Source organism: Pseudomonas sp. BN411 (assembly GCF_029871235.1).
GTDB lineage: Bacteria > Pseudomonadota > Gammaproteobacteria > Pseudomonadales > Pseudomonadaceae > Metapseudomonas.
Genome location: NZ_SSOM01000073.1, coordinates 114011 through 224727, shown reverse-complemented (window position 1 = coordinate 224727; position 110717 = coordinate 114011). Strand labels below are relative to the sequence as shown.

109 protein-coding genes (2 of these 109 running past the window's edge) are annotated in these 110717 nt (G+C 65.1%); 50 read left to right on the top strand and 59 right to left on the bottom strand.

Features of this window, described 5'->3' with window-relative positions; genetic code table 11:
• Positions 1-1121, top strand: the 3' portion of a protein-coding gene (locus E8F06_RS19095; protein WP_280370058.1) for a diguanylate cyclase. It extends 724 nt beyond the left edge of the window; the window shows 1121 of its 1845 coding nt (coding positions 725-1845); its start codon lies beyond the left edge, outside the window; its stop codon occupies positions 1119-1121.
• On the opposite strand, the gene E8F06_RS19090 is transcribed toward E8F06_RS19095, so the two are convergent.
• A complete protein-coding gene (locus E8F06_RS19090) occupies positions 1112-1528 on the bottom strand; it encodes a flagellar basal body-associated protein FliL (RefSeq protein WP_280370624.1) in 417 nt (138 codons plus the stop codon). The two genes, E8F06_RS19095 and E8F06_RS19090, sit on opposite strands and share 10 nt — an antisense overlap.
• A 166-nt stretch (positions 1529-1694) precedes the next feature.
• On the opposite strand from E8F06_RS19090, the gene E8F06_RS19085 reads away from it, so the two are divergent.
• Positions 1695-2672 (top strand): NADPH:quinone oxidoreductase family protein, encoded by a 978-nt coding sequence (locus E8F06_RS19085; protein WP_280370056.1) that lies wholly within the window; start codon positions 1695-1697, stop codon positions 2670-2672.
• 211 nt (positions 2673-2883) lie between these two features.
• Here the strand turns inward: E8F06_RS19085 and E8F06_RS19080 are convergent, their stop codons facing one another.
• The 7 genes from E8F06_RS19080 to E8F06_RS19050 all read right to left on the bottom strand — a co-directional run bounded on the left by E8F06_RS19080 (position 2884) and on the right by E8F06_RS19050 (position 11298).
• Positions 2884-4407, bottom strand: coding sequence for a malonyl-CoA synthase (locus E8F06_RS19080; protein ID WP_280370054.1), 1524 nt, complete (start codon positions 4405-4407; stop codon positions 2884-2886).
• Between the two features lie 8 nt (positions 4408-4415).
• Entirely contained in the window at positions 4416-5735 is a 1320-nt protein-coding gene (locus tag E8F06_RS19075) for a malonyl-CoA decarboxylase (RefSeq protein WP_280370052.1), read from the bottom strand.
• A 23-nt stretch (positions 5736-5758) separates the two neighbouring features.
• On the bottom strand, positions 5759-7219 hold the full coding sequence (locus E8F06_RS19070; protein ID WP_280370050.1) for an amidase: 1461 nt from the start codon (positions 7217-7219) through the stop codon (positions 5759-5761).
• 163 nt (positions 7220-7382) lie between these two features.
• Positions 7383-8417 carry an extracellular solute-binding protein gene (locus E8F06_RS19065; protein ID WP_280370048.1) on the bottom strand — a complete coding sequence of 345 codons (1035 nt, stop codon included), beginning with the start codon at positions 8415-8417 and terminating at the stop codon, positions 7383-7385.
• A gap of 20 nt (positions 8418-8437) precedes the next feature.
• Positions 8438-9244, bottom strand: a complete 807-nt coding sequence (locus E8F06_RS19060) for an ABC transporter permease (protein ID WP_190829730.1) — start codon at positions 9242-9244, stop codon at positions 8438-8440.
• Positions 9244-10167, bottom strand: coding sequence for an ABC transporter permease (locus E8F06_RS19055; protein ID WP_280370045.1), 924 nt, complete (start codon positions 10165-10167; stop codon positions 9244-9246). The genes E8F06_RS19060 and E8F06_RS19055 overlap by 1 nt, the downstream gene beginning before the upstream one ends.
• 12 nt (positions 10168-10179) lie before the next feature.
• On the bottom strand, positions 10180-11298 hold the full coding sequence (locus E8F06_RS19050) for an ABC transporter ATP-binding protein (RefSeq protein ID WP_280370043.1): 1119 nt from the start codon (positions 11296-11298) through the stop codon (positions 10180-10182).
• Between the two features lie 218 nt (positions 11299-11516).
• On the opposite strand from E8F06_RS19050, the gene E8F06_RS19045 reads away from it, so the two are divergent.
• Entirely contained in the window at positions 11517-12422 is a 906-nt protein-coding gene (locus E8F06_RS19045; RefSeq protein ID WP_280370041.1) for a LysR substrate-binding domain-containing protein, read from the top strand.
• A 1-nt stretch (position 12423) separates the two neighbouring features.
• On the opposite strand, the gene E8F06_RS19040 is transcribed toward E8F06_RS19045, so the two are convergent.
• The 4 genes from E8F06_RS19040 to trxA all read right to left on the bottom strand — a co-directional run bounded on the left by E8F06_RS19040 (position 12424) and on the right by trxA (position 16840).
• Positions 12424-13392, bottom strand: a complete 969-nt coding sequence (locus E8F06_RS19040) for a CDP-6-deoxy-delta-3,4-glucoseen reductase (protein ID WP_280370039.1) — start codon at positions 13390-13392, stop codon at positions 12424-12426.
• A complete protein-coding gene (ubiD, locus tag E8F06_RS19035) occupies positions 13392-14858 on the bottom strand; it encodes a 4-hydroxy-3-polyprenylbenzoate decarboxylase (protein WP_151138251.1) in 1467 nt (488 codons plus the stop codon). The genes E8F06_RS19040 and ubiD overlap by 1 nt, the downstream gene beginning before the upstream one ends.
• 130 nt (positions 14859-14988) lie before the next feature.
• Positions 14989-16248 carry a transcription termination factor Rho gene (gene rho, locus E8F06_RS19030; protein ID WP_190829340.1) on the bottom strand — a complete coding sequence of 420 codons (1260 nt, stop codon included), beginning with the start codon at positions 16246-16248 and terminating at the stop codon, positions 14989-14991.
• 265 nt (positions 16249-16513) lie between these two features.
• Positions 16514-16840, bottom strand: coding sequence for a thioredoxin TrxA (gene trxA / locus E8F06_RS19025; protein WP_044873156.1), 327 nt, complete (start codon positions 16838-16840; stop codon positions 16514-16516).
• Positions 16841-17202: 362 nt separating this feature from the next.
• Between trxA and ppx the strand changes: the two genes are divergently transcribed.
• Positions 17203-18705 carry an exopolyphosphatase gene (gene ppx / locus E8F06_RS19020; protein ID WP_280370037.1) on the top strand — a complete coding sequence of 501 codons (1503 nt, stop codon included), beginning with the start codon at positions 17203-17205 and terminating at the stop codon, positions 18703-18705.
• 106 nt (positions 18706-18811) lie between these two features.
• On the opposite strand, the gene ppk1 is transcribed toward ppx, so the two are convergent.
• Together ppk1 and hemB are read right to left on the bottom strand one after the other, a co-directional pair.
• Entirely contained in the window at positions 18812-21037 is a 2226-nt protein-coding gene (gene ppk1 / locus E8F06_RS19015) for a polyphosphate kinase 1 (RefSeq protein ID WP_280370035.1), read from the bottom strand.
• A 20-nt stretch (positions 21038-21057) separates the two neighbouring features.
• Positions 21058-22071: a porphobilinogen synthase gene (gene hemB, locus E8F06_RS19010; protein ID WP_280370033.1), complete on the bottom strand. Its 1014-nt coding sequence runs from the start codon at positions 22069-22071 to the stop codon at positions 21058-21060.
• Between the two features lie 222 nt (positions 22072-22293).
• Between hemB and E8F06_RS19005 the strand changes: the two genes are divergently transcribed.
• On the top strand, positions 22294-22854 hold the full coding sequence (locus E8F06_RS19005; protein WP_280370031.1) for a DedA family protein: 561 nt from the start codon (positions 22294-22296) through the stop codon (positions 22852-22854).
• Here E8F06_RS19005 and E8F06_RS19000 read toward each other — a convergent pair whose 3' ends face one another.
• The gene (locus E8F06_RS19000; protein ID WP_280370030.1) at positions 22855-24090 is read right to left on the bottom strand and encodes a sterol desaturase family protein; all 1236 of its coding nucleotides are present in this window, start codon (positions 24088-24090) and stop codon (positions 22855-22857) included.
• A gap of 221 nt (positions 24091-24311) precedes the next feature.
• On the opposite strand from E8F06_RS19000, the gene E8F06_RS18995 reads away from it, so the two are divergent.
• The 3 genes from E8F06_RS18995 to E8F06_RS18985 all read left to right on the top strand — a co-directional run bounded on the left by E8F06_RS18995 (position 24312) and on the right by E8F06_RS18985 (position 26417).
• A complete protein-coding gene (locus tag E8F06_RS18995) occupies positions 24312-25142 on the top strand; it encodes a dienelactone hydrolase family protein (protein WP_280370028.1) in 831 nt (276 codons plus the stop codon).
• Positions 25143-25155: 13 nt separating this feature from the next.
• The gene (elbB, locus tag E8F06_RS18990; RefSeq protein ID WP_280370026.1) at positions 25156-25812 is read left to right on the top strand and encodes an isoprenoid biosynthesis glyoxalase ElbB; all 657 of its coding nucleotides are present in this window, start codon (positions 25156-25158) and stop codon (positions 25810-25812) included.
• A 134-nt stretch (positions 25813-25946) separates the two neighbouring features.
• Complete coding sequence (locus tag E8F06_RS18985; protein ID WP_280370024.1) at positions 25947-26417, top strand: thioesterase family protein; 471 nt, start codon at positions 25947-25949, stop codon at positions 26415-26417.
• A gap of 141 nt (positions 26418-26558) precedes the next feature.
• Here E8F06_RS18985 and E8F06_RS18980 read toward each other — a convergent pair whose 3' ends face one another.
• From E8F06_RS18980 to E8F06_RS18960, 5 genes are all read right to left on the bottom strand, one after another.
• On the bottom strand, positions 26559-27011 hold the full coding sequence (locus E8F06_RS18980; protein WP_280370022.1) for a YaiI/YqxD family protein: 453 nt from the start codon (positions 27009-27011) through the stop codon (positions 26559-26561).
• A gap of 57 nt (positions 27012-27068) precedes the next feature.
• On the bottom strand, positions 27069-28958 hold the full coding sequence (locus tag E8F06_RS18975) for an FTR1 family protein (protein ID WP_280370020.1): 1890 nt from the start codon (positions 28956-28958) through the stop codon (positions 27069-27071).
• 212 nt (positions 28959-29170) lie between these two features.
• The gene (gene rhtB, locus E8F06_RS18970) at positions 29171-29803 is read right to left on the bottom strand and encodes a homoserine/homoserine lactone efflux protein (protein ID WP_280370018.1); all 633 of its coding nucleotides are present in this window, start codon (positions 29801-29803) and stop codon (positions 29171-29173) included.
• Between the two features lie 73 nt (positions 29804-29876).
• Positions 29877-30416, bottom strand: a complete 540-nt coding sequence (locus tag E8F06_RS18965; protein ID WP_280370016.1) for a mechanosensitive ion channel family protein — start codon at positions 30414-30416, stop codon at positions 29877-29879.
• A complete protein-coding gene (locus E8F06_RS18960; protein WP_280370014.1) occupies positions 30416-32326 on the bottom strand; it encodes an ATP-binding cassette domain-containing protein in 1911 nt (636 codons plus the stop codon). The genes E8F06_RS18965 and E8F06_RS18960 overlap by 1 nt, the downstream gene beginning before the upstream one ends.
• A gap of 50 nt (positions 32327-32376) precedes the next feature.
• Here E8F06_RS18960 and E8F06_RS18955 point away from each other — a divergent pair, with 50 nt between their 5' ends.
• A complete protein-coding gene (locus tag E8F06_RS18955) occupies positions 32377-32841 on the top strand; it encodes a TIGR02444 family protein (RefSeq protein ID WP_280370012.1) in 465 nt (154 codons plus the stop codon).
• On the opposite strand, the gene E8F06_RS18950 is transcribed toward E8F06_RS18955, so the two are convergent.
• From E8F06_RS18950 to E8F06_RS18940, 3 genes are all read right to left on the bottom strand, one after another.
• Complete coding sequence (locus tag E8F06_RS18950) at positions 32838-33995, bottom strand: AlgP family protein (RefSeq protein WP_280370010.1); 1158 nt, start codon at positions 33993-33995, stop codon at positions 32838-32840. The two genes, E8F06_RS18955 and E8F06_RS18950, sit on opposite strands and share 4 nt — an antisense overlap.
• Before the next feature lie 254 nt (positions 33996-34249).
• Entirely contained in the window at positions 34250-34720 is a 471-nt protein-coding gene (gene rsd, locus E8F06_RS18945; RefSeq protein WP_190829311.1) for a sigma D regulator, read from the bottom strand.
• 324 nt (positions 34721-35044) lie between these two features.
• Positions 35045-35536, bottom strand: coding sequence for a disulfide bond formation protein B (locus tag E8F06_RS18940; protein ID WP_280370007.1), 492 nt, complete (start codon positions 35534-35536; stop codon positions 35045-35047).
• A gap of 109 nt (positions 35537-35645) precedes the next feature.
• On the opposite strand from E8F06_RS18940, the gene E8F06_RS18935 reads away from it, so the two are divergent.
• Positions 35646-36725: a PQQ-dependent sugar dehydrogenase gene (locus E8F06_RS18935; RefSeq protein WP_280370005.1), complete on the top strand. Its 1080-nt coding sequence runs from the start codon at positions 35646-35648 to the stop codon at positions 36723-36725.
• Between the two features lie 51 nt (positions 36726-36776).
• Here the strand turns inward: E8F06_RS18935 and E8F06_RS18930 are convergent, their stop codons facing one another.
• From E8F06_RS18930 to E8F06_RS18905, 6 genes are all read right to left on the bottom strand, one after another.
• A complete protein-coding gene (locus E8F06_RS18930; RefSeq protein WP_280370003.1) occupies positions 36777-38027 on the bottom strand; it encodes a heme biosynthesis HemY N-terminal domain-containing protein in 1251 nt (416 codons plus the stop codon).
• Positions 38024-39157, bottom strand: coding sequence for a uroporphyrinogen-III C-methyltransferase (locus tag E8F06_RS18925; protein ID WP_280370001.1), 1134 nt, complete (start codon positions 39155-39157; stop codon positions 38024-38026). The genes E8F06_RS18930 and E8F06_RS18925 overlap by 4 nt, the downstream gene beginning before the upstream one ends.
• A gap of 16 nt (positions 39158-39173) precedes the next feature.
• Positions 39174-39944, bottom strand: coding sequence for a uroporphyrinogen-III synthase (locus E8F06_RS18920; RefSeq protein ID WP_280369999.1), 771 nt, complete (start codon positions 39942-39944; stop codon positions 39174-39176).
• Positions 39941-40882 carry a hydroxymethylbilane synthase gene (gene hemC, locus E8F06_RS18915; RefSeq protein WP_280370622.1) on the bottom strand — a complete coding sequence of 314 codons (942 nt, stop codon included), beginning with the start codon at positions 40880-40882 and terminating at the stop codon, positions 39941-39943. Before hemC ends, E8F06_RS18920 begins: the two co-directional genes overlap by 4 nt.
• Positions 40883-41012: 130 nt before the next feature.
• The gene (locus E8F06_RS18910; protein ID WP_077525576.1) at positions 41013-41759 is read right to left on the bottom strand and encodes a LytTR family DNA-binding domain-containing protein; all 747 of its coding nucleotides are present in this window, start codon (positions 41757-41759) and stop codon (positions 41013-41015) included.
• Positions 41756-42838, bottom strand: coding sequence for a sensor histidine kinase (locus tag E8F06_RS18905; protein WP_280369997.1), 1083 nt, complete (start codon positions 42836-42838; stop codon positions 41756-41758). The genes E8F06_RS18910 and E8F06_RS18905 overlap by 4 nt, the downstream gene beginning before the upstream one ends.
• Before the next feature lie 218 nt (positions 42839-43056).
• On the opposite strand from E8F06_RS18905, the gene argH reads away from it, so the two are divergent.
• The 4 genes from argH (at position 43057) to E8F06_RS18885 (ending at position 48048) form a co-directional block, all read left to right on the top strand.
• Positions 43057-44451, top strand: a complete 1395-nt coding sequence (gene argH / locus E8F06_RS18900; RefSeq protein ID WP_280369995.1) for an argininosuccinate lyase — start codon at positions 43057-43059, stop codon at positions 44449-44451.
• A gap of 57 nt (positions 44452-44508) precedes the next feature.
• Positions 44509-44787, top strand: a complete 279-nt coding sequence (locus E8F06_RS18895; protein WP_190829297.1) for a hypothetical protein — start codon at positions 44509-44511, stop codon at positions 44785-44787.
• A 79-nt stretch (positions 44788-44866) separates the two neighbouring features.
• A complete protein-coding gene (locus E8F06_RS18890; RefSeq protein ID WP_280369992.1) occupies positions 44867-45109 on the top strand; it encodes a TIGR02647 family protein in 243 nt (80 codons plus the stop codon).
• A 101-nt stretch (positions 45110-45210) separates the two neighbouring features.
• Positions 45211-48048, top strand: coding sequence for a class I adenylate cyclase (locus tag E8F06_RS18885; protein ID WP_280369990.1), 2838 nt, complete (start codon positions 45211-45213; stop codon positions 48046-48048).
• Positions 48049-48315: 267 nt separating this feature from the next.
• On the opposite strand, the gene rnk is transcribed toward E8F06_RS18885, so the two are convergent.
• The 4 genes from rnk to E8F06_RS18865 form a co-directional block, all read right to left on the bottom strand.
• Positions 48316-48723, bottom strand: a complete 408-nt coding sequence (gene rnk / locus E8F06_RS18880; RefSeq protein WP_190829291.1) for a nucleoside diphosphate kinase regulator — start codon at positions 48721-48723, stop codon at positions 48316-48318.
• A 141-nt stretch (positions 48724-48864) separates the two neighbouring features.
• Positions 48865-49068 (bottom strand): DUF1289 domain-containing protein, encoded by a 204-nt coding sequence (locus E8F06_RS18875; protein ID WP_280369987.1) that lies wholly within the window; start codon positions 49066-49068, stop codon positions 48865-48867.
• A complete protein-coding gene (gene cyaY, locus E8F06_RS18870) occupies positions 49049-49384 on the bottom strand; it encodes an iron donor protein CyaY (protein WP_280370620.1) in 336 nt (111 codons plus the stop codon). The genes E8F06_RS18875 and cyaY overlap by 20 nt, the downstream gene beginning before the upstream one ends.
• Positions 49385-49392: 8 nt before the next feature.
• Positions 49393-50439, bottom strand: coding sequence for an AraC family transcriptional regulator (locus tag E8F06_RS18865; RefSeq protein WP_280369985.1), 1047 nt, complete (start codon positions 50437-50439; stop codon positions 49393-49395).
• Between the two features lie 139 nt (positions 50440-50578).
• On the opposite strand from E8F06_RS18865, the gene E8F06_RS18860 reads away from it, so the two are divergent.
• Genes E8F06_RS18860 through E8F06_RS18835 form a run of 6 tightly spaced genes read left to right on the top strand, consistent with a single transcriptional unit; the run spans position 50579 to position 55144 of the window.
• Complete coding sequence (locus tag E8F06_RS18860; protein WP_003457568.1) at positions 50579-50719, top strand: lipoprotein; 141 nt, start codon at positions 50579-50581, stop codon at positions 50717-50719.
• A 14-nt stretch (positions 50720-50733) separates the two neighbouring features.
• Entirely contained in the window at positions 50734-51981 is a 1248-nt protein-coding gene (lysA, locus tag E8F06_RS18855) for a diaminopimelate decarboxylase (RefSeq protein ID WP_280369983.1), read from the top strand.
• A 10-nt stretch (positions 51982-51991) separates the two neighbouring features.
• Positions 51992-52822 (top strand): diaminopimelate epimerase, encoded by an 831-nt coding sequence (gene dapF / locus E8F06_RS18850; protein WP_280369981.1) that lies wholly within the window; start codon positions 51992-51994, stop codon positions 52820-52822.
• Positions 52819-53520 (top strand): DUF484 family protein, encoded by a 702-nt coding sequence (locus E8F06_RS18845; protein WP_280369979.1) that lies wholly within the window; start codon positions 52819-52821, stop codon positions 53518-53520. The genes dapF and E8F06_RS18845 overlap by 4 nt, the downstream gene beginning before the upstream one ends.
• Before the next feature lie 26 nt (positions 53521-53546).
• Entirely contained in the window at positions 53547-54443 is an 897-nt protein-coding gene (gene xerC / locus E8F06_RS18840; protein ID WP_280369977.1) for a tyrosine recombinase XerC, read from the top strand.
• Positions 54440-55144 (top strand): HAD family hydrolase, encoded by a 705-nt coding sequence (locus E8F06_RS18835; protein WP_280369975.1) that lies wholly within the window; start codon positions 54440-54442, stop codon positions 55142-55144. Before xerC ends, E8F06_RS18835 begins: the two co-directional genes overlap by 4 nt.
• A gap of 141 nt (positions 55145-55285) precedes the next feature.
• Here the strand turns inward: E8F06_RS18835 and sutA are convergent, their stop codons facing one another.
• The 4 genes from sutA to glnK form a co-directional block, all read right to left on the bottom strand.
• A complete protein-coding gene (gene sutA, locus E8F06_RS18830) occupies positions 55286-55600 on the bottom strand; it encodes a transcriptional regulator SutA (RefSeq protein WP_077525561.1) in 315 nt (104 codons plus the stop codon).
• 76 nt (positions 55601-55676) lie between these two features.
• Positions 55677-56102 (bottom strand): secondary thiamine-phosphate synthase enzyme YjbQ, encoded by a 426-nt coding sequence (locus E8F06_RS18825; protein WP_280369973.1) that lies wholly within the window; start codon positions 56100-56102, stop codon positions 55677-55679.
• Positions 56103-56240: 138 nt separating this feature from the next.
• On the bottom strand, positions 56241-57560 hold the full coding sequence (locus tag E8F06_RS18820; protein ID WP_280369970.1) for an ammonium transporter: 1320 nt from the start codon (positions 57558-57560) through the stop codon (positions 56241-56243).
• A 34-nt stretch (positions 57561-57594) separates the two neighbouring features.
• Complete coding sequence (glnK, locus tag E8F06_RS18815) at positions 57595-57933, bottom strand: P-II family nitrogen regulator (protein WP_003457590.1); 339 nt, start codon at positions 57931-57933, stop codon at positions 57595-57597.
• Positions 57934-58347: 414 nt separating this feature from the next.
• On the opposite strand from glnK, the gene E8F06_RS18810 reads away from it, so the two are divergent.
• From E8F06_RS18810 to E8F06_RS18795, 4 genes are all read left to right on the top strand, one after another.
• Positions 58348-58611 carry an accessory factor UbiK family protein gene (locus E8F06_RS18810; protein ID WP_280369968.1) on the top strand — a complete coding sequence of 88 codons (264 nt, stop codon included), beginning with the start codon at positions 58348-58350 and terminating at the stop codon, positions 58609-58611.
• A gap of 38 nt (positions 58612-58649) precedes the next feature.
• Positions 58650-60146 (top strand): YifB family Mg chelatase-like AAA ATPase, encoded by a 1497-nt coding sequence (locus E8F06_RS18805; RefSeq protein ID WP_280369967.1) that lies wholly within the window; start codon positions 58650-58652, stop codon positions 60144-60146.
• Between the two features lie 112 nt (positions 60147-60258).
• Positions 60259-62232: a choline BCCT transporter BetT gene (betT, locus tag E8F06_RS18800; protein WP_280369965.1), complete on the top strand. Its 1974-nt coding sequence runs from the start codon at positions 60259-60261 to the stop codon at positions 62230-62232.
• Between the two features lie 94 nt (positions 62233-62326).
• The gene (locus E8F06_RS18795) at positions 62327-63127 is read left to right on the top strand and encodes a TlpA disulfide reductase family protein (protein WP_280369963.1); all 801 of its coding nucleotides are present in this window, start codon (positions 62327-62329) and stop codon (positions 63125-63127) included.
• On the opposite strand, the gene E8F06_RS18790 is transcribed toward E8F06_RS18795, so the two are convergent.
• The gene (locus E8F06_RS18790; RefSeq protein WP_280369961.1) at positions 63124-64041 is read right to left on the bottom strand and encodes a LysR substrate-binding domain-containing protein; all 918 of its coding nucleotides are present in this window, start codon (positions 64039-64041) and stop codon (positions 63124-63126) included. The genes E8F06_RS18795 and E8F06_RS18790 overlap by 4 nt on opposite strands.
• 138 nt (positions 64042-64179) lie before the next feature.
• Between E8F06_RS18790 and E8F06_RS18785 the strand changes: the two genes are divergently transcribed.
• Positions 64180-65568 carry a NorM family multidrug efflux MATE transporter gene (locus E8F06_RS18785; RefSeq protein ID WP_280369959.1) on the top strand — a complete coding sequence of 463 codons (1389 nt, stop codon included), beginning with the start codon at positions 64180-64182 and terminating at the stop codon, positions 65566-65568.
• A 96-nt stretch (positions 65569-65664) separates the two neighbouring features.
• Here E8F06_RS18785 and E8F06_RS18780 read toward each other — a convergent pair whose 3' ends face one another.
• Positions 65665-67338, bottom strand: a complete 1674-nt coding sequence (locus E8F06_RS18780; protein WP_280369958.1) for a bifunctional diguanylate cyclase/phosphodiesterase — start codon at positions 67336-67338, stop codon at positions 65665-65667.
• Positions 67339-67595: 257 nt separating this feature from the next.
• Here E8F06_RS18780 and rep point away from each other — a divergent pair, with 257 nt between their 5' ends.
• Together rep and E8F06_RS18770 are read left to right on the top strand one after the other, a co-directional pair.
• Positions 67596-69608 (top strand): DNA helicase Rep, encoded by a 2013-nt coding sequence (gene rep / locus E8F06_RS18775; RefSeq protein ID WP_280369957.1) that lies wholly within the window; start codon positions 67596-67598, stop codon positions 69606-69608.
• Between the two features lie 42 nt (positions 69609-69650).
• Complete coding sequence (locus E8F06_RS18770) at positions 69651-70223, top strand: xanthine phosphoribosyltransferase (RefSeq protein ID WP_151138365.1); 573 nt, start codon at positions 69651-69653, stop codon at positions 70221-70223.
• A gap of 241 nt (positions 70224-70464) precedes the next feature.
• On the opposite strand, the gene E8F06_RS18765 is transcribed toward E8F06_RS18770, so the two are convergent.
• The 5 genes from E8F06_RS18765 to dadA all read right to left on the bottom strand — a co-directional run bounded on the left by E8F06_RS18765 (position 70465) and on the right by dadA (position 74527).
• Positions 70465-70887, bottom strand: coding sequence for a c-type cytochrome (locus E8F06_RS18765; RefSeq protein WP_190829223.1), 423 nt, complete (start codon positions 70885-70887; stop codon positions 70465-70467).
• Between the two features lie 132 nt (positions 70888-71019).
• A complete protein-coding gene (locus tag E8F06_RS18760) occupies positions 71020-71568 on the bottom strand; it encodes a cupin domain-containing protein (protein WP_077525549.1) in 549 nt (182 codons plus the stop codon).
• A 198-nt stretch (positions 71569-71766) separates the two neighbouring features.
• Positions 71767-72834, bottom strand: a complete 1068-nt coding sequence (gene alr / locus E8F06_RS18755) for an alanine racemase (protein ID WP_280369954.1) — start codon at positions 72832-72834, stop codon at positions 71767-71769.
• Positions 72835-72900: 66 nt separating this feature from the next.
• The gene (locus E8F06_RS18750) at positions 72901-73254 is read right to left on the bottom strand and encodes a RidA family protein (protein WP_103103100.1); all 354 of its coding nucleotides are present in this window, start codon (positions 73252-73254) and stop codon (positions 72901-72903) included.
• Positions 73229-74527: a D-amino acid dehydrogenase gene (gene dadA / locus E8F06_RS18745; RefSeq protein ID WP_151138372.1), complete on the bottom strand. Its 1299-nt coding sequence runs from the start codon at positions 74525-74527 to the stop codon at positions 73229-73231. Before dadA ends, E8F06_RS18750 begins: the two co-directional genes overlap by 26 nt.
• 158 nt (positions 74528-74685) lie before the next feature.
• On the opposite strand from dadA, the gene E8F06_RS18740 reads away from it, so the two are divergent.
• Both E8F06_RS18740 and E8F06_RS18735 read left to right on the top strand, forming a co-directional pair.
• On the top strand, positions 74686-75174 hold the full coding sequence (locus E8F06_RS18740; protein WP_016495366.1) for an Lrp/AsnC ligand binding domain-containing protein: 489 nt from the start codon (positions 74686-74688) through the stop codon (positions 75172-75174).
• Between the two features lie 99 nt (positions 75175-75273).
• Positions 75274-76596, top strand: a complete 1323-nt coding sequence (locus tag E8F06_RS18735; RefSeq protein ID WP_280369952.1) for an FAD-binding oxidoreductase — start codon at positions 75274-75276, stop codon at positions 76594-76596.
• Between the two features lie 42 nt (positions 76597-76638).
• Here the strand turns inward: E8F06_RS18735 and E8F06_RS18730 are convergent, their stop codons facing one another.
• Positions 76639-77790, bottom strand: coding sequence for an MFS transporter (locus tag E8F06_RS18730; protein WP_280369950.1), 1152 nt, complete (start codon positions 77788-77790; stop codon positions 76639-76641).
• Positions 77791-77918: 128 nt separating this feature from the next.
• On the bottom strand, positions 77919-79412 hold the full coding sequence (locus E8F06_RS18725; RefSeq protein ID WP_280369948.1) for an aldehyde dehydrogenase: 1494 nt from the start codon (positions 79410-79412) through the stop codon (positions 77919-77921).
• Between the two features lie 229 nt (positions 79413-79641).
• Between E8F06_RS18725 and E8F06_RS18720 the strand changes: the two genes are divergently transcribed.
• Together E8F06_RS18720 and E8F06_RS18715 are read left to right on the top strand one after the other, a co-directional pair.
• On the top strand, positions 79642-80982 hold the full coding sequence (locus tag E8F06_RS18720) for an aspartate aminotransferase family protein (RefSeq protein ID WP_280369946.1): 1341 nt from the start codon (positions 79642-79644) through the stop codon (positions 80980-80982).
• A 14-nt stretch (positions 80983-80996) separates the two neighbouring features.
• Entirely contained in the window at positions 80997-81362 is a 366-nt protein-coding gene (locus E8F06_RS18715; RefSeq protein ID WP_280369944.1) for a cupin domain-containing protein, read from the top strand.
• Positions 81363-81638: 276 nt separating this feature from the next.
• Here the strand turns inward: E8F06_RS18715 and rpmG are convergent, their stop codons facing one another.
• On the bottom strand, positions 81639-81794 hold the full coding sequence (rpmG, locus tag E8F06_RS18710) for a 50S ribosomal protein L33 (RefSeq protein ID WP_003457707.1): 156 nt from the start codon (positions 81792-81794) through the stop codon (positions 81639-81641).
• A 10-nt stretch (positions 81795-81804) separates the two neighbouring features.
• Positions 81805-82041, bottom strand: a complete 237-nt coding sequence (gene rpmB, locus E8F06_RS18705; protein ID WP_044400708.1) for a 50S ribosomal protein L28 — start codon at positions 82039-82041, stop codon at positions 81805-81807.
• Between the two features lie 355 nt (positions 82042-82396).
• Between rpmB and E8F06_RS18700 the strand changes: the two genes are divergently transcribed.
• Entirely contained in the window at positions 82397-83971 is a 1575-nt protein-coding gene (locus E8F06_RS18700) for an ABC transporter substrate-binding protein (RefSeq protein WP_280369942.1), read from the top strand.
• On the opposite strand, the gene radC is transcribed toward E8F06_RS18700, so the two are convergent.
• Complete coding sequence (radC, locus tag E8F06_RS18695) at positions 83968-84642, bottom strand: DNA repair protein RadC (protein ID WP_280369940.1); 675 nt, start codon at positions 84640-84642, stop codon at positions 83968-83970. The two genes, E8F06_RS18700 and radC, sit on opposite strands and share 4 nt — an antisense overlap.
• 136 nt (positions 84643-84778) lie before the next feature.
• Between radC and coaBC the strand changes: the two genes are divergently transcribed.
• From coaBC to E8F06_RS18670, 5 genes are all read left to right on the top strand, one after another.
• Positions 84779-85987 (top strand): bifunctional phosphopantothenoylcysteine decarboxylase/phosphopantothenate--cysteine ligase CoaBC, encoded by a 1209-nt coding sequence (gene coaBC, locus E8F06_RS18690; protein WP_280369938.1) that lies wholly within the window; start codon positions 84779-84781, stop codon positions 85985-85987.
• A 6-nt stretch (positions 85988-85993) separates the two neighbouring features.
• Entirely contained in the window at positions 85994-86449 is a 456-nt protein-coding gene (gene dut / locus E8F06_RS18685; protein ID WP_151138393.1) for a dUTP diphosphatase, read from the top strand.
• Positions 86450-87684: 1235 nt separating this feature from the next.
• The gene (algC, locus tag E8F06_RS18680) at positions 87685-89082 is read left to right on the top strand and encodes a phosphomannomutase/phosphoglucomutase (protein ID WP_280370618.1); all 1398 of its coding nucleotides are present in this window, start codon (positions 87685-87687) and stop codon (positions 89080-89082) included.
• Positions 89083-89103: 21 nt separating this feature from the next.
• Positions 89104-90009: an acetylglutamate kinase gene (argB, locus tag E8F06_RS18675; RefSeq protein ID WP_280369936.1), complete on the top strand. Its 906-nt coding sequence runs from the start codon at positions 89104-89106 to the stop codon at positions 90007-90009.
• Positions 90010-90068: 59 nt separating this feature from the next.
• Positions 90069-90512, top strand: coding sequence for a thioesterase family protein (locus E8F06_RS18670; protein WP_280369934.1), 444 nt, complete (start codon positions 90069-90071; stop codon positions 90510-90512).
• Positions 90513-90518: 6 nt separating this feature from the next.
• Here E8F06_RS18670 and E8F06_RS18665 read toward each other — a convergent pair whose 3' ends face one another.
• Together E8F06_RS18665 and pyrE are read right to left on the bottom strand one after the other, a co-directional pair.
• Positions 90519-91112 (bottom strand): DUF4124 domain-containing protein, encoded by a 594-nt coding sequence (locus E8F06_RS18665; protein WP_280369932.1) that lies wholly within the window; start codon positions 91110-91112, stop codon positions 90519-90521.
• A 22-nt stretch (positions 91113-91134) separates the two neighbouring features.
• Positions 91135-91776: an orotate phosphoribosyltransferase gene (gene pyrE, locus E8F06_RS18660; RefSeq protein WP_190829196.1), complete on the bottom strand. Its 642-nt coding sequence runs from the start codon at positions 91774-91776 to the stop codon at positions 91135-91137.
• Positions 91777-91856: 80 nt separating this feature from the next.
• Here pyrE and E8F06_RS18655 point away from each other — a divergent pair, with 80 nt between their 5' ends.
• A complete protein-coding gene (locus E8F06_RS18655; protein ID WP_077525532.1) occupies positions 91857-92636 on the top strand; it encodes an exodeoxyribonuclease III in 780 nt (259 codons plus the stop codon).
• 55 nt (positions 92637-92691) lie between these two features.
• Here E8F06_RS18655 and E8F06_RS18650 read toward each other — a convergent pair whose 3' ends face one another.
• Together E8F06_RS18650 and rph are read right to left on the bottom strand one after the other, a co-directional pair.
• Positions 92692-93057 (bottom strand): DUF4870 domain-containing protein, encoded by a 366-nt coding sequence (locus tag E8F06_RS18650; RefSeq protein WP_190829194.1) that lies wholly within the window; start codon positions 93055-93057, stop codon positions 92692-92694.
• A gap of 28 nt (positions 93058-93085) precedes the next feature.
• Positions 93086-93805, bottom strand: coding sequence for a ribonuclease PH (gene rph, locus E8F06_RS18645; RefSeq protein WP_190829192.1), 720 nt, complete (start codon positions 93803-93805; stop codon positions 93086-93088).
• 139 nt (positions 93806-93944) lie between these two features.
• On the opposite strand from rph, the gene E8F06_RS18640 reads away from it, so the two are divergent.
• The 6 genes from E8F06_RS18640 to E8F06_RS18615 all read left to right on the top strand — a co-directional run bounded on the left by E8F06_RS18640 (position 93945) and on the right by E8F06_RS18615 (position 99251).
• On the top strand, positions 93945-94808 hold the full coding sequence (locus tag E8F06_RS18640; protein WP_280369929.1) for a YicC/YloC family endoribonuclease: 864 nt from the start codon (positions 93945-93947) through the stop codon (positions 94806-94808).
• A gap of 12 nt (positions 94809-94820) precedes the next feature.
• Positions 94821-95441, top strand: a complete 621-nt coding sequence (gene gmk, locus E8F06_RS18635; protein WP_190829189.1) for a guanylate kinase — start codon at positions 94821-94823, stop codon at positions 95439-95441.
• 178 nt (positions 95442-95619) lie between these two features.
• Entirely contained in the window at positions 95620-95883 is a 264-nt protein-coding gene (rpoZ, locus tag E8F06_RS18630; protein ID WP_151138412.1) for a DNA-directed RNA polymerase subunit omega, read from the top strand.
• 60 nt (positions 95884-95943) lie between these two features.
• Positions 95944-98052: a bifunctional GTP diphosphokinase/guanosine-3',5'-bis pyrophosphate 3'-pyrophosphohydrolase gene (gene spoT, locus E8F06_RS18625; RefSeq protein ID WP_280369926.1), complete on the top strand. Its 2109-nt coding sequence runs from the start codon at positions 95944-95946 to the stop codon at positions 98050-98052.
• A 28-nt stretch (positions 98053-98080) separates the two neighbouring features.
• The gene (locus E8F06_RS18620) at positions 98081-98461 is read left to right on the top strand and encodes a RidA family protein (protein WP_077524919.1); all 381 of its coding nucleotides are present in this window, start codon (positions 98081-98083) and stop codon (positions 98459-98461) included.
• A 55-nt stretch (positions 98462-98516) separates the two neighbouring features.
• A complete protein-coding gene (locus E8F06_RS18615; RefSeq protein WP_280369924.1) occupies positions 98517-99251 on the top strand; it encodes a hypothetical protein in 735 nt (244 codons plus the stop codon).
• Between the two features lie 85 nt (positions 99252-99336).
• Here the strand turns inward: E8F06_RS18615 and E8F06_RS18610 are convergent, their stop codons facing one another.
• The 3 genes from E8F06_RS18610 to E8F06_RS18600 all read right to left on the bottom strand — a co-directional run bounded on the left by E8F06_RS18610 (position 99337) and on the right by E8F06_RS18600 (position 101681).
• Positions 99337-99951 (bottom strand): LysE family translocator, encoded by a 615-nt coding sequence (locus tag E8F06_RS18610; RefSeq protein ID WP_280369922.1) that lies wholly within the window; start codon positions 99949-99951, stop codon positions 99337-99339.
• A gap of 69 nt (positions 99952-100020) precedes the next feature.
• Positions 100021-100821, bottom strand: a complete 801-nt coding sequence (locus E8F06_RS18605) for an AraC family transcriptional regulator (RefSeq protein ID WP_280369920.1) — start codon at positions 100819-100821, stop codon at positions 100021-100023.
• A gap of 2 nt (positions 100822-100823) precedes the next feature.
• On the bottom strand, positions 100824-101681 hold the full coding sequence (locus E8F06_RS18600) for an SDR family oxidoreductase (RefSeq protein ID WP_280369919.1): 858 nt from the start codon (positions 101679-101681) through the stop codon (positions 100824-100826).
• Positions 101682-101894: 213 nt separating this feature from the next.
• Here E8F06_RS18600 and exbB point away from each other — a divergent pair, with 213 nt between their 5' ends.
• From exbB to E8F06_RS18570, 6 genes are all read left to right on the top strand, one after another.
• Positions 101895-102899, top strand: a complete 1005-nt coding sequence (exbB, locus tag E8F06_RS18595) for a tonB-system energizer ExbB (RefSeq protein WP_280369917.1) — start codon at positions 101895-101897, stop codon at positions 102897-102899.
• Between the two features lie 3 nt (positions 102900-102902).
• Positions 102903-103328 carry a TonB system transport protein ExbD gene (gene exbD / locus E8F06_RS18590; RefSeq protein WP_280369915.1) on the top strand — a complete coding sequence of 142 codons (426 nt, stop codon included), beginning with the start codon at positions 102903-102905 and terminating at the stop codon, positions 103326-103328.
• Entirely contained in the window at positions 103325-104059 is a 735-nt protein-coding gene (locus tag E8F06_RS18585; RefSeq protein WP_280369913.1) for a TonB family protein, read from the top strand. The genes exbD and E8F06_RS18585 overlap by 4 nt, the downstream gene beginning before the upstream one ends.
• Positions 104060-104145: 86 nt before the next feature.
• Positions 104146-105084, top strand: coding sequence for a hydrogen peroxide-inducible genes activator (locus tag E8F06_RS18580; RefSeq protein ID WP_280369911.1), 939 nt, complete (start codon positions 104146-104148; stop codon positions 105082-105084).
• Positions 105081-107156, top strand: coding sequence for an ATP-dependent DNA helicase RecG (gene recG / locus E8F06_RS18575; protein WP_280369909.1), 2076 nt, complete (start codon positions 105081-105083; stop codon positions 107154-107156). Before E8F06_RS18580 ends, recG begins: the two co-directional genes overlap by 4 nt.
• Before the next feature lie 91 nt (positions 107157-107247).
• On the top strand, positions 107248-108654 hold the full coding sequence (locus tag E8F06_RS18570) for an aminoacyl-tRNA deacylase and HDOD domain-containing protein (RefSeq protein ID WP_280369908.1): 1407 nt from the start codon (positions 107248-107250) through the stop codon (positions 108652-108654).
• 114 nt (positions 108655-108768) lie between these two features.
• Here the strand turns inward: E8F06_RS18570 and E8F06_RS18565 are convergent, their stop codons facing one another.
• The 3 genes from E8F06_RS18565 to E8F06_RS18555 form a co-directional block, all read right to left on the bottom strand.
• Positions 108769-109161 carry a helicase gene (locus tag E8F06_RS18565; RefSeq protein WP_280369906.1) on the bottom strand — a complete coding sequence of 131 codons (393 nt, stop codon included), beginning with the start codon at positions 109159-109161 and terminating at the stop codon, positions 108769-108771.
• A gap of 136 nt (positions 109162-109297) precedes the next feature.
• A complete protein-coding gene (locus E8F06_RS18560) occupies positions 109298-109570 on the bottom strand; it encodes an HU family DNA-binding protein (RefSeq protein ID WP_016495401.1) in 273 nt (90 codons plus the stop codon).
• 188 nt (positions 109571-109758) lie between these two features.
• On the bottom strand, positions 109759-110717 hold the 3' portion of the coding sequence (locus tag E8F06_RS18555; RefSeq protein WP_280369904.1) for an FAD-dependent oxidoreductase. 190 nt of this gene lie beyond the right edge of the window; only the last 959 of its 1149 coding nucleotides appear in the window; its start codon lies beyond the right edge, outside the window; its stop codon occupies positions 109759-109761.

Genomic DNA, 110717 nt, shown 5'->3' with positions numbered 1-110717 from the left:
CCCTGCAGCTTTCACCCACCCGCAAACTGGTGGAACAGCTCAGCTCGCCCCTGCCCCAAGTGGCACTCGGTGCCAGCCTGCTCACCAGCCTGCTGCTGGTCGCCGCCCTGGCCCTGGCGCTTGAGAACGCCCGCCGTGCCAGCGCCCTGCAGGATGGTTATCGGCGCCTGAATGATGAAGTCAGCCAGCGCGAGCATGCCGAGCAGGACCTGAACGAAAGCCGCGAGCGCCTGCAACTGGTCCTCGACCTGACCGACTTCAGCCAGGATGGCCTGTTCATCTTCGACCTCGCCAACCGCGAGATCCTGCATATGAACCGGGCCACCCACGCCAGCCTCGGCTACAGCGCCGATGCCTTCCGTCACTTGTTGAAGGAGGACCCGGAGCAACTGCTACCTGGCTTTCACACCTGGCTGGAGTTGGTGCGCCAGGCCCGCCGGGATGGCGACTCGGGCATCTTCCAGCGCGAGATGCGCCGCGCCGACGACAGTCTCCAGGCGGCGGAGATCAGCGCCCAGTTGGTGACCCTGAACGGCCGCGACTACTTGATTGGCGTCTCCCGCGACAATCGCGAACGCCTGGAACTTGAAGCGCGTCTGCAACGGCTGTCCCAGCAGGATGGCCTGACGGGCCTTTACAACCGCCGCTATTTCGACCGCCAGCTGAATGGTGAATGGCGCCGCCTGCGCCGTCTCGGCGCGCCGCTGGCACTGCTGATGCTGGATGTGGATCACTTCAAGGCATTCAACGACCGGCTCGGCCACCAGGCCGGTGACGACGCCCTGCGCCGGGTCGCCCAGGCCCTGCAGCAGAGCCTGCAACGCGAGGGCGACGTGGCCTGCCGTTACGGCGGCGAGGAGTTCGCCATCATCCTCGCCAACACCGCTGAAGACGGCGCGCGGCATGTGGCAGACAGAGTGATGGTGCAGGTGGCGGAACTGGACATCGAGCACCCGGCCAGCCCGGAGGGGCGACTGACCCTGAGCATCGGCATCGCAATCTCCGACCCGGCCCGCGAAGACCAGCCCGAGAGCCTGGTATCACGCAGCGACGCCGCGCTCTACCGGGCCAAGCGCGAAGGACGCAATCGCACCTGCCTGTGGGAGAAGGCTCAGGGCTGAATGATCAGGTTGTTGAACAGCAGGTCGTCCACCAGCGGGGCGCCTTCCTCGCTGTGCAAAACCTGCTGCACCTGCTTGAGGGCTTCCTGGCGCAGCTTTTCCTTGGAATCGGACGAGTTCAGGGTTTCGTCGGTCTGCTGGGAGAACAGCATCACCAGCTGATTGCGGATCAGCGGCTCATGGCGCGTGACCTTTTCCTCCGCTTCAGGGCCGGTGACCCGCAGAGAGATGTCGGCCTTGTAGTACTTCAGGCGCGGGCCCGGCCCGTAGTTGCCCACCAGGGACGGCACCAGGTCGATGTAGGCAACCTTGGGCGCCTCGCCTTCCTTGGTCTCCTCCTCGGCCATCGCCAGCAAGGGGAGGGTCAGGGCCAGCAGCATTGCAGTCAGTCTTTTCACCGGGATCATCCTCAGCACGAATGGCGCCTAGCATAGCCACAGGCGCGGCCGCCCCCAAGACCCCCGTTTATGCAGCTCCATCAGGCCCAGCCATGCTGATTGACCCCCCGAGCCCCCCACCTACACTGCAAGGCCACAAGTCCGGGGCCAACGCCCCACGCCAAGGAGCTCCGCGATGAAAGCCGTCCTGTGCAAAGCCTTCGGTCCCGCCGACACCCTGGTGCTGGAGGAAGTCGCCAGCCCCGAACCCAAGAAAAATGAAATCCTGATCGATGTGCATGCCGCCGCGGTCAACTTCCCCGACACCCTGATCATCGAAGGCAAGTACCAGTTCAAGCCGCCCTTCCCCTTCTCCCCGGGTGGTGAAGCGGCTGGCGTCGTCGCGGCGGTGGGCGAAAAGGTCAGCCACCTCAAGCCCGGCGACCGGGTGATGGCGCTGACCGGCTGGGGCAGCTTCGCCGAGCAGGTGGCGGTACCGTCGTACAACGTGATGCCGATTCCCAAGGGCATCGACTTCAACTCCGCCGCCGCCTTCGGCATGACCTACGGCACCTCGATGCACGCCCTGAAGCAGCGCGCCAACCTGCAGCCCGGTGAAACCCTGCTGGTACTCGGCGCTTCCGGTGGCGTCGGCCTGGCGGCAGTGGAAATCGGCAAAGCCATGGGCGCCCGGGTGATCGCCGCCGCCAGCAGCGCGGAAAAGCTGCAAGTGGCGAAGGCCGCGGGTGCCGACGCGCTGATCAACTACAGCGAGGAAAACCTCAAGGATCGCGTCAAGGAACTCACCGGTGGCCAGGGCGCCGACGTGATCTACGACCCGGTGGGCGGTGACCTGTTCGATGCGGCCGTGCGCTCGATCAACTGGAATGGCCGCCTGCTGGTGGTGGGTTTCGCCAGCGGCCGCATTCCCGAACTGCCGGTGAACCTCGCACTGCTCAAGGGGGCTTCGGTGGTCGGCGTGTTCTGGGGCTCCTTCGCCCAACGCCAGCCCCAGGACAACCTGGCCAACTTCCAGCAGCTGTTCGCCTGGTACGCCGAAGGCAAGCTCAAGCCGCTGGTGTCCCAGACCTTCCCGCTGGAGCGCGCAAGCGATGCGATCAATGCCCTGGCCACGCGCCAGGCAGTGGGCAAGGTGGTGGTCGAAGTCCGCTGATGCTTTCGTAGCAGCGGATTTCATCCGCTCCTACGAAGACAAAAAAGCCCCGCGTGAGCGGGGCTTTTGTATGGGTGACATTGGCGCTGGCGGCCCCCCTCACCCCAACCCTCTCCCTCCGGGAGAGGGTTGGGGTGAGGGGACAGAGTCACCCTGTACGACGGGGCGATTCCAAGTCCGGGGTTCGCGAACAACCTGCAACGCCGGAGGCTCAGGAATACAGCGCCTTGAACTGCTCGCGCAGCACGTTCTTCTGCACCTTGCCCATCACATTGCGTGGCAGGGCGTCGACGACCACCACGCGCTTGGGCTGCTTGAAGCGCGCCAGCTTGCCATCGAGTGCAGCAAGGATTTCCGCTTCGGTCGGGGTGTGATCCTTGCTCGCCACCAGCACGGCGGTGACGCCTTCGCCGAAGTCCGGGTGCGGTACACCGATCACCGCCGATTCCGCCACGCCCGGCAGGGTGTCGAGGATCTGCTCCAGCTCCTTCGGGTACACGTTGTAGCCGCCGCTGATGATCATGTCCTTGCTCCGCCCGACGATCTGCACGTAGCCCTTGGCGTCGATGAAGCCGATGTCGCCGGTCATGAAGTAGCCGTCGGCGCGCAGTTCCTCGGCGGTCTTCTCCGGCATGCGCCAATAGCCCTGGAACACGTTCGGCCCGCGCACCTCGATCATCCCCGGCTCGCCCTGCGGCAGCTGGGTCGGCTCGGCGACACCCGGATCGGTGATACGCAGCTCGACGCCTGGAAGCGGGAAGCCGACGGTGCCGGCAATACGCTCGCCATCCAGCGGGTTGGAAGTATTCATGCCGGTCTCGGTCATGCCGTAGCGTTCCAGGATCGCCATGCCAGTGCGCTCGAAGAAAGCCTTGTGGGTCTCGGCGGTGAGCGGCGCGGAACCGGAGATGAACAGGCGCATGTGCGCCACCACTTCGCGGGTCAGGCCGCTCTGGTCGAGCAGGCGGGTGTAGAAGGTCGGCACGCCCATCAGCAGGTTCACCTGCGGCAGCAGGCGAAGGATTTCCGCGGCGTCGAACTTGGCGAGGAAGAGCATCGATCCGCCGGCCATCAACAGGCTGTTGATGGCCACGAACAGGCCATGGATGTGGAAGATCGGCAGCGCGTGAAGCAGCCAGTCGGAGGGGCTGATCTTCCAGTAATCCACCAGCGCGCGCGCGTTGGACACCAGGTTGCCGTGACTGATCATCGCGCCCTTGGAGCGCCCGGTGGTGCCGGAGGTGTAGAGGATCGCAGCGAGGTCGGTGGAGGCGCGCGGCACGTCGGCAAAGCGCCCCGGCTTGCCTTGCACCGCGTCCATCAGCGAGCCGTCGCCGGCATCGCCCAGGGTCGCCACGCGGGCTACGCCGCTGGCCTGTGCAAGTTCGCGGGCTTGCGCTTCGAAGGCCGGCGCACAGACGAACAGCGAGGGCTCGGCATCATCGAGGAAGTAGCGCAATTCCTCGCCCGTGTAGCCGCTATTGAGCGGCAGGTAGACCGCGCCCACACGCAGTACGGCGAGGTAGAGCATCACCGTCTCGGGGCTCTTGTCGACCTGCACGGCCACGCGGTCGCCCGGCTGCACGCCAAGCTCGACCAGCGCGTGGGCGAACTGCGAGGTGCTGCGCAGCATCTCGGCATAGCTGTAGCCGCCACCGTCCGAAGTACGGATGAAGGGCTTGGAAAGGTCACTGGGCAGGTGTTTGCCGACTTCGGCGAAAAGGCTCTGGTTCATGGTGAGTCCTAGCGTTTTGTTTTCGCCGACAGGGTGGCCAGCTTGCGGACCTCAGGGGAGGCCGTGACTGCGCCCTGGTTGGCGTAGGCTTCGTGGTTCTTCTCGATCTGGCGCAGCTCGTAGCGGTAATTGACCATCAGCCCGGCGGCCTGGCGCAGGCCACTGGCGGAGAGATCGCCACGCCAGTTCAGGCGTTCCAGGCGGGCGCCGTTGCCGAGGTGGAAGCGCGCCACCGGGTCCAGCGGCAGGCCGGCGCCATTCTTGGCGTGCAGGAAGTATTCGGCAGCCAGCGCCAGCAGTGGCTGCTCAGTGCGCGGCGGTGGTGGTGCGTCGGGCTTGAGCGCCTTGAGCAGGTCGGCGGCGGCCGCGCCCAGTTGCGCATCGTCGCCCAGGCCATCGAGCCAGCGGCGGAAACCGGGCACCGGCGACAGGGTGACGTACTGGCGCAGGCCGGGAACTTCCCGCGCCAGCTCTTCCACCACCTGCTTGATCAGGAAATTGCCGAAGGAGATGCCGCGCAGGCCGTCCTGGCAGTTGCTGATGGAGTAGAACACCGCGGTGTCCGGTTCTTCCGCAGGTTGCGCCTCGGAGCCAGGCTCAAGAATGTCTGCAATCGCGCCGGGCATGGCGCGGGTCAGCGCCACCTCGACGAAGATCAGCGGCTCGTCGGCCAGTGCCGGGTGGAAGAATGCAAAGCAGCGGCGGTCGGCCGGCTGCAGGCGGCTGCGCAGGTCGTCCCAGTCCTTGATGGCGTGGACGGCTTCGTACTTGATGATCTTTTCCAGGATCGACGCCGGGGTCGACCAGTCGATCCGCCGCAGCACCAGGAAGCCCCTGTTGAACCAGGAGGCCAGCAGGTGCTGCAGGTCGTGATCCACGGCCGCCAGGTCGGGCCTGCCCTTGAGTTCCTGCAGCAACAGACGACGCATGGCGATCAGCTCGGCGGTGCCGCCAGGCGCCTGGTTGAGCCGGCGGAACAGCTCCTGGCGCGGCGGCTCGCTGGCCTGGAACAGCGCCGTGATGTTGCTCGCCGACGGGTCGTCCAGATAGCGCTGGCAGGCTTCGGCCAGTGCATCGTGGGGCGGCGCGAAGTCCTTGAGGAGAATGTCGAAGAAGGCCTTCTGCTGCGCCTGCGGGCAGTCGCGGTAGGCGCACAGCACCTGCTGCGCCAGCGCCACACCCGAGGCTTCACCGTGACTGGAAATCAGCTTGCGGCTGGCTTCGGCCAACGCCTGAGCATTGCCCGGCGGCGGCTCGCGTGAGTCCAGCAATTGCCGGCCTCGCTCGGTGATGCTTTGCAGAAGATCCTGGAAGAAGCTGGTGTTCATGCGTCACCCCTTCTGGCGATTGTTCAGTCCCGCACGAGTAGCGACGGCGGGCAGCGCTGATACCAGCGCGAGGCCTGCTCGTAGGCGTGGGCCAGTTGCAGCACGGCCATGTCGGCCTGGTGCCGGCCGATGATCTGCAAGCCCATGGGCAGACCCTGTTCATTGAAGCCCACCGGCACGTTGGCCACCGGGCAACCGGACAGGGTGGCCGGGATCACCACTTCCATCCAGCGGTGGTAGGTGTCCATCGACTTTCCAGCGATCTCTTTCGGCCAATCCCAGGTCTTGTCGAACGGGAACACCTGGGCGCTGGGCAGCAGCAGGTAGTCGTAGCGCTCGAACAGCTTGCTGATGGCGCGGTACCAGTCGCTGCGTGCGGCGGAGGCGCGGAACACGTCCACGGCCGAGAGTTTCAGGCCGTTCTCCACTTCCCAGATGGCCTCGGGCTTGAGCTGCTCGCGCTTGGCCGGATCGGCGTAGGCCGCGCCCAGGGAGCCGGCGACCATCCAGTGGCGCAGGGTGCGCCAGGTGTCCCAAAGGCGCTCAGCGGAGAAGCCCAGCGCGGAGTCTTCGACCTGGCAGCCGATGGCTTCGAAATCGGTGAAGGACTTGCGGCACAACTCCAGCACCCCGCGCTCCATCGGCAGGTGGCCGCCCAGGTCGCCCAGCCAGCCCAGGCGCGCGCCCTTGAAGTCGCGTTCCAGGCTGCCGGCAAACTGCTCGCCGGATTCAGCGATGGACAGCGGTGCACGCGCATCGAAGCCGGCCTGCACCGACAGCAGCAGCGCCACATCGCGCACGCTGCGGCCCATGGGGCCTTCGTAGCCGAGCTGGTCGATGAACAGGTCAGCGCTGTCGTCGAAGGGCACGCGGCCCTGGGACGGACGGAAGCCGACGATGTTGTTGTAGGCCGCCGGGTTGCGCAGTGAGCCCATCATGTCGCTGCCGTCGGCCACCGGCACCATCTGCAGGGCCAGCGCCGCCGCCGCACCGCCACTGCTGCCGCCGGCCGTGCGCTCCGGTGCATAGGCGCAGCCGGTGGTGCCGAAGATCGGGTTGTAGCTGTGCGAACCCAGGCCGAATTCGGGGGTGTTGGTCTTGCCGATGATGATCGCGCCGGCAGCCTTGATGCGCTCGACCATGATGCCGTCGCGCTCGGGCACGTAGTCGCGGAACAGCGGCGAGCCGAGGGTGGTGCGAATGCCTCGGGTCAGCGACAGGTCCTTCACTGCATGCGGCAGGCCGTGCATCCAGCCGCGGTACTCGCCGCGCGCCAGTTCGGCGTCGCGCTGGTCGGCTTCGGCCAGCAGTTGCCCTTCGGGCTGCAGGCTGATGATGGCGTTGACCGCCGGGTTGTAGCGCTCGATCTGCGCCAGATGAGCCTGCATGACTTCGCGGCAGGACACCTGGCGCTGGCGGATGCGTTCGGCCAGCTCATGGGCCTGGAGCTGGACGAGTTCGTTGTTGTGCTTGTACTGGCTCATGGAGCGCGGCCTTTTTCATCAGGGCTTCCCGCAGGCGGGAAGGTTTAGTCGGGTTCAGCGGCCCCGCGCGATGGCGGGGCTTGTTGCGTTCTTCAGGCCGAGCGATGCCGCTGCGCCGAGGTGGTGCAGACGCACATCGCTATGCCGTGGTCCCGTGGCGGGATCAGCGCATCAGGTTGGTCCAGATCCGGTCGGCCAGACGGATCGCGCCTTCGCCGCAGGTCTTGCTGAACACCACCTTGGTGCCCTCGGGGATGTGCAGCTCGGGCGCATCCTTGAGGCTGGCGTCGAGGAAGGGTTCCACGCCCTTGATCGGGCTCTGGTGCTTGAGGAAGTTCTGGGTCATCGCCGCGTTTTCAGGCTGGCTGAGGAAGGCGATGAACTTCTTCGCGTTCTCCGGGTTCTTCGCCCCGGCCGGGATCACCAGGTTATCCACCCAGGCCATCACGCCCTCTTTCGGATAGAGGTACTTCAGGCTGGATTTCATTTCGCGCGCGCGCATCGACGAGCCGCCCCAGAACATCGACATGTCGACTTCGCCCGAGGCCAGGTTCTCGCGGATCGAGCCGGCCTTGGAGCTGTAGGTCTTCACGAAGCCCTTCTGGTTCTTCAGCAGGGTCAGCACCTGTTGCATCTGCTTGGGGTCCTCGCTGCACAGCGGGATGCCCAGGTAGAGGCTGGCGGTGTCGATCACTTCGCTGGAGGAGTCGAACATGTTGATCCTGCCCTGCAGCTCCTTGGGCGGAGTGAACAGCACCGAGTAGCTGTCGGCCGGACCGCTGTACTTGGCGCTGTCGAGCACCACGCTGGTGGTGCCCCAGATGAAGGGCACGGCGTAGGCACCTTCCGGGTCCCAGGTGGGTTTCTTCAGGTTGTCTTCGATATTCGCGTAGTACGGCTGATTGACCGGATCGAAGCGCTCCAGCAGTTTCTCCTGCACCAGGATCGGCACGAACTGGTGCGAGGGAATGGCCACGTCGTAGCCGGTGCCGCCCTGTTTCAACTTGGCCAGCAGGGTCTCGTTGGAGTCATAGGAATCCACGGTCACCTTGATGCCAGTTTCCTTCTCGAACTTCTCCAGGATCGGCGGCGAGAAGTAGCCGCTCCAGCTCACCACGTTCAGTTGTTCGGCGGCCTGTGCACCGGCGGCCAGGCCCAGCGAAAGCGTGGCCCCTACAGCAGCGATCAGTTTGCTCATGTTCAACTCCGAGAGTGGGCTCAGGCCTTTTTCTTGCCGAGCAGGTAGGACAGGGTTACGAACAGCACGGAAACGCCGAGGATCAGGGTCGAGACCGCATTCACGTCGGGCGTCACGCCCATCCGCAGCAGGCCGAAGATGAAGATCGGCAAGGTGGTGGTGCCGGCCTGGGAGACCATCATCGAGATCACGAAGTTATCCAGCGAGACGATGAAGGCCAGCATCAGCCCGGAGACGATGCCCGGTGTCAGCAGTGGCAGGGTGACCTTGCGGAAGGTCCGCCAGGGGCCGGCGTAAAGGTCGGCGGCAGCCTGTTCCAGGGACAGGTCCATGTCGTTCAGCCGGGCGCGGATCGGCAAGTAGGCAAACGGGATGCAGAACACCGTGTGGGCGATGATCAGGTTGCCGTAGCCCAGCGACAGGCCGAGGGTGGAGAACAGCGCCAGGGTAGCGACGCCGACCACGATCTCCGGCAGCACCAGCGGCAGCATGATCGCCCCCATGGACAGGCGCATGCCCTTGAACTTGGCCCCACGCGAAGTGCCGAGCGCGGCCAGGGTGGCGATCGCGGTGGCGATCACACTGGCGCACACGGCAATCAGCAGACTGTTGCCGGCGGCCTGGCGCAGCGCCTGGTTGGCGAAGGCGGCGCGGTACCAGTCGAGGCTGAAGCCGGTCCACACGGTGGCGGACTGGTTGGCGTTGAACGACAGCACCACCAGGACCACGATGGGCGCGTAGAGGTACAGGTAGAACAGGAAGCTCAGCCCGCCGAAGCCGGGGAAGTCCTGTACGCCGAGACGGCGCTTGAACAGCAGCGAAAGCATCATTCACCTCCCCGGGCGATGCGCAGGCGCTCGGCGCGCATCGCATAGAACATCAGCACCAGCATCACCGCGGCCATCAGCACCAGCGACAGGGCCGCGCCGAAGGGCCAGTTCCGCGCATCGCTGAACTGCCGGAAGATCAGGTTGCCGAGCATCATCTTGGTGCCGCCGCCGAGCAGCTCGGGGGCGATCATCGCGCCCAGGCAAGGCACGAAGGTGAGGATGGCGCCGGCGAGGATGCCCGGCCGGGCGATGGGCAGGACGACCTTGCGCAGGGTGCGGATGCGCCCGGCGTAGAGGTCCTGGGCGGCTTCGAGCAGGCGCATGTCCATCTTCTCCAGGGTCGAGTAGATCGGCAGCACCACGAAGGGCGCGTAGGTGTAGACCAGGCCCAGCAGCACAGCGCCGTCGGTGTACAGCAGGTCCAGCGGCTGGTGGATTACGCCCAGGCTCATCAGGGTGCCGTTGACCACGCCAGTGCCGCGCAGCAGCAGGATCCAGGCGTAGGTGCGGATCAGCAGATTGGCCCAGAACGGCACGGTGATCAGGAAGATCAGCAGGCCGCGCCGGTGCGCCGGCTGCATCGCCAACCAGACCGCCACCGGGAAGCCCACCAGCAGGGTGATGAGCGTGGTCGCAGCGGCGATGCCGATGGAGCGCAGCGCGATCACCAGGTAGGAGTCGGCAAAGGCCAGGCTGTCGTCCAACTGGCGCTCGAACAGCAATGACACGTAGGCGTCGATGCTGAACTGCTGGTTCACCCCGCCGTAGGGGTTGGCCTGCATCAGCGAGTAGGCGACCACGATGAAGATCGGCACGATCAGGAACAGCCCGATGGAAACCAACGCGGGCGACACGCCGAGGAAGCTGCGCAGCGCCTTGCGCCGCTCCAGCGAACCGCCGGTTGTGGATAACTCGTTCATGCTCACCCCCGCTCAGTCCACCAGGACGCTGGCGCTGCCCTTCTCGAACAGCAACCCGGCACGCTGCCCGGGCACCAGGCGCTGACGCTGGCCGGCGCTGTTGGGCGCGCGGACCGTCAGGCGAGTGCCGTCGGCAAGGCTGACCTGGTATTGCAGGTCGGTACCCAGGTAGATCTGCGCGACGATGCTGCACGGCGTCGCCGTCGGCGTGTCTTCGCTCACCAATTGCAGGCGTTCCGGACGGATCGACAGGGTGACCTCGGCGCCGACCCTCAGGCCCTCGCGACTACCGGCCTCGATCAGTTGGTCGCCGGCGATGCGGTAGTACGCGCGCTCATCAATGAAGTTCTCAACGCGGGCGGGAAGGAAGTTGGTCTCGCCGATGAAGTCGGCGACGAAGCGGTTACGCGGGCGCTCGTAGATTTCGTCAGGACGGCCGACCTGCTGCACCTCGCCCTCGGAGAGCACGGCGATGCGGTCGGACATGGTCAGGGCTTCTTCCTGGTCGTGGGTGACGAAGATGAAGGTGATGCCGGTCTTGGCCTGGATTGCCTTCAGTTCCTCGCGCATGGCCTGGCGCAGCTTGAGGTCGAGCGCCGAAAGCGGCTCGTCGAGCAGCAGCACCTTCGGGTGCGGCGCCAGCGCGCGGGCCAGGGCAACGCGTTGCTGCTGGCCGCCAGACAGCTGGGTCGGCTTGCGCTGGGCGAAGCGTTCCATCTGTACCAGGGCGAGCATCTCGCGGACGCGCTCGGCGATCTCCGCCTTGCCCATGCGCTTGCCCATCGGGTGGGATTCGAGGCCGAAGGCCAGGTTCTCGGCGATGGTCATGTGCGGGAACAGCGCATAGTGCTGGAACACCGTGTTCACCGGACGCTCGAATGGCGGGCGGTCAGCGATGTTCTCGCCGTACAGGCGAATTTCCCCAGCGGTGGGGAACTCGAAGCCGGCGATCATGCGCAGGAGGGTGGTCTTGCCGCAGCCGGAGGGGCCGAGCAGGGTGAAGAATTCGTTGTCGCGGATGTCCAGATCGACGCATTTCAGCGCGACGGGACCGCTGGCCGGATCGCCGTAAACCTTGCGCACGGAGCGGATCGAAACCGCTACCGTCTGCAGGCTATGCAGGGCACTCATGTGAAACCTCCGGTTCCTACCCCACTGGCGGGCGGGGGGTCTTGTAGTTGTTCTGGCAGGACTAGAGAAACGCCGGATGCAGCGCTGGCCGTGTTACCGGCTCCGATTGTTGTGGTGCTGCTGGGATGGATATTCGGAGAAAGCTGATTGAGCGAAAAGCTCAATTTTCTTACATTCGATATTAAAAAAATTAACAGCTCTCACCGAGGTCCAGACCCATGTCCATCCAGCGTCTTCCACCGCTCAATGCCGTCCGCGCCTTCGAGGCTGCCGCCCGGCTGGGCAGCTATGTCGCGGCCTCCAAGGTCCTTCACGTCACCCAGCCAGCCATCGGCCGTCACGTGAGGCTGCTGGAGGACTGGCTGGGCGTCCAACTGCTCGAACGCACCCCGCGCGGGGTGAGCCTGACTCCGGCCGGGCAGCGTTACTACGCGAAGATATCCACAGCCCTGCAGCAGATTGCCGACGCCGGCCACGAACTCGCCCCCGGCGGCGCGGCGCGCTGGCTGAAGATCATGGTGGTGCCGGCCTTCGCCAAACGCTGGCTGATGCCGCGCCTGGAATCCCTGCGCCAACAGCGACCGGGGATGAAGGTGGCGGTCGAACCCAACCCGACCTTCACCGAAGTGGACGGCAAGAGCGCCGACCTGGGCATCGTCTACGGTCTGCCGGGTGTCTACTCACAGTGCCACAGCACGCTGATCCGTCCGACGGTGTTCCCGGTGTGCTCGCCGTCCTACCTGGCCGAACAGGGCCCGCTGAACAGCGTCAGCGAGCTGGCACAGCACAAGCTGATCCATGTGGACGACGGCGAATGGTGGAATCTCTGGCTGTCCACCGTCGGCCTCTCGCTGCGGGTGAGTTCGGACGTGCTCTACGTCAGCAATGACCATGCCCTGTCGATGGCCGAGTCCGGCCACGGTATCGCCCTGGCCAACGCGGTACTGGTGAAGCACCAGTTGGCCGCCGGCACCCTGGTACGCCCGCTGGCGGAGGAGGTGCAGCTGGAGAGTTACCAGCTGCTGCTGCCCCCGGGTCCGGTGAGCGCCGATGTGGAGTGGTTCGAAGGCTGGATCCGTGCGGCGCTACAGGAGGAATTCGCAGCTCCGACGCCAGGCAGTTGAATCAGCCTCGCGGGGCGTAGGCGAAGACGTCGGCGCGCATCTGGTGGGCATCCATCCCGGCCGCCACCAGGGCATCGAGGGTGGCGTACACCATCGCCGGCGAACCGCTGGCATAGACGTGCAACTGCTTGAGGTCAGGAAAGTCCTCACACACCGCTTCATGCAGCAGGCCACGACGACCCTGCCAATCACAGGGGTCGCTGACTACCTTGTGCAGGAACAGGTTTTCCAGGCCCTGCCAGTCTTTCCAATGGGCCAGTTCGTAGAAGTCGTCCGGCTGGCGCACGCCCCAGTACAGGTGCACCGGATGTTTGAAGCCGGTGGCGCGACAGTGTTCGATCAGGCTGTGTATCTGTCCCATGCCGGTACCGGCGGCGATCAGCACCAGGGGGCCATCGGGCAGCTCCGCCAGGTGGGTATCGCCGAAGGGCATCTTCACCCTGGCGATGCCGGTGCGCTGGAGTTGCGCGAGCAGTGCCTTGGCGCTGTTCTCACGTCCGAGGATGTGGAGTTCGATGTCCCGCCCGGCAATCGGCGCCGAGGCCATGGAGAACGCCGAAGACTCACCACTGTCACGTTCGATCAGCAGGTACTGCCCGGCGTGATAGCGCGGCGGTTTACCGGCCGGCGCGCGTAGGCGCACGCGCCAGACGTCGCCACCCACTTCCACGCATTCGCTGACCTGGCAGCTCATGTCCCGCACCGGCAGTTCGCCCGGGGCCAGCACGCCATCCCAGTGCAGCACGCAGTCTTCCAGGGGCTCGGCCAGGCAGGTGAACAACTCACCCTGGCTCAGCTCGGCACCGTTCTGGCGTACCCGCCCTTCCACCAGCAGGGCCGCGCAAACATGGCAGTTCCCGTTGCGGCAGCTCTGAGGGCACTCGTAGCCGAGCCGGCGCGCCGCATCCAGGATGCGCTCGTTGGGAGCCGTCTGGATGACCGCGCCGGAAGGTTGCAGGGTGACACGCATCAATCGATTCCCAGAGAAGACCAGAGCTCATCGACGCGGCGCTTGACCGCTTCGTCCTGGACGATCACCCGACCCCATTCGCGGTTGGTCTCGCCCGGCCACTTGTGAGTGGCGTCCAGGCCCATCTTCGAACCGAGGCCGGAGATGGGCGAAGCGAAGTCCAGGTAGTCGATCGGCGTGTTGTCGATCATCACCGTGTCGCGCTTGGGGTCCATGCGCGTGGTGATGGCCCAGATCACGTCGTTCCAGTCCCGCGCATTGACGTCGTCGTCGGTGACTATGACGAACTTGGTGTACATGAACTGTCGCAGGAACGACCAGACACCCAGCATTACGCGCTTGGCGTGGCCCGGGTACTGCTTCTTCATGGTCACCACCGCCATCCGGTAGGAGCAGCCTTCCGGCGGCAGGTAGAAGTCGACGATCTCCGGGAACTGCTTCTGCAGTATGGGCACGAAGACTTCGTTCAGCGCCACGCCGAGGATGGCCGGCTCATCCGGCGGCCGGCCGGTATAGGTGCTGTGGTAGATCGGCTTTTGCCGGCGGGTGATGCGCTCAACGGTGAACACCGGGAAGCTGTCCACCTCGTTGTAGTAGCCGGTGTGGTCGCCGTAGGGACCTTCGTCAGCCATTTCGCCGGGGTGGATCACCCCTTCGAGGACGATTTCGGCACTGGCCGGCACCTGCAGGTCGCTGCCGATGCACTTCACCAGTTCGGTGCGGTTGTCCCGCAGCAGGCCGGCAAAGGCGTACTCGGACAGGGTGTCCGGTACCGGGGTCACGGCGCCGAGGATGGTCGCCGGATCGGCCCCCAGGGCCACCGCCACGGGGAACGGTTCGCCCGGGTGCTTCGCGCACCATTCGCGGTAGTCCAGCGCGCCGCCCCGATGGCTCAGCCAGCGCATGATGACCTTGTTGCGGCCGATCACCTGCTGGCGATAGATACCGAGGTTCTGCCGCTCCTTGTTCGGGCCACGGGTGACGGTCAGGCCCCAGGTGATCAGCGGGGCGACGTCGCCCGGCCAGCAGGTCTGCACCGGCAGCCTGGTGAGGTCGACGTCATCGCCCTCCTCCACCACTTCCTGGCAAGGGCCATCCTTCAGCACCTTGGGTGCCATGGCGATGACCTTCTTGAAGATCGGCAGCTTGGACCAGGCGTCTTTCAGGCCCTTGGGCGGCTCGGGCTCCTTGAGGAAGGCCAGCAGCTTGCCGATTTCACGCAGCTCGCCGACATCCTCGGCGCCCATTCCCAGGGCGACGCGGCCGGGGGTGCCAAAGAGGTTACCGAGCACTGGGATATCGAAGCCGGTGGGCTTTTCGAAAAGCAGCGCCGGCCCCTGCTTGCGCAGGGTGCGGTCGCAGATTTCGGTCATTTCCAGCACAGGCGAAACCGGAGTGGCGATGCGTTTGAGCTCGCCACGCTGTTCCAGGCCGCTGATGAATTCGCGCAGATCGCGATACTGCATGCTTGAGCCTCTTGGGGCGTGCAGGTCGGGGCGCAAAGTTTAGCGCCGAACTGGGTTATTCAGAAGGACAAAGGGCTAGTGCAGAAACGCAAAAGCCGGGTTTCCCCGGCCTTTGCGGCACATCCAAGACTTACTTGCGCTTCATCGACAGGAAGAATTCGTCGTTGGTCTTGGTGTCTTTCAGCTTGTCGATCAGGAACTCGATGGCGGCGATCTCGTCCATCGGGTGCAGCAGCTTGCGCAGGATCCACATGCGCTGCAGTTCGTCTTCGGCAGTCAGCAGCTCTTCGCGGCGGGTACCGGACTTGTTGATGTTGATGGCCGGGAACACGCGCTTCTCGGCGATGCGGCGGTCCAGCGGCAGTTCCATGTTGCCGGTGCCCTTGAACTCTTCGTAGATGACTTCATCCATCTTCGAGCCGGTTTCGACCAGCGCAGTGGCGAGGATGGTCAGCGAGCCGCCTTCCTCGATGTTGCGGGCGGCACCGAAGAAACGCTTGGGCTTCTCCAGGGCGTGGGCGTCGACACCACCGGTGAGCACCTTGCCGGAGCTCGGGATCACGGTGTTGTAGGCACGGGCCAGGCGGGTGATGGAGTCCAGCAGGATGACCACATCCTTCTTGTGCTCGACCAGGCGCTTGGCCTTCTCGATCACCATCTCGGCAACCTGCACGTGGCGGGTCGGCGGCTCGTCGAAGGTGGAGGCGACCACTTCGCCGCGCACGGTGCGCTGCATCTCGGTCACTTCTTCCGGACGCTCGTCGATCAGCAGGACGATCAGGTGGCACTCGGGGTTGTTGCGGGTGATGTTGGCCGCGATGTTCTGCAGCATGATGGTCTTGCCCGCTTTCGGCGGGGCGACGATCAGGCCGCGCTGTCCCTTGCCGATCGGCGCGCAAAGGTCGATCACACGGCCGGTGATGTCCTCGGTGGAGCCGTTGCCGGCTTCCATCTTCAGGCGCTCATTGGGGAACAGGGGAGTCAAGTTCTCGAACAGGATCTTGTTCTTGGCGTTCTCAGGGCGATCGAAGTTGATGGAATCGACCTTGAGCAACGCGAAGTAACGCTCGCCTTCCTTCGGAGGACGAATCTTGCCGACTATGGTGTCGCCGGTTCGCAGGTTGAAGCGACGGATCTGGCTGGGCGAGACGTAGATGTCGTCGGGGCCGGCCAGGTAGGAAGAGTCGGCGGAGCGCAGGAAGCCGAAGCCGTCCTGGAGAATCTCCAGCACGCCGTCACCGGAGATCTCCTCGCCGCTCTTCGCGTGCTTCTTCAGCAGGGCGAAGATGATGTCCTGCTTGCGCGAGCGGGCCATGTTCTCCAGGCCCATGGCGTCGGACATTTCCAGAAGTTCGCCAATCGGCTTTTGCTTGAGTTCGGTCAGATTCATAGGAATGACGTTGGTAGAAAAAGGAGAAGGGAAAGCGTTTAGCTTTTTAGGCCGCGCCGCAAAGAAGGCGACAGGATCGCTGTGCTTATTCGAATTAGGAGTGCGTCGGCGACGGCGTGGAGGGCTGCAAGAACGAGCAGCGGTCCGAATGTAACACCGGCGCAACGGGGAGTCTAGTGCAGTCCAATGAAAAAGCCCCGCATTTCGCGGGGCTTCTCCGGGACGCTTCAGATACTGTTCCGGCGGCGCTGGAGGCCGCGCGGAATCAGATGTTGGCGTCGAGGAAGGCGGCCAGCTGGGACTTGGACAGGGCGCCTACCTTGGTGGCTTCGACGTTGCCGTTCTTGAACAGCATCAGGGTCGGGATGCCACGCACGCCGTACTTCGGCGGAGTGTCCTGGTTTTCGTCGATGTTCAGCTTGCAGACTTTCAGTTTGCCCTGGTAGTCCTTGGCGATTTCGTCGAGGACCGGAGCAATCATCTTGCAGGGACCGCACCACTCGGCCCAGTAGTCGACCAGCACCGCGCCGTCGGCCTTGAGCACGTCCTGCTCGAAGCTGGCATCAGAGACGTTGGTGATGAATTCGCTCATGGAAGGATCTCTCCGTGTTCGGAAGCAAAAAAGTGGAGCCATCATATCCCGGCTTTCCTGGGACCGAAAGCCAGTGGTGATTGAGCTTTGCTATGGCGGCATCGGGTAAAACTGATGGATGCGTCCACCGGCGTCAATCCGGCTACCGGTCAGGATGCCAGGCTGGCGGACAATCGGAACCGGCAACGCGCGACTGTCATATCCCACCTATAGTGTGGACAGCCAGTCATTCGCCAGAGAAAGCCGCCTCCATCCCACTGCTCCAGACTCGCGCCACATTGGTACGAACGTACCTCTATTCGCATTGGCTCGACCGGACAACCGTGGCAGGATTGCGCGGTTCAGCCTCGAGACCCGAAACCATGCCGCAAAAGCCTGCCGAAATCCCGTCCCTGATCGCCGCCATCGACCTCGGATCGAACAGCTTCCACATGGTGGTAGCCAAGGTCGACCATGGTGAGATCCGCATCTTGGAACGGCTTGGCGACAAGGTCCAACTGGCAGCCGGCCTGGACGAAGAACGCAACCTCAGCGAAGAGTCCATGCTGCGCGGCCTCGAATGCCTGCGCCGCTTTGCCCAGATGATCGCCGGCCTGCCGGAAGGCGCGGTACGCATCGTCGGCACCAACGCCCTGCGCGAGGCGCACAACCGCGCCGAGTTCATCCGCCGCGCCGAAGAAGTCCTCGGACACCCGGTGGAAGTCATCTCCGGTCGCGAAGAAGCGCGCCTGATCTACCTGGGCGTCTCCCACACCCTGCCGGACACACCCGGTCGCCGCCTGGTGGCGGACATCGGTGGCGGCAGTACCGAATTCATCATCGGCCAGCGCTTCGAATCGCAACTGCGAGAAAGCCTGCAGATGGGTTGCGTCAGCTACACCCAACGCTACTTCCGCGACGGCAAGGTCACCCCGGCGCGCTATGCGCAGGCCTACACTGCCGCGCGTCTGGAGCTGATGGGCATCGAGTACAGCCTGCGCCGCCTCGGCTGGCAGGAGGCCGTCGGCGCCTCCGGCACCATCCGCGCCGTTGGCCTGGCAATCCAGGCCGCGGGGCTCGGCAATGGCGAGATCAACCCGGAGGGCCTGGCCTGGCTCAAGCGCAAACTGTTCAAGCTCGGCGACGTGGAAAAAATCGACCTGGACGGCATCAAGCCGGACCGCCGCCCGATTTTCCCGGCTGGCCTGGCGATCACCGAAGCCATCTTCGAAGCCCTTGATCTCACGCGCATGACCCATTCCGAAGGCGCCCTGCGCGAAGGCGTGCTCTACGACCTGCTGGGCCGCCACCACCACGAGGACGTTCGCGAGCGCACCCTGAGCGCACTGATGGAGCGCTGCCACGTGGACCTGGAGCAGGCCGCGCGGGTCGAAGCCAAGGCATTGGCAGCCCTGGAGAAAGTCGCCGACAGCTGGGGGCTGGAAGATGACTGGCACCGAGACCTGCTGCTGTGGGGCGCGCGCGTGCATGAAATCGGCATGGACATCGCCCACTACCACTATCACAAGCACGGTGCCTACCTGATCGAGCACTCGGACCTCGCCGGCTTCTCCCGCCAGGACCAGCTGATGCTGGCGCTGCTGGTGCGTGGCCATCGCCGCAACATCCCCAAGGACCGCTTCGCCGAGTTCGGCGAGGAAGGCGTGAAGCTGCTTCGCCTTTGCGTACTCCTGCGCTTCGCCATCCTGTTCCACCACATCCGCGGCACCTCGGCCATGCCAGAAGTGAAGCTCACGGCAACCGACAACACACTCCAGGTCCAATTCCCGCAAGACTGGCTAGAGGCCAACCCGCTGACCCAGGCGGACTTCGAGCAGGAAGCCGAGTGGCTGAAGCGCATCGACTTCGAACTGAAGGTGAGCTGAGTACTCGGCAATCGGTGGAAGGCAAACGCTTTCCACTGGGCCGCTGGCAAGTTATCCACAGCACGAAAAGAAACGGGGCCCGAAGGCCCCGTTTTCATGTCCGCGTTCAGCGTGCGCTGATTGGCGGGTTGGTCAGCTTGTCCAGCAGGGTCGCCTGGGCGTTGCGCGAGTTCTGGTTGCCGCTCGGGCTGTTGCGCAGGTAACGGCCATCCGGCTGCAGCACCCAGCTCTGGGTGTTGTCGCTGATGTAGGCCTCGAGCTCCTTCTTCACGCGGGTCAGCAGCTTCTTGCCTTCCACCGGGAAGCAGGTCTCCACACGCATGTCGAGGTTGCGCTCCATCCAGTCGGCGCTGGAGAGGTACATCTTCTCGTCGCCGCCATTGAGGAAGTAGTAGATCCGGCTGTGTTCGAGGAAGCGGCCGATGATCGAGCGCACCTGGATGTTGTGCGACACGCCGGGGATACCCGGGCGCAGGCAGCACATGCCACGGACCACGAGGTCGATACGCACGCCGCTCTGGCTGGCCTTGTACAAGGCGCGGATGACCTTGGGATCGGTCAGCGCGTTGACCTTGACCATGATGTGCGCCGGCTTGCCTTCGCTGGCGTGCTGGGCTTCGCGGGCGATCATGTCGAGCAGTGTCTTCTTCAGGGTGAAAGGCGCGTGCAGCAGCTTCTTCATGCGCAGCGTCTTGCCCATGCCGATCAGCTGGTTGAACAGCTTGTGCAGGTCCTCGCAGAGCGCATCGTCCGCGGTGAGCATGCTGTAGTCGGTGTACAGGCGCGCGTTGCCGGCGTGGTAGTTACCGGTGCCCAGGTGGGCGTAGCGGCGCAGCTCACCGTTCTCGCGACGCAGGATCAGCATCATCTTGGCGTGGGTCTTGAAGCCCACCACGCCATAGATCACCACGGCGCCGGCCTGCTGCAGGCGGCTCGCCAGCTGCAGGTTGGATTCCTCGTCGAAACGCGCACGCAGTTCGATCACCGCGGTGACTTCCTTGCCGTTGCGCGCCGCTTCCACCAGGGAGTCGACGATCTCGGAGTTGGCGCCGGCGCGGTAGAGGGTCTGCTTGATCGCCAGGACGTTCGGGTCCTTGGCGGCCTGGCGCAGGAAGTCCACCACCGGGGTGAAGGATTCGAAGGGGTGCAGCAACAGGATGTCCTGCTTGCCCACGACGCTGAAGAGGTTTTCGGCCTTCTGCAGCAGCTTGGGGATGACCGGCGTGAACGTCGGGTGCTGCAGTTCCGGATGGCTTTCCAGACCGGTGATGCTGAACAGACGGGTCAGGTTCACCGGGCCGTTGACCTGGTACAGCTCGCTCTCGCCCAGGTTGAACTGCTTGAGCAGGTAGTCCGAGAGGTTCTTCGGGCAGGTGTCCGCCACTTCCAGGCGCACCGCGTCGCCGTAGCGGCGCGAGAAGAGTTCGCCACGCAGCGCGCGGGCCAGGTCGTCGACGTCTTCGGTGTCCACCGAGAGGTCGGCGTTACGGGTCAGGCGGAACTGGTAGCAGCCTTTCACCTTCATGCCGGGGAACAGGTCATCGGCATGGGCGTGGATCATCGAGGACAGGAAGACGAAGTTGTCGCCCGGTCCACCGATGTCTTCCGGCACGCGGATGACGCGCGGCAGCAGGCGCGGCGCGGGGATGATCGCCAGGCCGGAGTCGCGGCCGAAGGCATCCACGCCTTCCAGCTCGACGATGAAGTTCAGGCTCTTGTTCACCAGCAGCGGGAACGGGTGCGTCGGGTCCAGGCCGATGGGGGTGATGATCGGCGCGATCTCGTCGCGGAAATAACGACGCACCCAGGCCTTCAGCTTGGCGGTCCAGTAGCGGCGGCGAATGAAGTTGACCTGATGCTTGGCCAGCTCCGGCAACAGGATGTCGTTGAGGATGCTGTACTGGCGGGTGACCTGCTCGTGCACCACTTCGCTGATGCGCGCCATCGCCTGATGCGGCAGCAGGCCGTCGGCGCCGGCCTGTTCGCGAGCAAAGGTGATCTGCTTCTTCAGCCCCGCGACGCGGATCTCGAAGAACTCGTCGAGGTTGCTGGAGAAGATCAGCAGGAACTTCAGGCGTTCGAGCAACGGATAGGACTCATCCAGCGCCTGCTCCAGCACGCGGATGTTGAACTGCAGCTGGGACAGTTCGCGATGGATGTACAGGCTGGTGTCATCCAGGCTCGGCACCACCAGCGGCGCCGGCACGGGCGCCGTGGCAGCAGGCACCGCGTCGACGACAGGGGCCTCGGGGGCCGGAGGAGCCACCGGAACTTCGGTGGCCTCCGTCAGGGGTTCGAGCAAAGCGCTGGGGTTGAGTCCTTCAGTGTTCATCTGCAGTTCCTGGGGGGAGATCAGGCTCCCGTCTTGAGCATTTCTGCGGCGCGTACGGCGAAATAGGTGAGGATGCCATCGGCGCCGGCGCGTTTGAAGGCCACCAGGGATTCGAGGATGACTGCGTCGCTCAACCAGCCGTTCTGGATCGCCGCCATGTGCATGGCGTACTCACCACTGACCTGATAGACAAAGGTCGGCACGCGGAATTCATCCTTCACCCGACGAACGATATCGAGGTAAGGCATGCCCGGCTTGACCATCACCATGTCGGCGCCTTCGGCCAGGTCGGCCGCGACCTCGTGCAGGGCTTCGTCGGTGTTGGCCGGGTCCATCTGGTAGCTGGCCTTGTTGGCCTTGCCGAGGTTGGCGGCGGAGCCGACCGCATCACGGAAGGGGCCGTAGTAGGCGCTGGCGTACTTGGCCGAGTAGGCCATGATGCGCACGTTGGGGAAATCCGCGAGTTCCAGGGCTTCGCGAATGGCCTGGATGCGGCCGTCCATCATGTCCGAGGGGGCCACCACCTGGGCGCCGGCTTCGGCGTGGGACAGCGCCTGCTTGACCAGCGCATCGACGGTGACGTCGTTCTGCACGTAACCATTCTCGTCGAGGATGCCGTCCTGGCCGTGGGTGGTGAACGGGTCCAGGGCCACGTCGCTGATCACACCCAGCTCCGGGAAGCGGTCACGCAGGGCGCGGATGGCGCGCTGGGCGATGCCGTCGGGGTTCCACGCTTCGGCGCCGTCGAGGGATTTCTTCTCCAGCGGAGTCACCGGGAACAGCGCCAGTGCCGGAATGCCCAGCTCGACCCAGGCCTCGGCTTCCTTGAGCAGCAGGTCGATGGACAGGCGCTCGACGCCAGGCATCGAGGACACGGTTTCGCGGCGGTTCTCACCGTCCAGCACGAATACCGGGAGGATCAGGTCGTCGACGGTCAGGACGTTTTCACGCACCAGGCGGCGGGAGAAATCGTCACGGCGGTTGCGGCGCAGGCGGGTTGCGGGGAACAGGCGGTTGGCGGGGGTAAAGCTCACAGCAGACTCCAGGGCCCGGAACGGACGCAGTGTGACAAATATAAGGGCCGATTATGACCGAATGGTAACAATCCGGGACAGCGACCCGCGGTCGCGTCGACCGCTGGGGAGGTAGATGGGCATTGTCCGCGGTCAATCTGATGGCATTCGGCACCGGTCGGAGCTTTTCCCGGGGCGCCATCCCGGTTAGGCTTCGCGTTCATTTCGCTGCGCACCCCAACCATGCTGCAACAATTTCTCCAGGATTTCGGCTACTTCGCCCTCTTCCTCGGCACCTTCTTCGAGGGTGAGACGATCCTGGTCCTGGCCGGCTTTCTTGCCTTCCGGGGCTACATGGACATCAACGCCGTGGTGGCCACGGCGTTCTTCGGCAGCTATGCCGGCGACCAGCTCTGGTACTACCTGGGCCGCCACAAGGGCCGTCAGATCCTTGCGCGCAAGCCGCGCTGGCAAGCCATGGGCGACCGCGCACTGGCGCACATCCGCCGCCACCCGGACATCTGGGTCCTGAGTTTCCGCTTCGTCTACGGTCTGCGCACCGTGATGCCGGTGGCCATCGGCCTGTCCGGCTATCCGCCGCTGCGCTACCTGATCCTCAACGGCATCGGCGCCCTGATCTGGGCCCTGGCCCTGGGCTTCGCCGCCTTCCACTTCGGCGCCGTGCTCGAAGGCATGCTCGGCAACCTCAAGCGCTACGAGCTGATGGTCCTCGGCGGCCTGCTGGCCATCGGCGGCCTCCTCTGGCTGAGGCGCCGCCTGCGCAACAACGGCAGGAAAGCCTGATCAGACGGCCAGCGCCGCCTCGCGGCGCGGCAGGCCGAACAGCGCAAGCAGACTGACCAGGCTGTACAGCCCCAGCAGTCCCCACCCCATCGCCCCCATCGGCAACAGCCCGAGCGCTGCGCCCGCCCAGAGCGCCGGCCAGTTCAGCGCCAGCCGCGCCAGCTCCAGCCAGCGCGCCCAGGGGCGGTTCTCCAGCCAGGTACCAATCGCGTAGAGGCCGAAGGCCATCCACGCCCAGGCCAGCCAGAGTCCGGTAAGCGACGCCTTGTCGCCAGTGCCCAGCAGCCAGGTGCCGGCCACCACGTAGAGGGCGAACTGCAGCCCGGCGTACCACTTCTGCGCACGGCCCAGGGGCACCTCGAACTTGATGAAGCGCGACAGGTCGGGCTTGGCCTGTGGATAACGCTCGGCCACGTCCGCCGGGCGCCAGCCGGTGCGCATGAACCAGATGCGCAGCTTGTCCCAGCGGGATTCGGCGCGTACCGCGTCGCGCCAGAGCTGCACGTAGAACTGCAGGTTGGCCCAGAGCGGGTTCCAGCTGGCCAGCGGCGTGGTCACGCCGAAGATCACCGGCTCTTCGTCCAGCTCCTCCTGGAAGGTGCCGAACAGGCGGTCCCAGAGAATGAACACGCCACCGTAGTTGCGATCCATGTACACCGGGTTCTGCGCATGGTGGACACGATGGTTGGACGGGGTGATGAAGATCCACTCCAGCCAGCCGAGCTTGGGCACATGGCGGGTATGCACCCAGAACTGGTAGAGCAGGTTCAGCGCGCCCACCGTGAAGAACACCAGGGGCGGCACGCCGGCGATGGCCATCGGCAGGTAGAAGATCCAGCCGAAGAGAAAGCCCGTGCTGGTCTGGCGCAGGGCGGTGGAGAGGTTGTACTCCTCGCTCTGGTGGTGCACGGAATGAGCGGCCCAGAGCACGTTGCGCTCATGGCCCAGGCGGTGGTTCCAGTAGTAACAGAAGTCATAGAAGACGAAGGCCAGCAACCACACCCACAGGCTACTGGCGGACATCTCGAAAAGCGCCAGGTGCTGCCAGGCGAAGGTGTAGGTCAACAGCCCCACCACCTTGGTCAGCAAGCCGCTGGTGGTCGACAGCACGCCGGCGCTCAGGCTGTTCAGGGCGTCGGCGGTGCGATAGCTGCTCCTTCCGCGCAGGCGGTCGGCGATCAGTTCGATACCGATCAGCAGGAAGAAGAAAGGCACGGCATAAAGGACATAGTTCATGGGGCAGCCTTGTCGTCGTTCTTGTCCGGTGACCCACAGGCGGCGAAGGGGGTTGGCGCGGTGCTCGCGACCCGATTCCCCGGCCTGCTAGGATTGCTCGTCAGGGTCTGTCCGATACGCCGCCGCGCTGGCGGCATTCGTCCAGTACCCGGGATGCTACTCTCGCAACCAGCCTTCCCCCTCGGCATGGCGTGCCAACCCAAGCGGCATATGACGACAGCATGCGCAAACTCCTGAAACCCGCCCTGATCGCCCTGCTTCTCCTGGCCTGCGCGGCCTTGCTCGGACTCTATCCCTATCGTGCTGCGCTGCTGCCGCAGACCGCCGACCTGCCGGCGGCAGAACAGCGCCTGGCGCCGCACCTCAGCCTGTTCACCCCGGAGGGCACCGGCCCCTTCCCCACCGTGCTGGTGTTCCACGGCTGCAGCGGCCAGAGCGCGCTGTTCATGCGCAACGTGAAAAGCTGGCTGCTGCCCGCCGGTTACGCCGTGATGTTCGTCGACAGCCATGCCGCGCGCGGCATCGAAGACTGGCGGCCGGTGTGCGACGGCAAACGCCTGTGGGGCAATGAACGCGCCATCGACGTCTACGCTGCCCTGGCGCTGGCTCGGCGCAATCCGGCCATCGACAGCGACAGGCTGGCACTTCTCGGGTACTCCCACGGCGGCTGGACCATCCTCGACGCGCTCTCCTACGACGGCAGCGCCGGCCACGGATTCCCGGCCACCGGCAAGGGCGCGCTGGCCGGCGTGCGCGGCGTGATCACCTATTACCCCTACTGCGGCTTCCCCGCCCACCTACGCGACGGCCTCGGACACAACGCCCCGGTGCTGATGTTCCTTGGCGGCAAGGACCACGTCACCGACCACCAGCAATGCCTCTCGGCCCTCGACCAGCTCGCTGGCGATCGCCTGCAGCTGGTGCAGTACGGCAATGCCGATCACGTCTTCGACCAGCGCAGCGACCTGAATACCTATCAACCCGGCCCGGCCCAGGATGCCCAGCAACGCGCACTGGCGTTCCTGCGCGAGAACCTCGGACCGGCCCAATGACCTGGAGATGTCCATGACCAAGAAAGTTGCCGTGATCCTGTCCGGCTGTGGCGTTTACGACGGCGCGGAGATCCACGAGAGCGTGATCACCCTGCTGCGCCTGGACCAGCGCGGCGCCAAGGTCCAGTGCTTCGCCCCGAACATCGCGCAGCACCACGTGATCAACCACACCACCGGCGAAGAGATGCCGGAAAGCCGCAACGTGCTGGTGGAATCGGCGCGCATCGCCCGCGGCGAAATCAAGGATGTGCGTGAACTGGCCGCCGCCGACTTCGACGCCCTGATCGTTCCCGGTGGATTCGGCGCGGCGAAGAACCTCTCCGACTTCGCCATCAGCGGCGCCAACTGCATCGTGCAGCCCGACGTGCTGGCCGCGGCCCGCGACTTCGCCGAGGCCGGCAAGCCTGTGGGGCTGATCTGCATCGCTCCGGCGCTGGCGGCGAAGATCTACGGCGAAGGCGTGACCTGCACCATCGGCAACGATGCCGGCACCGCCGCCGCCCTGGCCGAGATGGGCGCCCAGCATGTCGACTGCGTGGTCGCTGAAATCGTGGAAGACCACAAGCGCAAGCTGGTGACCACCCCGGCCTACATGCTCGCGCAATCGATCAGCGAGGCCGCCGCCGGCATCTACAAACTGGTGGACCGGGTGCTGGAACTGGCCCACTGATGTCCCCGAGCGGGCGGCTCCAGCCGCCCGCTTCGTGTCGATCCGGCCAATCCGCCCGCCTCTCCCGCCGTCCCCCTTGGCACCTTTGCCGCAACTAGGGCAGCGTCGGGCCATCGATGCTCACAGGAGGCGCCATGAGCCAGACCGACTTCATCCTCACCCCGGAACTGCAACAGGCCGTCGCCGGGTTCTTCGAGCGCATTCCCTTCAATCGCGTACTCGGCATCCAACTTGGAGAGATGACCACCGAAAAGGTGGTGATGCACCTGCCGATGAAGGACGAACTGATCGGCAACTTCGTCCACGGCATCCTCCACGGTGGCGTGATTTCCAGCCTGCTCGACGTGGTAGGCGGCGCCATGGCACTGATCGGCGCCTTCGAGCGGCACCAGCACTTATCCACAGCTGAGCGCATGGAGCGGCTGTCCAAACTCGGCACCATCGATCTGCGCATCGACTACCTGCGCCCCGGTCGGGGCCGGCACTTCACCGCCACCGCCGTGCTGCTGCGCTCGGGCAACAAGGTCGCCGTGGTGCGTTCGGAACTGCACGCCGACGACGGCACCCTGGTGGCGGTGGGTACCGGCACCTACCTCTGCGGTTGAGCGTCCGGGCGCAGACGGCCGCCCGACATCCAGTTGCGGCTGGGTACCGCCGGCCAGCTCAACGCCACCTCCCAGCCCCGTGCACTGACATGCTCAGACGCCAGCGCTGCTCCGCCCGGAGAGGGATCAGGGCACTGAGCGCTAGCCCCGGCTCAGTTTCGTCAGCAGCCGGTCCAGGGAATTGGAGAAGGCCTGTCGCTCCCGGTCGCCATAGGCCGCTTGGCCACCACCCATCTGGCCCTGGTCGCGCAGGTCGGTGAGCAGGTTGCGCACCGCCAGCCGCTCGCCCATGTTGCGCTCGTCGAACTCGCGACCGCGCGGGTCGAGCGCCGCCACGCCCTTCTTCACCAGGCGATCGGCCAGCGGTACGTCGCTGCAGATCACCAGCTCGCCGGGCACGGCATTCTCCACCAGGTAGTCATCGGCCGCGTCCGGGCCACTGGGCACCACCACCAGGCGCACGCAGGCGAAGGCTGGCTTGACCTGACTCTGCCCGGCCACCAGCACCACTTCGAACTTGCGCTTCAGGGCGAACTTGATCACCAGGTCCTTGGCCCCCCGGGGGCAGGCATCGGCATCGATCCAGACGCGCATGGGATAGCTTCCGCAGATAGGAAAAAGGGCGAAGAGTTTACACCCCTCGCCCTCCATTCAGGCTTGCGCCGCGTTGCGCTCGCGCAACCAGCTGCGCCCGTAGAGCGCTGCGATGGCCAGCAGCGCCAGGCCCTGGGCCGACAGCGTGTAGGCATCGGGATGGATGCCCAGCCAGTCGAACTCGAAGAACGGCACGGGACGAGTACCCAGTACGCCAGCTTCCTGCAGTGCCGCCACACCATGGCCGGCGAACACCACCGACAGGGCGCAGAGCAGGATGGCATTGGCGGTGAAGAAAGTGCCCAGCGGCAGCTTCGCCGAGCCGCGCAGGATCACCCAGGCCAGCCCCACCAACAGCACCAGAGCGGTGACCGCGCCGGCGATGACCATGCCATGACCAGCCGGACCGGCCTGCAGCCACAGGGTTTCGTAGAAGAGGATCACTTCGAACAGCTCGCGGTACACCGAGAAGAACGCGAGGGTGGCAAAGCCGAAACGGCCACTGCTGCTCAGCAGGTGTTCCTTGATGTAGCTCTGCCAGGCGGCAGCGTGGCGGCGGTCGTGCATCCACACGCCGAGCCAGAGCACCATCACGCAAGCGAACAGCGCGGTGAAACCTTCCATCAGCTCGCGCTGGGCACCGCCGACGTCGATCAGGAACGCCGCCACAGCCCAGGTGGCGAAGCCGGCCACAATGGCCAGGCCCCAGCCGAGGTGTACGCCGCGCACCGCATTCTCCTGGCCGGTCTTGCGCAGGAAGGCGAGGATCGCGGCCAGCACGAGGATGGCTTCAAGACCTTCACGCAGCAGGATGAGCAGGCTGGAGATGAAGCTCAGCGAGCCACTCAGGCCGTCTCCGCCCAGGAGCTCGGCGGACTTTTCCAGCTCGGCCTTGGCGTGCTCCAGCAATTGCGCGACCTGACCGACCGACTGGCGATCCTGCAGGGCCTGCCGGTACGCCATCAGCGCACGCTCGGTGGTCTTGCGCTGCACGGCATCGAGGTTGTCGAGCGAGCTTTCCACCAGCTCGAAACCTTCCAGGTAGGCCGCCACCGAGAGGTCATAGGCCTGATCGGCGTCGCCGTCGCGATAGGCCTTGAGGCTCTGCTCCAGGGTGGAACGGGTATGGGCGATCAGCTCCTTGGGCCCGCGCTGCTGGATCGGCGGCTGGGCGCGCTGAGCACGGAACAGCGCCTGGACAGCAGTGCCCTGGCTGGTACCCACTTCTTCCGGCGTGCGGCCGGCCAGCTCACCAAGGGAGATGGCCTCGCCCTTCACCGACGGGTCGGCGCTGAAGCCGGCGATGTAGCTGGCCAGGTCCCAACGCTGACGGTCGTCCAGTTGGTCGGCGAAGGCCGGCATGTCGGTGCCTTCCACGCCCAGGCCCAGGGTGTTGTAGAGGTCGTAGAGGCTCATCCGGTCCATCCGCGCCTGGTCGCGCAGATTGGCCGGCGGCGGCTCCAGGCCCATGCCCGCCGGGCCATCGCCAGCGCCGGTGTCGCCATGGCAGACGCTGCAATGCTGGGCATAGAGCGGCGCGCCACGGGCGGGGTCGGGCGTGATGAGCGGGGCCTGGCTGACCTCGTAGGTCGCCGCGAGCCGGGTGGCCAACTGGCGGGCCTGACGGGCCACGCTGGCGCCATCCTGCTTGCCTTCGACGGCCTGGTGCAGGCTGGCGACGCCCTGCTCCAGTTCCTTCTGCCCGTCACGGGCCGGCAGGGCAACGATCAGCGCCTGCAGGGCGCCGAGGAATTCGATTTGTTCGCGGTATTCGCTGGCGTCGATGACCTTGCCATCGACCACGGTGGCCGGGTAGTCGGCACCGATGTAACTGAGCAGGTGCAGGGCCTGGGCGGCGCCTTCGGTCTGGTCGGCCATCAGGCCGAAGCTGCAGACCAGCATCAGCGGCATCACGAGCCAGCTGAGCAATCTCGGAATGGGGAACATGAGTCAATCTCAAATGAGAATGGGGAAACGAATTGTTACCGTCCTAACGATTCAGCTCAACCCCGGATGTCCACCCGGATTGCGGCGGTTTGTCGCAAGGAATCCCTGAAGGCCTCATGAATACTGGCCTTCAGGTCAATTGATGAATGCTGGAAGCAGATCGGAGGAAGAAGAATTCCGACGGAATAGAGCCGGCGGCGCCGGCTCCGGGATCACACCGGTGCGCGGCGGACGGTGGCCAGCAGCGCTGCCGCACCTACGAACAGGGCGGCGAAGCTGCGGTTCATCACGCGCTGCTGGCGCGGCGTACGCAGCAGGCGCAGGACGCGGGCGGCGAGACCGGTGTAGCCGGCCATGACGATCAGGTCGACGGTAATCATGGTCACGCCCATCACCAGGTATTGCTCCACCAGCGGCGCGTGGGGATCGATGAACTGCGGCAGGACGGCGAGCATGAAAACGATCGCCTTGGGGTTGCTGAAATTCACCAGGAAGCCGCGCAACACCAGGGTCAGCGGGCGGCCGATGGGACGCTCGGCGGAGTTGTCGGCCATGTCGCTGGGCAGAGCCTTCCACTGCTTGACTGCGAGATAGACCAGGTAGACCACGCCGAACCACTTGATCAGGCTGAAGGCCAGGGCGGAGGTGGCGAGGATCGCACCGACACCGGCGGCAACGATGGCGATCTGCAGGGCCAGGCCGATCTGCAGGCCGAGGGCGTTCCAGTAGCCGCGCAGGAAACCGTACTGCAGCCCGGAGGACATGGAGGCAATGGCACCGGCACCCGGTGAAAGGCTGATCACCCAGCAGGCAACCAGGAAAGCGAGCCAGGTCTGGAGCGCCATGGCAGATACCTCGAAAACGAAAAAGGGGCAGGCCGCAGAGCCTACCCCTTCGCCAGGGCACTGCACAGTACCGTCAGCGCCAGCGGCGCACCGCTTTCTGGAAGAACAGGCTGTTGGGCACCTGCACCATGGCGCCGGCGTTGTCTTCGCTGAGGTCTTCGAGGGTGGTGTAGAACAGGTTGATGGCGACCACCCTGCCCTTCACGCCCGGCTTGTCGGCGCTTTCCACTACTTCCACCTTGTCGCCCATGCGGAACGGCCCGAGGGAGAAAATCAGCACCGCGCAGAACATGTTGGAGAGCACGCTCCAGATCGCGAAGAACGCCACCGCGGCCACGGCGGCGAAACCAGTCAGGGCGGTCCAGAGCACCTCGGCCGACACACCGAAGCGCTCCAGCACCAGCATGAAGGCGCTGCCGAGGATCATCCAGCGCAAGAGGCCGCGCAGCGGCAGCATCAGTTCCGGAGGCAGTTGTGGATAATGCGTCCCGAGGCGGGTGATGCCGCGGGTGACGATGCGCTGCACCAGCCAGGCCAGCAGCACGATCAGCAGCACCTGGGCGGCGCGGATCAGCGGCTCGCTCCAGGCCATCAGGAGTTGCAGGTCATCCATCAGTCCGCGGCCTCCAGTTGCCGCTGCAGCTCCTCCAGGGTTTCCAGGGCGAGGAGCCAGGCTTCTTCCAGTTCGGCCTCGCGGCCTTTCAGGCGCGCCTGATCGGCCAGCAGGTCACGCAGTTCGTCCTTGCGCGCCGCATCGTAAAGCGCGGAATCGCCCAAGCGTTCCTCGACGGCGGCCAGTTGCTCGTGGACCTTGCCCAGCTCCTTCTCGAGCTTGTCGGCTTCCTTCTTGTGCGGAGCCAATTGCTGGCGCAGGGCTGCGGCCGCCTGACGCTGGGCACGCTTGTCGGTCTTGTCCGGGTTCACCGGTGCGCTGGACACAGGCGCCTGGCGCGCACGGAAATCCACCAGCCAGCGGGCATAGTCGTCGAGGTCACCGTCGAAGCTCTGCACGCGACCATCGGCCACGAGCAGGAACTCGTCCGTGGTGCTCTTGAGCAGGTGGCGATCGTGGGACACCACCAGCACGGCGCCGGCGAAGTCTTGCAGGGCCATGGTCAGGGCCAGGCGCATTTCCAGGTCGAGGTGGTTGGTCGGTTCGTCCAGCAGCAGCAGGTTGGGCTTCTGCCAGGCGATCAACGCCAGGGCCAAGCGCGCCTTCTCGCCGCCGGAGAAGTTGGTCACCGCCTCGTCGCAGCGATCACCACGGAAGTCGAAGCCGCCGAGGAAGTCGCGCAGGGTCTGCTCGCGCTCGGTGGGAGCCATGCGCTGCAGGTGCAGCAGCGGGCTGGCCTTGGGATCGAGCGCATCGAGCTGATGCTGGGCGAAGTAGCCGATGGCGAGATTCTCGCCACGGGCGAGGCGGCCACCGAGGGGATCGAGGTCGCCGGACAGGGTCTTGATCAGGGTCGACTTGCCCGCGCCGTTGGGGCCCAGCAAGCCGATGCGCGCACCCGGTGCGAGCTGCAGCTTGACCTGCTGAAGCACCGTCTTGTCGCCGTAGCCGAGACGGCCTTCGGACAGGTCCAGCAATGGGCTGGAAATCTTGTCGGCCTCGCGGAAGCTGAAGTCGAACGGTGAGTCCACATGGGCCGGCGCCAGTTCTTCCAGGCGCTCCAGCGCCTTGATCCGGCTCTGCGCCTGACGGGCCTTGGTCGCCTGCGCCTTGAAGCGGGCGATGTACTTTTCCATGTGCGCACGTTGCGCCTGCTGCTTCTCGTACGCCTGTTGCTGCTGCGCCAGGCGTTCCGCACGAGTGCGTTCGAAGGCCGAGTAGCCGCCGCGGTACAGCGTCAGCTTTTGCAGTTCGAGATGCGCGACGTTGTCGACGACCGCATCGAGGAAATCACGGTCGTGGGAAATCAGCAGCAAGGTGCCCGGGTAGCCCTTGAGCCACTCTTCGAGCCAGAGGATGGCGTCGAGGTCGAGGTGGTTGGTGGGCTCGTCGAGCAGCAGTAGCTCGGAGGGGCACATCAGCGCCTGGGCAAGGTTCAGGCGCATCCGCCAGCCGCCGGAGAAGTCGCCGACGCGTCGGTCCATCTGCTCCGGGGAGAAGCCGAGGCCGGCTAGCAGCTTGCGCGCACGGGCGTCGGCCGTGTAGCCATCGGCGCTGTCCAGTTCGATGTGCAGGCGGGCGATGGCGGTGCCGTCGTGGCCCGCTTCTGCAGCGGCCAGCTCGCGCTGTACCCGGCGCAGGTGCTGGTCACCGTCGAGCACGTAGTCCACGGCCAGGCGTTCCAGGTTGTCCACTTCCTGGCGCATGTGGGCGATGCGCCAATCGGCGGGCAGCAGGCAATCGCCGGCATCGGGCCCAAGCTCGCCTCGCAAAAGAGCGAACAGACTGGATTTGCCGGCACCGTTGGCGCCGATTAGGCCGACCTTCTGGCCGGCGTGCAGGGTCAGTTCAGCGCCTTCTAGCAGGCGCTGCGGACCACGCTGTAGAGTGAGATTTTGCAGTCGGATCATGATGGCGGCGGAGTTTATCAGCTTCGTCGCCCTGCCGCCCGAGGAGCACCATGCCTTCAGACCTGTGGACTTTCGCCCTGCGCCTGTACACCGAACCCGGTGTCGAGCAGGCCTGCCTGCATCTACAGGACGGCGGTGGCGATGTCTGTCTGTTGCTCACGGCCTGCTGGCTGGGACGACGCGGCGCTGCCTTCGACGCTTCGCGCTTGGACACTCTGCTGCGCGTTTGCGAGCCGTGGCAGGAAGGGGTGGTGAAGCCGTTGCGCGCACTACGTCAGAACTGGCGCGCCCAGGCTCAGGACGACCCGGCGCTGGCCGGTTTGCGGGAACAGATCAAGGCGCTGGAACTGGAAGCCGAACGCAAGCTGCTGGCTCGTCTGGAGAGTGCCGCGGATGGTTGGGCGGAAGGCGGGATGGAGCAGGTGGAAAACTGGCTGCTGGGCTGCTGCCCAGTGCTGGAAGCAGCGGACCGCGACGCGCTCGATGTTTTGCGCGCCGCGGCCCTGGCGCTTTAGTTCGACGGCGAAGTCGGAGCGGCACCATTGCTGCTGACCGGAGCCACGCTGGCGACCGGTGCGGCGGCAGGAACGGCCGGAGCAACAGCGGCAGCCGGGGTAGCGGCGGCAGGCTTGGCGACCGGAGCCGGAGCGGCGGGCTTCGCGGCAGCGGGTTTGGCCGGAGCGGCCTTCTTCACTGCCGGCTTGGCTGCCGGTTTCTTCGCAGCGGGCTTGGCGGCAGCTGCAGGCTTGGCCGCTACTGCTGGCTTGGCTGCAGGTTTGGCAGCAGGCTTCGCGGCGGCCTTGGCAGCTGGTTTCGCAGCTGGTTTCGCAGCCGGTTTGGCTGCGGGCTTCGCGGCAGGCTTGGCGGCAGCGGCGGGTTTCGCGGCAGCCGGTTTAGCAGCCGGCTTGGCAGCAGCGGATTTTGCAGCCGGCTTCGCAGCAGGCTTGGCTGCGGCTTTGGCAGCAGGCTTCGCGGCGACCTTGGCAGCCGGTTTGGCTGCGGGCTTCGCAGCAGCAGCAGGTTTGGCGGCAGCCGGTTTCGCAGCGGGCTTGGCAGCGGCGGATCTAGCAACAGGCTTCGCGGCGGGCTTGGCTGCAACTTTGGCGGCAGGCTTGGCAGCAACCTTGGCAGCGGGCTTCGCGGCAGCCTTGGCTGCAGCAACCTTGGCAACAGGCTTGGCAGCCGGTTTCGCGGCAGGCTTGGCCGCAGCTCTGGCAGCCGGTTTCGCAGCCGGCTTCGCGGCAGCCTTGGCCACAGCGGGCTTGGCTTCGCGGGAGGTCAGCGCCTTGCTGGCGGCCTCACGCACTTTGCCCACGCCCTGGGCGAGCTTCAGGCTCTCCTGGGAGTCACGCTTGAGCTGGGCGATGTAGGTACGGGTTTCGGCCTGACGATTCTTCAGGGTCTCGAGCAGCGCTTCGAGTTCACCGATGTTGGCCTTGGCCTTGGCTTGCGCCTTGGCTTTGCCGGCCTTGGCGGAATCCTGCAGCTTGGTACGAGCGGCGTGCAGTTTTTCCTGGCTCTTGCCACGCTGCTTCTCCAGTTTGGTCAGCAGCTTTTCAGCGTCGACCGAAGCTTGGGCGCAGGCTTTTTCGAGGTGTTCGAGCAGGCTGTGGGAAAGCTGATGCAACAGGTGCAGCGGGGTGCTTACGGGCTTCTTCTTGGCCGACATGGTATGCCTCCTGGCGGGCGTTATTTGGCCCATACTAGTCGCCTGTTTCGCGAGTCGCCAGAGGCCGCGCAATTCCGCCCGCCAGGGCCTTGCGACTGATCGCCGGTGCAAGGTCTCACGAGTGCGATCCAGACCTGGACCCGCGAGGTCGGAAAACCCTCTTTGCACCGACAGCCACACAATGCCGCAATGGCTCTGGAATCAGGTTTCCAGCGAGGCTCAATACCCTGATTCCAGCGCCGTCAGGACAGTGATCAGGCCGGTTGCGAGGCCTGGCCCTGATGGGCGTTGTGCAGCACTTCGATCAGGCAGTCTTCCAGCTCGAAGCGTTCGTGAAGCAGCTGCCCGAGATTCTTCAATTCGCTAGTCAGGCAGAGATCACGGCAATCACCATTGTCGCAACGGTCGTTGAAGGCCAGCGCGACTTCGGTGATGGCTTCGATGCGAGGATAGATTTGCTTGGCGAGGTCGAGGCCGCGTTGGTCGCCAAACGCTTTCGCCTCATTGAGCAATTGCTCGTAGACCTCGAAGTGCCCTGCAGAAACATAGTCCAGCAGGACCTCACAGAACCTTTGCAGCCCTTCTGCGTTGGCGCTGGGGGCTTGTGGTTTTTCGCTCAGCGAGCTGTATACGCGGACCAGCTCATGGCGCTCCTGCAGCCAGCGGTCGATCAGCTGGTGCACGCCACCCCAACGTTCCTGAGCGTTCTGGCAACTTTCGAGCATGGTGACGACCTCACTTCCCTAATTCGGTAATGCCGTTATACGTCCGCTCCGAGACGGTTTTTTGTCGACCGGTGCAAGATCTTGGGAAGACACCACCAAAACGGCAATATTCCGGCGGCGCGTGCGGGCCAGATTATGCCCGCCGGGCAGTGCCATCAAGGCGCTGGTAAGAATAAATTCATACGAGCGTTTAAACGACAGGCCACGGCCCGTCTGGCCGGAGCCGTTTGGCCCAGGCGGCGAATTGGCGCAGTGAACGAAGGGCAGGAAAACGGCGGGAAAGTGCAGCGGCAGGGCGCATGGCAAGCCATGCGCCCTGAGGGTTCAAGCGCGGCGCAGCAGCTGATAGAGCGAGAACAGGATGCAGCCGGCGAAGGCCAGCAGGCTCCATTCGGGAATGCTCATGCCGAAGAGAGTCCAGGTCACTGCCGCACAGTCGGCGGTGCCATGGAGCATGGTCTTGACGATTTGCAGGAAGGGCCACGCCTCGATCATGTAGTCGAAGCTCGGCAGGCAGGCGGGCAACTGGTCCGCCGGCACGCTCTGCAACCAGATCTGGCGTCCGGCGAAACCCGCGCCACCTGCAGAGAAGAGCAACGCCAGCACGGCGTAGACACGCCGCCCGGTGCGCTCGGGGCCATGGATTGCCGCGATCAGGCAGACGATGCCGAAGGCGATGATGAAGACGCGCTGGACGATGCACAGCGGACAGGGTTCGAGACCCAGGGCGTGTTCGAGGTATAGCGCGCCGCCCATGACGGCAACGCAACCGAGGAATGCGAACAGGAAGAGTGAACGCGGGCTTGCCAGGGACATGGCGGCTCCGTTGGGTTATCAGGAAGGGCGTTACGGTAGTGGAAAGCGCCTTGGGCTTTCAAGGCGACCGACTAGGCTGGATGAGGTTGCCTATCCGGAGAACACCGCCATGTGTCGGCTACTCATGCTTGCCCTGCTCCTGCTGTCCGGAGTAGCCAACGCCGCGTTGCCCCTGGAGCGTATCCGGTTGCCCGAGGGGTTTCGCATCACGCTGGTAAGCGACCAGGTGCCCGATGCCCGGGAAATGACCTGGGGTGAGCGCGGCACGCTCTTCGTCGGCAGCAACGCGGCAGGTGCCGTCTATGCGCTGGACCCCGCCAGCGGCAAGGTTCGCACTGTCGCCAGCGGCCTACAGCTTCCGGTTGGAGTGGCCTACAAAGGAGGTGACCTTTACGTCTCCGCGGTCAGTCGGATTCTGCGCCTGCGCGGCATAGAGTCGCGGCTGGATTCGCCACCCAAACCAGAGGTTGTGTACACCGACCTGCCACGGGAAACCCATCATGGCTGGAAGTTCATCGCCTTCGGTCCCGACGGCAAGCTTTACGTGCCGACAGGAGCGCCTTGCAACGCCTGCGCGGAAGACCCCGACATCTATGCCGCCATCCACCGCATGAACGCCGATGGCAGCGGCATGGAGTTGGTGGCGCGCGGTGTGCGCAATACAGTGGGATTCGACTGGCACCCGCAGACAGGCGAGCTCTGGTTCACCGACAACGGTCGCGACCTGATGGGGGACGACGTGCCCGACTGCGAGCTGAATCGCCTGGAAAATGTCGGTCAGCATTTCGGCTTTCCCTACTGCCATGCCGACGATGTAGCCGACCCGACATTCTCCCAGCGTCCCTGCAGCGAGTTCGTCGCCCCCGTGGCGAAGCTGGGGCCGCACGTGGCGCCGCTCGGAGTGCGCTTCTACACCGGTGAACAATTCCCCGCGGAATACCGCAACAACCTGTTCATCGCCGAGCACGGCTCGTGGAACCGCAGCGAGAAGATCGGCTACCGGATCAAGCGGGTCGAGCTCAACCCGGACGGCAGCCTGAAACGCCAGAGCGTGTTCGCCGAGGGCTGGCTCGAAGATGGCGATGTCTGGGGACGTCCGGCAGACGTGCTGGTGACGCCAGACGGCGCGCTGCTGGTGAGCGATGACTATGCCGGGGCTGTCTACCGCATCGACTACGTAGGGAAGTGACCCCGCAGTGGCGCAACGAAAAAGGCCCGGGACTTCCCGGGCCTTTCTGCATCAGGCGATTTTCTCTGCCGGCAAGGGCAAGGCCGGCAGACGCTGGTCGAGCAAACCGAGGCCTTCCTGGAACAACTGGTTGCTGCGCTCCACTTCCCCCATCTGCGCCAGCAGACGGGCGAGTTCGGCACAGGTTTCAGGGTCACGCCGGAAGCTCAGGCTGCTCTCGAAGTACTCCCGCGCCTTGCCCCAGAGGCGATTGCGCAGGCACAGGCGGCCAAGGGTGAGCAACAGCGCACTGTCACCGGCATGCTCCTTCAACCAGCCCTCGGCCGTCTGCAGCTGACGGGCCGGGTCGCGACCACGCAGCAGGCCGTAGAAACGCACCAGGGCTTCATCGTAGCCGCGCTTGATGGCGCCACGTACGGACTCCTCGGCTTCTTCCTCGGCACCCAGACGGCGCAGTTGTTCGGCAAAAGCCAGCACCAGGCGAGGCTCATTGCGCTGGGCTGACGACAACTGCTGCCAGGCGCGAGTCAGGGGCTGCAGGGCGGTTTCGCCTTCGTTCAGCCCTTCTTCGCCGGCCTGATGCAAGCGGGCGCTCCAGACACGCAACTCGAGCTCGGCCAGTTGGCCCTCCAGCAGGGCCTTCTCCTTGCGCAAGGTCGGCAGCAGGCCAACCAGAGCTGCCCAGTCACCCCGCACCTCATGCACATGGAGCAATTGACGCAGCACCTGATGGTGACGCGGATGACGCTCGTGCACGGCCTTGAGGGTTTCCAGCGCGGCTACCGAATCGCCACGGTCCAGTTGCAACTCGGCATGGGCCAGGGCGATAGCCAGCTCGGCCTGGGGCTGACGCTCCAGCGCACGTTCCAACAGTTGCTCGGCCTCTTCGATCTGGCCGATCTTCTGCGCAGCACGGGCCGCACCCAGGTAATAGATCAGTGGCTGCGGATCACCCTCGGCAGCGCGTTTGAGGTGGCGCAGCGCGCGAGCCCAGCGGCCTTCGGCGAGATCCAGCAGCCCCTGTTCGGAGGCCAGCCGCGCGCGACGCCGGGCATTGCGCCGCGACCAGGGATTGACCACGCCGCCGGACACCGCCACCAGCCGCAGCAGGTAGCGCAGGACGATGAACAGCAGCCAGAGGGCCGCCAGCAGCGCCAGGGTCGCCCAGAGGGTGGACTCGTAACGGAAACCCTTGTAGGCCACGAGCACGTAGCCCTTGTGCTGGGCGACGGCCATGCCGATGAGGGTGGCAGCGGCACCGATTACCGCGAGGATCAGCAGGACCTTGAGCAGGCGTTTCATTGGCCGGCCTCCTTGGCCGGCTCGGCGGCGGCCGGCGCCTCGGATTCCTCAGCAGTCGCACCCGGAGTGCGCTGCAGGTAGGCCTGCAGGGCGCTCAGTGCCGGTGCGAGATCAGGCGCCTGGACCTCCACCGGCTGACCGGCAAGTTCGTCGAGGCGGGCGAGCAGCGCGCGGCTATCCGGATTCTCTTCGTTGAAGTGGCCGCTCAGTACCTCACGGGCCTGACGCAGGGACTGCTGATAGACCTGGGTCTGCCCGTGCAGCGCACCCCATTGCGCCTGCTCCAGGGCCAGCGACAGGGCGAGGCGGACCTGGGACAGGCTCTGCCCGGCCAACAGCGGCTTGATGTCCTGGCTGGCGTCCAGTTGGATGCGGAAGTAGTGCGAGAATTTCTCCAGCCACTCGGCCCAGGCGCTGCCACCGTCGCCTTCGGCGGCCATGTCCATCAGCACACCGCCTTTGTCCTCGAAGGACGGCACCAGCGGGTTGAGCTGGGCCGCCTGCTCACGCAGCGCGCCGAGCTGGAGGAACAGGCCGGTACGATCCGGCTGCTCGGTGCTGCGCAGGGCGGCAAGGCTCTTCGCCAGCTGCTCGCGAGCGGCATAGGCGCCGGGATCGTCCTGCTCGCGAAGGATGTCATCGGCGGCCTGCACCAGGGCGCTCGCACTGTGGATATCCTGCAGCGCGGAGAGCCGCAGGCTGGCCAGGCGCAGCAGGTGCTCCGCCTCGGCCAGGCGCCAGTCCTTGCGGCTGGCGCCCAGGATGGTTTCCAAACGCTGGCGCAGCTGTTGCTGATCGCCCTGCAGGTCCACCAGCAGACGGCGACGCTCGTCCAGCTCGGCAGCGCTGGGCAGTTCTTCCAGGCGTTGGGTGAGTTGCTGTTCGCGCTGGGCCAGGGCGCGGGTCTGGCCACGGGCATCCTCGACCATGCTCAGTTGTTGCTGGTCGCGGCTATCCAGGGTTCGCACCTGCCAGAGACCCCAGCTGCCCACGGCGATGCCGGCGGCACCCAGCAGCAGGGCGAACAGCGCCAGGCCATTGCCCCGAGGAGCAGGCGTGGCGCTGGCAGGGGTTACGGGTTCGGCGGCTACGGTGTGTTGCTCTTGGTTCGGGGCTTCTGCTTCGCTCACGTATCCATCCTTCGCATCAGTGGGCCGGCGCCGGATACTGCCTGAGCGCCGCCAGCAAGGCCGCGGCACTGGCGCCACGACAATCCACAACATTCTTCACGCCCGCCTCTGCGGCCTGCTCGGCCACACGCGGGCTGGGTACGAACAGGGTCAGGCGGGCCAACTCGGACCAGGCGTCGCCCGCCAGGCGCTGGAGGTTCTCCAGGCCCTGACCACTGCTGACCACCAGACCATTCAGGCGTTCCGACTCAACGCGGCGCGCCAGGGTGCCGGCCGGGTAGTCCGGCAGGCAGCGCCGATAGAGTTCCAGATAGTCGACCGCGACGCCTTGGCCGCGCAAGCGCTCGGCGAGGAATTCTCGGCCACCTTCGCCACGCATGATCAGCAGCCTGGGGTCGGGTATGGAAAGCGCTTCGGCCAGTTGCGGCAGCGTCAGCAAGGCCTCGCTATCGTCACCGTCCGCTGGCCAGGCCGTCGGCAGGCCGTACGCTTCGAGCAGGGCACCGGTGGCCGCGCCAACGCTGAACCAGCGCTGATCGGCAGGCGGTTGCGGCCAGTAGCGATCAAGCAGCTCGAGGCCGAGACGCGCCGCCGGCTTGCTGACCACCACCACCGCGCAGTAGCGATCGAGTTCAAGGATGACGCCACGCTGCTCGGGCGTTTCCTCGATGGGTTCGATGGCCAGCAACGGCAGGCTGCTGCTGAACACCTGCTGCTCGGCCAGGGTCGCGGCCAGGGCCTCGCACTCCTCGGCGGGACGCGTCAGCAGCAACCGCCAACCCGTCACGGGTGACCGGCCTCGCCGTAGACGGCCTTGAGGATGTCACCGGCGCCCTGTTCCAGCAGCTCATCGGCGACCTTCACGCCCAGCGCTTCGGCATCGGCGGAGGCGGCACGGGCTTCGGCACGCAGCAGCTTGCCGCCGTTGGGCTCACCGACCAGGCCGCGCAGCCAGAGCTGGTCGCCTTCGAGGATCGCGTAGCAGGCGATGGGCACCTGGCAACCACCATTCAGGTGCTTGTTCAGGGCGCGCTCGGCGGTGACGCGCAGGGCAGTCGCCTGGTGATGCAGGGGCGCCAGCAGGGCATGGATTTCGCTGTCCGCGGTGCGGCACTCGATGCCCACGGCACCCTGGCCACCGGCCGGCAGGCTGTCCTCGACGCTGATGGAGGAACGGATGCGGTCCTCGAAACCCAGGCGGATCAGGCCGGCGGCGGCGAGGATGATGGCGTCGTACTCACCGGCATCCAGCTTGGCCAGACGGGTATTCACGTTGCCACGCAGGAACTGGATCTTCAGGTCCGGCCGACGGGCCAGGAGCTGGGCCTGGCGACGCAGGCTGGAGGTGCCGACCACGCTGCCGGCCGGCAGGGCGTCGAGGCTGTCGAAGCGATTGGAGACGAAGGCGTCGCGCGGGTCTTCACGCTCGCAGATGCAATACAGGCCGAGACCTTCGGGGAAGTCCATGGGCACGTCCTTCATGGAGTGCACGGCGATGTCGGCCTCGTTCTCCAGCAGGGCGGTTTCCAGCTCCTTCACGAACAGGCCCTTGCCGCCGATCTTCGCCAGCGGCGCGTCGAGCAGCTTGTCGCCCTTGCTCACCATGGGCACCAGGCTGACCCTGATGCCAGGGTGCGCTTCTTCAAGACGGGCTTTGACGAATTCGGCCTGCCACAGGGCCAGGGCACTCTTGCGGGTGGCGATGCGGATCTCGCGGGACATGATCATTTCCGGAAACGGTAATGCCCGGAATCATAACAGGCCCGCGCATTGCCAGGGCGCGGGGGGATGTCGCGCAGCGACACGGTTTGTCGAAGAAACGCAGCCGAAACGGAACGAGCCGACTGACGGCCCGCTACAGGTTGTTCATCAGTTTCCGCACACCGGCCACATGGCGGCGGCTGACGGTCAGGGCCTCCCCGTTCATACCCTTGAGGTAGAGCTGGAAGTGGCCCAACGGAGTGCGCTGCAGCCGCTCGATTCGCTCGCGGGCCACCAGGGCGTTGCGGTGGATGCGCACGAAACGGTCGCCGAACTCGTCTTCCAGCGCCTTGAGGGGCTCATCCAGCAGCACCTCGCCATGTTCATGACGCAGGGTCACGTACTTGTGGTCGGCGATGAAGAAGATCACCTGATCCAGGGGGATCAGCTCGATGCCTTTCCGGGTCCGGGCGCTGATGTGACTTCGGGGACCGCTCCCGCTGACCGCAGCAGGGCGGGTCAGCGCAGCGAGTTGCACACGGTTGGGTCGCTCGGCCTTCTTCAGCGCCTCGGCCAGGGACTCGGAGCGCACGGGTTTGACCAGGTAGCCCACGGCACTGACCTGAAAGGCCTCCAGGGCGAATTCGTCGTGTGCCGTGCAGAAGATCACCGCCGGCGGCGCTTCGCGTTCACAGAGCTTGGCGGCCACCTGCAACCCGTCCAGGCCTGGCATTCGAATGTCGAGCAGAACGACATCCGGCTTGAGGCTGTCGATCAAGGTGAGCGCCTCCTCGCCATTGCTGGCGGCAGGCTCCAGTACTCGGTACCCCTCGAGGTCGCCGACCAGTCGGCTGAGGCGCTCGCGGGCTAGGGGTTCATCGTCGACGATCAGGACATTCATATCGCACGGGCTTCCTGCGTGAGTCTCGCACAAGGATAGCGTAGACAGGTGAAGTGGCGGCCGTCACGGCGCTCCACGCTGAGACTTGCCCGCGGCCCGAAAAGTGCCGTCAGGCGCGCGTCGATATTGCGTAGAGCCTGCTGGGTTCCACGCGATGGCGACTGCCCCTGGACCTCTTCGTAAGGGTTGCTCACGCAGAGGCGGAACATGCCATCGCGATAATCCGCTTCGATCTTTACCAGCCCCCCTTCGATGCGCGGCTGGATGCCATGGATCAGGGCATTCTCCAGCAACGGCTGCAGCGTCAATTGGGGGATGGGTAGATCGTCCGGTACTTCATTCACCTGCCAATCCAACTGTAGCCGGTCTCCGAGACGATATTGCTCGATCGAGAGATATCGTTTCGCCAATTCCACTTCCTCGCCCCAGTCGACCAGGGTGCCGGGCTTGGCCAGGCTGGCACGGAATATGTCGGAGAGGTCGAGTACGGCCTGCTCGGCCTTGTCTGGATCGATCACCACCAGGCTCGCGATGCTGTTCAGGCTGTTGAACAGGAAGTGCGGGCGGATGCGCGCCTGCAGGGATTCGATGCGTGCCTTGAGCTCGGCCTGCTGCTGCTTGCGCCACTGGCTCTGCAGATAGAAGTAGCGCAGCAGCAGCGCCGACATGATCAGGCTGATCAGTCCATGGCGCAGGTAAAGGTTGACCTCGCCATTGCGCGGCAGCGGTCCGCCGAGGTCGAAGTAGTCGGCCACCGCGGTGCCGGCCAGGGTCAGGCCCACCACCAGGGCGCAGCACAGGCTTCCTGCCAGGGCCGCCCGCATGCGCGCCAGCAATGGTCTGAGCTGGCACAACACCGCCGCCGAGAGCAGGACGATCCACTGCACGAAAAGGGAGGTCAGAGCCAGGCGCACCCAGTTGAAACTGGGCAGCATGGGCTCGGCCAGCACCAGCACCAACACCAGCAGTTCGGCCAGCAGCACCAGTCCGAGCAAAGCCTCGGGCAGGCACAACTCCGGCAGGAAGAAATCGTCGTTGGCGGTTTTGGAACGCGCTTTCTTTTTCAGGCGCTTTGGCATCCCGGACATATCCCCAATGGCCCGGCGAGCGACCAGCCGGGGTCGCCGGGCAAAAGCCTGTACTGAACCATCAAACCCACGGAAATTCCGTGAAGGCAGCGGCAAACTGCCCAACCCCCGACCGGACAGGCCGCGCCGGTTTTTCCGGCAACACTGTTATTATCGACGGTATTTTCCGGCCCATCGGCTTTCTTTCACCTTCCGCACCGAGTGAACCCATGAGCACCGACAAGACCAACCAGTCCTGGGGTGGCCGCTTCAGCGAGCCCGTCGACGCCTTCGTCGCCCGTTTCACCGCGTCCGTAGACTTCGACAAGCGCCTGTACCGCCACGACATCATGGGCTCGATCGCCCATGCCACCATGCTGGCACAGGTCGGCGTGCTCAGCGACGCCGAGCGCGACGCCATCATCGACGGCCTGAAGCAGATCCAGGGCGAGATCGAGGCCGGCAGCTTCGACTGGCGCGTGGACCTGGAAGACGTGCACATGAACATCGAAGCGCGTCTGACCGACCGCATCGGCGTCACCGGCAAGAAACTGCACACCGGCCGTTCGCGCAACGACCAGGTCGCCACCGACATCCGCCTGTGGCTGCGCGACGAAATCGACACCATCCTCGGCGAAATCACCCGCCTGCAGCAGGGCCTGCTGGGTCTGGCCGAAGCGGAAGCCGACACCATCATGCCCGGCTTCACCCACCTGCAGACCGCCCAACCTGTGACCTTCGGCCACCACCTGCTGGCCTGGTTCGAAATGCTCAGCCGCGACCACGAGCGCCTGGTGGACTGCCGCAAGCGGGTCAACCGCATGCCGCTGGGCTCGGCCGCCCTGGCCGGCACCACCTACCCGATCCAGCGCGAGATCACCTGCCAGCTGCTCGGCTTCGACGCCGTTGGCGGCAACTCCCTGGACGGTGTGTCCGACCGTGACTTCGCCATCGAATTCTGCGCCGCCGCCTCCCTGGCGATGATGCACCTGTCGCGCTTCTCCGAAGAGCTCGTGCTCTGGACCAGCGCCCAGTTCCAGTTCATCGACCTGCCCGACCGCTTCTGCACCGGCTCCTCGATCATGCCGCAGAAGAAGAACCCCGACGTGCCCGAGCTGGTACGCGGCAAGTCCGGCCGGGTGTTCGGCGCCCTCACCGGCCTGCTGACCCTGATGAAGGGCCAGCCGCTGGCCTATAACAAGGACAACCAGGAAGACAAGGAACCGCTGTTCGACGCCGCCGATACCCTGCGCGACAGCCTGCGCGCCTTCGCCGACATGGTTCCGGCGATCAAGCCCAAGCGCGAAATCATGCGCGAAGCGGCCCGTCGCGGCTTCTCCACCGCCACCGACCTCGCCGACTACCTGGTGCGCAAGGGCCTGCCCTTCCGTGACTGCCACGAGATCGTCGGCCACGCGGTGAAGTACGGCGTGGACACCGGCAAGGACCTGGCCGAAATGAGCCTCGTCGAACTGCGCCAGTTCAGCGACCAGATCGGCGACGACGTCTTCGCCGTGCTGACCCTGGAAGGTTCGGTCAACGCCCGTGACCACATCGGTGGCACCGCTCCGAACCAGGTCCGCGCTGCCGTCCAGCGTGGCAAGGACCTGCTGGCCACCCGCTGACAGCTCTCCGGGCGGCAGCCCACGCCGCCCGGTTTCCCCCGACGACAGGACATCGCCATGACCGACGACATTGATGACGGTGAAGAGGCCTTCGCCGAGGCCACCCTGACCCAGGCCATCGAGAACCAGATCGAGGCCGGCGAACCGCCTGCCGCTCGCGCCACCTTCAACAAGCTGACCCTGGTGGGTTATGAGCGCGAGGAAATCCTCCAGCTGATGGCCCTGGTCCTGGCCCACGAAATCGACGCCATGCTCGCGGCGGACCGCCCCTTTGACACCGAATGGTACGAAAGGGCCTTGCGGGCACTGCCGGACCTGCCCGAAGATCAGGCCTGACCTCGCCTACACTCCACAAACTCCAGATTCCGGCCGGCCATCGCCGGCCTTTGCAGTACAACAAGAACTAGGAGCGACCATGGTCTTCACCCCCGAACTCATTGCGGAATTCGAACTGCTGGCCCTGTTCAACCTGGACAACTCCCAGGAAGGCCTGAAGGTTCACAACAACGCCAACCCCAAAGCACAGGCCGCAGTCATGCGATTGCACCAGAAAGGCCTGATCACCCAGCCCGACGGTGGCTACCTGACCAGCCTCGGACTGGATGCAGCCGAACACGTCCAGGCCCTGCGCACCATCCTCGTGCCCCAGCCCGCCTGACGCCGCCGCTCAAGTCGGCAACATAACGGGCGATACAATGCGGAGGCTTGCCGGCGGTAAAGGCCGCCGGCAAGCCTTCAGCATCGGGACATGAACAGAGCATGACGCGCACCCAGGAAATCCGCCCGGACATCGACGACGGCATCGACCGCAAGGTCCTCGCGCAGCTGCGCGCCCGCTTCCTCAAAATCAACGACGGCCGCCTGGATCGTGCCATGCAGGCCCTGTCCACCCGCCAGCAGCTGGTCCTGAAGCTGTTGCCGTTGCTGTTCCACGTCAATCACCCGCTGCTTCCCGGCTACGTATCCGGCACCACACCTGCCGGGCTCTCCGCCTTCGAGCCTGATGACGACCTGCTGGCCGAAGCCCAGCGGCTGACCCGCTCCTTCGCCTACAAGGCGCGACGCGGTCCGCAGCCGACGCCCATCCACGGCCTGTTCCTGATGGGCAGCCTGGGCACCATCGCCCAAGCCGAACAGAGCGACATGGACATCTGGGTCTGCCACGCCCCGGAACTGGATGCCGCCGCCATCGCCGAGCTGCAGCGCAAATGCACGGCCCTGGAAGAGTGGGCGGCCGGCCAGGGTGCCGAGGCGCACTTCTTCCTGATCGACCCGGCGCGCTTCACCCAGGGCGACCGCGAAACGCGGCTGACCTCCGACGACTGCGGCACCACCCAGCATTACCTGCTGCTGGACGAGTTCTATCGCACCGCCATCTGGCTCGCCGGGCGCACCCCGCTCTGGTGGCTGGTGCCGGTGTACGAGGAAGCACGCTACGCCGAATACACCAGCACGCTGCTGTCCAAGCGTTTCATCCGTGCCGAGGAAGTTCTCGACCTTGGCCACCTGGCGCACATTCCCCCTGGCGAGTTCATCGGCGCCAGCATGTGGCAGCTGTACAAGGGCATCGAGTCTCCCTACAAGTCCGTACTCAAGCTGCTGCTCACCGAGGTCTACGCCAGCGAGCACCCGCGAGTGGCCTGCCTGTCGTTGCGCTTCAAGGAAGCGGTCTACGCCAACCGCCTGGACCTGGATGAGCTGGACCCTTACATGGTGGTTTACCGCCGCCTGGAGGAGTACCTGCGTGAGCGCAACGAGACCGAGCGGCTGGAACTGATTCGCCGCTGCCTTTACCTCAAGGTGAACAAGAAGCTCAGCCGGCCGCCGCGCAACCGCAGCAAGAGCTGGCAGCGGTTGTTGCTGGAGCGTCTGACTGCCGAGTGGCACTGGCAGCCTCGACAACTGGCGATGCTGGACAGCCGTAGCCAATGGAAGGTGCGCCAGGTGCTGGCCGAGCGTCGCGCGCTGGTCAATGAACTCACCTACAGCTATCGCTTCCTGTCCCAGTTCGCACGCAACGAACAAGCCATCGGAACCCTCAGCAGTCGCGATCTGGGCGTGCTCGGACGGCGCCTCTACGCCGCCTTCGAACGCAAGGCGGGCAAGGTCGAGTTCATCAACCCGGGGATCGCCCCGGACATCGCCGAAGACACACTGACCCTGGTGCAATGCCCCAGCCCGGACGCCGGGGGCGAGACCCAATGGGCGCTGTTCTCCGGCAGCCTGAATACCCTCGAGTGGCGGGACTTCGCGCCGCTCAAGCGCAGCCGCGAACTGATTCCCCTGCTCGCCTGGTGCCACCGCAACGGCGTGATCGATGCCGGCACCCGCCTTTCCCTGCATCCGGGCACCAGCGACCTGACCGAACAAGAGCTGTCCAACCTGCTGGCCAGCCTGCAGCAAACGTTCCCCCAGCCACTGGGGCAGGTGGATGAGAACGCCCTGTTGCGCGCGGGAGTTCCGTCGGAAGTGCTGCTGCTGGTGAATGTCGGGGTCGACCCGCTGAAGCAGCACAGCCAGAAGAACCTCCACATGACCACCGAACGTACCGACGCCCTGGGCTACTCCGGGGTGCGCGAGAATCTGGTGGTGACCATCGATCAGGTCATCCTGAACAGCTGGAACGAGATGCTGGTCAGCCGCTACGACGGCCCGGATGCCCTGCTCGCCTGCCTGCGTGACTACCTCAACAGCCTGCCTGCCAGCGGCGAACGGCCCGGCCTGCGGGTGCGCTGCTTCTGCCGCAACCGTGCCCAGGCCATCGGCCAGCGGGTGCAGGAGCTGTTCGACGACGCCCAGGAGCTGCTCGGTGCTGCCGGAGTACCGCGCTTCCTGCTGCAGGTGCAGCAGCGCTTCCATGTGCTGCAACTGGAACCGGGCCAGGTCAGCCACGCGAGCCTCACCGACCTGCCGGCCCTGGTGGAACACCTCGGCCGCGACCTGCCGGGCTACAGCCCGTTGCAGCTGGACCGACATGCGCTGGAGGATCAGGACCTGGCGGTCATCCTGCCCCTGGGCCGGCCGAACTGCATCCAGGTGTTCTATCGCCAGGTTGGTGAGATCGCCGAAATCAGCCTGCTGGACGAACACAACGCCCTGTGGCGCCAGCGCCTGCCATTCCGCGATGAACAGAGCCTGCTGACACCGCTGCACCGTTTCCTGCAGTCGTTGCTCTACCGGCGCAATGCCCTGCTGCCGCTGGACAACCCCATGGCCGTGCCGACACCGGAAATCTTCTATTACGAGGTGGTGCGTCAAGGCCGCCAGCTGGAGCGCCGCGCAGCGCCGTCAGCAGCGGTCAGCCATCCGTTCTACGACGTGCAGGCCATCGTCGAGCCGGCCGAGCAGGGACAGGTGCATGTGACCCTCTACTGCAACCACCGGGAGTTCTCCGAGCTGGAATACGGTGCCGGCCTGTTCGCCGCCGTGGCCCGGCATATCCTCGCCCAGCGCCGCGAACCGGAACGCTACCCCTGCTACATCACCGACCTCGACCTGTCGCGGGTTCCGGGCAGGGGCCAGGCGCAGACGGTGCACTACCTGCGCTACAAGGTTGAACTGGAAGAAAGGCTGAACCGCGCATTGCGAGAAAGCTAAATGCAGGGCGAGGTCCTGTCGTAGGTTGTGGCTGAGCCCACGAAGCCCAACGACCGGAATCAACTGGCAACGTTGGGCTTCGCAAAGCTCAGCCCAACCTACAGCCCCGAACCGGGCCCGGAGAAATGGGGCTTGTGGGGGGCGAATTTATTCGCCAAGGGCGGCGAAGCTGCCCCCATGTGAACCACAGAGGGCGAACCTGCGGTCCGCTTGGCGATTGAAATCGCCCCTACAACAGTTCAGCCCGAAAACGCAGCAGAAGCTGAATCAGCGCGCGTATTCGCCAGCTGCTTCGGGCTGGTACTCGACGGCCAGCAGCGTCAGCTTGAGGGTCTTGCCGCCGGGCACCGGCCAGTCGATGTGCTGGCCGACGGACAGCCCGAGCAGTGCGCTGCCTACCGGGGCGAGGATGGATACCTTGCCTTCGCCACCCGCGTCTTCCGGGTAGACCAGGGTCAGGTGGTAGTCCTTGCCACTGCTTTCCTCACGGCAATGCACGCGGGAATTCATGGTGACGACGCCCGGCGGAACCTCCTCGTGGCCAACCACCTGGGCGCGAGCCAGCTCGCGTTCCAGCGCCTCGGCGGCGGGGCCGAACTCCTCCAGGCTGTCGAGCAGGCGCTCCAGGCGTTGCAGGTCGAGACGGGTAATGGTGATGGACGGGTGGGTGTTCATGGCGAACGCGCGACTCCTTTGCAGGTTACGAAAAAAGCAAAACCCCGCCCGAAGGCGGGGTTTCAGATTCTGTCTGGCCGGGCAACTTGTCCGGAAGCCCGACAGTACGTCAGGCCGCCTGCAATTGGCAAGACCGCCCGGTCAGCCCGGCGCGGACCGCCGTCTTTGCTGGGCGGAAGCGCAGATTTCGCGGCGCCGTTGGTCGCTGGCCCCGTTCCACTCGCAGATTTCCGCCAGGGTACGGCCACAACCTACGCACACGTCGCTGTCGTCCAGACAACAGCGTCGGATGCATGGCGACGGGTAGCGTGCCGAAGGCGCGCTGTCAGAGTTCGTCGAACTCAATGTCTTCGCCCGCCTGCTCGCGGGTCACGCGGTTGAGCAGCTCGCCCAGGGGCTCTTCGCTGCTGTCGCAGATCCAGCGACCGCTGGCCTTGTCGTAGTCGAAGTGGAATCCCCCCGAACGCGCCGCCACCCAGAGCTGGCGCAGCGGCTCCTGGCGGCTGAAGATCAGCTGGCTGCCGTTCTCGAAGCGCACGGTCAGGACGCCGCCGCTGTTTTCCAGGTCCAGGTCCAGGTCGCTGTCGTCGAACACGTCTTCCACGCGTTCCTGGACTTCGTCCACCAGATCGTGGAACTGGGCTTCGCTCAAACTCATCAGGGTCTACCTCAGGGCATTAATGGGGGTGAAGGGCGACGGTAGTCACCCAGGCTCTGTCCGGTCCAGCGGCGAAAGGCGCGGCCCAGGGAGCCGGGCTCGCTGAATCCGACCAGGAAGGCGATATCGGCCAACTCAAGGGCGGGGTCGCGCAAATAGTGCAGCACCAGTTGCTGGCGCGTCTCGTCCACCAACTGGCTGAAGGATAACCCGGCCTCGCGCAGGCGGCGCTGCAAGGTACGCGGGCTCAACGCCAGAGCCTCGGCCAGGCGCTCCAGGTCCGGCCCTTCGGCGGACAGCTGTGCGGCCAGCAGTTCACGGGCGCGGTCCAGCACGCTGTGGCCCTGGCGCAGCTCGCCGAGCAGGCGCTCGGCGTAGTCGTCGAACAGCCGGCGGACATCGGCATCGGCCTGACCGAGGGGCGTGGCCAGCAGGCGCTTGGGAAAGACCAGCGCGTTGTCCGTCTGACCGAACAGCACCGGGCAACGGAATATCCGCTGGTACTCCGTGGTGTCCGCTGGCGCCGGATGCTGGAAGCGCACCTCGGTGGGCGGAATGTCCAACCCGGTGATCCAGCGGCCGAAGGTCACCCAGCCGGAAAGGGTTTCTTCCGCCAGCAGGGCACGTTGCTGCGGCAACATGGATTCCCAACTGTGCGCCACCTGGGGCTCCAGGCCTTCGCGGGGCGGCTCGTCGGCCAGTTCGACGCGGCCCAGGTTGCCCACCAGCGCCGCATAGCGCGCCTGGCGATGCAGGGCGTCGGCCAGGGTCGCGCAACTCATCAGCAGGAAACCCAGCACCCCGTAGTGGCCTGGGCGCACCGCTTCGCCCAGGTGCAGGCCTAGGTAAGGATCGCCGGACAACCGCGCAGCATGGCCCAGCAGCTCGAGGTAGGCACTGGCAGCGATGCGCTGGTCGCGCTGGGTGAGAATCGCAGGAGTCAGCTGGACATGGCCAAGCAGCTCGGCAGGGGCCACACCGAACTGTTCGATGCGCTCCACCAGGCCTTGCAGATAGGCGACCGAGACCGAGCCGGCGAGGGTTGCGGCGTTGTCCATGAGAGCTCCTTTTCAAGCCGCCAATGCTAGCTCCGCACAGGCCCGCAGGCCACGCCGGACGGGAATTTCACTGAATAGGCAAGGCGTCGGGGGGTCGGTATACTCCGGAACAATTCACGTTTTCTGCAAGGATTCCGTCATGAAGCGACTCCACGCCCCCTTCGTCGCGCTGCTCGCCGTCGCCTGCCTGCTGGCCGGCTGCGGCCAGAAAGGCCCGCTCTACATGCCTGACGACGAAAAAGCAGCGAAAGAACACCAGAAAGACGTGTACATCCGCTGATCGGGGGAGCAGTCATGGACGCTTTCACGTACCGCGACGGCGAGCTGTTCGCGGAAGGCGTAGCGCTGTCCGATATCGCCGCTCGCTTCGGCACGCCCACCTATGTCTATTCCCGCGCAGCCATCGAGGCCGGCTACAAGGCTTATGCCGATGCCCTGGCCGGCAATGCGGGCATGGTCTGCTACGCGGTCAAGGCCAATTCCAACCTTGGCGTGCTGAACCTGCTGGCCCGTCTGGGTGCAGGTTTCGACATCGTTTCCAGCGGTGAGCTGGAGCGCGTGCTGGCCGCAGGCGGCGACGCCTCGCGCATCGTTTTCTCCGGCGTCGGCAAGAGCCGCGACGACATGCGCCGCGCCCTGGAAGCCGGTGTGCACTGCTTCAACGTCGAGTCGCGCAATGAGCTGGAGCGCCTGCAGAACGTGGCTGCGGCCATGGAGATGAAGGCGCCCGTATCCCTGCGGGTCAACCCGGACGTGGATGCCGGCACCCATCCGTACATCGCCACCGGCCTGAAGGAAAACAAGTTCGGCATTTCCATAGACGAAGCCGAAGCCGTCTATGTCCAGGCCGCCAGCCTGCCGAACCTCGACGTGATCGGTGTCGACTGCCACATCGGTTCCCAGCTCACCAGCCTGGAGCCCTTCCTCGATGCCCTCGACCGCCTGCTGGCCCTGATCGACCGCCTGAACGAGCGCGGCATCAAGATTCGCCACCTGGACCTCGGCGGTGGTCTTGGCGTGCGCTACCGCGACGAGCAGCCGCCGCTTCCCGGCGAGTACATCCAGGCCGTACGCCAGCGAATCAAGGGGCGCAACCTGGAGCTGCTGTTCGAGCCCGGTCGCTCCATCGTCGCCAATGCCGGCGTGCTGCTGACCCAGGTCGAATACCTCAAGCACACAGAACAAAAGGATTTCGCCGTGATCGACGCGGCCATGAATGACCTGATCCGTCCGGCGCTCTACGAGGCCTGGATGGACGTGGTGCCAGTGCAACCGCACAGCGGCGCCGAGCGCACCTACGACCTGGTTGGCCCGATCTGCGAGACAGGCGACTTCCTCGCCCGCGAGCGCAATCTGGTGCTCGCCGAGGGCGACCTGCTGGCGATTCGCTCCGCCGGCGCCTACGGTTTCGTGATGAGCTCCAACTACAACACCCGCGGCCGCGCCGCCGAGGTGCTGGTGGATGGCGAGCAAGCCTTCGAGGTGCGCCGCCGCGAAACGATCGAAGACCTTTACGCCGGCGAAAGCCTGCTGCCGCAGTGAGGGCGCATCCATGCTATTGCGCTTCACCAAGATGCACGGCCTCGGCAACGACTTCATGGTCCTCGACCTGGTCAGCCAGCACGCCCATATTCAGCCCAAGCACGCCAAGCAGTGGGGCGACCGCAACACGGGTATCGGTTTCGACCAACTGCTGATCGTCGAAGCACCGACCAACCCGGACGTCGACTTCCGCTACCGCATCTTCAACTCCGATGGTTCGGAAGTGGAGCAGTGCGGCAACGGCGCGCGCTGCTTCGCCCGCTTCGTCATCGACAAGCGCCTGACGGTGAAGAAGCGCATCCGCGTTGAAACCAAGAGCGGCATCATCGAACTGGATGTCCGCCCGGATGGTCAGGTGACCGTGGACATGGGACCGCCACGCCTGGTCCCACAGCAGATTCCCTTCGTCGCCGACGCCGAAGCCCTGAACTACCCGGTGGAAGTGGACGGCCAGACCGTCGAGCTGGCAGCCATTTCCATGGGCAACCCCCATGCCGTGCTGCGCGTTGATGACGTCGCCAGCGCCCCGGTACACAGCCTCGGGCCGAAGCTGGAGCACCATCCGCGCTTCCCCCAGCGGGTAAACGTGGGCTTCCTGCAGATCGTCGACCGCAAGCAGGCGAAACTGCGCGTCTGGGAACGTGGCGCCGGGGAAACCCAGGCCTGCGGCACCGGTGCCTGCGCCGCAGCAGTCGCCGCGATCCGCCAGGGTTGGATGGACTCCCCGGTACAACTCGAACTGCCTGGTGGCCGCCTCTCCATCGAGTGGGCCGGCCCGGGTCAGCCCGTTATGATGACCGGACCCGCCGTCCGCGTATTCGAAGGACAGGTTCGCCTATGACCGACCAGCACCAGGAACCCCCGCAGCACCTCGACTCCGAGACGGTGGCCGCTTACCTGCGCCTCCATCCGGAGTTCTTCGTCCAGCATGAAGAGCTGATTCCCGAGATGCGCATCCCCCACCAGCCCGGCGACGCCGTGTCCCTGGTGGAACGCCAGGTGAAGCTGCTCCGCGAGCGCAACATCGAGATGCGCCATCGTCTTTCGCAGCTGATGGACGTAGCGCGGGAAAACGACCGGCTGTTCGACAAGACCCGTCGCCTGGTGCTCGACCTGCTCGACGCCTCCAGCCTGGAAGAAGTGGTAGGCGCAGTGGAAGACAGCCTGCGTCACGAGTTCCAGGTGCCCTTCGTCAGCCTCATTCTGTTCAGCGAAAACACCCTGCCGGTTGGGCGTAGCGTCACTGTCGCCGAAGCGCATCAGAGCATCGGCGGCCTGCTGGCCGGCGGCAAGACCATCTGTGGCGTGCTGCGCGGCCATGAGCTGGAGTTCCTGTTCGGCGCGCAGGAGCGCGACCAGGTCGGCTCGGCGGGCGTGGTCAGCCTGAGCTACCAGGGCTTGCACGGCGTACTCGCCATCGGCAGCCCGGACCCGCAGCACTACAAGAGCTCCCTCGGCACCCTGTTCCTCGGCTACATCGCCGAAGTCCTGGCCCGAGTACTGCCGCGCTTCGCGACACCCCTGCGTTCGGTGAGATAAGCCGCAGCGCATTCCAAGGAAGTCCCATGAATGCCGACCTGGACGCCTACCTGAGTCACCTGCGCAGCGAGCGCCAGGTGTCGGCCCATACCCTGGACGGCTACCACCGCGACCTGCTCAAGGTGCGCGCGCTGTGCGAGAAGTACGGCATCGCCGATTGGAACGACCTGGACGTCCGCAGCCTGCGCAGCTTCGTCGCCCGGCTGCACCAGGACGGCCTGTCCAGCCGCAGCCTCGCGCGCCTGCTGTCGGCCGTACGCGGCCTCTACCAGTACCTGATCCGCGAAGGCCGTTGCCGTCACGATCCGGCCAATGGCCTGGCCGCGCCCAAGGGCGCCCGCCGACTGCCACGCGCCCTCGACGCCGACCGAGCCCAGCAGTTGCTGGACGGTGGCGTGGAAGACGATTTCATCGCCCGCCGCGACCAGGCCATGCTGGAACTCTTCTATTCCTCCGGCTTGCGCCTTTCCGAACTGGTGGGGCTGGACCTCGACGGCCTGGACCTTTCTGCGGGCCTCGTGCGGGTGCGCGGCAAGGGCAACAAGACCCGCGAGCTGCCGGTAGGCAGCAAGGCCCGCGAGGCCATGGAAGAGTGGCTGCCCTTGCGCGCGGCAGCCAATCCGGGCGACCGCGCGGTATTCATCAGCCGACAGGGCCGCCGCCTGACGCCTCGCGCCGTACAGCTGCGAGTACGCGAGGCCGGCGTTCGTGAACTGGGCCAGCATTTGCATCCGCACATGCTGCGGCATTCCTTCGCCAGTCATATGCTGGAGTCATCCCAGGACCTGCGAGCCGTACAGGAACTGCTCGGCCACGCCGACATTTCCACAACCCAGATTTACACCCACCTGGACTTCCAGCACCTTGCCTCGGTCTACGACCAGGCCCACCCAAGGGCGAAGCGAAGGGGAGCAGACGAATGAGTATCCAGCTGATCACTTTCGACCTGGACGACACCCTCTGGGACAACCGGCCGGTGATCGAAGGCGCCGAAACCGCCATGCGCGACTGGCTGATGGAACACACCCCCGCGCTGGGCACCCTGCCGGTGGAACACCTCTGGGCCATTCGCGGCGAGATCCTCGCTGCGGAGCCGAGTCTCAAGCACCGCCTCAGCGAATTGCGTCGCCGCACCTTGCGTCGCGCCCTGGAGGGTGTCGGCTACTCCGCTGACGACGCCGTCGACCTGGCCGAAGGTGCCTTCCAGGCCATGCTCCAGGCACGCCACCGCATCACTTTCTTCCCCGATACCGTGCCCACCCTGGAGCGCCTCGCGATCCGCTACAGCCTGGGCGTGATCACCAATGGCAACGCCGATGTGCGCCGCCTGGGCCTGGCCGACTACTTCAAGTTCGCCCTCTGCGCCGAGGAACTGGGCATCGGCAAACCCGACCCGGTGCCTTTCCTCGAAGCGCTGAAGCGCGGCGGCGTCAGCGCCGGGGAAGCCGTGCACATCGGCGACCATCCGGCGGATGACATCGAAGGCGCTCGCCGAGCCGGCCTGCGCGCCATCTGGTTCAACCCGCTGGGCAAGGAATGGAGCGGCGAACAGCTGCCCGATGCCGAAATCACCAGTCTGCGGGAGCTGCCCGAGGTACTGGCACGCTGGGCCAGGTGGCACTGAGGGTAGGAGCCACTCCGCCCACAAGGCTGCGACTCATGGCCGGCGCACCCGGCAAGGTCGGCCTCGTTCCGCTCGTCACGCCGTTTTTCCCACACCCATGAAAAAGCCCGCCAATGGCGGGCCTTTCGACGGGGGCCGACCTCAGATGGGGCGGCTGCCGTACTTGCTGTCCGGCTTCTTCGGCGGGTCGGCAACCACGTTGGGTTCGACCTCTTGCACCTTGCCACCACGGGCCAGGAAATCTTCCATGGCCTTGGCCAGGGCATCGCGCTCTTTCTGCTTGGCTTCGATGCTGGGCATTTCCTCGACTTCGACCGCAGCCTTGGCCTTCTTCCCGGAGGGGGCAGGGGCCTCGCCATCGTCGTCGCTGTCACCATCATCGGCTGCAGCCAGCTCCTCGCCGTCTTCCTCGTCGGCCGCTTCCAGCTCGTCTTGTTCCAGTTCTTCGTCGCTCATGTTCTACCTCATGCCTTGCCAAAGCAGGTTAGTTATAGCCCAGCTGCGCCAGCTTACTAACGCTGCCAGAAAAAATTCAGGACGCCTCGCCTTGCAAGGTCGCCAACACCCGGCGTTCACCGCCTTGATCACGGTGCTCTCCCAGGTAGACACCCTGCCAGGTGCCCATTGCCAGTTGTCCGTCCCGCACGGGAAGACTCAGCTGGCAGCCGAGCAGGCTGCCCTTGAAGTGCGCGGGCAGATCGTCCGGCCCTTCGTAGTCATGTTCATAGCCGCTTTCACCCTGGGGCACCAGTCGATTGAAGAATCGCTCGAAGTCCCGGCGGACCGCGGGGTCGGCATTTTCGTTCACCGTCAGTGACGCCGACGTGTGCTGCAGCCAGAGGTGCAACAGACCGACGCGGTAGCGCCGCAGTTCCGGCAAGGCCGCGAGGATTTCCTCAGTGACCAGGTGGAAGCCACGCGGCCTCGGGCGCAAGGTGATCAGGGTCTGCTGCCACATGCGCGAATACCTGTTCCGGCTCGTACGGCGGGCATTCTAGCGCGGCCGAAAAAAAAACAAAGGGCGCCTTTCGGCGCCCTTTTTGGCATTCCCGCCGACATCCCCACCGGCAACCGCCCAACGGGGAAATCATGAGGATCAGAGGTTGTAGCCACGCTCGTTGTGCTGAGCCAGGTCGAGGCCGACGGTCTCTTCCTCTTCGTTGACGCGCAGCCCCATGACCACGTCCAGCACCTTCAGGATCACGAAGGTCACGATGCCTGTGTAGACCACGGTGAAGGCCACGCCTTCGAACTGGGTGAGCAGTTGGGCGCCGATGTCTTCCACCGTGCCGAAACCACCCAGGGCAGGCGCCGCGAACACGCCGGTCAACAGGGCACCGATGATGCCGCCGATGCCGTGCACGCCGAAGGCGTCCAGGGAGTCGTCGTAGCCCATCTTGCGCTTCAGGCTGGTGGCGCAGAAGTAGCAGATCACGCCGGCAACCAGGCCGATGATCAGGGCGCCCATCGGGCCGACGGTACCGGCAGCCGGAGTGATGGCAACCAGGCCGGCGACCACGCCGGAAGCGATGCCCAGGGCGCTCGGCTTACCGTGGGTCAGCCACTCGGCGAACATCCAGCCCAGGGCGGCAGCGGCGGTGGCGATCTGGGTGACCAGCATGGCCATACCGGCGGTGCCGTTGGCGGCCACGGCAGAGCCGGCGTTGAAGCCGAACCAGCCGATCCACAGCATGGCGGCGCCCATCAGGGTGTAGCCCAGGTTGTGCGGAGCCATCGGGGTGGTCGGGTAGCCCTTGCGCTTGCCCAGCACCAGGCAGGCCACGAGGCCAGCGACACCGGCGTTGATGTGCACTACGGTGCCGCCGGCGAAGTCCAGCACGCCCCAATCCCACATCAGGCCACCGTTGCCGCTCCACACCATGTGGGCGATCGGGGCATAAACCAGGGTGAACCAGACGGCCATGAAGATCAGCATGGCGGAGAATTTCATGCGCTCGGCGAAGGCACCGACGATCAGCGCCGGGGTGATGATGGCGAAGGTCATCTGGAAGGTGATGAACACGCTCTCAGGAATCGCATACACCAGGCTGCTGGTGTTCAGGCCGCTGAGGAAAGCCTTGGACAGGCCGCCCACGAAGGAATTGAAGTTGATCACCCCCTGCTCCATGCCGGTGGTGTCGAAGGCCAGGCTGTAGCCGTATACCACCCAGAGGATGCTGATCAGGCCAGTGATGGCGAAGCACTGCATCATCACCGAGAGGACGTTCTTGGAGCGCACCATGCCGCTATAGAACAGCGCCAGGCCGGGAATGGTCATGAACAGCACCAAGGCAGTGGCGACGATCATCCACGCCGTGTCGCCACTGTTCAGCACAACCTCGTCGGCGGCCATGGCCAGGCCGGGGGTAACGAGGGACAAAAGGGCTCCTAGCCCTGCGGCTTTACGCAGAGTCATGTTGTTTTCTCCTGGGGCGTTGGGGTTCGGAGGCTTAGATCGCGTCTGTGCCGGTTTCGCCGGTACGGATACGGATGGCCTGTTCCAGATTGACTACGAAAATCTTGCCGTCACCGATCTTGCCGGTGTTGGCAGCCTTGGTGATGGCTTCGATCACGCGGTCCAGCTGGTCGTCAGCGATGGCCACGTCGATCTTCACTTTCGGCAGAAAATCGACAACGTATTCCGCTCCGCGGTACAGCTCGGTGTGACCCTTTTGCCGTCCGAAGCCCTTGACCTCGGTGACAGTGATGCCCTGCACGCCGATCTCAGACAACGACTCGCGCACGTCGTCGAGCTTGAAAGGCTTGATGATGGCGGTGACTAGCTTCATGAAACTCTCTCCCGTGTTTGGTTGACTTGCCCCAGGAAAAACACGAACCCGGGTCAAGTCTAAGCGCAGTGTCTGGCTTTTGTAACGCGTCGGCCCGCCCTGGCTCGGGACTCCGACACCAACCAACCGCTTCTGGCGAAACACTCCCCCGCCTCGCCCGGTGCACCGGAACTGCATCAGTGCATGCGTCGCTCTGCTTTAAGCAGAATTCTTGCCAGCTCCAAGGAAAGTGCCTTTTTTCAAGAAGATACTGGCCCAATGCCCGTCAGATGGGCTCGACTCACCACCTGTATCGCACCAAAGCAGTGCGCAGCGCCCCAGGCCATTGCTCAAAAATTGTGCGCCAGCCTTAGCCGGCCCGACGCCCGGGAGCAGCGTGGTAGACTTCCGCCCATTCACTTTCGGATGCCCGCCATGCTGCCGCCCAAAGCCCTGCTCGATACCCTCGCCTCCACCGCCTCGCGCCTGTTCAGCAGCGACAGCCCGCTGCCCCGCGCCGAGGTCGAGGCCCAGTTCAAGGTCCTGCTGCAGAGCGCCTTCGGCAAGCTCGACCTGGTGAGCCGCGACGAGTTCGACAGCCAGATGGTCGTGTTGGGCCGTACCCGCGCTCGCCTGGAAGCCCTGGAGGCCAAGGTCGCGGAACTGGAAGCCAAGCTGAACCCGCCGACGGCGGAGTGACACCACTCCGGCCCGGCGGACCGATCAAGGAGTGATCAATGTCCCTGGCCATCGTCCACAGTCGCGCACAGGTCGGCGTCGAAGCCCCTGCCGTGACCGTCGAAGCCCACCTCGCCAACGGCCTACCGTCCCTCGCCCTGGTAGGGCTTCCGGAAACTGCCGTGAAGGAAAGCAAGGACCGCGTGCGCAGCGCGATCCTGAACAGCGGCTTCGATTTCCCGCCCCGCCGCATCACACTCAACCTCGCGCCAGCTGACCTGCCCAAAGACGGTGGCCGCTTCGACCTCGCCATCGCCCTTGGCGTGCTCGCCGCCAGCGGCCAACTGCCGGCCAACGCCCTGGAACAGGTGGAATGCCTAGGCGAACTGGCGCTTTCCGGCACCCTGCGCCCCGTACAAGGCGTACTGCCCGCCGCACTCGCCGCCCGTGCAGCCGGCCGCACCCTGGTGGTGCCCCGGGAGAACGCCGAGGAGGCCAGCCTCGCCAGCGGCCTCAAGGTCCTGGCGGCCGGGCACCTGCTGGAGCTGACCGCACACTTCGCCGGCCATACGCCCCTCGCCCCCTATCAGGCCCTGGGCCTGCTGGAAGAACGTCCGCCCTACCCCGACCTCGCCGACGTCCAGGGCCAGGTGGCCGCCAAACGCGCCTTGCTGGTCGCTGCCGCCGGCTCCCACAACCTCTTGTTTTGTGGCCCGCCCGGCACCGGCAAGACGCTGCTTGCCAGCCGCCTGCCCGGCCTGCTGCCGCCCCTGGAAGAACAGGAAGCCCTGGAAGTAGCCGCCATCCATTCGGTCGCCAGCCACGCGCCACTGCAAGCGTGGCCCCAACGACCTTTTCGACAGCCCCACCACAGCGCCTCCGGTGCAGCGCTGGTAGGTGGTGGCAGCCGCCCCAAGCCCGGCGAGATCACGCTGGCGCATCAGGGCGTGCTGTTCCTCGACGAACTCCCCGAATTCGACCGCAAGGTGCTGGAGGTCCTGCGCGAGCCGCTGGAGAGCGGTGAAATCGTCATCGCCCGCGCCCATGACAAGGTGCGTTTCCCCGCCCGCTTCCAGCTGGTCGCGGCCATGAACCCCTGCCCCTGTGGATATCTTGGTGATCCCGGTGGCCGCTGCCGCTGTACCCCGGAGCAGATCCAGCGATATCGCAGCAAGCTTTCCGGCCCCTTGCTCGACCGCATCGACCTGCACCTGACCGTCGCCCGCGAAGCCACCGCATTGCAACCGCCCACCAGTGTCGGTCCTGGTAGCACGGAGGCAGCCGCCGACGTCAGCCGGGCGCGGCGCCTGCAGCTCCGACGCCAGGGTTGTGCCAATGCCTTCCTCGACCTGAAGGGGCTGCGCCAGCACTGCCTGCTCGCAGCCGACGACCGCGCCTGGCTGGAAGACGCCTGCGAGCGCCTGAACCTGTCGCTGCGCGCGGCCCACCGCATCCTCAAGGTGGCACGAACCCTGGCCGATCTGGAGCAGGTTGAAAACATCTCCCGCCATCACTTGGGAGAGGCGCTCCAGTACCGCCCGGAGCCAATGTCGTGACACGCTTAAAACTATCATCAAGGCACACCTAAAAGACTTTTTCTATTCATCCTGCTAGAATGCCGCGCCTTCCGCCCTTGGCGGCCATCCGATTACAAGGAGAGCTAGCTCAATGGAGGCACGTTCGTCTTCGCAATCCACCCTCAATCCGCCGGTCTTTTTCGGCTCCGCAATCCTCATCATCGCCCTGGTGCTCTACAGCACCCTCGCCCGTGACCAGGCGCAATCACTGTTCGGCCACATCCAGGGCTGGATCATCACCAACGCCAGCTGGTTCTACGTCCTCACGGTGGCGCTGATCCTCATCACCGTGGTCTTCCTTGCGATCAGCCGCTTCGGCGACATCAAGCTCGGCCCTGACCACAGCCAGCCCGACTACCGCAACGGCACCTGGTTCGCCATGCTCTTTTCCGCCGGCATGGGCATCGGCCTGATGTTCTTCGGCGTTGCCGAGCCGCTGATGCACTACGCCAACCCGCCGGTGGGCGATGCCAATACGGTGGCGGCGGCCAAGGAGGCCATGAAGCTGACCTTCTTCCACTGGGGCCTGCACGCCTGGGCGATCTACGCCATCGTCGCGCTGATCCTGGCATTCTTCTGCTTCCGCCACGACCTGCCCCTGACCCTGCGCTCGGCGCTCTACCCGCTGATCGGCGAGCGCATCCATGGCCCCATCGGCCACGCTGTGGATATCTTCGCCATCCTCGGCACCGTGTTCGGCGTGGCCACCTCCCTCGGCTACGGCGTGCTGCAGATCAACAGCGGCCTCAACCACCTGTTCGGCCTGCCGGTCAGCGTGCCCGTGCAACTGGTGCTGATCGCCGTCACCTGTGCCCTGGCGACCCTGTCGGTGGCCAGCGGGCTGGACCGGGGGATCCGGATCCTCTCCGAGTTCAACCTGCTGCTGGCGGTGATCCTGCTGGCCGTGGTGCTGGTCCTGGGGCCCACCGTGTTCCTGCTCAAGACCTTCATTCAGAACACCGGCGGCTACCTCTCGGAGATCGTCAGCAAGACGTTCAACCTCTACGCCTACGAATCCAGTGACTGGATCGGCGGCTGGACGCTGCTCTACTGGGGCTGGTGGCTGTCCTGGTCGCCCTTCGTCGGCCTGTTCATCGCGCGTATTTCCCGGGGCCGCACCATCCGCCAGTTCGTCTGCGGCGTCCTGTTCGTCCCGGCCGGTTTCACCTTGCTGTGGATGACAGTCTTCGGCGACACAGCCATCCACATGGTGCTGCAGGAAGGTGTCCACAGCCTGGCGGACACCGTGGCCCAGGACAGCTCACTCGCGCTCTTCGCCTTTCTCGAACAGTTCCCCTTTTCCTCCCTGCTGTCGCTGGTGGCGGTGCTGATGGTGGTGGTGTTCTTCGTCACCTCCGCCGACTCCGGCGCCCTGGTGGTGGACATGCTGGCCTCCGGTGGCCGTGAGGTGACACCGCTCTGGCAGCGCCTGTTCTGGTCGATCCTGATGGGCGTCGTGGCCATGGCGCTGCTGCTGGCCGATGGCCTCAAGGCCCTGCAGACCGCGACCATCGCCAGCGCCCTGCCGTTCGCCGTCGTGCTGTTGGCGGCCACCTGGGGCCTGCTCAAGGCGCTGCGCCTGGACGCCACCAAACGCGGCATCCGCTACCAGGCGCTCAACCTCTCGCGACCGGCCCAGCGCCAGCACGGCGGCTGGCAGCGGCGCCTGCGCAATATCCTGATGTTCCCGCGCCGCAGCCATGTCACCCGTTTCATCGACGAAGTGGTGCGCCCTGCCTGCCAGGAAATTTCCGAGGAGTTGCGCAAGCAGGGCTACACGGTCGATGTGCAGAACGGTGAGGATGGTCGTTGCAAGCTGAACGTCGGCCACGGCGCCGAGGTGGATTTCAGCTACGAGGTGCGCCCGCGGGCCCTGCCGCTACCGGCCTTCGTCAGCCGCGATGGTGAGGAGAGCCAGGACTCGCGCAAGTACTTCCGCGCCGAGGTCTACCTGCGCGAAGGCGGGCAGGACTACGACGTGATGGGCTGGAGCCGCGACGAGGTGATCGGCGACCTGCTCGACCAGTACGAGAAGCACCTGCACTTCCTCCACGTCGTGCGCTGAGGCAGCTCCTTCCCCGAAACATTTATCCACAGCCTGGCGCTGCCCCATGGGCGCCGGGCTGCGATACTCGCCGCCTCGTCCCACGGAGTCCGGCATGACCAGCTTCAACCTCGGCCCCCTCGCCATTCCCATGCAGCATGGGCTGCTCTACCTCGGCTTCTTCGCGGCGCTGTTCGCAGGCTGGCTGGCCGGGCGCAGGCGCAAGGCCAACCCCGAGGGTGCGCTGTTCGCCATGCTGATCGGCGGATTGCTGGTGGCGCGGCTGGCGTTCGTCGGGCAGTACTTCGAACAGTACGCGGCACGGCCCCTGAGCCTTGTGGATATCCGCGACGGCGGTTTCCTGTTCTGGCCAGGCCTGCTCAGCGCCGCCCTGATCGGTGCCGGGCTCGCCTGGCGCAAACCTGACCTGCGCCGGTCATTGGCCATCGCCGTGCTGGTCGGCGGCAGTCTCTGGGGGAGCGGCCTGGCGCTGGTTTCAGCCCTGGAGCGCAGTCGCCAGCTGCCGGAGCTGAGCTTGATGGACTTGCAGGGTAATCCGGTGGACCTGCGTGCGCTGGATGGCCGCCCGCTGGTGGTCAACCTCTGGGCCACCTGGTGCCCGCCTTGCCGTCGCGAAATGCCGGTGCTGCAAGCGGCGCAGAAAGCCAATCCCGATGTGCGCTTCCTACTGGTGAACCAGGGCGAGCACGCCGAAGCAGTGACCCGCTATCTGGCCGAACAAGGCCTGGCTCCCCGGGAAGTCCTGCTCGACAGCGGCAATCGCCTGGGCCAGGCCACCGGGTCGTTCGGCCTGCCCACCACCCTCTTCTACGACGCCAAGGGCAGGCTGAACCACAGCCATATGGGCGAGCTTTCCAGCGCCAGCCTCGAACATGGGCTGCGCCAGTTGCCCTAGCCCAGCAGCTCCACCTTTGGTAATTGCATAGCCGCCACCTCCGCCTGCAAGAAGTCACGCAAGCGGCGCAGGCGGTCCTGGCCACTGCGGGCGCGGGGCCAGACCAGGTAGTAGCTGTCGCCACTGGCCACCGCTGTCGGCCAGGGCAGGCCGATGCGGCCCTGGGTGACGTCCTCGGTCACCATCACCAGATCCCCGATCGACACCCCATAACCCCGCGCGGCAGCGACTATGCCCAGCTCCAGGGTGTCGAACACCTGGCCGCCCTTGAGCGACACCTCCTCGCTGAGGTCCATGCGCTGCAGCCAGCGGCGCCAATCGCGGCGGTCCGGCGTCGGGTGCAACAGTTCGGTCGCCTGCAGGCGCGGAAGGCTCCAGGGCTCGCCGGCCTGGGAGGGCTCACAGACCGGAATCAGCCATTCGCTGAACAGCAGGGTCACCTCCCAGTCCTGGCTGAAATGGCCATCACTGAGCAGCACCGCACAATCGAAGGGCTCGTGCTGGAAGTCCACCTTGTCCACATCCATCCAGGCGCTGGTCAGCTGCACCTCGATGTCGGCGTTGAGATGACGGAAGCGGCTGAGGCGCGACAGCAGCCAGCGCATGGTCAGGGTGGACGGCGCCTTCAGGCGCACCGTGGCGTCGTCGACCCGCAGCGTCGTGCAGGCGCGCTCCAGGGCATCGAAACCGTCGCGCAGACCGGGCAGCAGCATGCGTGCCGGCTCCGTGAGCTGCAGGTTGCGGCCCTGGCGCTCGAACAGGCGACAGGAGAAATGTTCCTCCAGGGTGCGGATGTGCCGGCTCACCGCGCTTTGGGTGATGGCCAGCTCCTCGGCGGCGCGCGTGAAGGACGCATGGCGGGCGGCGGCCTCGAAGGCGCGCAGGGCGTAAAGCGGGGGCAGACGGCGCGACATATGCCTCGACCTATGAGTAATAGTCATGAATGGCATCATTTTTTTCCTTTTGTGCCGATTCATCAAGGCTCGGAGAATTGCTGAATTCAAAGCCGGGCAAGGGGATTGGCCGGCTCTCCGAAACAGTGAGCCTTACTCATGCCGCAGAGCATACGCAATGAACTGGTGGCCATCCTGCGCCTGGCCGGACCGCTGATCGCGGCCCAACTGGCCCACGTGGTGATGGTCTTCACCGACACCGTGATGATGGGCCTGATCGGCCCCGAAGCTCTGGCCGGCGGTGGCCTCGGCGCGGCCAGCTATTCCTTCGTGTCGATCTTCTGCGTCGGTGTGATCGCCGCCGTGGGCAACCTGGTCGCCATCCGCCATGGCGCCGACGACAAGGCCGGCACCACCCGCCTGACCCAGAGCGGGCTCTGGCTGGCCCTCGGCATGGCGCTTGGCGCGGGCCTGCTGCTGTGGAACCTGAAACCCGTTCTGCTCGCCTTCGGCCAGGCACCGGAGAGCGTGGAAGGCGCCATGCAGTTCCTCTCCACCCTGATCTTCGCCCTGCCCGGCTATCTCGGCTTCATGGCCCTGCGCGGCTTCACCAGCGCCATCGGCCGGCCCGGCCCGGTGATGGCCATCAGCATCGGCGGCGCCCTGGTCAACTTCCTGCTGAACTACGCGCTGATCCACGGCATGTTCGGCCTGCCGAAAATGGGCCTGGCGGGCATTGGCCTGGTCACCGCCGTGGTGATGAACGGCATGGCGCTGCTGCTGGCCTGGCACATCGTGCGCAACCCGGCCTACGCGGCCTACCCGCTGCTCAAGGGCCTGCTGCAGCCGTCCCGCGAGGCGCTGGCCGAACTGGTGCGGCTGGGCCTGCCAATTGGCGGCACCTACGCGGTGGAATCCGGCCTGTTCGCCTTCGCCGCCCTGTGCATGGGCGCTCTCGGCAATACCCAGTTGGCGGCGCACCAGATCGCCATCCAGTCGGTGTACGTGGCCTTCATGGTGCCAGTCGGGATTTCCTACGCGGTGACCTTCCGCATCGGCCAGCACTACGGCGCCGGCCGGCTGGAGGATGCACGCCGCGCCGGGCGGCTGGGCATCGGCTTCGGCGCCAGCTGCATGCTCGCCTTCGCGGTGCTGTTCTGGGTGGCGCCGGAATTGGTGGTGGGGCTGTTCTTCGACCGCCACGCCGCCGAGTTCCACGACATCGTGCAACTGGCCGTGAGCCTGCTGGCGGTGGCGGCTTTGTTCGAACTGTTCGACGGCATCCAGACCATCGCCATGGGCGCGATCCGTGGGCTGAAGGACGCCAAGACTACCTTCCTGGTCGGCCTCGCCTGCTACTGGCTGGTGGGCGCGCCAGCGGCCTGGCTGCTGGCCTTCCCCCTGGGCTGGGGCGCCACCGGTGTCTGGTGGGGCCTGGCGCTGGGCCTCGCCTGCGCGGCACTGGGGCTGACCCTGGGCTTCGAGTGGAAGACCGCGCGATTGCTGCGGCCTGTGGATAACTGCGCGGGGACTGTAGGTTGTGGCTGAGCTACGCGAAGCCCAACATTCCCGGCCGAGCTTCCCACGTTGGGCCGCGCTGCGCTTGGTCCAACCTACAGGTAGCCGCCAGCCACAGCTCGCAAATCAAAGCTCCTGGTTGGCAAGTAATGCCTGGCGGGTGCCAAACACCAGGAAACGCGCCAGCTCGGCGAGGGGCAGCGGCCGGCTGATCCAGTAGCCCTGTGCCTGGTCGCAGCCGAATTCGCGGAGCAGCGACAACTGCTCCGCGTTTTCCACGCCTTCTGCCACCACTTCCAGATTGAGGTTCTGCGCCAGGTTGATCATCGCCTTCACCAACTGGCGATTCTCCGGACGGTCGTGCATGCCGCCGACGAAGCTCCTGTCGATCTTCAGCAGGGCAATGGGCAGGCTGTTGAGGTGGACGAAGGAGGAGAAGCCGGTACCGAAGTCATCGAGGGAGAAGCGCACGCCCAGATGCCCCAAGGCATCCATGGTCTGGCGCACCTGCTCGCTGCGGCGCATGACGGCGGTTTCGGTCAATTCGAATTCCAGCCAGCGCGCGTCGACGCCGCGCTCGTGGATCAGCCGGCTCAGGGTGGAAAGCAGCTGGCTGTCCTGGAACTGGCGGAACGACAGGTTCACTGCCATGTGCAGCGGCGGCAGGCCGCGTCCGCGCAGCCACTGCATGTCGCGCAGGGCACGGGAAATCACCCAGTAGCCCAGGGGTACGATCAGGCCGCTTTCCTCGGCCAGCGGCACGAATTCGTTGGGGGTGAGCAGGCCTCGCTCACTGTGGCGCCAGCGCACCAGGGCCTCGAGGCCGAGGATGTTGCCGGTCTTCAGGCACAGCCGCGGCTGGTAGTGCAGTTCCAGTTCGTCGCGGCGAAGGGCGCGGCGCAGCTCGCTTTCCAGGTCGGCGCGGCTGCGTGCACTGCGATTGATGCGTTCATCGAAGATGTGGAAGGTACAGCCCTGGCTGGCCTTGGCCTGCTGCATGGCGATGTGGGCATGCCACATCAACGGATCGGCACCCTCACTGACACGGGAATGGGCGATACCAAGACTGCAGCCGAGTAGCAGGCTTTCGCCATCCACCTGATAGGGCTCGGCGAGGGCTTCGGCAATGCGCTCAGCCACCCGCTCGGCGCGGGCCGGGTCGCGACGGGTATCCAGCAGCAGGGCGAACTCATCGCTGCCCAGGCGCGCAATCTGGTCACCGGCACGCAGTTGCGCCTTGAGCCGTGCCACCACCTGCAGGATCAGGCGATCGCCGGCCTGGTAGCCGAGGGCGTCATTGGCGTGGCGGAAGTTGTCCAGGTCCAGGTGGCCGAGGGCCAAGCCGCGCCCGTCGTATTCCACCAGGCGCGCGGCCAGCAGAGTCTGAAATCCCTGACGGTTGGCGATGCCGGTAAGCGGGTCCTGCTCGGCCAGGCGCTCCAAGGCGCCTTGCAGGTTCCGCCGCTCGCGGACGTGGCGCAGGGTTCGGCGCAGGGTGTCGACGCCCAGATGCCCGCGCACCAGCCAGTCGCTGACGCCCTGGGGGGCTTCGGCGGGCTCGTCTTCCAGCAGCAGGATGATCGGCAGCGGGCAGCGTCCGGCGGAAGGCAGCATGCCAGGGGTGCAGAGCACCAGGGCGCAGTCCAGGTCGTCCATCAGACCGCTGGCGGCATCCCAGGAACCGGCAGTGATCAGGGGGGATGCGCTGCCCATCGCGGCCAGAAGGTCGCGAAGCAATTCTGCCCAGGCCGGTGATTCCGCCAGCAGAAGCATGCGCATTGGCTCGACGAGCGCGGACAAATGACCTCCCCGGGTCACGGATACTTCAGCGCTTTCGCGCCAGACAGCGCCATTTTCGGCGTCGTTCTTACCACACTTCCCTGCGTGGCCTTCGCCAAATCGCCGACGAAGACGGCACCATCGTACTGTCTATCAGGAATTTTCCAAGGAAAACCCACTAGCAATAGAGGTTGCATCACAGTTGCCCGGAGGTACTTCGGTACAACCCGGCCGGCCTGCTAGAATGCGCGGCCATTCGCCTTGATCCAGCCCCCAGCATGTCCCGACTCAACCCTCGGCAACAGGAAGCCGTGAACTACGTCGGTGGTCCGCTATTGGTGCTCGCCGGCGCAGGCTCCGGCAAGACCAGCGTGATCACCCGCAAGATCGCCTACCTGGTGCAACAGTGCGGGATCCGCGCGCAGCACATCGTCGCGGTGACCTTCACCAACAAGGCGGCGCGCGAGATGAAGGAGCGCGTCGGCACCCTGCTGCGCGGCAGCGAGGGCAAGGGGCTGACCGTCTCCACCTTCCACAACCTCGGCCTGAACATCATCCGCAAGGAACACGCGCGCCTGGGCTACAAGCCCGGGTTCTCGATCTTCGACGAGTCGGACATCAAGGCGCTGCTGACCGACATCATGCAGAAGGAATACGCCGGGGATGATGGCGTCGACGAGATCAAGGGCTACATCGGCAACTGGAAGAACGACCTGATCCTGCCGGACGAGGCGCTGGCCAAGGCGCGCAACCCGAAGGAGCAGACCGCCGCCGTCGTCTACCTGCACTACCAGCGCACGCTCAAGGCGTACAACGCGGTGGACTTCGACGACCTGATCCTGCTGCCGGTGAAGCTGTTCCAGGACAACCCGGACATCCTGGAAAAGTGGCAGCACCGCGTGCGCTACATGCTGGTGGACGAATACCAGGACACCAACGCCAGCCAGTACCTGCTGGTGAAGCTGCTGGTGCAGCACCGTGCGCAATTCACCGTGGTGGGTGACGACGACCAGTCGATCTACGCCTGGCGCGGTGCGCGGCCGGAAAACCTGATGCAGCTGAAGGAAGACTTTCCCTCGCTGAAGGTGGTGATGCTGGAGCAGAACTACCGCTCCACCAGCCGCATCCTAAAGTGCGCGAACATTCTCATTGCCAACAACCCCCACGTGTTCGAGAAACAGCTGTGGAGCGAGATGGGCGTGGGCGACCCGATCCGGGTGATCCGCTGCCGCAACGAGGACGCCGAGGCCGAGCGGATCGCCATGGAAATCCTCACCTTGCACCTGCGCACCCAGCGGCCCTACAGCGAGTTCGCCATCCTTTACCGGGGCAACCACCAGGCCAAGCTGATGGAGCTCAAGCTCCAGCACCACCAGGTTCCCTATCGGCTGTCCGGCGGCACCAGCTTCTTCGGGCGCCAGGAAGTGAAGGACCTGATGTCCTACTTCCGCCTGCTAGTGAACCCCGACGACGACAACGCCTTCCTCCGCGTGATCAACGTGCCGCGCCGGGAGATTGGCTCCACCACCCTGGAGAAGCTCGGCAACTACGCCACCGAGCGCGGCATTTCGATGTACGCCGCCTGCGACGAGATGGGTCTGACCGAGCACCTGGACAGCCGCTTCACCGACCGCCTGCAGCGCTTCAAGCGCTTCATGGACACCGTGCGCCAGCAGTGCGCGCAGAACGATCCCATCGCCGCGCTGCGCAGCATGGTGATGGACATCGACTACGAGAACTGGATTCGCCAGAACGCTTCCAGCGACAAGGTTGCGGACTTCCGCATGGGCAACGTCTGGTTCCTCGTCGACGCCCTGAAGAATACCCTCGAGCGCGACGAAGAAGGTGGGATGACCATCGAGGAAGCCATCGCCAAGCTGGTGCTGCGTGACATGCTCGAACGCCAGCAGGAGGAAGAGGAAGGTGCCGATGGCGTGCAGATGATGACCCTGCACGCCTCCAAGGGCCTGGAATTCCCCTACGTCTTCATCATGGGCGTCGAGGAGGACATCCTCCCCCACCGCTCCAGCATCGAAGCCGACACCATCGAAGAAGAACGCCGTCTGGCCTACGTGGGCATCACCCGCGCGCGGCAGAACCTGGCCATGACCTTCGCCGCCAAGCGCAAGCAGTACGGCGAAATCATCGATTGCTCCCCCAGCCGCTTCCTCGAGGAACTGCCTCAGGAAGACCTGGAATGGGAAGGCATGGAAGACGCACCAGTGGAGGTGAAGGCCGCGCGCGGCAACACTGCCCTGGCGGACATCCGTGCCATGCTGAAGAAGTCGTAATCAAACCCCGGCGCAGACCGGGCAATAAATGAGGGTACAGGCGTGGAAGCGCTGAAACAGAAGATTCGTGAAGAAGGCATCGTACTGTCCGAGCAGGTACTGAAGGTCGACGCCTTTCTCAACCACCAGATCGATCCGCGCCTGATGCAGCAGGTGGGCCATGAGTTCGCCGAACGCTTCAAGGGCCAGGGCATCACCAAGATCGTCACCATCGAAGCCTCGGGCATCGCCCCTGCAGTGATGGCCGGTCTGGAACTGGGCGTGCCGGTGATCTTCGCCCGCAAGTTCCAGTCGCTGACCCTGAAGAACGACCTGCTGATTTCCAAGGTGTTCTCCTTCACCAAGCAGACCGAGAGCACCATCGCCATCTCGGCCAAGCACCTGACTGCAGCCGACAACGTACTGGTGATCGACGACTTCCTCGCCAACGGCCACGCCGCCAAGGCGCTGATCGATCTGATCCAGCAGGCCGGCGCCAGTGTCGCCGGTATCGGCATCGTGATCGAAAAGTCCTTCCAGGAAGGCCGTGCCCTCCTGCAAAGCGAGGGCTACCGAATCGAGTCCCTGGCGCGCGTCGCCTCGCTCGCTGACGGCAAGGTCACCTTCGTCGATTGATCCTCGCGATACAGGACGAAGTCCTGTCGTAGGTTGTGGCTGAGCCCACGAAGCCCAACGGGCGTGCTCACCTGCTAACGTTGGGCTTCGCAGAGCTCAGCCCAACCTACAGGCCCAAGGGAACCGGTTACCTGTGAGCGATTTCAATCGCGAATGAATTCGCTCCGGCTGCGGCAACAGGTCGCATCCTGCAGGCACAAAAAAGCCGCCCTCGGGCGGCTTTTTCGTCGATGGCGGACTATTACAGGCCGGACATCTTCTTGATGGTGGCTTTCAGCTCATCATCGGTGCAGTCGGCGCAGGTGCCCTTCGGCGGCATGCTGTTGATGCCGGTGATGGCCTTGGCCAGGATGCCGTCGAGGCCGCCCTGGTGGTCAGCACGCTCTTTCCAGGCAGCGGTATCGCCGATCTTCGGCGCACCCAGTACGCCAGCGGTGTGGCAGGCGCCACAGTGCTTGGCAATGATGTCGTCCGGCGTACGCGCACCGCCGCCAGCAGCGGCTGCTACGGCGCCAACACCCTTGCATTCCTGACCCTGTACGCAGACCTCGCCTACCGGCTTGATGCGCTCGGCAACGGCGTCGTCGGTCGCGGCCTGGGCGCTAACAGCCCACAGGGCCAATACGGCAGCATGAGCCGCCAGCATCTTCTTGATTAGGTTCACCCTTACACCCTCATCGTGGCTAGTATCGCCCGCGGCCACGGTTTCGCGAGCGGGCGCAAGTATATACGGTTAGTTCGCCACGCTGAAACAACCCAACATGTCGCAGGGAAATTCGCGTGGCGCTCATGGAATTCAGAAGTTCGCCGGAGTGGTCGCGCTGATCAGGCGAGCCGGGGCATCGAACGGATTGCGGAAGCGGTGCGGCTTGCTGCTTTCGAAGTAATAGCTGTCGCCCGGCTCGAGAACGTACACCTCGCTGCCGATGGTCAGCTCAAGGCGGCCTTCGACCAGCATGCCGGCCTCTTCGCCGTCGTGGGCGTACATCTCGTCACCGGTGTCGGAGCCCGGCGGGTAGGTCTCGTCGAGGAAGGCCAGGGCGCGACTGGGATGGGCCTTGCCCACCAGTTTCATGGTGATGGCGCCGCTGCAGATATCGGTGAGTTCGGAAGCCCGATAAACCACCTGGACCTGGTTTTCCTGCTCAAGATCGAGAGAGAAGAATTCAACCAGCGACATGGGAATACCCCCCAGCACCTTCTTCAGCGAACTGATGGAGGGGCTGACACTGTTCTTCTCGATCATGGAAATCGTGCTGTTGGTGACACCCGCGCGCTTGGCGAGCTCACGCTGGGACAGGCCTTTCAGCTTACGGATGGCTTGCAGTCGAACACCGACGTCCAATGGCGGGATCCTCCTTGGGGATCAGGGGTGGTCACGGTCGCCGTATCATGGCAACAGCGTTCAGTATTTACAACACTCGGGCCGTCAATACCGCGCAAACTTTCCACACCCCAAGGCGAGCCTTGGAAAAGCCGTAATCTTGCAGGAAACGTCGGCCAAATGATCGATTTCATGATCACTTGGCCCCTTATTCAGGCATCAGACGTAGACGAGCGGCACCCGACGCAGGTTGCAGAAGATCTGGTACGGAATGGTGCCGGCGTGGACCGCCACGTCACTGGCAAGGACTTCCTTGCCCCAGAGCTCCACGCGGCTGCCGAGGCCCGCGTTGGGCAGGTCGGTGAGATCGACCGTGAGCATGTCCATGGAAACGCGGCCGATCAGCCGGCTCGGCTGCCCGTCGATGCTCACCGGGGTGCCGGTGGGTGCATGGCGCGGGTAGCCGTCGGCGTAACCCATGGCGACCACGCCGACGCGGGTCGGGCGCTCGGTGACGAACTTAGCGCCGTAGCCGACCGGCTGGCCGGCAGGCAATTCGCGCACACTGATGATTTTCGATTCCAGCGTCATCACCGGCTTCAGCTTCTCGGCCAGGGAGTGCGCCTGTTCGAAGGGGGTGGCGCCGTAGAGCATGATGCCGGGACGTACCCAGTCGCTCGGAACCTGCGGCCAGCCCAGCACTGCCGGCGAGTTGCGCAGGCTGACCTCGGCCTCGAGACCGGCGCGGGCCTGCTCGAAGACAGCGACCTGCTCGGTGCTGCTGGCACAGTCCAGCTCATCGGCACGGGCGAAGTGGCTCATCAAGACGATCTTCTCGACCTTGCCGGTCGCCTGCAGGCGCTGCCAGGCGTCCCGGTATTCGGCCGGGTGCAGGCCGACGCGGTGCATGCCCGAGTCCAGCTTGAGCCAGACGGTCAGCGGCTTGCGAAGAGATGCGGTTTCGATGGCCTCCAGCTGCCAGCCGGAGTGCACCACGGTCCAGAAATCGTGCTCCTGGATCAGCTCCAGCTCGTCGGCCTCGAAGAAGCCTTCCAGCAGCAGGATCGGCTTGCGGATGCCTGCCGCGCGCAACTGCAGCGCTTCCTCGATGCAGGCCACGGCAAAACCGTTGGCTTCGGACTCCAGCGCCTGGGCGCAGCGCACTGCGCCATGGCCGTAGGCATCGGCCTTGACCACGGCGAGGGCCTTGGCGCCCGTGACTTCGCGGGCGAGGCGGTAGTTATGGCGCAGGGCTTCGAGATCGATCAGGGCACGGGCGGGACGCATGGCGAGGGCTTCTTCTAATTGATCGGATGGAAAAAACCCGGCGCGAACGCCGGGCTGAGCAAGAAACTAGGGAAGTGCAGCGACGACCGTCATCTCCACCAGCACGTCGGGCGAGTACAGCTTCGCCTCGACGCAGGCACGGGCCGGAGCGGCACCCTTCGGCACCCAGGCATCCCACACCGCGTTCATCGCGGCGTAATCCGCCTCCATGTCCTTCAGGTAGATGGTCACCGACAGGATGCGGCTCTTGTCGGTGCCGGCCTCGGCCAGCATCGCGTCGATGGCAGCCAAGGTTTCACGAGTCTGCTGGCCGACGCCCGCGCTGTGCTTCTCATCCAGCTGGCCGGCCAGATAGACCGTGCCGTTGTGGATGACGATTTCGCTGTAGCGGGTTTCAGTGCGCAGGCGCTGGATTGACATTGTCCGGGGTCTCCTTGGAATTGCCGTAACGGAAGATGTCCAGGCCTTCGGCGCTGATCTGCGGACGCTTGCGCGCCATCAGGTCGGCCAGCAGGCGGCCGGAGCCGCAGGCCATGGTCCAGCCAAGGGTACCGTGTCCGGTGTTGAGGAACAGGTTGCGGAACGGAGTGGCGCCCACGATCGGGGTGCCGTCCGGGGTCGCCGGGCGCAGGCCGGTCCAGAAGCTGGCCTGGGACAGGTCGCCACCTTCCGGGTAGAGGTCGGCGGTGATCATTTCCAGGGTGTCGCGGCGAGCCGGATTCAGATCCAGGTTGAAGCCGGTGATCTCGGCCATGCCGCCCACGCGGATGCGCTTGTCGAAGCGAGTGATCGCGACCTTGTAGGTCTCATCGAGAATGGTCGAGGTCGGAGCCATGGCCGGATTGGTGATCGGCACGGTCAGCGAATAACCCTTGAGCGGGTAGACCGGAGCCTTGATACCCAGCGGCTTGAGCATTTGCGGGGTGTAGCTGCCCAGCGCCAGCACGTAGCGATCTGCGGTTTCCAGCTTGCCGTCGATCCACACACCGTTGATGCGGTCGCCGGCGAAGTCCAGGCGCTCGATGTTCTGACCGAAGCGGAACTCCACGCCCAGCTTCTCCGCCATCTCGGCGAGGCGAGTGGTGAACATCTGGCAATCGCCGGTCTGGTCGTTGGGCAGGCGCAGGGCGCCGGCCAGCTTGTGCTTGACGTTGGCGAGGGCCGGTTCGACGCGGGCGATGCCGTCACGGTCGAGCAATTCGTAGGGCACGCCGGACGCTTCGAGCACGGCGATGTCCTTGGCTGCGGCGTCTACCTGGGCCTGGGTGCGGAACAGTTGGGTGGTACCGAGCGCGCGGCCTTCATAGCTGATGCCGGTTTCGGCGCGGAGCTCGTCGAGGCAGTCGCGGCTGTACTCGGACAGACGCACCATGCGCTCCTTGTTCACCGCATAGCGGGCGGCGGTGCAGTTGCGCAGCATCTGCGTCATCCACAGGTACTGGTCGATGTCGCTGGTGGTGCGGATGGCCAGCGGCGCGTGCTGCTGCAGCATCCATTTGACGGCCTTCAGCGGCACGCCTGGCGCCGCCCAGGGCGATGCATAACCGGGGGAAACCTGGCCAGCGTTGGCGAAGCTGGTTTCCATGGCCACGGCGTTCTGGCGGTCGACCACGACCACCTCGAACCCTGCCTGGGCCAGGTAATAGGCGCTAGTCGTTCCGATCACACCACTGCCAAGGACCATCACTCGCATGTCTGTCTCCATTCGCGGCGGGGAATCCGCTGCGTTTGTTATTTTGAGCGTCGATGCGGCGAAGTATAGGGAGACAAACCCAGTGATATTCACTATATAGATAGCTATATTTGGCGATAATTCTCGGCAGAATGCGCTTCAGCGGAGGGGCATCCACCATGCGCACCCAGCATCAATCCCGTCGTGAACTGGACAAGATAGACCGGAATATTTTACGAATCCTGCAGGAAGACGGCCGGATCTCTTTCACCGAGCTGGGCGAACGCGTGGGGCTTTCCACTACGCCCTGTACCGAGCGCGTCCGTCGCCTGGAGCGCGAGGGCATCATCCTCGGCTACAACGCACGGCTGAACCCCCAGCACCTGAAGGCCAGCCTGCTGGTTTTCGTGGAGATCAGCCTGGACTACAAGTCCGGCGACACCTTCGAAGACTTCCGCCGCGCCGTGCTCAAGCTGCCCCATGTACTCGAATGCCACCTGGTCTCGGGCGACTTCGACTATCTGGTGAAGGCGCGGATCAACGAGATGGCCTCCTACCGCAAGCTGCTCGGCGACATCCTGCTGAAGCTGCCTCACGTGCGTGAATCCAAGTCGTACATCGTGATGGAAGAAGTGAAGGAATCACTGAACCTGCCGATCCCCGACTGATTTGTTACGAGCGTTCCGAACCCCTTGGCACAGCTTGGGGGTTCGCCTTATCCTGCCCGAGCGTAAAATTTTCCAAACAACAAAATCAGGATTTCGCACATGAACGCTCGCGTTCGCATCCCGGTGCATACCGAACACCACGCCCCCTCCTATTACGCAGCGACCGCCAACCGTCGCATCGATTACCCGCCCCTGGCGGGAGAGGAGGTGGCCGACGTGTGCATTGTCGGTGGTGGTTACTCCGGGCTGAACACGGCGATCGAACTGGCCAAGCGCGGCCGTTCCGTGGTGTTGCTGGAATCCCGTCAGATCGGCTGGGGCGCCAGCGGGCGCAATGGCGGGCAGCTGATTCGTGGCGTCGGCCATGGCGTCGAGCAGTTCGAGTCGGTGATCGGTGCCGAAGGCGTGCGCTCCCTCAAGCTGATGGGGCTGGAAGCGGTGGAGATCGTCCGCCGCCGGGTGGAAGAGTTCGCCATCGACTGCGACCTGACCTGGGGCTACTGCGACCTGGCCAACAAGCCTGGCGATTTCGCTGGTTTCGCCGAGGACATGGAAGAGCTCAAGGGCCTTGGCTACCGCCACGAGTTGCGCCTGGTTCAGCCTGGCGAGATGCGCAGCGTGGTGGGCTCGGATCGCTACGTCGGCGGCCTGATCGACATGGGTTCCGGCCACCTGCATCCGCTCAACCTTGCCCTGGGCGAAGCCGCTGCGGCGCAATCCCTTGGCGTACGCCTGTTCGAGCACTCCGCCGTCACCCGCATCGAGTACGGCGCCGAAGTGAAGGTGCATGCCGCCAGCGGCGTGGTCCGTGCCAAGACCCTGGTGCTGGGCTGCAACGCCTACATGAACAACCTCAACACGACGCTCGGCGGCAAGGTACTGCCCGCCGGCAGCTACGTCATCGCCACCGAACCGCTGCCCACCGAACTGGCCCGCGAACTGCTGCCGCAGAACATGGCGGTGTGCGACCAGCGTGTCGCCCTGGACTACTACCGCCTCTCCGCGGACAACCGCCTGCTGTTCGGCGGCGCTTGCCATTATTCAGGACGCGATCCGGCGGATATCGGCGCCTATATGCAGCCGAAGATGCTCAAGGTCTTCCCGCAACTGGAGAACGTGCGCATCGACTACCAGTGGGGCGGCATGATCGGCATCGGCGCCAACCGCCTGCCGCAGATCGGCAAGCTGCCGGACCAGCCCAACGTCTACTTCGCTCAGGCCTACTCCGGCCATGGGCTGAACGCCACTCACCTGGCCGGCCAGCTCCTGGCCGAAGCCATCTGCGGCGAGCAGAGCAATGGTTTCGACGTCTTCTCCAAGGTGCCGCACATCACCTTCCCCGGCGGCCGCCACCTTCGCTCGCCGCTGCTGGCCCTGGGCATGCTCTGGTACCGGATGAAGGAAGCGGTGGGGATCGCCTGATCCCGCGCATGAGAAAGGGCTGCTTGGCGGCCCTTTTTCTGCTCAGTCGGCGACGACCTCGACGCCGTCATCGAACAGCTCGCGGCTCCAGGCCAGCCAGACGAACCCGGCAGCGCCCAACGCCATCATCAGCGGCAGCGCGTGACCACTGATCCACTGGCTCGCTGCACCGGTCGCCAGCGGCCCCACCAGGCAGCCGATCCCCCAGAGTTGGGCAACATGGGCGTTGGCCCGCACCAACTCGTCATCCCGATAGCGTTCGCCGATCAGGATCAGCGCCAGGGTGAACAGCCCGCCAGCGCTGGCACCGAACAGCACCCAAACCGGCCAGATCAGCGGCGTGTGCAGCAGCAGCGGAATGCCCAGGCTGCTCAGCAGCAGCGTCAGGCCGCAGACACGGAACAAAGTGCGCCGCGACATGCGATCGGCCAGCCAGCCGATGGGCAGCTGCAGCGCGGCATCACCCACCACCACGACGCTGGCCATCAACAAGGCCACTTCCTGGGTGAAGCCTTGGCGCAAGCCGTAGATCGGCAACAGGGTCAGCATCATCGCTTCGAAGGCGGCGAACAGTACGACCGCCCAGGCAATGGTCGGCAGGCGCGCGCAGAAGGACCATAGCCCACGCCCGGAGGCGCTGTGGGCGTCGACGCTGGGCGCGCCGGTGCGGCCGAGCAGCAGCAGCGAGCCGCCGATCAACAGCCCGGTTCCAGTCCAGAATCCGAGGTCGTTGCCGGTGCCGATCGCCGTCAGCAGCAGCGGGCCGGACAACTGGCTCAGGGCATAGCCGGTGCCGTAGAGGGCCACCAGGCGTCCGCGCCACTCGTCCACCGCCAGCTGGTTGATCCAGCTCTCGCCAAGGATGAACACCACCGTCAGGGCGACGCCGATCAACAGCCGCAGCACCAGCCAGACCGGGTAGGACTGCACCAGCGCCAGCGATGCCACCGACAAGGCTCCCACCAGTAGACACATCTGCATCAGGGTGGTGGTACCGAAGCGCGCGGCCAGTCGCCCAGCGATCACCGCACCGAGCAACACACCGACCGCCGGGGTCGCTGCCATCACGCCGATGGCGAAACTGCCGTGGCCCCAACTTTCCAGCCGCAGCGATACCAGCGGCATGGTCACGCCCAGGGCGAGGCCGATGCTGATGACCGCGCCGCAAACCGCGAAGTAGGTTCCCCAACGCATTGCCGACGTCCTCCCTTTCCGTGTGGCACAAAGCAAAAAAGGCCGGGCTCCATCACTGGAAACCCGGCCGCAGGCGTGGCTCGTAGAGCCGGCCCCTCGAACCGCGAGGGGCGGACCTCAATGGCGTATCAGAGCTTGATCCAGGTGGACTTCAGCTCGGTGTACTTGTCGAAGGCGTGCAGGGACTTGTCACGGCCGTTGCCGGACTGCTTGAAGCCGCCGAAGGGCGCGGTCATGTCGCCGCCGTCGTACTGGTTGATCCAGACGCTACCGGCGCGCAGGGCCTTGCCGACCAGGTGGGCGCGGGACAGGTTGCTGGTCCATACCGCTGCGGCCAGGCCATAGATGGTGTCGTTGGCGATGGCGACGGCTTCTTCTTCGCTGTCGAAGGCGATGACCGAGAGCACCGGGCCGAAGATCTCTTCCTTGGCGATGCGCATGGCGTTGCTCACGCCGTCGAAGATGGTCGGCTCGACGTAGGTGCCGCCGGTCTCTTCCAGTACGCGCTTGCCGCCGGCCACCAGCTTGGCGCCGTCGTCATGGCCAGCCTGGATGTAGGACAGCACGTTGTTCATCTGGGTGGTGTCCACCAGGGCGCCGACGTTGGTCGCCGGATCCAGCGGGTTGCCCGGCTTCCAGGTCTTGATCGCCTCGACCACCATGGGCACGAACTTGTCCTTGATGGAGCGTTCCACCAGCAGACGCGAACCGGCGGTGCAGACTTCGCCCTGGTTGAAGGCGATGGCACCAGCCGCGGCTTCGGCGGCGGCCTGCAGGTCAGGGGCGTCGGCGAAAACGATGTTCGGGCTCTTGCCGCCGGCTTCCAGCCAGACGCGCTTCATGTTGGATTCGCCGGCGTAGATCATCAGTTGCTTGGCGATCTTGGTGGAGCCGGTGAACACCAGGGTGTCGACGTCCATGTGCAGGGCCAGGGCCTTGCCCACGGTGTGGCCGAAGCCCGGCAGTACGTTCAGCACGCCCGCCGGGATACCGGCCTCGATGGCCAGCTGGGCCAGGCGAATGGCGGTCAGCGGGGATTTCTCGGAGGGTTTCAGCACCAGCGAGTTGCCGGTGGACAGTGCCGGGCCGAGCTTCCAGCAGGTCATCAGCAGCGGGAAGTTCCACGGCACGATGGCGGCGACAACGCCTACCGGCTCACGGGTCACCAGACCCAGTTCGTTATGCGGGGTAGCGGCGACTTCGTCGTAGATCTTGTCGATGGCCTCGCCGCTCCAACGGATGGCGCGGGATGCGGACGGGACGTCGACGCTCAGGGAGTCACTGATCGGCTTGCCCATGTCCAGGGTTTCCAGCAGGGCCAGCTCTTCGGCGTGGGCGTCGATCAGGTCGGCGAAGCGGATCATGATCTCCTTGCGCTTGACCGGCGCCAGACGCGACCAGACACCGGACTCGAACACGGCGCGGGCATCTTTCACGGCCAGCTCGGCATCGGCCAGGTCACAGCTGGCGACCTTGCCCAGCAGACGACCATCGACCGGGCTGATGCAGTCGAACGTCTCGCCGGAAACGGCGCTGGTGTATTCGCCATGAATGAAGGCGCGGGTCTCGATCTGCACGGACTTGGCGCGTTGTTCCCAGTCTGCACGGGTCAGGGTGGTCATCGGAGCTTTCCTCTTATTAGAAGAGTGCCGCCAGCTCAGGCATGCACTGTCAAAAATTCTGCAAGGCCGACCTACATCTGGCCATCCTCGCAACCCTAAACCAGAGAGGATAGCCTTTTCAATATATTTTACAGTTGCCGGCCAAACGCCCTTGTCATGTTCGTTATATTAAACATAGACTCCGTCAAAATCACTACAACACCTCACCTTGCCTTTTCCGGTGCTCACAATGACAAATGCCTTTGCGCCAAAACCGGGCAGAATATCCAACAGTCTCGACGACTTCTGGATGCCCTTCACCGCCAACCGCCAGTTCAAGGCCAATCCCCGCCTGCTGGAAAGTGCCGAAGGGATGTACTTCACCAGCGCCGACGGGCGCCAGGTCCTGGACGGCACCGCCGGCCTCTGGTGCTGCAACGCCGGCCATGGCCGCCGCGAAATCACCGAAGCGGTGAGCAAACAGATCGCCAAGCTGGATTTCGCACCCACCTTCCAGATGGGCCACCCGCTGCCCTTCGAGTTGGCCGAGCGCCTGGCCGACGTAGCCCCCAAAGGCCTGAACAAGGTGTTCTTCACCAACTCCGGTTCGGAATCGGCGGATACCGCGCTGAAGATCGCCCTCGCCTACCAGCGCGCCATCGGCCAGGGCACCCGCACCCGCCTGATCGGCCGCGAGCTGGGCTACCACGGCGTGGGCTTCGGTGGCATTTCGGTAGGCGGCATGGTCAACAACCGCAAGGCCTTCCCCGCCCTGCTGCCGAACGTCGATCACCTGCCACACACCCTGGATATCCAGCGCAATGCCTTCAGCCGCGGCCTGCCGGAATTCGGCATCGAGAAGGCCGATGAGCTGGAGCGCCTGGTGACCCTGCATGGCGCCGAGAACATTGCCGCCGTGATCGTCGAACCCATGTCCGGCTCGGCCGGTGTGATTCTGCCGCCGGTGGGCTACCTGCAGCGCCTGCGCGAGATCACCCGCAAACACGGCATCCTGCTGATCTTCGACGAGGTCATCACTGGCTTCGGCCGCGTCGGCCAGGCCTTCGCCGCCCAGCGCTGGGGCGTCACCCCAGACATCATCACCTGCGCCAAGGGCCTGACCAACGGCGCCATTCCCATGGGCGCAGTGTTCGTCGCCGAAGACATCTACCAGGCCTTCATGCAGGGCCCGGAAAGCGCCATCGAGTTCTTCCACGGCTATACCTATTCAGGCCACCCGGTGGCCTGTGCCGCCGCACTGGCAACCCTGGACATCTACCAGGGCGAGCGACTGTTCGAGCGCACCATCGAACTTGAAGGCTACTGGCAGGATGCCCTGCTCAGCCTGAAGGACCTGCCCAACGTGATCGACATCCGCGCAGTGGGCCTGGTCGGCGGCGTGCAACTCGCACCGAGCGCCGAAGGCGTCGGCAAACGCGGCTTCCAGGTATTCGAACAGTGCTTCCATGACGGCGTGATGGTGCGCGTCACCGGCGACACCATCGCCATGTCGCCGCCGCTGATCGTGGAGAAGGAACAGATCGACATTCTCGTCGGCAAGCTCGCCGACTCCATCCGCAAGGCCGCCTGAACAGGGACCGCACAATGAACATCCAGCAGATCGTCGACTTCGCCCAGGCCACCACCACCGCGGAACACTACCGCCCAGCGCCCGAGAAGATCCTCAAGGGCGATCCCGAGCAGAGCGTACGCAACCACTACGGCAGCCCCTGCGGGCAGTTCAATGTGGGCATCTGGGAAGGCGCGGTGGGCCACTGGACGGTGAGCTACACCGAGCACGAGTACTGCGAGATTCTCCAGGGCGTGTCGGTGATCCGCGATGCCGACGGCAATGCCAAGACCGTGCGCGTGGGCGACCGTTTCGTCATCCCGGCCGGCTTCTCCGGCACCTGGGAAGTGCTGGAGCCGTGCCGCAAGGTCTACGTGATTTTCGAACAGGCTGCTCGCTGAGCCCGTTCTCTTCCATGCTTGTCACCCTTCAGCCCGCCATTGGCGGGCTTTTTTATGGGCAAAAGCCAAGGATTGTTTTTTCTGTGGGGGCGATTTCAATCGCTGAGCAGGCCGCAGGCCTGCCGTCTGCCCCTCACTGGGTCGGCTTCGCCGCCCTTAGCGAATGAATTCGCCCCCACAAGCCAGGTCTGTAGCCCGAAGCCAATCCGCCGGCAGCAAATCGCAGGCATGAAAAAGCCCGCACAAGGCGGGCTTCTTCGACAAGGGCCGGATCAATTACTTGATCTTGGCTTCCTTGTAGATCACATGCTTACGCACAACCGGATCGAATTTCTTGATTTCGATCTTGTCGGGAGTGGTGCGCTTGTTCTTGTCGGTGGTGTAGAAATGGCCGGTACCGGCACTGGACACCAGACGGATCAGTTCACGCATGATTGACTCCTTAAACCTTTTCGCCGCGGGCGCGCAGTTCAGACAGAACTACGTCGATGCCGCGCTTGTCGATGATACGCATGCCCTTGGCGGAAACGCGCAGACGCACAAAGCGCTTCTCGGACTCGACCCAGAAGCGATGGTGCTGCAGGTTCGGCAGGAAACGACGACGGGTTTTGTTGTTTGCGTGGGAAATGTTGTTCCCAGTAGCCGGACCCTTACCGGTTACTTGACAGACTCTCGACATGCCTCAGCCCTCTAAACCACATGCCCAACCCGGCATGGGTTGGCCGCTTGAACTCTCACTTTGTGGGCGCTTGAGCGCCCGTCTCGTCAGGGTCTTACCGGCCGCAATTTGACTGCGAAAGACCGGGCCCCCAGAAAAGAGCGCTGCTTTATATCAGAAAGCCCCTAGTGCAGCAAGGGACGTAGCGATTTACCCACAGCCCCGGGGAAGCCGCAATTATGCCCGCACCGCCACGCCAAGGGGATCCGGGCGGAGCGACCGCTCGTCGCCCACAACGCATTGTCCGCTGACCGGGCTTGGTCTAGGGTAAGGCCTTTGGCTCGCAACGAGCCTCCCCACCGCAAAGGAGCTTGCCATGCGCCTCGCCGCCCTCCCACTGCTATTAGCCCCGCTGCTCACCCAGGCTGCCACCTTGAGCGTCTGCACCGAGGCCAGTCCCGAGGGTTTCGACGTGGTGCAGTACAACTCGCTGACCACCACCAACGCTTCGGCCGACGTGCTGATGAACCGCCTGGTGGAGTTCGACGCACAAAACAGCAAGCTGGTCCCAGGCCTGGCCGAGCGCTGGGACGTCTCCGCCGACGGCCTGACCTACAGCTTCCAGCTGCGCCAGGGCGTGGCCTTCCATTCCACCGACTACTTCAAGCCAAGCCGCCCGCTGACGGCCGACGACGTGGTGTTCAGCTTCAAGCGCATGCTCGATCCGGCCAACCCCTGGCACAAGGTGGCCCAGAGCGGCTTCCCCCACGCGCAGTCCATGCAGCTGCCGAGCCTGATCAAGAGCATCGACAAGGTGGACGACCACCAGGTGCGCTTCGTCCTCAACAAGCCGGACGCCACCTTCCTCGCCACCCTCAGCATGGGCTTCGCTTCCATCTATTCAGCCGAATACGCCGACCAGCTGATGAAGGCCGGCACACCGGAAAAGCTCAACGCCCAGCCCATCGGCACCGGCCCCTTCGTCTTCCGCCGCTTCCAGAAGGACGCCGCTGTTCGCTACGCCGCCAACCCGGACTACTTCGGAGGCAAGCCCGGCGTCGACGGCCTGGTCTTCGCCATCACCCCGGACGCCAACGTGCGACTGCAGAAGCTCCGTCGCGGTGAGTGCCAGATCGCGCTATCGCCCAAGCCGCTGGACGTGCAATCCGTTGCCGGCGACAAGAACATCAAGACGGTCCAAACCTCGGCCTTCATGACTGCCTTCGTCGGCATCAACAGCCAGCATCCGCCGCTGGACAAACCCGAAGTGCGCCAGGCGATCAACCTCGCCTTCGACAAGTCGAGCTATATCAAGGCCGTATTCGAAGGCAGCGCCACCGCGGCCGATGGCCCTTACCCGCCGAACACCTGGAGCTACGCCAAGGACCTGCCGGCGTACTCCCAAGACCTTTCAAAGTCGAAAGCGCTGCTCGCCGAGGCAGGCCTGAAGGACGGCTTCAAGACCACCATCTGGACCCGACCCTCCGGCAGCCTGCTCAACCCCAACCCGAGCCTGGGTGCCCAGCTCTTACAGGCCGACCTGGCCAAGGTGGGCATTCAGGCCGAGATCCGCGTGATCGAATGGGGCGAACTGATCCGCCGCGCCAAGGCCGGCGAGCATGACCTGCTGTTCATGGGCTGGGCCGGCGACAACGGCGATCCGGACAACTTCCTCACCCCGCAGTTCTCCTGCGCTTCTGTACAGTCCGGACTCAACTTCGCCCGCTACTGCAACGCCGAACTGGACAAGCTGATTGCCGACGGCAAGACCCACGCCGACCTGGCTGAACGCACCAGCCTCTATGAAAAGGCCCAGCGGATCATCCGCGAACAGGCGCTCTGGTTGCCGCTGGCCCATCCCACCGCCTTCGCCCTGACCCGCGCCAACGTCGAGGGCTACCAGGTGAACCCCTTCGGCCGGCAGGATTTCGCCAAGGTGCGGCTGGATTAGATCCAGCCCCGCTCCGCCATCGACAAGGGCTCGCCATCGCCGACGATGAAGTGATCCAGCACCCGCACGTCGATCAGCGCCAGCGCCTCCTTGAGGCGGTGGGTCAGCTGGCGATCGGCCTCGCTGGGCTCGGCGATGCCTGAGGGGTGATTGTGACTGAGGATCAGCGCTGCCGCGTTGTGCGCCAGCGCGCGCTTGACCACCTGACGGGGATAGACGCTGGCGCCGTCGATGGTGCCGTGGAACAACACTTCGAAGGCCAGCACCCGGTGCTTGCTATCGAGGAAGAGGCAGGCGAACTGCTCATGATGGGAATGTCGCAGTTGCGCCTTGAGAAAATCGCGCACCGCCTGCGGGCTCTCCAGCGCTGAGTCGCGGCGCAATCCTTCGGCCAGGTGACGACGGGCCATTTCCAGCACCGCCTGCAATTGGGCGAACTTGGCCGGCCCGAGGCCAAGGTGCTGGCTGAAGTCCTGCAGCTCGGCCTCCAGCAACGCGCGCAGGCTGCCGAAGTCGTTGAGCAGGTGACGGGCGAGGTCGACGGCGCTACGGCCAGCCACCCCGGTACGCAAGAAAATGGCGAGGAGTTCGGCGTCGGAAAGGGCCGCCGCACCCAGTTCGAGAAGCTTCTCCCGCGGACGCTCCGCCGCAGGCCAATTACGGATGCTCATGACACCTCCATGGTTGAGCCGCGCCGCTGTTCCAGTGCAGTCGCTGTGCTATCTTAACCCACCTTTTTTGCGCGGCGATCGGCCTGGGGAGGCGCCTTCGCCGTAGCGCATCTTCCACTTCATAAAAGGCAGGCCTATGCAGCGGCTCTATCGGAAACGCATCCTCCTGGGCGTGGGCGGCGGCATTGCTGCCTACAAGAGCGCTGAACTGGTTCGCCGACTGCGCGACCAGGGCGCCGAGGTCCGTGTGGTAATGACCCAGGGCGGCCGCGAGTTCATCACCCCGCTGACCCTCCAGGCCCTCTCCGGGCATCCCGTTCACCTCGAGCTGCTCGACCCCGCCGCCGAAGCGGCCATGGGCCACATCGAACTCGCCCGCTGGGCCGACCTGGTGTTGATCGCGCCGGCTACTGCGGACCTGATGGCGCGCCTGGCACAGGGCGTGGCGGATGACCTGCTGACTACCCTGGTACTCGCCACCGATGCGCCGGTTGCCCTCGCTCCCGCGATGAACCAGGCCATGTGGCGCGACCCGGCCACCCAGGCCAACCTGGAACTCCTCGCCAAGCGTGGCCTGCGCCTGTTCGGCCCAGCCGCCGGCAGCCAGGCCTGCGGCGACGTCGGCCTCGGCCGCATGCTGGAAGCCGAGGAACTGGCACAACTCGCTGCCGACTGCTTCGAGCACCGCGCCCTTACCGGCCGCCATGTACTGATCACCGCTGGCCCGACCCAGGAAAACATCGACCCGGTGCGCTACATCACCAACCACAGCTCCGGAAAGATGGGCTTCGCCCTCGCCGAAGCCGCGGTGGAAGCTGGCGCCAAGGTGACCCTGATCACCGGTCCGGTGCACCTGCCCACCCCGGACCGCGTTAACCGCATCGACGTGGTCAGCGCCCGCGACATGCTTGCCGCCTGCGAAGCGGTCATGCCCTGCGACCTGCTGATCGCCGCCGCGGCCGTCGCCGACTACCGCCCGGAAGTGGTTGCGCAGCACAAAATGAAGAAAGACCCGACCAGCGGCGAAGGCCTGCTGCTGCAGCTGGTACGCAACCCCGATATTCTCGCGACGCTCGCCGGCCGACCCGATCGCCCGTTCAGCGTGGGCTTCGCCGCCGAGACCGAAAACCTGCTCGAGTACGCCTCGCGCAAGCTCAAGGACAAGAACCTCGACCTGATCGTCGCCAATGACGTGGCCAACCCCAGCATCGGCTTCAACAGCGAGGAAAACGCCATCACCGTCATCGACCGCGACCTGGGCCAGAGCAGCTTCGCCCAGACCAGCAAGGGCAAGATCGCCCGCCAGCTGATCGCCTTCATCGCCGACCGCCTCAACCAGGCCTGAGATTCCATGCACTCACTGCAAGCCAAGATCCTCGATTCCCGCATCGGCAGCGAATTCCCCCTGCCGCAATACGCTACCCCAGGCTCCGCCGGCCTCGACCTGCGCGCCATGCTCAAGGAAGAAGTCGTCCTCGAACCGGGCCAGACCATCCTCATCCCCACCGGCCTGTCGATCTACATCGCCGACCCGGGCCTGGCCGCGCTGATCCTGCCGCGCTCGGGCCTCGGCCATAAGCACGGCGTGGTGCTGGGCAACCTGGTGGGCCTGATCGACTCCGACTACCAGGGCGAGTTGATGGTGTCCTGCTGGAACCGCGGCCAGACCGCCTTCCGCATCGCCATTGGCGAACGCATCGCCCAGCTGGTTCTGGTGCCTGTGGTCCAGGCGCACTTTGAACTGGTCGACGAATTCCATGAGAGCGAGCGCGGCGCCGGCGGTTTCGGTCACACCGGCAGCCACTGACAAGCCAGAATCAGGACGACGATTCGCCTAGGAGACGTTCAGTGAAACTCTTCAAGCGCAGCAAGGACGCCGCCGGCAACGGTACAGCCCGCCTGTCGCCCGAGGCCAAGCCTGCCCGCAAGCAGTCCGACGACCTGCTCCCGGGGGCGCTCGCCGCCCTCGTGGGCGTGGCCGCTGCCGGCGCGCTGCTCTGGTTCGGCGCGATTGTCCCGTCCGAGCAGAGTCGAACCGGACAACTTGCGCAGGCCTGGGGTGACAGCCAGGCCTCCGCCCTTCGCCAGGCCATCACCCAGTTGCGGGCCGACACCGCCGCAGCCGCCCACGATCCGAGCCTGATCGACGCCCTCAACAGTGGCGATGCCGGCCAGCTGATGACCGCCGAGCGCGGACTGGGCTATCGCGACGGCGTGATCGACGCCCACCTCAACCTGCCCGGCCAGGCCCAGCAGAACAGCCAGCGCGCCGCGCCGATGAACTTTGCCGCGCTGGACCTGCTGCGTCGCCTGGAGGGCGGTCAGCAGCCCAGCCCCGAAGCCTACAAGGTGGGTGAACGCTGGCTGATCTACAGCGCCGCGCCGCTGCGCCTGAACGATCAGAGCACCCCCCAGGGCACACTGTTGCTGGTGTTCGACCTGGATCGCCTGATGCGCAGCCTGCCGGCACTGCCGGACGGCGTTGGCCAGCTGCAGCTGGTCCAGCAGTTTAACAATGCCCCGGCCCAGGTACTGGCCCAGCGCGGACAGCCCGGCGATGCTGCGGCCATCGCACTGGATAGCGGCAATCCGAACTGGAAGCTCAGCTTCGTTCCTGGCGCGGCGCTGACCGGGGAAAGCGTTTCTCCGCTGCTGCTAGCACTGGCCGCACTGCTCGCCCTGGGCGGCGCGGTGCTGGGCCTGAAGCTTTACCAGGGCACGCTGCAGCGCAAGCTGCGTGATGACGCTCAGCAACTCAATCAGATGCTGCAAGAACTCTCGAGCGGCAAGAGCGTCAAAGCCTTCAGTCTGCGCCTGCCGGCGCTGGACAACCTGGCCCAGGCGCTCGCCCGCCAACCCAGGCGTAAATCCGAGCCGGCGCCGGACAACGGCCAGGCCCAGGCGGTCGCCAGCAACCCCGTTGCCCCGGCTCCCGCACAGCCAGCCGCATCGGCTGACCCACTTTTCCAAGATACCGACATTCTCGATATTGACATCCTCGACGAAGACCAGGACCTCCTGGGATTGGAGCAAGCCCCCGCCATGACCAGCATCGAACAGATCGCCCCCACCCTGCCCGCCAGCATTTTCCGCGCGTATGACATCCGCGGTGTGGTCGGCGACACCCTCACCACCGAGACCGCCTACTGGGTAGGTCGCGCCATCGGCTCCGAGAGCCTGGCCCGCGGCGAGTCCAACGTCTCGGTTGGCCGCGATGGTCGCCTGTCCGGCCCCGAACTGGTTCAGGCCCTGATCCAGGGTCTGCTGGACTGCGGCTGCCAGGTCAGCGACGTCGGCATGGTGCCGACCCCGGCGCTCTACTACGCGGCCAACGTGCTGGCCGGCAAATCCGGCGTGATGCTCACCGGCAGCCACAACCCGCCGGACTACAACGGCTTCAAGATCATGGTCGCCGGCGAAACCCTGGCCAACGAACAGATCACCGCCCTGCACACCCGCATCCAGAACAACGACCTGGCCAGCGGCGTCGGCAGCGTCGAAGCGGTGGACGTACTGGATCGCTACTTCCGTGAAATCCGCGACGACATCGCCATGGCCAGGCCCATGAAAGTGGTGGTGGACTGCGGCAACGGCGTAGCCGGCGTGATCGCGCCGCAGTTGATCGAGGCCCTGGGCTGCACCGTGATTCCGCTGTACTGCGACGTCGACGGCACCTTCCCCAACCACCATCCGGATCCGGGCAAGCCCGAGAACCTGGAAGACCTGATCGCCAAGGTGAAGGAAGAGAAGGCCGACCTGGGCCTGGCCTTCGACGGCGACGGCGACCGCGTCGGCGTGGTGACAAACGAAGGCACCATCATCTACCCGGACCGCCTGCTGATGCTGTTCGCCAAGGACGTGGTATCGCGCAATCCCGGCGCCGACATCATCTTCGACGTCAAGTGCACCCGCCGCCTGACCTCCCTCATCAGCGGCTATGGCGGCCGCCCGGTGATGTGGAAGACCGGCCACTCGCTGATCAAGAAGAAGATGAAGGAAACCGGCGCGCTGCTGGCTGGCGAGATGAGCGGCCACATCTTCTTCAAGGAACGCTGGTACGGCTTCGACGACGGCATCTACAGCGCCGCGCGCCTGCTGGAAATCCTCAGCCAGGACAAGCGTGACGCTGAACTTGTGTTCTCGGCCTTCCCGAAAGACGTCTCCACTCCGGAAATCAACATCACCGTCACCGACGAGAGCAAGTTCCGCCTGATCGAGCGCCTGCAGCGCGAGGCCAACTGGGGCGAAGCGAACCTCACCACCCTCGATGGCGTGCGTGTCGATTATCCGAAGGGCTGGGGCCTGTGCCGCGCCTCCAACACGACTCCCGTGCTGGTGCTGCGCTTCGAGGCCGACACTGAGGAAGAGCTGGAGCGCATCAAGCAGGTGTTCCGCAGCCAGCTCACCCTCATTGCCCCTGAACTCAACCTGCCGTTCTGATCCGTGTCACTGGAGCCCAGCATGACCCTCAGCCTCGACGCTGCTTCCCAAGTCGCCCAGGTCCTGTCCGAAGCACTGCCCTACATTCGCCGCTTCGTCGGCAAGACCCTGGTGGTCAAGTACGGCGGCAACGCCATGGAGAGCGACGAGCTGAAGGCCAGCTTCGCCCGCGATGTGGTGCTGATGAAGGCTGTCGGCATCAATCCGGTGGTGGTGCACGGCGGCGGTCCGCAGATTGGTGACCTGCTCAAGCGCCTGTCCATCGAGAGCCACTTCGTCGACGGCATGCGCGTGACCGACGCGCAGACCATGGACGTGGTCGAGATGGTGCTGGGTGGCCAGGTGAACAAGGACATCGTCAACCTGATCAACCGCCATGGCGGCAGCGCCATCGGCCTGACCGGCAAGGACGCCGAGCTGATTCGCGCGAAGAAGCTCACCGTCACCCGCCAGACCCCCGAGATGACCCAGCCGGAGATCATCGACATCGGTCACGTGGGCGAAGTCGCCAGCGTCAATACCGACCTGCTGAACATGCTGGTGAAGGGCGACTTCATCCCGGTGATCGCGCCGATCGGTGTCGGCGCCAACGGCGAGTCGTACAACATCAACGCCGATCTGGTGGCCGGCAAGGTGGCCGAGGCACTGAAGGCCGAGAAGCTGATGCTGCTCACCAACATCGCCGGCCTGATGGACAAGCAGGGCAAGGTACTCACCGGCCTGTCCACCGAGCAGGTCAACGACCTGATCGCCGACGGCACCATCTACGGCGGCATGCTGCCGAAGATCCGCTGTGCGCTGGATGCCGTGCAGGGCGGCGTGAATGCTGCACACATCATCGATGGCCGCGTACCCCACGCGGTGCTGCTGGAGATCTTCACCGACACAGGCGTCGGCACCCTGATCACCAACCGCAAGCGCAGCTAAGCGAAGCGACACCCAGACAGGCCGGAGCGATCCGGCCTGTTCTTTTTGAGGAGCCGGCAATGGCCAAGCTGTCCCGTGATGACTTCCGTTTCTTCCACCCCCTGCGCGTGCGCTGGGCCGAGGTCGATCCGCAAGGCATCGTCTTCAACGGCAACTACCTGACCTACGCCGACGTCGCGATCACCGAGTACTTCCGCGCCATGGACGTGGCCTATCCGGCCGATCTGCTGAAGGACGGCGGCGACTTCTTCGCGGTGAAGACCTTGCTGGAGTACCTGGCGCCTGCACGCTTCGACGACCAGTTGGACATCGGCGTGCGCGTCAGTCGCCTGGGCGGTGCGAGCATGGCCTTCGAGCTGGGCATCTGGCGCGGGGAAGAACAGCTCACCTCGGGTGAGGTGGTCTACGTGCACGCGGACGCCGGCAGCCGCAGAAGCGTGCGGCTCCCGGACTGGTTGAGGGAGCGGGTGCGGGAGTTCGAACGGATCGCGCCGGCCGACTGAAGCCGGCTAGCGAGCGCCGCCAAGCAGTTCGGCCAGCCGCGCACGGTCGGCGGCATAGCCTGCCTTGGCGATATCGCGGTCCTTTTCGTAGCGGGCGATGTCCTTGTCCAGGCTCTTCTGCTGGTCGCGCAGGTTGTCGATCTGCTCCACCAGGTGGGCGGGCACCTCGCGTCCGGCCCGCTCGCTTTCCGCAGCCTGAGTCTGCAGGCTGGACTGCTGGGCACGCAGCGATTGCTGATTGCCACGGGCGACACCGATCAGGCCATCGAGCTCGGCCATCTTGCGTTCCAGGGCACGATCGACATCTTCGACGCTGGTGTAGAGACGCAGCAACTGGGCATCGGACCTGGCGCGAGCCTTCTCATCCAGCAGACGCTGCATTTCCTCACGGCTCGGCGCCGGCGGGACCACACGCACGACCCGCCCGTGCTCATTGAGCACTTCGTAACCCTTGCCGATGTATTCCGGCGGAACGCCCTGGCGATCCAGGACGGTCACACCTTTGTCGTCGACGTAGCGATACAGTTCCGCCGCGCCAGCCAACGCCGGCGACAACAGGACCAGTGCCAGGCTGCAGCGAAGTGCAAACGGCTTCAGCATGAGGACTCCCGGCCCCGAATGGTCAGATACCGAAGTTGGCGCGATAGGTTTCCACGGCAGGCAGGTGTTTCTTCAGCTCGGCGTCACCAGCCAGATACTCCAGTACCTGCTCCAGAGAGACGATGCTGACTACCGGCATGCCGAAGTCACGCTCCACTTCCTGTATAGCCGAGAGTTCGCCCTGGCCGCGCTCCTGGCGATTAAGTGCGATCAGCACGCCAGCCGCCTGGGCGTTCTGCGCCTGGATAATCTGCATGACTTCGCGGATCGCCGTACCGGCGGTGATCACGTCATCGATGATCAGCACGCGACCTTCGAGCGGCGCGCCAACCAGGGTGCCGCCTTCGCCATGGTCTTTGGCTTCCTTGCGATTGAAGCACCACGGGATGTCGATCTGGTGATGTTCGGCCAGCGCCACGGCAGTGGCAGCCGCCAGCGGAATGCCCTTGTAGGCCGGGCCGAACAGCACATCGAAAGGAATGCCGCTATCCACCACGGCGGCCGCATAGAATCGGCCGAGCTTGGCAAGGGCAAGGCCGCTGTTGAACAGGCCGGCATTGAAGAAATAGGGGCTGGTACGCCCGGACTTGAGAGTGAACTCACCGAAACGCAGAACCCCGCGCTCGATGGCAAAGCGAATGAAATCGCGCTGGTACGCCTGCATGAAAAGCCTCGGACGGCACGGATTTAGCTAAATAGAAAGAGCTCGGGTATCATACACGCACGTGTTTTTGGGGGCCATTTATGCGGATCATCAGTGTGAACGTGAATGGTATTCAAGCGGCAGCCGAGCGAGGTCTCCTCAGCTGGCTGCAAGCTCAGAATGCCGACGTGATCTGCCTGCAAGACACCCGTGCCTCCGCCTTCGACCTGGACGACCCTGCCTTCCAACTGGATGGTTATTTCCTCTATGCCGGCGATGCCGAAGTGCCTGCCCAAGGTGGCGTGGCGCTCTATTCGCGGTTGCAACCCAAGGCGGTTATCTGGGGACTCGGCTTCGAGTCCTGCGATCGGTACGGACGCTACCTGCAGGCAGATTTCGACAAAGTGAGCATCGCCACCCTGCTGCTGCCTTCCGGGCAAGGCGGGGACGAGAACCTGAACCACAAGTTCAAGTTCATGGACGACCTCACCCATTATCTGAACAAGCAGCGCCGCAAGCGCCGCGAGTACATCTACTGCGGCTCGCTGTACGTTGCGCACCAGAAGCTGGATGTGAAGAACTGGCGCGACTGCCAGCAGATCCCGGGCTTCCTGGCGCCCGAGCGCGCCTGGATGGACGAAGTGTTTGGCAACATGGGCTACGTCGATGCCCTGCGCGAAGTCAGCCGCGAAGGCGACCAGTTCAGCTGGTGGCCGGACAGCGAGCAGGCTGAGATGCTCAATCTCGGCTGGCGCTTCGACTACCAGGTGCTGACACCGGGGCTGCGCCGCTTCGTGAAGGGCGCCAAGCTGCCGCGCCAGCCGCGCTTCTCGCAGCACGCGCCGCTGATCGTCGACTACGACTGGCTGCTGAGCGTGTAATCCAGGCAGAAAAAAGCCGGCTTTCGAGCCGGCTTTTTCTTGTCCGCGATTCGGCCTATTTCACCAGGCGCCAGCAGAAGGGGTAGCGATACGCCTGACCTTCGTTGGCCTTGATCCCGGCGATGATGGTCAGCACCAGCGCACCAATGCTCACCAGGCCGAGCAACGGGAAGCCGATCACCACCAGCATCAGCAGGAAGCACAGCACCACGGCCAGCGCCACGGTGATCTGGAAGTTCAGCGCTTCCTTGCCCTGGGCATCGACGAAGGGATCGAGGTCCTTCTTGATCTGCCAGACGATCAGCGGACCCAGCAGGTTGCCAAAGGGGAACACCAGGCCGAGGAAGGCGGAGAAGTGGCAGAACATCGCCCACTGCCGGACTTCCCGGGTAGGCTCCTGATACTCAGTTGGCTCGTCCATTCCTGCACCTCCTCGTGCAATGTCGGCGTCAGTCGGCCAGGGCGGCGCGCTGCAGCTCGAACAGATCATTCAGGCCCTTGCGCGCCAGCTCGAGCATCGCGTTCAGCTCTTCCGGCTGGAAGGGAGCGCCCTCGGCGGTACCCTGGACTTCGATGAAGCCGCCGGCATCGGTCATGACCACGTTCAGGTCGGTTTCGGCGGCGGCGTCTTCCAGGTAGTCCAGGTCCAGCACCGGCTCGCCCTGGTAGATGCCAACGGACACCGCAGCGACCATCTGCTTCAGCGGCTCGCCCTTCAGGGCACCGCGCTTCTTCAGCACTTTCAGCGCATCCACCAGAGCCACCATGGCGCCGGTGATCGACGCGGTACGGGTGCCGCCATCGGCCTGGATCACATCGCAATCCAGATAGATGGTGTTCTCGCCCAGCTTGGTCATGTCCAGCGCAGCGCGCAGCGAGCGGCCGATCAGACGCTGGATCTCCAGGGTGCGGCCGCCCTGCTTGCCACGGCTGGCTTCGCGCTGGTTACGCTCACCGGTGGCGCGCGGCAGCATGCCGTATTCGGCGGTCAGCCAACCCTGGCCCTGCCCCTTGAGGAAACGCGGCACGCCGGCTTCGACGCTGGCCGTGCAGATCACTTTGGTATCCCCAAACTCCACCAGCACCGAGCCTTCGGCATGCTTGGTGTAGTTGCGGGTGATGCGGATCGGGCGCAGCTGATCGGCCGCGCGGCCACTGGGACGTTTCATGGGGGCTTACCTGTTCGGGAGAAATCTGCCGCCATTATAGAGGCCCGACGGCATGGGCGACATCGCCGCGTTGGGAGGCGCAGGCCGCCTGGGCTACAATCCCCTCCTTTGATCGCCGAAACCGAGAAGAGGAAACCCCATGGTGCACAGCATGACCGCCTTCGCCCGCGTCGAACGGGCGGGCTCCCACGGCACCCTGAGCTGGGAACTGCGCTCGGTGAACCACCGCTACCTCGAACCCCATCTGCGACTGCCGGAAGCCTTCCGCGACCTCGAAGGCCCGGTGCGCGAGGCCCTGCGCCAGGGCCTCTCCCGCGGCAAGGTGGAATGCACCCTGCGCATGGCCGAAGAAAGCGCCGGCAAGCCGCTGCAGGTGGACCGCGAGCGCGCCAGCCAACTGATCCAGGCCGCCGAGAGCGTCGCCGCGCTGATCCAGCAACCGGCACCGCTCAATCCCCTGGAAGTGCTTGCCTGGCCGGGCGTGCTGGTAGCCGATGCCGCCGATCCGCAAGCGCTCAACGCCGCCGCCATGGAAGCCTTCGCCCAGGCCCTCGTCGAGCTGAAGAACGGCCGCTCCCGCGAAGGCGCCGAACTGGCCCGACTGCTCAATGAGCGTCTGGATGCCATGCAGGAAGAAGTCACTGCCCTGCGCGCGCTGGTTCCGCAGATGCTTGCCGGCCAGCGCCAGAAGATCCTCGACCGCTTCACCGAGATGAAGGCCGAGCTGGACCCGCAACGCCTGGAACAGGAAATGGTGCTGCTGGCGCAGAAGAGTGATGTCGCCGAAGAGCTGGACCGCCTCGGTACCCACATCAGCGAAGTCCGCCGCGTACTCAAGGCCGGCGGTGCCGCCGGCCGCCGCCTGGACTTCCTGATGCAGGAGCTCAACCGCGAAGCCAATACCCTGGGCTCCAAGGCCTTCGATCCGCGCAGCACCCAGGCTGCGGTCAACCTCAAGGTGTTGATCGAGCAGATGCGCGAACAAGTCCAGAACATCGAGTAAGAGAACGCCCCCATGACCGCCACCCCCGGCACCCTGTACATCGTTTCCGCCCCTTCCGGCGCCGGCAAGACCAGCCTGGTCAAGGCGCTGATCGACGCCGAGCCGAACATCCGCGTCTCGGTATCCCACACCACCCGCGGCATGCGCCCGGGCGAGGTGGATGGCGTGAACTACAACTTCGTGTCCCGCGAAGAGTTCGTGCACATGCTCGAGCACGGTGACTTCCTCGAGCACGCCGAAGTCTTCGGCAACCTCTACGGAACGTCCCAGCGGTGGGTCCAACAGACCCTGGCCGAGGGCCATGACCTGATCCTCGAAATCGACTGGCAGGGCGCCCAGCAGGTCCGCCATCTGATGCCCCTGGCCAAGTCGATCTTCATTCTGCCGCCGAGCCAGGAAGCCCTGCGCCAGCGTCTGGACAACCGCGGCCAGGACAGCAACGAGATCATTGAGCGCCGCATGCGTGAAGCAGTCAGCGAGATGAGCCACTACGTCGAGTACGACTACCTGGTGATCAACGACGACTTCGCCACCGCCCTGGACGATCTCAAGGCCATTTTCCGCGCCAACCAGCTGCTTCACGCCCCGCAGCAGGTCCGTCATGGCGCCCTGCTCGCGCGTCTGCTCGAGTAGGCGCGAAAGCGTCTATTACGGCGATAGCTGGTTCCCTGGCCAGCCTTGAGCCACACTCCACCACAGGAGCGCCGAAAATCGGCGCTTCCCTAAATGGTGGCGATTTTTTAGACTATTCAGTCCGCTCGCCCGATCCGGGCAAAGTATCAGCCACCCATTTCGTGCTACGAGGAACACCATGGCCCGCGTTACTGTTGAAGATTGCCTGGAAAACGTCGACAACCGCTTCGAGCTGGTCATGCTCGCTACCAAGCGTTCCCGTCAGCTGGCCACCGGCGGCAAAGAGCCGAAGGTAGCCTGGGAAAACGACAAGCCGACCGTAGTCGCCCTGCGCGAAATCGCTGCCGGCCTGGTCGACTACGAAGTCGTCGCCCAGGAAGACATCGTTGAAGAAGAGCCGCTGTTCGCCGCATTCGAGGACGAGGCCAACGAGGCCCTCTGATCCTATGCCTGGTCGACGTCGCACGGCGCAGGGTAACGAAGGCCGGCAAGGAGAAATATCTTGCCGAGCATAGACGCCCTTGCCGAACGACTTTCGACCTATCTCGGCGCCGACCAGGTCAACCTGGTGCGCCGAGCCTACTTCTACGCCGAGCAGGCGCACGACGGTCAGCGCCGTCGCAGCGGTGAAGCCTACGTCACCCACCCGCTCGCCGTAGCCAGCATCCTCGCCGACATGCACATGGACCATCAGAGCCTGATGGCCGCGATGCTGCATGACGTGATCGAGGACACCGGCATCGCCAAGGAAGCCCTCAGCGGGCAATTCGGCGAAACCGTCGCCGAGCTGGTGGACGGGGTCAGCAAGCTGACCCAGATGAACTTCGAGTCCAAGGCAGAAGCCCAGGCCGAAAACTTCCAGAAGATGGCCATGGCCATGGCGCGCGACATCCGCGTGATCCTGGTCAAGCTGGCCGACCGCCTGCACAACATGCGCACCCTGGAAGTGCTGTCCGGCGAGAAGCGCCGGCGCATCGCCAAGGAAACCCTGGAAATCTACGCCCCCATCGCCAACCGGCTGGGCATGCACAGCATGCGCGTGGAATTCGAGGACCTCGGCTTCAAGGCGATGCACCCGATGCGCTCCGAGCGCATTCGCACCGCAGTGCGTCGCGCCCGCGGCAACCGCAAGGAAATCGTCAACAAGATCGAGGAATCGCTGACCAACTGCTTGCGTCGTGAAGGCATGGAAGGCGAGGTCATCGGCCGCGAGAAGCACCTCTACAGCATCTACAAGAAGATGCGCGGCAAGCGCCGGGCGTTCAACGAAATCATGGACGTCTACGCCTTCCGCATCATCGTCGACAAGGTCGACACCTGCTACCGCGTGCTCGGCGCCGTGCACAACCTGTACAAGCCGCTGCCCGGCCGCTTCAAGGACTACATCGCGATTCCCAAGGCCAACGGCTACCAGTCGCTGCATACCACCCTGTTCGGCATGCACGGCGTACCCATCGAGATCCAGATCCGCACTCGCGAGATGGAAGAGATGGCCAACAACGGCATCGCCGCCCACTGGCTGTACAAGTCCACCGAGGACGACCAGCCCAAGGGCACCCACGCCCGCGCCCGTCAGTGGGTCAAGGGCATCCTGGAACTGCAGCAACGCGCCGGCAACTCCCTGGAATTCATCGAGAGCGTGAAGATCGACCTCTTCCCCGACGAGGTCTACGTGTTCACGCCCAAGGGCCGCATCATGGAGCTGCCGAAAGGCTCCACCGCGGTCGACTTCGCCTACGCCGTGCACACCGATGTCGGCAACACCTGTATCGCCTGCCGCATCAACCGCCGCCTGGCGCCGCTGTCCGAACCGCTGCAGAGCGGCGAGACGGTCGAGATCGTCACCGCGCCGGGCGCCCGGCCAAACCCGGCCTGGCTCAACTTCGTCGTCACAGGCAAGGCACGCACCCATATCCGCCACGCCCTCAAGCAACAGCGCCGCTCGGAGTCCATCAGCCTCGGCGAACGCCTGCTGAACAAGGCACTGGCCGGCTTCGAGAGCCACCTGGACAAGATCAGCCCCGAGCGCATCCAGGCCGTCCTCGGCGAGTACCGCCTGGACGTGATCGAAGACCTGCTGGAAGACGTCGGCCTCGGCAATCGCATGGCCTACGTGGTCGCCCGTCGCCTGCTGGCCAGCGACGGCGAGCAGCTGCCGAACCCCGAGGGTCCGCTGGCGATCCGTGGCACCGAGGGCCTGGTGCTGAGCTACGCCAAGTGCTGCACGCCGATCCCGGGCGACCCCATCGTCGGTCACCTGTCCGCCGGCAAGGGCATGGTGGTGCACCTGGAAAACTGCAAGAACATCAGCGAAATCCGGCACAACCCGGAGAAATGCATCCAGCTGTCCTGGGCCAAGGACGTTGCCGGCGAGTTCAATGTCGAACTGCGCGTGGAGCTGGAGCACCAGCGCGGCCTGATCGCCCTGCTCGCCAGCAGCGTCAATGCCGCCGATGGCAATATCGAGAAAATCAGCATGGACGAGCGCGATGGCCGCATCAGCGTGGTCCAGCTGGTAGTCAGCGTGCACGACCGTGTGCATCTGGCCCGCGTGATCAAGAAGCTGCGTGCGCTCAAGGGGGTGATCCGTATCACCCGCGTGCGGGCGTAGCCGATCCCAAGAAACCCAAGGAGTTCTCATGAGCAAGACCGTCATCAGCAGCGACAAGGCCCCCGCCGCCATCGGCACTTACTCCCAGGCCATCAAGGCCGGCAACACCGTCTACATGTCCGGCCAGATCCCGCTGGACCCGAAAACCATGGAACTGGTTGAAGGCTTCGAAGCCCAGACCGTGCAGGTGTTCGAAAACCTGAAGGCCGTGGCCGAAGCCGCCGGCGGTTCCTTCAAGGACATCGTCAAGCTGAACATCTTCCTGACCGACCTGTCCCACTTCGCCAAGGTCAACGAAGTCATGGGCCGTTACTTCGAGCAGCCCTACCCCGCCCGTGCCGCCATCGGCGTCGCCGCCCTGCCGCGCGGCTCCCAGGTGGAAATGGACGCCATCCTGGTCCTCGAATAATTCGTCTCCGCCACGGGCCGTCCGGCCCGTGGCACCGTTCCGGAAGGAATCCGAAATGCGCTACACCCTCCCCCTGCTGCTTTGCGCGGCCATTCTTGGCGGCTGCTCCAGCACCCCGTCTGACCCTAGCGGCATCTGGATCAACCAGGCGGCGATCAATGCCGCGGCCAAGGAGGGCAAGCTGCGTGAATCCCTGCTCGCCTACGGCCCCAACCTGGAGTGGCAGATCGACCAGAAGACCGGCGAAGCCCACTACAGCAACGGCTTCGAGCTGGGTGAAGGCCGTCTCGCGGCCCAGGAAGATGGCAACTGGCGGGTGGATTTCTACGGCGACTACCACGAAGTGCTGGAAGTGGACGGCAACGAGCTGGTGCAGCAGGCCAGCGAGAACCTTCCCGAGCAGCGTTTCGTCCATCCGGAGACAGCTCCGGCAGAAGGCGCCCCACCGGGCAGCGCCTTCGAGCATGCGCTCTACTCCGCCTACCTCGGCGGCGACTGGAAGATCGTCGAAGGCCAGGGCGAGGGCGGTCTGGTCAAGTTCAACGCCGATGGCAGCCTCGAAGGCCTGCCGGGCGCGGATCGCTACGCCCTCTGCCTGGCTGGCGACTGCGCGGCCATGAGTGGCGAAAACGACAGCATCTGGCTGCAGAACGGCAACCAGGGCGCCGCGTGGATCTTCGTTCACGACGGCGATGAACTGGAAATCCTCGAAGCGCGCAACCGCGCCCAGATCGACGAAATGCCCGAATACTCCCCCGGCAAGCGCGCCTGGCTACTGGAGCGCGACTAAGTTTCTCCCGCACGCACGCACGGACGTAGGAGCGAGCTCTGCTCGCGAAGCTCCGTGCCGCGCAGATCGCGAGCAGAGCTCGCTCCTACACGCTGACCACCAACCACAGCCCCAGCGCCAGCAGAAACGCACCGCAAAGCCTATCCAGCACCCTGACTCGCAACCGCAGCCAAACACGCCAGCGCGGATAACCGAGCAGCCGCGCCAGCGCCATATCCCAGAACAGCACCACAGCGGTCATCCAGGCCATGCTCATGGCCAGCCCCCACCCCGGCATCGCCGCATTGCGCAGCACACCAAACAGGCCCGCGTAGAAAATCGGCAGCTTTGGATTCAGGCTGCTGGCCAGCAAACCCTCAGTGAATCCATGGCGCCATGAGCCGCGCTGGCCGGTCTCGGCTTCCGGCAGCACCAGCTCCCGCCGGGCCAGCAGTGCCTGGCCACCGATCCAGACGAAATAGCCACCGCCAACCAGTTGCAGCACCAGCCAGAATGTCCCGCCCGATTCAGGCAACAGGCTCAGCGCCAGCAGTACCACTAGCATCGACAAGAGGTTCGCCAGGGCGATGCCCGACGCGCAGCCATCAGCATGGCGCAGACCTTTCACCAATCCGGCGCGCAGTAACAGGAAGAAATCCGGCCCTGGCGACAGCAGGGCGGCGAAATGGGTGCTGGCGACCAGCAGGAACAACGCGAGCATGGCTTCGAACCTCCGTGGAACACGGCCGGCAGTGTCGAAGCCAGATGGGGCGGCGGTCTTGGAGAAAACTCAGGTGCGCGCGGCGCGACGAAAATGCCCCGGCGTGACGCCGGTGAACCGCTTGAAGGTGCCGGAGAAGTGCGCCTGGTCGTAGAAGCCCAGGGACAGTGCCACCTCCAGCGGCGACTGGTCACCGAGCAAGAGGCGCTTGGCCTCACGCACCCGACGTTGCAACAGGTAGGTATGCGGCGGCACGCCGTAGGCACGACGAAAGGCTTCAATCAGGTGGCGCGGATGGCGCTGGACCAAGCCAGCCATCTGTTCGAGGCTCACCGCCTCGGCGTAGTGCGCCTCCAGGTAGTCGCGCAGGAAAGCCGTTACGCCGCCATCGCGTGCGGCAGGCGCTGCCGCGCGCAAGCCACCGTGGCGAATGAACACCCGCTCCAGCACCTCCAGCAGCTCGCTTTCCACGGCCAGTGCATCGCCACGCTCGAACTCCGCGGCCAAGCGTGCCAACCCGGCCGCAACCTGCCCGTCATCGGCCGGATTCAGCTCGCGGAAGCCGCTGGGCAGACGCTTGCGTCCGAGCAGTGCGGGCAGGCGCGACTCCTCGACGTAGAGCATGCGATAGACCAGCCGCTCGGACTCGGCATGGCCGGTATGGGGCTCCTCGGGGTTCATCAGCGACAGCGTGCCCGCTGGCAGGGCATGTCGCGCACCCCGGCATTGATAACCGCCGATGCCTTCGAGGATGGCGCCGATGGCGAAGGCATCATGGCTATGCCGGCCGAACTGCTGCCCGGAAAAATCCGCATGGAACAGCTCCACCCCAGGCAACCAGGCGCGGGCCAGCATGCGGTTGGCGTCCATCCTCAGGGCTCGCCGAGGATGGCCGCGTACCCTTCGCGATAGCTCGGGTAGCGCGGCACCCAGCCCAGGGCGCGGGCACGGGCGTTGCTGCAGCGCTTGCTGCCGGAGCGGCGCACGGTGGACTCCTCGGCCCACTCGGTCACGCCCATCTGCTCGCGCAGCCAGCCCACCACTTCATGCAGCGGAGCCGGCGCATCGTCGACGCCGATGTAGCAGTCCTGCAGCGCCACGCCGCCGGCTTCGGCCTTGAGCAGATGAGCCAGGAGACCGGCGCAATCGTCGACGTGGATACGGTTGGCATAGAGCGGCGGCTCGCTGACCACCCGGTAGCCCATGCGTACCTGCTTGAGCAGCCATTCGCGCCCAGGACCGTAGATTCCGGTGAGGCGCACCAGCGTCGCGGGAATACCGCTGTTCAAGGCGATGCGCTCGGCTTCCAGCATCACGCTGCCGGAGAAGCTTTCGGCTTCGGCGGGTGACGTTTCGTCGATCCACTCACCATCGCGCTGGTCATAAACGCCGCTGCTGGAGACGAACAGCAGCCGGCGCGGCGTCTGGCCACGCTCGGCCAGCCAGCCGAGGACGTGACGCAAACCCTCGACATAGGCAGCGCGGTAGCCCGCTTCGTCAGGCTGGGAAGCCGCCACGCAGTAGACCAGGTAATCCAGCGGCCCTTGCGGCCAGGCGGTTGGACAGGCGGGCTGCTCCAGATCGCCGGCCACCGGCAGGACACCCGCCGGCAGTGCTGCGACCTGGCGACGCAGTCCATGGACGGTCCAGCCGGCGTGCAACATCTGTTGCGCCAACCGGCTGCCGACGTCGCCACAACCGGCGATCAGGAGAATAGGGGTATCGGACATTGGGAAGGCTCCGAAAAAGTCCTCAGGATAGGGGCACTACCGGCTATCGCCAAATCGGACCGCGAAGGGGGCGAAGCGCCGAGCTGCAGTGCGATTGATATAAAGTCACTTTTACAAACAAGAATTACTTGCAATAATGCCAACCCTTCGGTCCAGGCCGACGCTCCCGCGCCGATGGACGAAACCGCCTCCTTTCCTTCAGGTCCGGCCAGCATGAATTCCAACGCCCGAAACGCACAGCCCAACACCGCCTCCCGCCCGCCACGCCTGCTCGCGGCCCTGTTGATCAGCCTGATGCTGACGCCCAACGCTTCCTTCGCCGAGGAGCCGACCGCGCAATCCGTCCCGGCTGCCGCCAGCCAGGCCACCGCACCGGCACCTGCCGCTGACGCCGCCAACGCGCCTGCCGTCGCCCCGGCCAACGGTGCCGCTCCGGCAGCTGAAACTGCCGCCCAGGACCCGAACGCCCTGCCGGCCGACCCGCTGGCCGCCGAGCAAGAAGGCGAGCAGATGCTGGCCCACGACCTGTCGCCCTGGGGCATGTACCAGAACGCCGACATCGTGGTGAAGGCCGTGATGATCGGCCTGGCGCTCGCTTCCGTCCTGACCTGGACCGTGTGGATCGCCAAGGGCTTCGAGCTGACCTCCGCCAAGCGCCGCCTGCGTCGTGAACTGGCCACCCTGAAGTCCGCCCGCACCCTGAACGACGCCGGCGAGAAGGTCAGCAACGGTAACTGCGTGTCCCACCTGCTGGTGCAGGACGCCCAGGAAGAGATGAAGCTCTCCACCAACACCCGCGAGAAGGAAGGCATCAAGGAGCGCGTCAGCTTCCGCCTCGAGCGCCTGGTCGCCGCCAGCGGTCGCCAGATGAGCCAGGGCACCGGCGTGCTCGCCACCATCGGTTCCACCGCGCCCTTCGTCGGCCTGTTCGGTACCGTCTGGGGCATCATGAACAGCTTCATCGGCATCGCCAAATCCCAGACCACCAACCTCGCCGTAGTCGCCCCCGGTATCGCAGAAGCCCTGCTGGCCACCGCCCTCGGCCTGGTCGCGGCGATCCCGGCCGTCGTGATCTACAACGTCTTCGCCCGCTCCATCGCTGGCTACAAGGCACAGGTGTCCGACGCCTCCGCCCAGGTCCTGCTGCTGGTCAGCCGCGACCTCGACCACCAGCCGGCCGACCGTGGCCAGTCTCCGCAAATGGCAAAAGTGGGCTGATCCATGGGAATCCATCTGAACGATGGTGGCGATGATCTCCAGGAAACCCACGAGATCAACGTCACCCCCTTCATCGACGTGATGCTGGTGCTGCTGATCATCTTCATGGTCGCGGCACCCCTGGCGACGGTCGACATCAAGGTCGACCTCCCCGCCTCCACCGCCAAGCCCGCGCCCAGGCCGGACAAGCCGATCTACCTGAGCATCAAGGAAGACAAGAGCCTGTACCTGGACAACGAGCAGGTCACCGATGAGCAACTGGGCGGCGTGCTGGACAAGCTGACCAACTCCGACAAGGAAAAGACCATCTTCGTCCGTGGCGACAAGGTGGTGGAGTACGGTCGCCTGATGGAAGTCATGGACACCCTGCGCGGTGCCGGCTACCTGAAGATCGGCCTGGTAGGACTCGAGACGGTCGGGACTAAATGAGCCAAGGCAAAAGCAAGCTGTCGCAATGGGGCGTCAGCCTGGTGGTCGTGCTCGGCCTGCACATCGGCCTCGGCCTCTGGGCGCTCTACTGGCGCCCGCACGCCGAGCCGATCGAGCTACCGCCCGCGGCCATGATGGTGGAGCTGGAGCCGTTACCGGCCCCCGCACCCGTGCCGGCGCCACCGCCGCCGCCCCAGGTCGAGCCCGAACCCGAACCGCTGCCCAAGCTGGTGGAAGTGCCGAAGCCGAAGATCGCCATCGCGCCCAAGCCGAAACCCAAGCCCAAGCCGCCGAAGCCGAAACCGCCGGAACCCAAGCCTGAGAAGCCGCAGGAAACCGAGAGCGTGAAGGAAGCCGTCGCGGCGCCGACCACGGCTCCGAGCGACACCAAGCCCGCTGCCCAGCAGCAGGCCGCTTCAAGTGCACCGTCGGACGCCAAGCCGACCTGGCAGAGCAAGCTGCTCGCGCACCTGGCGCGCTACAAGCGTTACCCGGACGACGCCCGCCGCCGTGGTTTCGAAGGGGTCAACCGCCTGCGCTTCGTGGTCGATGGCGAAGGCAAGGTGATCTCCTACTCCCTGGTCGGCAAGTCCGGCAGCGCCTCGCTGGATCGCGCCACCCTGGAGATGATCCGCCGCGCCCAGCCGCTGCCGCCGCCCCCGCCGGAACTGCTCAACAACGGCTCCCTCGAAGTGGTCGCGCCCTTCGTCTACTCGCTGGACCGCCGCTGATTTCCAAGCGTCTGCGCACCTCGCGCAGGCGCTTGGTTCCATTGACTCCAGCCGCTATGCTTGCCGGACCTCAATGGAAAAATGCTATGACCCTCACCGAACTGCGCTACATCGTCACCCTCGCCCAGGAACAGCATTTCGGCCGTGCCGCCGAACGCTGCCACGTGAGCCAGCCGACCCTGTCGGTCGGGGTGAAGAAGCTGGAAGACGAGCTCGGCGTGCTCATCTTCGAACGCAGCAAGAGCGCGGTACGCCTGACTCCGGTCGGTGAAGGCATCGTCACCCAGGCACAGAAGGTGCTGGAACAGGCCCAAGGCATCCGCGAGATGGCCCAGGCCGGCAAGAACCAGCTCGCCGCGCCGCTCAAGGTGGGCGCCATCTACACCGTCGGCCCCTACCTCTTCCCGCACCTGATTCCGCAGCTGCACCGGGTCGCCCCGCAGATGCCGCTGTACATCGAAGAGAACTTCACCCACGTCCTGCGCGACAAGCTGCGCACCGGCGAGCTGGACGCGATCATCATCGCCCTGCCCTTTGCCGAAGCCGACGTGCTGACCAAGCCGCTCTACGACGAACCCTTCTACGTGTTGCTGCCGTTCGGCCACCCCTGGACCGCCCGCGAGTCCATCGACAGCGAGATGCTCAACGACAAGAGCCTGCTGCTGCTGGGCGAGGGTCACTGCTTCCGCGACCAGGTGCTGGAAGCCTGCCCGAGCCTGCGCAAGGGCGGTGAAGACAGCGCCAAACACACTACGGTGGAATCCAGCTCCCTGGAAACCATCCGCCACATGGTCGCCTCGGGCCTCGGCGTTTCGATCCTGCCGTTCTCCGCGGTGGACAGCCATCACTACGCTCCCGGCGTGATCGAGATCCGCCCGCTGACGCCGCCGGTGCCCTTCCGCACCGTGGCCATCGCCTGGCGCGCCAGCTTCCCGCGCCCGCGCGCCATCGAAGTACTGGCGGACTCCATCCGCCTCTGCTCCGTGGCCCACCCGGAAACCCAGGGCGAACCACAGCCGGCATGACCGAGCTGTCGCAAGTCCCGGTCACCGTGCTCAAGGGCGTGGGCGCCGCGCTGGCGGAAAAGCTCGCCAAGGTGGGCCTGGAGAACCTGCAGGACATCCTCTTCCACCTGCCCACCCGCTATCAGGACCGCACCCGCATCACCCCCATTGGTGAGCTGCGCCCCGGTCAGGACGCGGTGGTGGAAGGCATCGTCGCCGGCGCCGATGTCGTCATGGGCCGCCGCCGCAGCCTGCTCGTGCGGCTGCAGGACGGCACCGGCACCCTGTCCTTGCGCTTCTTCCACTTCAGCCAGGCGCAGAAGGAAGGCGTCAAGCGCGGCACCCAGTTGCGCTGCTACGGCGAAGTCCGCCCCGGCGCCACCGGCCTGGAGATCTACCACCCGGAATACCGCTCCCTCAGTGGCGATGAACCGCCACCGGTGGAACAGACCCTGACACCGATCTACCCCACCACCGAAGGCCTCACCCAGCAGCGCCTGCGTAGCCTCAGCCAGCTCGCACTGGCCCGCCTCGGCCCCCAGAGCCTGCCCGATTGGCTGCCCAGGGAACTGGCGCGCGACTACCACCTGGGCTCGCTGGACGAAGCGATCCGTTACCTGCACCGGCCGCCGCCGGACGCTGACCTGGAGGAGCTCGCCGAAGGCCAGCACTGGGCCCAGCAGCGCCTGGCCTTCGAGGAACTGCTCACCCACCAGCTGTCCCTGCAGCGCCTGCGTGAAAGCCTCCGGGCCCAGCACGCGCCGCAGCTACCGCCCGCGCGCAAACTGCCGAAGCAGTACCTGGCCAACCTCGGCTTCCAGCCCACCGGCGCCCAGCAGCGGGTCGGCGCGGAAATCGCCTATGACCTGGCACAGCAGGAACCCATGCTGCGCCTGGTGCAGGGCGACGTCGGCGCCGGCAAGACAGTGGTCGCCGCCCTTGCCGCCTTGCAGGCCCTGGAAGCCGGCTACCAGGTGGCGCTGATGGCCCCCACCGAGATCCTCGCCGAGCAGCACTTCCTGAACTTCAGCAAGTGGTTGCAGCCGCTGGGCATCGAGGTCGCCTGGCTCGCCGGCAAACTCAAGGGCAAGGCCCGTGCCGCCGCCCTGGAGCAGATCGCCGGCGGCACGCCCATGGTGGTCGGCACCCACGCTCTGTTCCAGGACGAGGTGAAGTTCAAGCGTCTGGCCCTGGTGATCATCGACGAGCAGCACCGTTTTGGCGTCCAGCAGCGCCTGGCCCTGCGTCAGAAAGGCGTGGACGGCCGCCTCTGCCCGCACCAACTGATAATGACCGCCACGCCCATTCCGCGGACCCTGGCCATGAGCGCCTATGCCGATCTGGATACCTCCATCCTCGACGAGCTGCCCCCCGGTCGTACCCCGGTGAATACTGTTCTGGTGGCCGACAGCCGCCGCATCGAAGTGATCGAGCGGGTCCGCGCCGCGTGCCACGAAGGTCGCCAGGCCTACTGGGTCTGCACCCTGATCGAAGAATCCGAAGAGCTGACCTGCCAGGCGGCGGAAACCACCTTCGAAGAGCTTTCCTCTGCGTTGGGCGAACTGCGCGTGGGCTTGATCCACGGGCGCATGAAACCCGCCGAGAAGGCCGAGGTGATGGCCGAGTTCAAAGCCGGCGCCCTGCAATTGCTGGTGGCCACCACCGTGATCGAGGTGGGCGTGGACGTGCCCAACGCCAGCCTGATGATCATCGAGAACCCCGAGCGCCTTGGCCTTGCCCAGTTGCACCAATTGCGCGGACGCGTCGGCCGGGGCAGCGCCGCCAGCCACTGCGTGCTGCTTTATCACGCCCCGCTTTCGCAACTCGGTCGTGAACGCCTGGCGATCATGCGTGAAACCTGCGACGGCTTCGTCATCGCCGAGAAGGACCTGGAACTGCGCGGTCCCGGCGAAATGCTCGGCACCCGCCAGACCGGCCTGCTGCAATTCAAGGTGGCCGACCTGATGCGCGATGCCGATCTGCTGCCGGCCGTGCGCGACGCGGCCCAGGCGCTACTGGCCCATTGGCCTCAGCATGTCAGTCCACTATTGGAGCGCTGGCTGCGCCACGGCCAACAGTACGGCCAAGTGTGATGCAGTTCACAGCTCAACCGTCGCCTCGCCCCGACCACTTCCTAGCTGCTCGTTATACTCCGGGCAGAAAAATTCAAAGCTGGATGCTGCCATGACAGAAGTCGCCCTCGCCCCGGATTCCTCGCCACAACCGCCCGAAGTGATAGTGCAGCTGCTGGAAAAGCTCGGACTGGCCTTCCAGGTTCGTCTGGAGCATCCGGGTCTGTCTGCTGCGCAGCGGGTCCAGTCGGTGCTGCTGGAAGACGCCGTCGGCGCCCTTCTGGTGCTCTTCCCGCGTAGCCAGCTGCTCGACCTCAACCGTCTCGCCGAACTCACCGGCCGCAAACTGGTAGCGGTCAAGCCCGAGCGCCTTGAGCGCATGCTCGGCAAGCACCAGCTGGGCACCCTGCCGGGCCTGCCGCCGCTGACCAGCTCGCCGTGCCTGTACGACGAGCGTCTGCTGCAGGAGCCGCGCCTGCTGGTCGAGTCCGGCCAACCCGGTGTACTGCTGGAGCTGGCCAGCGAGGACTATCGCAGCCTGCTCGGCAAGGCCAGCGCCGCACGCTTCGGCGAACCCCTGGCGAGCATCCGCCCGAACCTCGACCGCCCGGCCGACGACCGTGCCGAGATCACCCAGGCCGTCCAGGCCTTCACCGCGCGCCGTATCCAGCAGCGCCTGGAAGAAACCATCGAGATTCCGCCGCTGGCCGAATCCGCGCAGAAGATCATCAAGCTCAGGGTCGACCCAAACGCCACCGTGGAAGACATCACCGGCGTGGTGGAAACCGACCCGGCCCTGGCCGCCCAGGTGGTCAGCTGGGCGGCTTCGCCCTATTACGCAGCCCCCGGCAAGATCCGCTCGGTGGAAGATGCCATCGTGCGCGTGCTCGGCTTCGACCTGGTGATCAACCTTGCCCTTGGCCTGGCCCTGGGCAAATCCTTGAGCCTGCCCAAGGACCAGCCGCAGCAGGCCACGCCGTACTGGCAGCAGGCGATCTACACCGCTGCGGTAATCGAAGGCCTGACCCGCGCCATGCCCCGCGCCCAGCGCCCCGAAACCGGCCTGACCTACCTCGCCGGCCTGCTGCACAACTTCGGCTACCTGGTGCTGGCCCACGTCTTCCCGCCGCATTTCTCGCTGATCTGCCGGCATCTGGAGGTCAACCCGCACCTCTCCCACAGCTACATCGAGCAGCATCTGCTGGGCATTACCCGCGAGCAGATCGGCAGCTGGCTGATGCGTTTCTGGGACATGCCGGAAGAGCTCTACACCGCCCTGCGCTTCCAGCACGATGCCGACTACCAGTACGACAACGCCGCCTACCCCAACCTGGTGTGCCTGGCGGTCAGCCTGCTGCGCAACCGGGGCATCGGCTCAGGCCCGGAAGCCGTGATTCCGGATGACCTGTTCGAAGCCCTGGGCATCAGCCGCGAGAAGGCGGATGACGCTGTGAACAAGGTGCTGCAGGCAGAAGCCGCGCTGCGCGAGCTGGCTTCGCAGTTCAACGCGCCGCATTGATCCTGCCGGCATGAAAAAGGGGCGCCACTGGCGCCCCTTTTTTCATCCCCTTTCCGCACGCTGCGGGCCTGCACCCTACCGAATCGGCTTCATCCTGCTACCGGGGAAACAAGGTCAGGCGGCTTTCTTCTCGACGGCCTTTTTCTTCGGCACCAGGTGCTTGGTCAGGCCCTGGAACCAGATCACCAGCGCCGGATTGCCCTGGATCTGGATGTCCTTGTTCTGGATGCCCTGCATGAAGGCGAGCTGTTTGTTCTTCGCGCTCATGGTGGCGAAACCGTAGGCGCCGTCCTTGAAGCCGATGGCAAAGGCAGGCGCGCTGGCGACACCACGTTTGCTGACGACGCGCAGGTCTTTGACGATGAAGTGACGAGCGATCTTGCCGTCCAGAGTGTGCAGCTGGAACACCAGGTCCTTGCCCGCCAGCTGCTGCTGGAACTCGGCATTGTCACGGCTGGCCTTGGCCATCAGGCGACCCAGCATCCAGAGAAGAAAGCGGAATTTCATGCGCGCACGGCCTCGAAGGATTGAGAAAGCGGCGCATTGTAGCGGTTTGCCGGCAGGACTACAGCCAGCCAAAGGAGGGTATTGCGAGGGTGCGGGTGAACTGCCCGGAACCTCCCCGGTCCCGGGCAGAAGAAGCTTAGTTCACAGCTTCTTTCAGCGATTTGCCCGGTTTGAAGGCGACAGTATTGCTGGCCTTGATCTTGACCGGCTGACCCGTCTGCGGGTTCTTGCCAGTGCGGGCACCACGATGACGTTGCAGGAAGGTGCCGAAGCCCACCAGCGTTACGCTGTCCTTGCGGTTCAGCGCGTTGGTGATTTCTTCGAGCACCGCATTGAGTACGCGATTGGCCTGATCCTTGGTGAGATCAGCCTTTTCAGCGATAGCGGCGGCGAGTTCCGGTTTACGCATAGATGCCTCTTTGACGGTTTGTTGTTTTTGTGTCCGTGCTGTCCTTCCAGAACAGCGCCCAAGGCGCCGCAACGGCTCTGCGCTGCGGCAGACCACGGGGAGGATGGCACGCCGATTGGCACTCCGCCAGTGTCCTCGGCGGGAATTCCGAAAGAACAGAACGATTATTCCGACAGAAGGGCTGACATTTACGCCAGCAACGGCGGCAGCTCGCGGTTCAGGGCCAGTTTTTCCTGCACCGCAGCCCCGGTCAGGGCATAGCCGAGCAGGCGGCCCGTGGCATCGCGGCACAGCGCCTTGATGTCCGCCCCAGAGCCTTCCACCGTCCAGCTGCCCTCCGCGCCACGGGGCGGTGGCGATACCACCAGCGGGCACACCGGCGTCTTCACCGTCACCGGCATCGCGCCGTAGGCCACCGCCGTGGGATTGCCCGCCAGGGTCTGCGCCAGGGCGCGGGCGCAGGCCATCAGCGGCATCACGTAAAGCAGGTTGAGGCCATCGACCTCGGCGCAATCGCCCAGGGCGTAGACGTTGCCGTGGGAAGTGCGCAGCTCGCGGTCCACCACCACGCCACGGTTCACTGCCAGGCCCGCGGCAGCGGCCATGTCGGTACGCGGGCGCAGGCCCACGGCGGACACCACCAGGTCGCAGGAGATGCGGGTACCGTCGGAGAGCAGCGCATCAAGGCCGTTCTCGCCACGGTCCAGGCGCGCCAGCACCGGCCCCAGGTGGAAGCGCGCACCCAGGCTTTCCAGCCCGGCCTGCACGGCGGCCGCGGCTGCCGAATGCAGCAGGCCCGGCATCACTTGCTCACAAGGCGCCACCAACTCCACTTCCAGGCCGCCCAGGCTGAGGTCGTTGGCGAATTCGCAGCCGATAAGGCCGGCGCCGAGGATCAGCACCCGGCGCTTGCCGGCGGAGGCGGAGCGGAAGCGTGCATAGTCTTCCAGGTCGTTGATCGGGAAGATCGCGTCCTGGGCATCGCCTTCCACCGGCACGCGGATGGTGTCCGCACCCCAGGCCAGCACCAGGTCGCGATAGGCCACAGCCTCTTCGCCTATCCACAGGCGCTTGTGAGCCGGATCGATGCCGGTAATGCGGGTATGGGTACGGACTTCCGCCTTGAGCTGCTCGGCCATGGCGCCAG

Coding starts and splice junctions, on each gene's coding strand:
- E8F06_RS19090 (WP_280370624.1), bottom strand. CDS start 1,528: ATGATCCCGGTGAAAAGACTGACTGCAATGCTGCTGGCCCTGACCCTC.
- E8F06_RS19085 (WP_280370056.1), top strand. CDS start 1,695: ATGAAAGCCGTCCTGTGCAAAGCCTTCGGTCCCGCCGACACCCTGGTG.
- E8F06_RS19080 (WP_280370054.1), bottom strand. CDS start 4,407: ATGAACCAGAGCCTTTTCGCCGAAGTCGGCAAACACCTGCCCAGTGAC.
- E8F06_RS19075 (WP_280370052.1), bottom strand. CDS start 5,735: ATGAACACCAGCTTCTTCCAGGATCTTCTGCAAAGCATCACCGAGCGA.
- E8F06_RS19070 (WP_280370050.1), bottom strand. CDS start 7,219: ATGAGCCAGTACAAGCACAACAACGAACTCGTCCAGCTCCAGGCCCAT.
- E8F06_RS19065 (WP_280370048.1), bottom strand. CDS start 8,417: ATGAGCAAACTGATCGCTGCTGTAGGGGCCACGCTTTCGCTGGGCCTG.
- E8F06_RS19060 (WP_190829730.1), bottom strand. CDS start 9,244: ATGCTTTCGCTGCTGTTCAAGCGCCGTCTCGGCGTACAGGACTTCCCC.
- E8F06_RS19055 (WP_280370045.1), bottom strand. CDS start 10,167: ATGAACGAGTTATCCACAACCGGCGGTTCGCTGGAGCGGCGCAAGGCG.
- E8F06_RS19050 (WP_280370043.1), bottom strand. CDS start 11,298: ATGAGTGCCCTGCATAGCCTGCAGACGGTAGCGGTTTCGATCCGCTCC.
- E8F06_RS19045 (WP_280370041.1), top strand. CDS start 11,517: ATGTCCATCCAGCGTCTTCCACCGCTCAATGCCGTCCGCGCCTTCGAG.
- E8F06_RS19040 (WP_280370039.1), bottom strand. CDS start 13,392: ATGCGTGTCACCCTGCAACCTTCCGGCGCGGTCATCCAGACGGCTCCC.
- ubiD (WP_151138251.1), bottom strand. CDS start 14,858: ATGCAGTATCGCGATCTGCGCGAATTCATCAGCGGCCTGGAACAGCGT.
- rho (WP_190829340.1), bottom strand. CDS start 16,248: ATGAATCTGACCGAACTCAAGCAAAAGCCGATTGGCGAACTTCTGGAA.
- trxA (WP_044873156.1), bottom strand. CDS start 16,840: ATGAGCGAATTCATCACCAACGTCTCTGATGCCAGCTTCGAGCAGGAC.
- ppx (WP_280370037.1), top strand. CDS start 17,203: ATGCCGCAAAAGCCTGCCGAAATCCCGTCCCTGATCGCCGCCATCGAC.
- ppk1 (WP_280370035.1), bottom strand. CDS start 21,037: ATGAACACTGAAGGACTCAACCCCAGCGCTTTGCTCGAACCCCTGACG.
- E8F06_RS19005 (WP_280370031.1), top strand. CDS start 22,294: ATGCTGCAACAATTTCTCCAGGATTTCGGCTACTTCGCCCTCTTCCTC.
- E8F06_RS19000 (WP_280370030.1), bottom strand. CDS start 24,090: ATGAACTATGTCCTTTATGCCGTGCCTTTCTTCTTCCTGCTGATCGGT.
- E8F06_RS18995 (WP_280370028.1), top strand. CDS start 24,312: ATGCGCAAACTCCTGAAACCCGCCCTGATCGCCCTGCTTCTCCTGGCC.
- elbB (WP_280370026.1), top strand. CDS start 25,156: ATGACCAAGAAAGTTGCCGTGATCCTGTCCGGCTGTGGCGTTTACGAC.
- E8F06_RS18985 (WP_280370024.1), top strand. CDS start 25,947: ATGAGCCAGACCGACTTCATCCTCACCCCGGAACTGCAACAGGCCGTC.
- E8F06_RS18980 (WP_280370022.1), bottom strand. CDS start 27,011: ATGCGCGTCTGGATCGATGCCGATGCCTGCCCCCGGGGGGCCAAGGAC.
- E8F06_RS18975 (WP_280370020.1), bottom strand. CDS start 28,958: ATGTTCCCCATTCCGAGATTGCTCAGCTGGCTCGTGATGCCGCTGATG.
- rhtB (WP_280370018.1), bottom strand. CDS start 29,803: ATGGCGCTCCAGACCTGGCTCGCTTTCCTGGTTGCCTGCTGGGTGATC.
- E8F06_RS18965 (WP_280370016.1), bottom strand. CDS start 30,416: ATGGATGACCTGCAACTCCTGATGGCCTGGAGCGAGCCGCTGATCCGC.
- E8F06_RS18960 (WP_280370014.1), bottom strand. CDS start 32,326: ATGATCCGACTGCAAAATCTCACTCTACAGCGTGGTCCGCAGCGCCTG.
- E8F06_RS18955 (WP_280370012.1), top strand. CDS start 32,377: ATGCCTTCAGACCTGTGGACTTTCGCCCTGCGCCTGTACACCGAACCC.
- E8F06_RS18950 (WP_280370010.1), bottom strand. CDS start 33,995: ATGTCGGCCAAGAAGAAGCCCGTAAGCACCCCGCTGCACCTGTTGCAT.
- rsd (WP_190829311.1), bottom strand. CDS start 34,720: ATGCTCGAAAGTTGCCAGAACGCTCAGGAACGTTGGGGTGGCGTGCAC.
- E8F06_RS18940 (WP_280370007.1), bottom strand. CDS start 35,536: ATGTCCCTGGCAAGCCCGCGTTCACTCTTCCTGTTCGCATTCCTCGGT.
- E8F06_RS18935 (WP_280370005.1), top strand. CDS start 35,646: ATGTGTCGGCTACTCATGCTTGCCCTGCTCCTGCTGTCCGGAGTAGCC.
- E8F06_RS18930 (WP_280370003.1), bottom strand. CDS start 38,027: ATGAAACGCCTGCTCAAGGTCCTGCTGATCCTCGCGGTAATCGGTGCC.
- E8F06_RS18910 (WP_077525576.1), bottom strand. CDS start 41,759: ATGAATGTCCTGATCGTCGACGATGAACCCCTAGCCCGCGAGCGCCTC.
- E8F06_RS18905 (WP_280369997.1), bottom strand. CDS start 42,838: ATGCCAAAGCGCCTGAAAAAGAAAGCGCGTTCCAAAACCGCCAACGAC.
- argH (WP_280369995.1), top strand. CDS start 43,057: ATGAGCACCGACAAGACCAACCAGTCCTGGGGTGGCCGCTTCAGCGAG.
- E8F06_RS18895 (WP_190829297.1), top strand. CDS start 44,509: ATGACCGACGACATTGATGACGGTGAAGAGGCCTTCGCCGAGGCCACC.
- E8F06_RS18890 (WP_280369992.1), top strand. CDS start 44,867: ATGGTCTTCACCCCCGAACTCATTGCGGAATTCGAACTGCTGGCCCTG.
- E8F06_RS18885 (WP_280369990.1), top strand. CDS start 45,211: ATGACGCGCACCCAGGAAATCCGCCCGGACATCGACGACGGCATCGAC.
- rnk (WP_190829291.1), bottom strand. CDS start 48,723: ATGAACACCCACCCGTCCATCACCATTACCCGTCTCGACCTGCAACGC.
- E8F06_RS18865 (WP_280369985.1), bottom strand. CDS start 50,439: ATGGACAACGCCGCAACCCTCGCCGGCTCGGTCTCGGTCGCCTATCTG.
- E8F06_RS18860 (WP_003457568.1), top strand. CDS start 50,579: ATGAAGCGACTCCACGCCCCCTTCGTCGCGCTGCTCGCCGTCGCCTGC.
- lysA (WP_280369983.1), top strand. CDS start 50,734: ATGGACGCTTTCACGTACCGCGACGGCGAGCTGTTCGCGGAAGGCGTA.
- dapF (WP_280369981.1), top strand. CDS start 51,992: ATGCTATTGCGCTTCACCAAGATGCACGGCCTCGGCAACGACTTCATG.
- E8F06_RS18845 (WP_280369979.1), top strand. CDS start 52,819: ATGACCGACCAGCACCAGGAACCCCCGCAGCACCTCGACTCCGAGACG.
- xerC (WP_280369977.1), top strand. CDS start 53,547: ATGAATGCCGACCTGGACGCCTACCTGAGTCACCTGCGCAGCGAGCGC.
- E8F06_RS18835 (WP_280369975.1), top strand. CDS start 54,440: ATGAGTATCCAGCTGATCACTTTCGACCTGGACGACACCCTCTGGGAC.
- sutA (WP_077525561.1), bottom strand. CDS start 55,600: ATGAGCGACGAAGAACTGGAACAAGACGAGCTGGAAGCGGCCGACGAG.
- E8F06_RS18825 (WP_280369973.1), bottom strand. CDS start 56,102: ATGTGGCAGCAGACCCTGATCACCTTGCGCCCGAGGCCGCGTGGCTTC.
- E8F06_RS18820 (WP_280369970.1), bottom strand. CDS start 57,560: ATGACTCTGCGTAAAGCCGCAGGGCTAGGAGCCCTTTTGTCCCTCGTT.
- glnK (WP_003457590.1), bottom strand. CDS start 57,933: ATGAAGCTAGTCACCGCCATCATCAAGCCTTTCAAGCTCGACGACGTG.
- E8F06_RS18810 (WP_280369968.1), top strand. CDS start 58,348: ATGCTGCCGCCCAAAGCCCTGCTCGATACCCTCGCCTCCACCGCCTCG.
- E8F06_RS18805 (WP_280369967.1), top strand. CDS start 58,650: ATGTCCCTGGCCATCGTCCACAGTCGCGCACAGGTCGGCGTCGAAGCC.
- betT (WP_280369965.1), top strand. CDS start 60,259: ATGGAGGCACGTTCGTCTTCGCAATCCACCCTCAATCCGCCGGTCTTT.
- E8F06_RS18795 (WP_280369963.1), top strand. CDS start 62,327: ATGACCAGCTTCAACCTCGGCCCCCTCGCCATTCCCATGCAGCATGGG.
- E8F06_RS18790 (WP_280369961.1), bottom strand. CDS start 64,041: ATGTCGCGCCGTCTGCCCCCGCTTTACGCCCTGCGCGCCTTCGAGGCC.
- E8F06_RS18785 (WP_280369959.1), top strand. CDS start 64,180: ATGCCGCAGAGCATACGCAATGAACTGGTGGCCATCCTGCGCCTGGCC.
- rep (WP_280369957.1), top strand. CDS start 67,596: ATGTCCCGACTCAACCCTCGGCAACAGGAAGCCGTGAACTACGTCGGT.
- alr (WP_280369954.1), bottom strand. CDS start 72,834: ATGCGTCCCGCCCGTGCCCTGATCGATCTCGAAGCCCTGCGCCATAAC.
- E8F06_RS18750 (WP_103103100.1), bottom strand. CDS start 73,254: ATGTCAATCCAGCGCCTGCGCACTGAAACCCGCTACAGCGAAATCGTC.
- dadA (WP_151138372.1), bottom strand. CDS start 74,527: ATGCGAGTGATGGTCCTTGGCAGTGGTGTGATCGGAACGACTAGCGCC.
- E8F06_RS18740 (WP_016495366.1), top strand. CDS start 74,686: ATGCGCACCCAGCATCAATCCCGTCGTGAACTGGACAAGATAGACCGG.
- E8F06_RS18735 (WP_280369952.1), top strand. CDS start 75,274: ATGAACGCTCGCGTTCGCATCCCGGTGCATACCGAACACCACGCCCCC.
- E8F06_RS18730 (WP_280369950.1), bottom strand. CDS start 77,790: ATGCGTTGGGGAACCTACTTCGCGGTTTGCGGCGCGGTCATCAGCATC.
- E8F06_RS18725 (WP_280369948.1), bottom strand. CDS start 79,412: ATGACCACCCTGACCCGTGCAGACTGGGAACAACGCGCCAAGTCCGTG.
- E8F06_RS18720 (WP_280369946.1), top strand. CDS start 79,642: ATGACAAATGCCTTTGCGCCAAAACCGGGCAGAATATCCAACAGTCTC.
- E8F06_RS18715 (WP_280369944.1), top strand. CDS start 80,997: ATGAACATCCAGCAGATCGTCGACTTCGCCCAGGCCACCACCACCGCG.
- rpmG (WP_003457707.1), bottom strand. CDS start 81,794: ATGCGTGAACTGATCCGTCTGGTGTCCAGTGCCGGTACCGGCCATTTC.
- rpmB (WP_044400708.1), bottom strand. CDS start 82,041: ATGTCGAGAGTCTGTCAAGTAACCGGTAAGGGTCCGGCTACTGGGAAC.
- E8F06_RS18700 (WP_280369942.1), top strand. CDS start 82,397: ATGCGCCTCGCCGCCCTCCCACTGCTATTAGCCCCGCTGCTCACCCAG.
- radC (WP_280369940.1), bottom strand. CDS start 84,642: ATGAGCATCCGTAATTGGCCTGCGGCGGAGCGTCCGCGGGAGAAGCTT.
- coaBC (WP_280369938.1), top strand. CDS start 84,779: ATGCAGCGGCTCTATCGGAAACGCATCCTCCTGGGCGTGGGCGGCGGC.
- dut (WP_151138393.1), top strand. CDS start 85,994: ATGCACTCACTGCAAGCCAAGATCCTCGATTCCCGCATCGGCAGCGAA.
- algC (WP_280370618.1), top strand. CDS start 87,685: ATGACCAGCATCGAACAGATCGCCCCCACCCTGCCCGCCAGCATTTTC.
- argB (WP_280369936.1), top strand. CDS start 89,104: ATGACCCTCAGCCTCGACGCTGCTTCCCAAGTCGCCCAGGTCCTGTCC.
- E8F06_RS18670 (WP_280369934.1), top strand. CDS start 90,069: ATGGCCAAGCTGTCCCGTGATGACTTCCGTTTCTTCCACCCCCTGCGC.
- E8F06_RS18665 (WP_280369932.1), bottom strand. CDS start 91,112: ATGCTGAAGCCGTTTGCACTTCGCTGCAGCCTGGCACTGGTCCTGTTG.
- pyrE (WP_190829196.1), bottom strand. CDS start 91,776: ATGCAGGCGTACCAGCGCGATTTCATTCGCTTTGCCATCGAGCGCGGG.
- E8F06_RS18655 (WP_077525532.1), top strand. CDS start 91,857: ATGCGGATCATCAGTGTGAACGTGAATGGTATTCAAGCGGCAGCCGAG.
- E8F06_RS18650 (WP_190829194.1), bottom strand. CDS start 93,057: ATGGACGAGCCAACTGAGTATCAGGAGCCTACCCGGGAAGTCCGGCAG.
- rph (WP_190829192.1), bottom strand. CDS start 93,805: ATGAAACGTCCCAGTGGCCGCGCGGCCGATCAGCTGCGCCCGATCCGC.
- E8F06_RS18640 (WP_280369929.1), top strand. CDS start 93,945: ATGGTGCACAGCATGACCGCCTTCGCCCGCGTCGAACGGGCGGGCTCC.
- gmk (WP_190829189.1), top strand. CDS start 94,821: ATGACCGCCACCCCCGGCACCCTGTACATCGTTTCCGCCCCTTCCGGC.
- rpoZ (WP_151138412.1), top strand. CDS start 95,620: ATGGCCCGCGTTACTGTTGAAGATTGCCTGGAAAACGTCGACAACCGC.
- E8F06_RS18620 (WP_077524919.1), top strand. CDS start 98,081: ATGAGCAAGACCGTCATCAGCAGCGACAAGGCCCCCGCCGCCATCGGC.
- E8F06_RS18615 (WP_280369924.1), top strand. CDS start 98,517: ATGCGCTACACCCTCCCCCTGCTGCTTTGCGCGGCCATTCTTGGCGGC.
- E8F06_RS18610 (WP_280369922.1), bottom strand. CDS start 99,951: ATGCTCGCGTTGTTCCTGCTGGTCGCCAGCACCCATTTCGCCGCCCTG.
- E8F06_RS18605 (WP_280369920.1), bottom strand. CDS start 100,821: ATGGACGCCAACCGCATGCTGGCCCGCGCCTGGTTGCCTGGGGTGGAG.
- E8F06_RS18600 (WP_280369919.1), bottom strand. CDS start 101,681: ATGTCCGATACCCCTATTCTCCTGATCGCCGGTTGTGGCGACGTCGGC.
- exbB (WP_280369917.1), top strand. CDS start 101,895: ATGAATTCCAACGCCCGAAACGCACAGCCCAACACCGCCTCCCGCCCG.
- exbD (WP_280369915.1), top strand. CDS start 102,903: ATGGGAATCCATCTGAACGATGGTGGCGATGATCTCCAGGAAACCCAC.
- E8F06_RS18585 (WP_280369913.1), top strand. CDS start 103,325: ATGAGCCAAGGCAAAAGCAAGCTGTCGCAATGGGGCGTCAGCCTGGTG.
- E8F06_RS18580 (WP_280369911.1), top strand. CDS start 104,146: ATGACCCTCACCGAACTGCGCTACATCGTCACCCTCGCCCAGGAACAG.
- recG (WP_280369909.1), top strand. CDS start 105,081: ATGACCGAGCTGTCGCAAGTCCCGGTCACCGTGCTCAAGGGCGTGGGC.
- E8F06_RS18570 (WP_280369908.1), top strand. CDS start 107,248: ATGACAGAAGTCGCCCTCGCCCCGGATTCCTCGCCACAACCGCCCGAA.
- E8F06_RS18565 (WP_280369906.1), bottom strand. CDS start 109,161: ATGAAATTCCGCTTTCTTCTCTGGATGCTGGGTCGCCTGATGGCCAAG.
- E8F06_RS18560 (WP_016495401.1), bottom strand. CDS start 109,570: ATGCGTAAACCGGAACTCGCCGCCGCTATCGCTGAAAAGGCTGATCTC.